Genomic DNA, 104,794 nt, shown 5'->3' with positions numbered 1-104,794 from the left:
GCCTATTTAAGTGATGTGCTGAAAAGGTTGCCGACACATAAAGTGACTCAGATTGAAGAATTGCTACCACACCGCTGGAAACCTGAACCGAATTAAAAAATAGGCATGGGGTTCAGCGGACGCTTACAAATAAGCTGAGTTACTGGACCAAGCAAAACTGGATTTTTGTGTCTATCAACTATAGATTAGTTCCGGATGTGACCGTACAGCAGCAAACTCAGGATATCGCCCAAGCGCTTATTTATATCCAAAATCAGGCACCGCATTGGCATGCTGACTCAAAACGCTTGGTGCTGATAGGACATTCTGCGGGCGCACACCTGGTCAGTCTATTAACCGTTCGCCCCCATTGGCTGGCACCCCAGCCACAGCCTTGGCGTGCTACAGTTGCTTTAGATAGCGCGGCTTATGATATAGAAAAGATAATGCAAACACGTCATGCACGTTTTTATGATCAAGCCTTTGGTGATCAACCTTCCAACTGGAAAGCCCTTTCTCCGATAGCTCAGCTACATCAAGCTTTACCTGCATTTCTCGCGGTGTGCTCAACCATCCGTGCAGATCAACCCTGTACTCAAGCTCGACAATTTATTCAACAAGCACAGAAATTCGGAACTCAAACCCAGTTATTGCCTGTCCGACTTTCACATGCTGAAATCAACAAGTCATTGGGACAAAATAATGCTTATACTCAAGCAGTCAATCAATTTATCCAAACGCATTAATTTTTCAGCTAGCGCATAAAAAACGCAGAATCATAAGACTCTGCGTTGGATGTACTGAAATATAAATACTTCAGTAGGATGGCATGGCTGTTCGTATTCAGATTAACGCTTTTGCTCGATGGCTGCACCAGCACCACCACCAACAGCACCACCGATTGCAGCGCCTGCATTACCACCTATCACTTCTTTACCTAAAATTGAACCAATCGCACCGCCAATTCCACTATAGGTTGCGTTACGGTTAGAACCATCTTGGGTTTTACTTCCAACTGCTGCACCTGCACCTGCGCCTGCTGCTGCACCAACACTACCACCTACGCTGTTACCCGCTGCGCCACCAACGGCACCGCCTAATGCTGCTGCACCAATACGTTGGTCATTTGAACTCATGCTCTCACAACCCGCCATTAACATGGTCGATACAGTTGCAACTGCCAATACGCTAAATACTTTTTTCATCGCGATGTCTCCCCGCTGTTGTTGATTTTAAGTGTAGTGCATCTTGCGGCATCAACTTTGAAAAATCTGTTACCAAGCACAGTAAGATATGAGTATTTCTGTAAAATGCTTAAGGCATCATAAAGGATTCTGTACCCTCTTCTTCAAGTACCACCACATCACGTGTGGTTTTACCATCTTCAGTAAACACAGCATGAGAAACTGTTTCTTTGCTTTCAGGCGTTTTGACCCGATCCAGTTTTAATGTGCGATGAATTGGCGCCTGCCCCTGCTTATATTCCATGCCTTCTGCATCAATCGTTTTCACTTCAGAAATGACTTTACCATCCTGCTTTAGGGTTTTATTCAACTCAATTTTTGAGGTTGGTACAATCACCCCACCTTTTTGAATCACAGGAATACCCAATTGTTTCTCTGAAAACTGTGCTTGATCATCATCAAAAACAACTTCCTTTGCCACAATATCTTTACCCTGATTGCTCACTTCAAAAATCGTGGCTTCTACATGGCGTATAGGCTTTTCACCTGTCACTGTACGAATCACTTCAGTTTTTAGAATAGGCACAATGGCTTTGTCTTTCACCACAATGCTGTTTGGCATTGGTGCAGCCGAAACAGACACACTCAGTAGCATTGCCGATAAACACAGTGTCAGTCCTCTAAATTGCATAAGCTATCCCCTTAGTTTTCTTGATATTTTTAAATTGTTCTTAATTCACTATATGCAATATTGCGGCTTTATTAAAGCAAAATATGCAACTAAAACGTTGGCAAAAAAAAGACGCCTCGAAAGGCGTCTTTAAATGATGCTTTAAAACGAATTAGAGATCGTTAAATTCATCGCTAAATGCTTGGCTTAATGCTTGATCTACATCAGAGAAATCATTCACTAATGCCAATTCAGCAGCTTCAGCTTCTTGACGACGACGCTCTAAGTGGTAAGCAAGACCCGTACCTGCTGGGATCAAACGACCCACAACAACGTTCTCTTTCAAGCCACGTAAATCATCTTCTTTACCTGTTACAGCCGCTTCAGTTAACACACGTGTAGTTTCCTGGAACGATGCAGCAGAAATGAACGAGTCTGTTGAAAGCGATGCTTTGGTGATACCCATCAATTGACGTTCAAACTTCGCTGGGAACTTGTTTTGTGCAAGTACAGCTTGGTTTTCTTGTACCACGCGAATGTAATCCACTTGTTCGCCTTTGATGAAGCTCGTATCGCCACCATCGGTGATTTCAACTTTACGCAACATTTGACGCACGATGACTTCAATGTGCTTATCGTTAATTTTTACACCTTGTAAGCGGTAAACGTCTTGAACTTCGTTCACGATGTAGTTGGTTAATGCCACTTCACCTTTCAAGCGTAAGATGTCATGTGGGTTTTGTGGACCATCAGAAATGGTTTCACCACGGTTCACATGCTCACCTTCAAACACGTTGATGTTACGCCATTTTGGAATCAACTCTTCGTAAATCTCAGAGCCATCATCTGGTGTAATCACTAAACGGTTCTTACCTTTGGTTTCTTTACCAAAGCTCACGATACCTGACACTTCTGCAAGAATCGCATGCTCTTTTGGTTTACGTGCTTCAAATAAGTCTGCAACGCGTGGTAAACCACCGGTAATATCACGAGTACGTGAAGATTCTTGTGGTACACGACCAATAACGTCACCCACACCGATATTTTCGCCATCACGGACAGAAAGAATCGTGTTCTGTGGCAAGAAGTAGAACTGTTCGCCACCATCCACAGTGTCTAATACCACAGCAGGACGTAAGTCTTTACCTGACGCAGGACGTGAAGTCACTGGCAAGATTTCAACTGTGGTCATACCTGTTGCATCATCAGTTTTCGAGGTTGCAGTCACGCCATCAGCAATTTGGCTGAAACGGATTTTACCCGCAACTTCGGTCACAAGTGGATGCGTGTGTGGATCCCAAGTCGCCACAATACCGCCAGCTTCTACCGCTTCGCCATCTTTGAGCAAGATTGACGCACCGTATGGCAGTTTATAACGCTCACGCTCACGACCTAACTCATCGGCAATACCAATTTCACCTGAACGTGAAACAGATACCAAGTGACCTTTAGCGTGTTGTACAGTTTTCACGTTATGGAAACGTACTGAACCTTTGTTACGCACTTGTACGCTATTGGCTGCAGAAGTTCGGCTTGCCGCACCACCCACGTGGAATGTACGCATGGTTAACTGTGTACCTGGCTCACCAATCGATTGAGCAGCCATTACACCCACAGATTCACCTGGATTCACCAAGTGACCACGTGCTAGGTCACGACCATAACACTTCGCACATACACCAAAGGTCGATTCACAAGATACCACTGAACGTACTTTTACTTCATCGACACCTTGCTCTTCTAAGAAGTTAGCAAGTTTTTCATCAATGAGTGTGTTACGTGGCAGAATAACTTCGTCTGAACCCGCTTTCTTCACATCTTCTGCAGTTACACGACCTAATACACGCGTACCAAGGTTTTCAATGACATCACCACCTTGAATGAATGGTGTCATCACTAAACCGCCATAAGTACCGCAATCTGGCTCAGTAATTACCAAGTCTTGTGCAACGTCAACCAAACGACGTGTCAAGTAACCTGAGTTCGCTGTTTTCAATGCGGTATCGGCCAAACCTTTACGCGCACCGTGAGTTGAAATGAAGTACTGAAGTACCGTCAAACCTTCACGGAAGTTCGCTTTAATTGGCGTTTCAATGATCGAACCATCTGGTTTCGCCATCAAACCACGCATACCCGCCAACTGACGAATCTGTGCCGCACTACCACGCGCACCTGAATCCGACATCATGTAGATCGAGTTGAATGATTTTTGCTTCTCGTCTTCACCCTGTTTGTTTTTCACAGTTGTGAATGACAAGTTGTCCATCATCGCTTTAGCAACTTGGTCGTTGGTACGTGCCCAAATATCGACCACTTTGTTATAACGCTCACCCGCAGTTACGAAGCCTTGCTCGAACTGTTGTTCAATTTCACGAACTTCAGTTTCTGCTTTTTCAATAATTGCTTGTTTTTGTGGTGGAATAACCATGTCTTCCATACCCACAGAAACACCTGAACGTGTCGCTTGACGGAAGCCCAAGTACATCAATTGGTCTGCAAAAATAACCGTGTCTTTTAGACCTAATTTACGGTAGCAAGAGTTGATTAACTTTGAGATGTTCTTTTTGTTCATCTCTAGGTTAATTTGCTCGAAGCTTAAACCTTCAGGCACAACTTCCCAAAGCAAGCAGCGACCTGGTGTCGTATCTACAACAATAGTTTGTTGCTCACGCTCACCATTTTCATTGATTACGGTTTGGTGTACACGTGCTTTTACGCGAGCGTGTAAGTCAACTTGACCCGTTGCAAGTGCACGGTTTACTTCGTGCGTATCTGCAAACACCATGCCTTCACCTTTGGCATTGATTGCATCACGCGTGATGTAATACAAGCCCAACACCACGTCCTGAGATGGTACGATGATTGGCTCACCGTTCGCAGGAGACAAGATGTTGTTGGTGGACATCATTAACGCACGCGCTTCTAATTGCGCTTCAAGCGTTAATGGTACGTGTACCGCCATTTGGTCACCGTCGAAGTCGGCGTTAAACGCAGCACAAACGAGTGGGTGTAGACGGATGGCTTTACCTTCAATCAGGATCGGTTCAAATGCTTGAAGACCCAAACGGTGAAGTGTAGGCGCACGGTTCAACATCACTGGGTGTTGACGAATTACAGATGCAAGTACATCCCAAACTTCTGGGGTTTCGCGCTCAACCATTTTCTTCGCAGCTTTAATGGTGGTTGCTTGACCTGAAGCTTGTAATTTTGCAAAGATGAATGGCTTGAACAGTTCAAGTGCCATTTTCTTCGGAAGACCACACTGGTGTAAACGTAGGTTTGGACCAACGGTAATCACCGAACGACCTGAATAGTCAACACGCTTACCAAGTAAGTTTTGACGGAAACGACCTTGCTTACCTTTGATCATATCTGCCAAAGATTTAAGCGGACGCTTGTTTGAACCTGTGATTGCACGACCACGACGACCGTTATCTAACAAGGCATCAACAGACTCTTGTAACATACGTTTTTCGTTACGTACGATGATGTCTGGCGCTGCAAGGTCAAGAAGACGCTTCAAACGGTTGTTACGGTTAATCACACGACGATAAAGATCGTTCAAGTCAGAAGTCGCAAAACGACCACCTTCAAGTGGAACCAACGGGCGAAGATCTGGTGGAAGTACAGGCAGTACATTCATCACCATCCATTCAGGCTTGTTGTTCGACTCTTTGAACGCTTCCATCAACTTCAAACGCTTAGAGGCTTTTTTCAGCTTAGTTTCTGAAGTTGTTTGTGGAATTTCTTCACGTAAACGAGCAATTTCAGCTTCAAGATCGATGTCTTTTAACAAGTCTTGAACTGCTTCAGCACCCATTTTCGCAGTGAATTCATCACCATGCTCTTCTAGAGCATTGAAGTATTCTTCGTCATTGAGAAGTTGATATTTCTCAAATGGCGTCATACCTGGGTCAGTAACCACATAAGATTCGAAATATAATACGCGCTCGATATCACGTAAAGTCATATCAAGTAATAAACCAATACGGCTTGGTAATGATTTCAAGAACCAAATGTGTGCAACTGGAGAAGCAAGTTCGATGTGACCCATACGCTCACGACGAACTTTTGCAGTCGTTACTTCAACGCCACATTTTTCACAAATGACGCCTTTGTATTTCATACGCTTGTATTTACCACACAAGCATTCGTAATCTTTTACTGGACCAAAAATTTTGGCACAGAATAAACCATCACGTTCAGGCTTAAACGTACGATAGTTAATGGTTTCTGGCTTTTTAACTTCACCGTGAGACCATGACTTAATCATTTCTGGTGACGCAAGACCAATACGGATGCGGTCAAACTCTACTGGAGCATGACCGTCTGAATCCGTCTTTTTGCGCATGATATCGAGCAAGTCTTTCAATTTTTTTCTCCGTGTGCTGGGAGGCTGTTTTCACATCCCAACTGGGTCACAAATATTGTTTTTTAACTGAGTTTTAATCCTCCTTAATCCCTCTTTTTCAAAGGGGGAAAAGTCCCTCTTTTATAAAGAGGGATTTAGGGAGATTTAATGGAGATGCTTAGTCACCATTTTTCAGTTCAATGTTGATACCTAAAGAACGGATCTCTTTGGTCAATACGTTAAACGATTCAGGCATACCTGGGTCCATATAATGGTTACCATCTACAATGTTCTTATAGATACGGGTACGACCTTCAACGTCATCCGACTTCACAGTGAGCATTTCTTGAAGCGTGTATGCAGCACCGTATGCTTCAAGTGCCCAGACTTCCATCTCACCGAAACGCTGACCACCGAATTGTGCCTTACCACCCAACGGCTGTTGCGTTACAAGTGAGTAAGAACCTGTAGAACGTGCGTGCATCTTGTCATCCACCAAGTGGTTGAGTTTGAGCATGTACATATAACCTACAGTCACTGGACGGTCAAATTTCTCGCCTGTACGACCATCGTACAACACGGTTTGACCAGAACGTGGTAATTCAGCCAGTTCAAGTAATTCTTTAATTTGACCTTCTTCTGCACCATCAAATACAGGAGTAGCCAACGGAACACCTGCACGTAAGTTGCCAGCCAATACCAAGATTTCATCATCAGTTAAGCTGTCAAGATCTTCTTGCTCGCCACCAACTTTGTTATAAATCTTGTCTAGGAACTCACGTAGTTCAGCAATTTCACGTTGTTGTTTGAGCATTTTATCAATTTGCTCACCCAAACCTTTGGCTGCCATACCCAAGTGTGTTTCAAGAATCTGACCCACGTTCATACGCGATGGTACGCCTAGTGGGTTCAATACGATATCTACTGGTACACCGTTAGCATCGTGCGGCATGTCTTCTACAGGCAAGATGTTTGATACAACACCTTTGTTACCGTGACGACCCGCCATCTTGTCACCCGGTTGGATGCGACGCTTAACAGCAAGATAAACTTTAACAACTTTCAACACGCCCGTAGTGAGTTCATCGCCTGTAGAAAGCTTACGTTTCTTCTCAGCGAATTTCTCATCAATTTCAAAGCTCTTCTCTTTCAAGAAAGTTTGAATTTGAGTTAAACGCTCAGCAATTGCTTCATCACTTGGTTGAATTTCAAGTAGATCAACTAACTCTAAACCAGACAACACATCTTCAGAAAGTTTGTCGCCACGTTTAGTTGTACCGCCACCGTTAGATTCTTGACCTTTTAATAAGCGGATAATACGTTCACGCGCTGCTTCTTCAAAGATTTTGTATTCTTCTTTCAAGTCTTTGCGGTATGCATCAAGTTGTGCTTTTTCAATCGCTTGTGCACGTTCGTCTTTTTCTAGACCATCACGGGTAAAGACTTGAACGTCAATCACAGTACCTTTAGTACCTGATGGAACGCGCAATGATGAATCTTTCACATCTGCTGCTTTTTCACCGAAGATTGCACGAAGCAATTTTTCTTCAGGCGTTAACTGAGTTTCACCCTTAGGCGTTACTTTACCAACAAGAATGTCGCCTGCAGTCACTTCAGCACCAATGTAAACGATACCAGACTCGTCTAGTTTAGACAGTGCAGCTTCGCCCACGTTTGGAATATCAGCTGTGATTTCTTCCGCACCCAATTTGGTATCACGTGCAACACATGACAATTCTTGAATGTGAATCGAAGTTAAACGGTCTTCTTGAAGTACACGCTCAGAAAGCAAGATCGAGTCTTCGTAGTTATAGCCATTCCAAGTCATGAACGCGACACGCATGTTCTGACCGAGTGCAAGCTCACCGCCATCTGTAGATGGACCGTCAGCCAATACATCACCACGACCTACCTTATCACCCATCTTCACCAAAACTTTTTGGTTAATACAAGTGTTTTGGTTTGAACGTGTGTATTTGATCAGGTTGTAGATATCTACACCTGCTTCACCCGCGATCATTTCTTCTTCGTTCACACGAATGACTACACGTGAAGCATCGACATATTCAATACGACCACCACGGTTTGCAATCACACATACACCTGAGTCATGTGCTACGTTCGCTTCCATCCCTGTACCCACAAGTGGTTTATCAGCGATAAGCGTCGGAACAGCCTGACGTTGCATGTTCGATCCCATCAAGGCACGGTTGGCGTCATCGTGCTCAAGGAATGGAATCAGTGATGCAGCTACAGATACAACCTGCTGTGCAGAAACGTCCATGTGCGTCACGCGCTCTGGCGGCATACGCACGAAGTCACCTTGGTGACGTACAGATACGAATTCTTCTGTTAAATTGCCATCTTGGTCTACGCTTGAGTCCGCTTGCGCAATGATCGTGCCCACTTCTTCAATTGCAGATAAATACTCAACCTCATCGGTTACACGACCATCAACCACTTTACGGTATGGCGTTTCCAAGAAGCCAAAATTATTACATTTTGCATAAACAGAAAGCGAGTTGATCAAACCAATGTTTGGACCTTCAGGCGTTTCAATTGGACACACACGACCATAGTGAGTTTGGTGTACGTCACGTACCTCAAAGCCTGCACGTTCACGTGTCAAACCACCTGGACCAAGCGCAGATACGCGACGCTTGTGGGTAATTTCAGACAACGGGTTGTTTTGGTCCATGAACTGAGACAATTGGCTTGAACCAAAGAATTCTTTGATTGCAGCAGCCACTGGCTTCGCATTGATTAAATCTTGCGGAGACAGGTTGTCTGTTTCAGCTTGTGACAAACGCTCTTTTACAGCACGCTCAACACGTACCAAACCAACACGGAATTGGTTTTCAGTCATCTCGCCCACTGAACGTACGCGACGGTTACCCAAGTGGTCGATATCGTCGACTTCACCTTTACCGTTACGGATTTCGATCAATGTTTTAAGTACATCGGTAATGTCTTCGTTAGACAAAATACCTTCAACTTCACGTGATTTCTGATCTGTACCCACTTCGTAAGGACGACCCAAACGACGGTTGAACTTCATACGACCTACTGGCGATAAATCATAACGCTCAGAAGAGAAGAACAAGTTATTGAACAGATTTTCAGCGGCTTCTTTCGTCGGTGGCTCACCTGGACGCATCACTTTGTAGATTTCTACCAAAGCATCTTCACGACCAACAGTTGTATCTGCACGTAAGGTGTCCGCAATGAACGAACCACGGTCGATGTCATTGGTGAATAGGATGTTAAATTGTTTAACACCACCTTCTGCAAGTTTCACCATGATTTCATGGCTTAACAAGGTGTTTGCAGCAATCACATCGCCATCTTTTAGCTGGATGTCTTCTGCAGTAATACGTTCGTACAAGTACTCATCAGGAACTGAAAGCTTCTCAAGACCAGCTGCTTCCATTTGACGTACGTGACGCGCATTAATGCGTTTACCTTGCTCAACAATCACTTTGCCGTCAGTATCAGTGATGTCAAATTGTGCCATTTCGCCACGTAAGCGTTCTGGGACAAGGTCAATTTGGTAGCTACCCATGTCTAAATAGACAGGTACTTTCTCAAAGAACAAGTCTAGGATTTGTTCATTGCTATAGCCCAATGCACGCAACACTACAGTCGCAAGCAATTTACGACGACGGTCAATACGCACATAAACGAGGTCTTTGGCATCGAATTCAAAGTCTAACCATGAGCCACGGTAAGGAATAATGCGTGCTGAATACAACACTTTACCGCTCGAGTGGGTCTTACCTTTATCATGGTCAAAGAACACGCCTGGTGAACGGTGTAATTGAGAAACAATTACACGCTCAGTACCGTTAATCACAAAGGTACCGTTATCCGTCATCAATGGCATTTCGCCCATGTAGACTTCTTGCTCACGCACATCTTTGATTGATTTCGTTTCACGATCTTTAATGATCAAACGAATTTTTACGCGCATTGGTGCCGCATAAGTTGAGCCGCGAAGAATACACTCACGTACATCAAACTCAGGCTTACCAAGACTATACTCAACAAATTCTAAAGCAGCATTGCCAGAATAACTTTCTATAGGAAAAACTGAACGAAATGCGGCTTGGAGACCGATATCTTCGCGGCTTTTTGGAGTTTTGCCATCTTGAAGGAAAGTACGGTACGAGTCGACTTGAATCGAAAGCAAGTACGGTGCATCCATTACTTGGGGCAATTTACCAAAATTCTTACGGATCCGTTTCTTTTCGGTATATGAGTATGCCATCTGGAGTCCTCGGAAAGTAAACTAAACCCGCCTGCAGAACGGGTTTAGAAGGAATTACGCAGGCCGATATGGCCACCACTCTTTACAAATGCTGCAATTTTTAGTGGTATTAAAACGCTTAACAATATTTTTAAATGTGGAAAAATATTGGTAAGCGTTTGATTTTATTGATTTATATTGTTTTCGATGATTTTCCATCATTCAAACAAAAATCGAGCCGATAATTGTAACGCAAAAAGGCTGATGACCCAAGAGCCATCAGCCATTTTTTGGAGTCGATTATAAAAAAATCGACTCCCCTTAAGATTACTTAAGTGTAACTGTAGCACCAGCTTCTTCAAGTTTCTTCTTAAGCTCTTCACCTTCTTCTTTAGAAACAGCTTCTTTGATCACTGAAGGAGCGCCTTCAACGATGTCTTTAGCTTCTTTAAGACCAAGGCCAGTAGCTTCACGAACTGCTTTAATTACAGCAACTTTGTTCGCACCGAAAGAAGTCAACTCAACGTTGAATTCAGATTGCTCTTCTGCAGCAGCAGCGCCAGCGCCTGGAGCAGCAGCAACAGCAACAGCAGCAGCTGATACATTGAATTTCTCTTCAAAAGCAGAGATAAGTTCAACAAGTTCAAGAACAGTTTTTTCAGCAACTGCGTTTAAGATTTCTTCGTTAGTTAAAGCCATGAGAATAACTCCAAATGGAAATTGAATGGTGTGGAAATAAATTTAAGCTTATGCAGCTTCTGACTCGTTTTTCTCTTTGAGCGCAGTAATAAGGCGACCCAATTTCGAAATAGGAGCTTGAAGAACGTTTGCAAGCATAGTAAGCGCTTTTTCTTGGTTCGGAAGATTCGCAATTACGCTAACTTCAGCACCTTGATAAAGTTTGCCGTCAAATGCAGCAGCTTTAAGTTCAAATGCTTTATTCGTTTTAGCGAATTCTTCGAACAAGCGTGCAGCTGCACCCATGTCGTCTTCAGAAGTTGAGAAAGCTAAAATTGTTGGGCCAACAAGGTTGTCGTTCAAGATCGTGAATTGCGTATCTTGAAAAGCACGTTTAGCCAAAGTATTACGTACAACACGTGTAGTAACACCTAATTTACGCGCTTCAACACGTAGAGCCGTTAATTGCTCAACGCTCATACCTTGATAGTCAGCAACAACAGCAGAGAACGCTTTAGAAGCAACTTCGTTAACTTCTGCTACGATCTGTTTTTTGTCTTCGATAAGAAGAGCCATTGTAAAACCTCCTAACGGTGATTTATGTGCTTACGTGAAGCACACTCCCAATTCGTAAATTCATTGCTGAACTTACACGCGGAGGAGGAATAAATCACACCACCGCGTCTACCCAGGCTGGAAGATTAAGAAAGCAGCATAAAACTACTTTCGCCTGAGGTCTTTGACGCTGATAAATTCTCATTTACCAATTCAAAGTCCGCCTGAATGTCCCCCTCTCCTGCTAGGAGAGGGTTAGGGAGAGGTTTAACCCTCATCCCGACCTTCTCCCAGAGGGAGAAGGAGACTTTTCAGGACTTTAAAATTCTTTCTAAGTCAGACTTAGTTAGAAACGTTCTGTACATCAATAACAAGACCAGGACCCATAGTAGAGCTCAAAGTGATCTTTTTGATGTATACGCCTTTAGAAGTTGCAGGCTTTAACTTTTTCAAGTCAGCAACTAAGGTTTCAACGTTTGAACGAACTGCTTCAGCAGTAAAGCCAACTTGACCAATCGCAGCGTGGATAATACCCGCTTTGTCTACACGGTAACGCGCTTGACCTGCTTTTGCATTTTTAACTGCAGTCGCAACGTCAGGAGTTACAGTACCCACTTTAGGGTTTGGCATTAAGCCACGTGGACCAAGAATCGTACCCAACTTACCTACTACGCGCATTGCATCCGGAGCTGCAATCACAACGTCAAAGTCAAGGTTACCCGCTTGAATGCTTTCAGCTAAGTCGTCGAAACCAACTACGTCTGCGCCTTCAGCTTTAGCAGCTTCTGCAGCAGCACCTTGAGCGAAAACAGCTACACGTACAGTTTTACCAGTACCTGCAGGAAGTGTAGTCGCACCACGAACAACCTGATCAGATTTACGTGGGTCAACACCTAGGTTTACCGCAACATCCAAAGATTCTTTGAATTTAGCAGCAGGAAGGTTGTTTAGAACTTCAACTGCTTCTTCCAAAGTGTAAACTTTGTTTGCTTCTACAGCAGCAGCAATGGCTTTTTGACGTTTAGTTAACTTTGCCATGTCTTATAGCTCCACATCCAAGCCCATAGAACGTGCAGAACCAGCAATGGTACGCACACGTGCTTCTAAATCAGCACCAGTTAAATCTGGTTCTTTAGTAGTCGCGATTTCTTCTAATTGAGCACGAGTCAACTTACCAACTTTGTTTTTGTTAGGTACAGCTGAACCCTTTTGAATGCCTGCAGCTTTCTTAAGAAGAATTGCAGCAGGAGGAGTTTTCATGATGAATGTGAACGACTTGTCGTTGTACACAGTGATCACTACAGGAATTGGCAAACCTGGTTCAACTTTTTGTGTAGCAGCATTGAATTCTTTACAGAATGCCATGATGTTAACACCACGTTGACCTAATGCAGGACCAATTGGTGGAGATGGATTCGCTTTACCAGCTGGAACTTGCAGCTTGATATAGCCGTCAATCTTCTTAGCCATTTCAAATTACCTCTGGGTACAAACGCCGCTAGGCTCCCCAATATTTTAAGTAACGATACCGTTACAACAACAATGCCCGATTCATAATAAATCGGGCGTTTTCCAACCACTCAAACTTAAACGGATTTTTCGACTTGACGAAATTCCAGCTCAACCTGAGTAGGTCGATTAAATACATTAATTGTCAACGTTAAACGTGACTTCTCGTATTGAACTTCTTCCACCACGCCTTTAAAGTCGGTGAATGGACCATCAATCACAAGTAATTCTTCGCCTGGTTCAAACATCGTCTTCGGACGAGGTGCTTCACCAGTATTGCGTACACGTGCAAGAATCGCGTCAGCTTCTTTTTGCGTAATTGGGGCAGGCTTTTCTGCTGTACCACCAATAAAACCTAAAACTTTTGGACACTCTTTAACAATGTGCCAAGTTTCATCGTTCATTTCCATTTCAACCAATACATAGCCTGGAAAGAACTTACGCTCTGACTTACGTTTCTTACCATCCTTCATTTCTACCACTTCTTCGGTAGGAACAAGGACTTCACCAAAGCTATCGGCAACAGCGCTACGCTGGATTCGATCATTAAGCGAACGCATCACTTGTTTTTCATAACCTGAGTAGGCATGAATAATGTACCAACGTTTCATAGCTCTTTTACCCGATAATTAACTTGATTGCCCAGCCTAACAAATAGTCAAAACACCACAATACAATTGAAGTGACTACCACAACAATCAATACATGCCATGACGTTGTTACAGTTTCCTGTTTAGTAGGCCAAGTGACTCGACGTAACTCAATACGTGAATCTTTAAGCAAACGAACAAAGCCTTTGCCTTGATGGGTGGCGTATAATAAACCTAAAGCCACAACGATACAAGCCAAAATTACCCCAACACGCACCCAAATATCATTGGCTGGTGCCCAATACGCAGGAAGATGCTGATTCACCATCATCGAAGCGATGAATAAAATCAAAGCGATACCCCACAACACGTAGTCTAATGGAGAACTCGATTGAACAACTTCAGCAGAATTATTTCTTTGAGGGATTGGCGCGTCGCTTAATGCGTCACGCGATTTATCATTCGACATTTTTGTACTCGTCGTAGAATTCGCGACTTATTATATGACTAGATTAGCCGACATCAAGCTTTTTTAAAAAAAGTGGCAGGCCAGGAGGGACTCGAACCCCCAACATTCGGTTTTGGAGACCGACGCTCTACCAATTGAACTACTGACCTACAAAACAGAACGAGAGCCAAAGCTCTCGACCTGTTTAACACATTCTATAATTATGCTGTTACTTTAGCAACAACACCCGCACCTACAGTACGACCACCTTCACGGATCGCAAAACGTAGACCTGGGTCCATTGCGATTGGGTGGATTAATTCTACTGACATTTCAACGTTGTCACCTGGCATTACCATTTCAACGCCTTCTTTCAACTGGATTGCACCAGTTACGTCAGTTGTACGGAAATAGAATTGTGGACGGTAACCGTTAAGGAATGGAGTGTGACGACCACCCTCTTCTTTAGAAAGTACGTATACTTCCGCATCGAATTTAGTGTGTGGCTTGATTGTACCTGGCTTAGCAAGTACTTGACCACGTTGTACGTCTTCACGCTTAGTACCACGTAAAAGAACACCACAGTTCTCGCCCGCACGACCTTCGTCAAGAAGTTTACGGAACATTTCTACGCCAGTTACAGTTGTTTTAACTGTGTCTTTGATACCAACGATTTCAACTTCTTCGCCTACTTTCACGATACCAGTTTCTACACGGCCAGTTACTACTGTACCACGACCAGAAATAGAGAATACGTCTTCGATTGGCATTAAGAATGCTTGGTCGATTGCACGTACTGGCTCTGGGATGTAAGTATCAAGCGCTTCAACAAGAGCAACTACAGCATCTTCGCCATATTGACCTGATTCACCGTTAAGTGCAGCAAGTGCTGAACCACGGATTACTGGAGTGTCGTCGCCTGGGAAGTCGTAAGTAGAAAGAAGTTCACGAACTTCCATTTCAACCAATTCGATTAACTCTTCGTCGTCTACGATATCGCATTTGTTTAAGAATACGATGATGTAAGGTACACCTACCTGACGAGAAAGAAGGATGTGTTCACGAGTTTGTGGCATTGGACCATCAGTCGCTGAACAAACAAGGATCGCACCATCCATCTGAGCAGCACCAGTGATCATGTTTTTAACATAGTCGGCGTGACCTGGGCAGTCTACGTGCGCGTAGTGACGAGTTGGAGAGTCGTATTCTACGTGAGAAGTATTAATTGTAATACCACGTGCTTTTTCTTCTGGTGCAGAGTCGATAGCAGCGTAATCTTTCGCTTCACCACCAAACTTACGTGCACATACTGTAGCAATCGCAGCTGTTAAAGTTGTTTTACCATGGTCAACGTGACCGATTGTGCCCACGTTAACGTGTGGCTTATTACGTTCAAACTTAGCCTTAGCCATGTTCATCTTCCTCGTTTACGTCGAACACAATGCTGAGTAAAACTCTGCCCCGACATATCGCCTAAAAAACTAGACACCTAATACTTGAAAAGCAGACTAATAAGCCTGCTTTTTGAAAATCTTGTGCGAATAATCGCTAAACTGTATCTGGAGCTCTTATCGAGATTTGAACTCGAGACCTCTCCCTTACCAAGGGAGTGCTCTACCACTGAGCTATAAGAGCGACAAATCCTTCGATGGAGCGGGAGACGAGGATCGAACTCGCGACATGCAGCTTGGAAGGCTGCCGCTCTACCAACTGAGCTACTCCCGCATCTATGTTGGTAATTACCACTTCTATCGAAGCTAATGGTGGTGGGAGAAGGATTCGAACCTTCGAAGCTTACGCGGCAGAGTTACAGTCTGCTCCCTTTGACCGCTCGGGAATCCCACCATTTTCACACTTACTCAGTGTTCGTTCTTTACTTAACAACTCAAACTCCCTAAGATGGTGCCGGCACACGGATTCGAACTGTGGACCTACTGATTACAAGTCAGTTGCTCTACCAACTGAGCTATGCCGGCGTTTCTTAGTGTTTCGTACGTTTCGTATCGGAACGGTGTGCAGTTTAGCAAAACTTGAAATCCGTGCAAGTGTTTTTTTCAAAAAAAACGCTAAAAACTCATAAAATCAATCCATTTGATGATAATTCAACCGCTTTGATCACTGCGCGAGCTTTTATTTGGGTTTCATTCCATTCAGATTCAGGATTTGAGTCCGCAACTAGACCTGCGCCTGCCTGCACATAGACCTTATTTTGACGAATAACACAGGTACGAATCGCAATCGACATGTCCATTTCGCCATGCCAGCCTAAATAACCAACAGCACCACCAAAAACACCACGTTTTACAGGCTCAACTTCATCAATAATTTCCATGGCACGAATTTTTGGTGCACCCGAAAGTGTCCCTGCAGGGAAAGTTGCCTGAAAAACATCCAAAGCATCGACATCGTCACGCACTTCACCTTGCACATTGGACACAATATGCATGACATGCGAATAACGCTCGATCACCATTTGATCAGTCACTTGTACTTTACCAATTTTGGCGATACGCCCGACATCATTACGCCCCAAGTCAATCAGCATTAAGTGTTCGGCAATTTCTTTTTCATCCGACAACAAATCTTGCTCAAGTGCCAAATCTTCTTCTTTGGTTTTACCGCGCGGGCGTGTACCTGCTAAAGGACGCACAGTGGCAATACCATTTTCCAAACGCGATAAAATTTCAGGTGATGAGCCGACAATATGAAACGGCTGATCATCGCCCAAAGTTTTGCCTTGTACCAAGAATAAGTACGGCGATGGGTTGAGATGGCGCAAAGCACGATAAACCTGTAACGGCTCACCATCAAAATCTGACACCATGCGATGTCCAGGCACCACTTGCATAACATCGCCTGCACGAATGTATTCTTTGACGGTATCAATGGTCGCCAAGAATTTTTCTTTGCCTGTAAGCGATTCAAAATGTGGTGGCGTATGTTTTTCTGCTTTTAGACTAATCGGGGTTGCTAAAATTTCTTCTAGTGCATCGAGTTGTTGTTGTGCCTTGTCATAAGCATCTGCCTGCGCTGCATCGGCATGCACAATTAAGAACAAGGTATCTTTTAAGTTATCAAACACGATGACTGTTTTAGACAACATCATCCAAATATCAGGCAAACCGACTGGATCTGCTGCAGGCACGTTTTTTAAACGCGGTTCGATATAACGCACTGCATCGTAACCAAAATAACCCACCAAACCACCTGTAAAGCTTGGCAATTCAGGCAAGTCAGCTTGCGTAGGCACTTTAAATTGAGCTTGAAAATCGCGGATATACTGAAACGGCTGTGCACAAGTTTGTTTTTCGATTGAACCGTCAGCATGTTGGATGGTGAGTTCACCCGCATTACAGGAGAAAACTGTAGATTCACCCAAACCAATAATTGAATAACGTGCCCAGTTTTCACCACCTTCTACAGACTCAAACAAATAGGCTTGTTGATGCTGCTTCAAACGTGCAAATACCGACAATGGAGTTTCGGTATCGGCCAAACGCTGGCGATATACAGGAATGAGGTTGTAGCCTGCTGCTTTAAGTTGTTCAAATTGAGTCAGAGTGGTCATGTGAAGCTCTCTATATTTCGATGTAGCAATGTTTTCGATAAGACGAAGTGAAGGACGGTTGTAGATTGACTAGCGTCGCCATCGAAATATGGGCATTACAGCCTGACTCATATTGATATCCTTTATAGCAATTAGCGTAAAATTATTTGATTTTTGAATCTTAAATATTTAACAATTCAGTTAAATTATCCACAATTTGTTGCGGCTGACAATTGGCAATCGGCTCACCATGATTATAACCGTAGCTGACCACAATACAATCAATCCCCGCTCGACGCGCGGCTTCAACATCATTAGAAGAATCACCAATCATCAAGACTTGAGACTTCTCCACTTGATAATGTTCAACACAATGCAGCAATTGACGCGGGTGTGGTTTACGCTCCTCAAAGCGATCTCCACCAATCACATCAGCAAAATAGTGTTGCATCTCTAATGCTTCAACAATGGCACGAGCAGGTAGTTCAGGTTTATTGGTCACACAAACTAAGGTTTTTTGTTGTGCTTTTGCCCAGTCCAAAAATTCAATAATGCCCGGGAATGGTTGTGTGTCGATACACGGATCGGCATTATAAATTTCTAAGAAGGTGTTCAGTAGCTGTTGTTGCTGTTCAGGATGAACTTCGCCCATTAAGTGCGATAAGACACTATTGCAAAATACCGCAGTTCCCTTCCCCACCCAAGTTCGCACTTGTTCCAGTGTTACCAAAGGCAGTTGCAGTGCATTTAAACTCATGTTCATGGCGCGGTATAAATCTGTCGCAGAATCGACCAAAGTGCCATCTAAATCAAATAAAATGACTTGACGTGTATCAAGCTGAGCAATAGACATTCTTCCCCCTAAATGAACAAAGGCATGCGATCGCATGCCTTGATTGTAAAGCAAAGGCTGCTTATTTAAACAATAGCCAAGCCAAAACTGCCAAAATCACCAAGACAATCAGTGAAATCAAGCCAACAGAAGCATTTTTTTGCTGTTCTTTCTCTTGTTCCACACGAGAAACAGGCTGCTCGACAGACACAGGTGTTGGCTCTGCTGGAACTGCATGAATATCCACGCCTTCTGGAATAGGTGCTGGTTTTGGTACTGCCACGCCTTGCGGCATACCATCACGGTTTAATTGCACAGAACTGTCACGTTGATTCAATTCAGGCATTCCCTGCTCGTTCATTTGCTGTGCAGGTGTTTTTTCTGTTTGTGCTGTGACTTTTTCAGCAGTTTCGGCGATATCTGCCGCATGTTCCAATTCAACCGCAGGCGCAAATACTGAAAACTTTAAGCTGGCAAATTGGACGATATCACCTTCTTTAAGTAAGGTTTCATCGGCAATGCGTAAATCATTTACAAAAGTGCCGTTGGAAGAATTTAAATCTTGCACATACAGCGCTTGCTCTTTAAGTAAAAAAGCCGCATGTTTACGTGAAATTTCTGCCGATTGCAGCACCAAATCTGCACTTTGATGACGCCCCACCAACATATCACGGTCGATACTAATTTCTTGGCCAGTAAATTCACCGCTAATTGCTTGTATTTTCCAAGTCATAAATAACTTCTCTCGTGTGATTTGGCGACATCATAACATGCCCTCAACCACAATCTGCGCAGGATACGATTAAGGTGTAGCGCGAATTGTGGTCGTAGTGACTGTATTTTTAGTTTTGCTGACTTCCTGCTGCGGCAAAACTACGTTTTGGCGCTGTACCGCAGGCTCAATCGCAACAGGGGTGCTCACCACCGTTGCTGTGCGGTTTGCAGACACTGCTGATGGTAAGGTTTGATAAGTTCCTGTTTGCGGCGCAACTCGAGATACAGGCAAACGCTGCTGATAAACATCGCTAACATTCTCAGGCAGTTTAGCAAAGCTACCATCGGCATCCATTGCCAACTGAAGGCTATACAATTGGCTATAACGCTGCTGCGAAATACGGCGAATATCCTGACTATCTCCCACAATGGTTGGGTGAATAAAAATCAATAAATTACGTTTTTGATTAGATTGACCATCGGAACGGAATAAACGCCCCAACCCTGGAATAGCACCCAAACCTGGCACAGCCTGACGACTATAAACCGAGTTATCAGAAATTAAGCCACCTAAGACAATGGTTTGTCCGTGCTCGGCCAAAATAGAAGTTTTAATTGCGCGTTTGCTGGTGACTAAATCCTGCGCCTGACCTTTATTGGCTTTGACATCTGACACTTCTTGTTCAACTTCCAAGCGTAGTGTTCCGCCTTCACCAATATGTGGCACGACTTTTAAAGTAACCCCGACATCTTTACGTTCAATAGTGCTATACGGATTTGCCACACCACCATTGGTAGATAATGAACCTGTTACAAAAGGAACGTTTTCACCAACCACAATATAGGCTTCTTCATTGTCCATGGTCACAATAGATGGCGTAGACAATAAATTGGATTTGGTTTTTTCCTTCAAGGCCTGAATCATCGCACCATATAGCTTGCGTGAACCATCACGACCTTCACGATAATCACCCAACACCAATGACGTACCTGCACCAATCGCACTGCCTGCGCCTGCTGCACCACCAGTTAAATAGCCTGCAGCAACATTTTTTAAACTTGCACCAATATTGTCAAAATTAATTAGACCGATACCGCTGCTTAAATCGCCCAATGCCCACTGCACACCCAATTGGTCGGCATCGGTACCTTCCACTTCTATAATCGCAGCTTCAATCAACACTTGTTGACGACGGGTATCTAGTTGCTGAATGGCCGATTCAATTTCACGCATCAACTGCGGATCGGCTTTGACCACCAAAGCATTTTGCGAGCCATCGGCAATAATACTGACACCATTACCATTAAAACTGGTGATGTTGTTTTGATTGTTGCTATTCGAGCTGCCACCCAAATTAATACTTGGGGTGGAAATAGTCGATGAATTACCTGTGTTGTTATTGGTGCTGCTTAAATTACTAGCACTGTTGTTGTTACTGTTGCTATTTGCATTAGAGCTGCTGCTCACCGCCTGTCCTGAAACCAGACCTTGCAATATTTCTGCTAAATTCTGTGCACTGGCATATTTCAAGCGAAAAACCTTCAAACCACCCAAACGATCTGCCGCAGGCACATCCATCATTTCAATCATTTGACGAATGCGTTTACGTGTTGCGGTATCGCCTTTGATGATAATACGATTGGTACGGTTGTCCGCCACAATACGCACACGCGAACCTTTAACATCTTTCGCTGCCCCTGTCGAACTCATCGACTCAAGCAAGCCAATGACTTCTTCGGCTTGACTGGATTGCAGGCTAATCGCTTCAATGTCATTTTGCCCCGTACCATCTAGGTTACGAATAATGCTTTCTAACTGATAAATGTTACTGGCACGATCAGACACGATTAGAGCATTGGTGCCCCCGACCGCAGACAAATGCGCAAACTGCGGCATGAGCGGACGTAAAGCAGGAATCAGGTCATTGGCATTGGTATTTTCTAGCCAAATCACTCGCGTTACAATTTGGTCACCACGCGCATTTTGACGACCATCATAGGGAATGCCTGAGCTTTTTACATTGCTGTCAGGTACAAGGCGAATGGTATTGCCTGATGGTATTGCCACCACACCATTCACATTCAATACGCCTAAAAACAGGTCATAGACTTCATTTTTATTCAGGGCTTTGTTGGAAATCACCGTGACATTGCCACGCACACGCGGATCGACTGCAAAGTTCTTGCCCGTAATATCGGCCACTTCATTAATAAATGCAGTTAAGTCCGCATCACGTAAATTAATTTTCCAGGTTTGCGCATGACTTGCAGTACTCACCATTGCAACAAGCGGTGCAGCAGCCAGTAATGCCCAAAATGGACGCTCATAATTCAATAAAGCCATAATCTACTGTGTTTCCTAACCCTAAATATGTCTCTGCATGTAGTTACGATGCCGATCCATTTAAAAATTTTGTTGTATGGTCATCACTTGATCACCACGTTTTATTTCTAATTTCACTTGACCTTCACGACGTGCCTGTTCAAGCAATTGTGCATCGCTTTGCCCTTGCCCAACGTTTTGACCATTTAAAGACAAAATACGGTCACCTGGCTGTAAACCCAGTTTATTTCTTAAAGCGGCAGGCGTACGTGTAGTGACTTCATAACCATTGCCCGTATTTGCTTCAACACCCATCTCTTTTAAGTATTGTTCGCGATCTTCCTGTATGCGCTGCACTGCCTGTCCAATGGCATTATTCGGTTGTGCGGACTGCGTAGGTGCAGTTACAGGAGCTTGATTACCACTTGGAATTAAAGGTGCGATAGGTTGATTTAAACCATTTTCAATACCTTTAAACAATACTTCACGCGTCGCGCCACTGCTATGACGTAAAATCACCCGATCCCAGTAGACTTCTGCCAATTGGTACTGACTCAAATCAATCACATCACCCACACGGTAACGCTCTGCCACCTCATTCACTTTAATGACCGCAGAAGAAAACTGACTCGGCTGCCCAACCACTACACCTTGCAAAGTCATATTTAATTGATCATCGGCAGTGTTGCTGCGCCCAAGTTCTTGAAACAATGCAAAGGAGGTAATATTCGGGATTTGTGGTTGCTGTGAACCCAACTCCACCCGATCAATTTGCATGACTTGGGGCGGCGCAACAACCCACCAAAATAAACTCGCCAGTTTCCAACACAGATACAAAATCAAAAAAGCTAAAAATACTGGCGCAGCACGATCAAACTGCTTCCAGTGCAAATTCCCTAATCGTTCAGAGAGTGTACGCATTAGAAACCTCCTTTTAATAGAGGTTGGCGAGTGCTGATCACATAGGTATCTAAGCCCGCTTTGCCTTCATAAGAGGCGATATTCATCAATAAGCGTTGCGTGAGTTGCACATCTAGCATCAAGCTTTGATCAAGCGCAATATTCAGCATTTTTTGTTCACGTTGATCGCGAATATCAAATAACAGTTTGCCATTTTCATCGGACAAACTGCCTTTTAACGCAGGGATATTCATACGGTCTTGGCGCTGAGCAAAACGATACAGCAATTCGCCACCCGCCCACTGCAGTTGTCCTTTGGCTTTGGTGAAGCCTTGCTGTTTTTTAAAATTCAAATGAATGTCTTTGAGTTGAATCGCATTACTTGGCCACTGCCAATCCACAATACTTTTTAAGGTTTCTGGCGCAACTTGCCCATCTAAAGATTGCACCAAGACGCTACCAAAACGATAGCCAACAATGCCTTCGAGTATAGTATTACCACTGTGTACTTCAACATCGGCAGCGACACGCAATAAAACCAAATCTAAAGGACGTGTATTCCAACTTAAAGAACCACGTAACTGTCCATTGTGCCAATCGGCTTGTCCCTTCCAGATATTGCCACTCACATTATGTAAGGTCTGATTATTTTTATAAAATTTTGAAATTAACCACGCTGCTGGAATTTGTAATAACACAAAAAACAAAGATGCAATGAGGGCGAAAATCCACCACGTGATGTATTTGGGTTTCTTTATCATGCCACCACGACCAACCTTACTAATTTTTCTATGAATGACTTTTTATAACACTCACACATTATGCACACTTTTTCGGCGTCGCCAATTGATACAGATAAAAAAACCAAGCCGTATTGCTTGGTTTTTGAACTCCAAGTCAAATCAATGACAAATTGATGAAGCTTAGATTAGAAAATCTTCAAGTTTTGCGCCTTTTTCTAATTCAGCGACTAACCAGCGTGGTTTTTTACCACGACCAGTCCAAGTATCTGTAGAATTGATTTTGCTACGATAACGTGGCGCTACTGTTTTACGCGGGCTTTTCTTACGCTTGCTTTCGCCAACTTCCAAAATCTGCTCAATGCTTAAACCCAAATTGTCTGCAATCGCTAAAATTTGATTATAGGCATCTTCAATCGCTTGATCTTTTTTCGTGGCAATTAATGCCTCCGCTTCAGCTTGTAAACGCTTTAACTGTTCTACAGACAAATTGCTAATATCAGGCATCATACTTACTCCAAAAACTATGCTTTTTATATTCAGTTATTAAATTAAGCAGATTCATTCTATTTTTATCAAACCGAAGCGTCAATAAAAAATCTACTACTCTACATATAAATAACAGTCGGACATATTATGAACTGATTATTAAGATTTAATCAAGAATATGCTGTACGGTTTTTTCTATTTTATGAATACCCGCGCGTACATTTTCAGGGATTAAGGTTTTTTGTATATTGACGCGATCTACACATACAATCACCGCATCTGCCTCTGCCACCACCATTTGCTGTGCTTCACTGTGGATTAAATAATGCATACGCATGGCACTATTACGCAATTCTTCTACCCGAACGCCAATTTTTAAAATATCAGGATAAACCACAGGACGTATATATTTGCACTGATTTGAGGCAATCACAGTCAAAACATCTTGCTGTAAAATTTTTAAATGGTCTAAATAATATAAACGCGCACTTTCAATATAACGGTAATAGATCACATTATTGACATGCCCAAAAGCATCCATATCTCCCCATGCAACACGCTGCTCAAAAACAATTGGATAATCTGCTAGTGTTAACACAACTCACCCTTAAATTTTAATTTCGACAAAATTAGAATTATTTTCAAAGATTAAATTTAACTGTTTTAATAATTCAGGCTGATCTTTTAAATTAGATTTAACTCTTAAATAACTCATTAATACGTGTTCAGGATATAAATCCAGTAATTGCTCGGCTTCTGAATAACGCGCTGTTGCTGTAAAAATATGCCATTTGGCAAAACTAAATACAGGTAATGCAGGGTATTTCTGTTCCCACAGATTTATTTGCTGTTCAATTTTTGCATAATCAGGTTGCTGTTTTAACAACTGATGTTGGAACCATAAATAAAACACTTCCTGATTAAACTGTTCACTCAACATCTGTACCGCAAGACGTTCATGTTGTGCGGCCAAATCAGGCAGACGCGACAATAACTTCAACCACAACACCTGAATGGCATAAGACTGACTGAAAATCTGCTCACTTAAATCACTATAACGCTGCTGCAAAGCCTGTAAATTTTCTGCATCAGCCTGCTCAAATTGGGTTAATAACTCAGTCAGCCACTTTTGCTTGGTGTCTGCATCTAAATGCCCGTATTTGGTCGAACGTAAATAATGCCAAGGATATTGCGTGGCAAATTCGCCCCACAAGGCAATTAAACGTTTTTGATAAGCCGTTTTGACTTTAAATAACCACGGCGATAATTCGTGCTGATTCAAAAACTCTAAATGCGTCAAAGCTTGTTCAGGTTGTTGCTGCGCTAAATAAATTTCAATACGCTGTATTTCTGCCAACTCAAACGCCATGGCACTGCTTTGATTTAAGGCAGCCAACGCTTGCGGATATTGCTGTTGGATGGAGTGCATACGTGCTTCCATCACTCCTTTGAGCAAACCTGACTGGGCAAACACCTGTCGAATAAACTGGTGTTGATCTTCTGCAGCATCTAGCAACCAAATGACCGCCAATTGCTCATATGGATGCAGATTTTTAAAGTTAAATACTGTTTCAACCTTACGCTGTTCACGGCTAAAATAGCGCTTTAACAACAACCATAAAATTTGTAGCGAAACACTAATCGACAAGAAAAAGAACAACAACAACCAAATATTGGTTTGCAATTGCCATTCGCGCCAATACACATAAACATAGCCTGAACCATACCCATAACTCAGTACGCTCAGCAAAGCGACCAGTACAATACTGACCACTACATAGGCGAGTAAAATCTGTTTCATTTATACCGCTCCCAATAAAGCACGCGTTTTTAAACTTGGCGTTGGAACGATATTTAAGTTTCTAATTTTTTCTAATTGCTGAACCAATTGCTGTGCTTTCTGATCAGGCAATTGTTGTAATAACTGAATAATGTCATTCACTTCTTGTTGATATTGCACATATTGACCTTGCATAAAGATTTGTCGAGCCAGCAATAGACGCAATTGTGCCTCTTTTAAAATAATCTGGCGCTGCATCAACTGTGTTGCAGGTTGCTTGGCTGATTCAATACTCAGCCATTTTTGCCAAAAATAACGATCATCGACATCGGCAGGGTTCAGCTCAGGTTGTTGAACTTGCTGTTTTATGTGTTGATCTAACTGTTGTAACAACTGACTCACTTGTTGATATTGCGCATCGCGTGTTGTTATAAATTGTTGAATTTGTTTCTGATCTTGCTGAATAACTTGGTGCAAACTTTGTTTCAAAGCTGGCGCTAAAGCATATTCGTTTAACTCACGGTCTAAATTTGCCAGCATTTCGGTTGCATAGTGAAATTGCTGTTGCTGTAAAGAAAATTCCACCAAGTCCAATTGCTGCGCCACCATCTCCATTGGTTGAATAGCATCTACTTGCGGCACAGCGCTGGATACTGCGGGCTGTTCTGCTGCACCTTGTGTATAATTACGGCGCTGCAAAGCCACCAATTGATCATTTAAATTGGCAATATTTTTTTCTACAAAATGCAAACTTTGACTGAGTTGCTGTTGTTGCGTCGAGACTTGCATCACATCAAAACTTAATTTAACGATCCAGACCAAAGCGATCAACACCACTATCACAACCAGTTTTTTCATAGTTTTCCTTGCATGCGCATCATGTGGTGCAATATTAATTCTGTTTTTAAATGGGTCAACTTGAATACGTTATATTTTGTATGATGCTGCGTTTGATAATCGAGCAAAATTTTCTCTAAACGATCACCCAATACCCAATAATGACCTTTGTTCAGTAGATCGAAATCCCGCTGAATTAAGCTTAGCCAGTTTAACCAACTGGCTTCACTGCTGATCATCATGATAAATTCTGAAGATTGTATTAAACGCGCGCGTACTGCCTGCATTTTTTCAATAGAACTGGCAGGACACTCCCGTCGATACAACACAAAATTATGGATCTGCATCCCCTGATCAAGTAGTGTTTGCATCATAAATTGCCGACCGCCCACACCACGCCAAAAGGCAATTTGTGTGCCGACTTTCAAATTTTGCAAACACGGCAAACTCAGCATCCCTTCGGAAGTTTCAACCTGTGGGACTTCACTGTAAAGACCATATCCACTTAAAACTTCTGCAGTTTTTTCGCCCACAGCCACCCAACGTATATGCTGCAAATCCTGCAATGATATTTGGCTTCGGGCTAAATATTGCATCCCAATATCGACAGCAGTCGGACTAACCACCACAATAATATGCGTGTGAGGCAACTGGGCATATAAATTAGCCAGTTGCTCCGACCACGGCTGTGCAGAAAGCTGCAACAAGGGCAAATCAATGACCTCAATATGCTGTTGTTGCAAAGCCTGAGTTAAGGCCTCTGCACGATCTTGAGGTCGGGTATTAATGAAGAGCATGGGCTTCTGGTGCAATATGAATTATTGATACAAGGCTTTGAGCAATTCACCCGCACCTTGTGCCAATAAAGCTTTTGCCAATTCTTCACCTAGCATTTCAGCCTGTTCAGGTGCGCCATATTGCACAGCTTTAAGAATGGTTTGCCCATCGACACTACCAACACGACCTTCAATCTGCAACTGACCATTCTGCAAAGTTGCGTAGCCTGCAATTGGCACCTGACAACCACCTTCCAAATAGGCATTAAAGGCACGTTCCGCACGTACACACACATTGGTGTCTGCATCCATCAACGGTAAAATCAAATCCAATACCGCCTGATCTTGGCTACGACACTCCAAACCTAAAGCGCCTTGCCCAACAGCAGGTAAGCTCAGATCAGGCTGAATGGTATGACGAATACGCTCTGCCAAGCCCAAACGCTTTAATCCTGCACTGGCTAAAATAATCGCGTCATACTGACCATCATCTAGCTTAGACAAGCGCGTACCCACATTGCCACGTAAATCAATAATCTCTAAATCTGGACGTGCTTTTAAAATTTGGCATTTACGGCGCAAGCTTGAGGTTCCAACTTTAGCGCCCTGTGGTAAATCTGCAAAACTGGCATAGTGATTCGACACAAAGGCATCGAGTGGGTCTTCACGCTCACAAATGACCGCCAAGCTCAGACCTTCAGGCAATGCCATGGGTACATCTTTCATAGAATGTACGGCTAAATCGGCACGCCCATCCATTAAAGCGGCTTCTAATTCTTTGACAAATAAGCCCTTCCCCCCAATTTTTGCCAATGGGGTATCTAAAATTTTATCGCCCTGTGTGACAAAGGTCACCAACTCAACAGTTAAATCGGCATGCATCGCCTCTAAGCGGGCACGAATGTGTTCAGCCTGCCATAACGCAAGCGGGCTTTGTCGAGTTGCAATTTTCAGGGTTTTCATCATAGTGGCTAAGCAAGATAAATAAGTTCATCTAAACTTAACCTGATCCCCTAAAAATGCAAGTCTATTTCTTTGCCGATTTATCAATCTGTTGCGTATTCATCTGCGATGATGCTGACAAATTAGAGTTTTTGGATGCGTTCTCGCAATAAAGGCAAATGTCGTCGGCTAACAGCCAAACGCTCATCTAGCTCACGGCAACGTACCTGATACTGTCCTGAATTGACCACTTCTAGCCCCTCCAAAAACTGAATCGAGACCAAGGCATTTCGGTGAATCCGAATAAACTGATCACCAAACTCGGTTTCTAAATCTTTCAGCGTTTCATCAATCAGGACACTGCCATTTTTATGACGCACCGTGACATATTTCTGATCAGCTAAAAAATAGTAGATATTTTCTATTGGCACCAATTCTACACCGCGATAGGTTTTCGCCGCGATTTGGTGACGTTTTATTTTTAATTCGTCCATATTTTCTTTTTGTTTTAAATGACTCATCTGCGCTTGCGTGAGTTTTGTTAAATGATCTAAAACCTGTTGCAATTCCTGTTGCATTATCGGTTTTAACAAATAGCCTTCCGCATTGGATTTAAACGCATCAAGTGCGTGTTCATCATAAGCGGTACAAAACACAATGGCTGGCATAGGGTCAAGCTCACGCAAATGTTGAGCACAACTTAGACCATCCATTCCCGGCATTTGAATATCTAATAATATGACATCCGGCTGATGTTCATCCGCCAGTTCAATCGCCTGTTGCCCATGAGCTGCCGTTGCCACCACATGATGCCCCAGTTGAGTGACCAAACGTGATAATCGCTCTCTAGCTAGAGGCTCATCATCACAAATTAGGATGTCCATTTCCCCTCCTTTTCAGTTGAATACTTTATTTTTATCAAGTTAAGAAAAATCAGAACAATCACAAGTTTTTTTATTTATAGCGATATTGCAACACAGTCGTGTACATACCATTCCCCGCATAATTTTTGAAAGTAACACTGCGCCCATAATACGCTTTTAAGCGCTGTTCCACGTTTTGCAGTGCAATCCCATGTCCAGATCTTAAATTTATTTTATCGCTGACATACGGATTTGTAATGACAATATTGACTTGGTTTTGCAATATTTCGATCAATATACTTATCGTACTCTTTGCTAAAACTTTTTCAACTCCATGAAAAATACTATTTTCTAGCAAGGGTTGTAAAGTTAATAACGGAATTTGTACCTGACTGAGCAGTTGCGGTTGTTCAATTTTCCATTCTACCGCCAACCGATCACCCAAACGAATTTGTTCTATGTCTAAATATCGCTGGCAAAGTTCGATCTCATCTTTCAGGCTAACCAGTTTTAATTCTTGCAAACTGGCACGAAATAAACGCGACAAATTGAGCAACATTTGCTCGGCTTTATCGGGATCTATGGCAATGAGACTAATCACATTATTGAGGCTGTTGAATAAAAAATGTGGGTGAATACGCGCCTGCATGGCATGTACCCGCGCTTGTAATTCACTATGCCGTTGCTGAATCGCCTGTTCACGTACATAAATATAACGAAAGCAAAATGCGCCCAATAACACGCCATAACTCAAATGCAGTCCAACGCCATGTAACAGATCATCTATACCAAATTGCTGTAGATGAAAGTTTTGCCCAAAATGCAACAAGGTATTTAAACTGAGTGTGGTCAGCAACACGATGCCTTGCAGCAGCAAAAAACTGACCAAAAAAGATAAACTCAAGCCCATGCGTAAAAAACGCGCCTGAAAAAACTCCACCAAGGCCGCAAAACACAACACCACCCAATTAATATAGAGCACGTATTGCAGCACCCGAGCAAAACTTAAGCCATGCCAGCCTTGTGCTTCAGCCAATGCCAAGACCATTGCCAAAGCATTACTGCCAATAAATAATTCAATTAGATATTGCCAACGCCCTATTTTCGTAAAAAAATACAGCTCATGTTGCTCTGCCTGCGTATCAGCATAAGTTTGATTGGCTTGTTCTTCGGCAAGTGAATCTGAATTTGTTATACTCTTGTCCAAATCACCGCTTTTTACTTTATTGAGCCGATATGACCACATCTTCTAATTCCTCAAATCCGTCACAAGCCCAAACTTCGGGTATGTGGGGCGGTCGTTTCTCTGAAGCGACTGATGCTTTTGTTGCTGAATTTACAGCATCTGTTCAATTTGACCAACGCTTTTATAAACAAGATATTGCTGGCTCAATTGCGCATGCAACGATGCTTGCCAAAGTAGGCGTACTTACGACTGAAGAGCGTGACGATATTATCCAAGGTTTAAATACCATTCAGGCTGAAATTGAAGCAGGTCAATTTGAATGGCGTATTGACCTTGAAGATGTTCACATGAACATCGAATCACGCCTTACTCAGCGTATTGGTATTACAGGTAAAAAATTACATACAGGTCGTAGCCGTAACGACCAAGTAGCAACCGATATTCGTTTGTATGTCCGTGACGAAATTGATGCCATTTTAGAATTATTAAAAAAATTACAACACGGCATTTTAAGCTTGGCAGCCAAAAACACCCACACCATTATGCCTGGTTTTACTCATTTACAAACCGCACAGCCTGTGACTTTTGGTCATCACCTTATGGCGTGGTTTGAAATGTTGGTACGTGACTCTGAGCGTTTAATTGACTGCCGCAAACGTGTTAATCGTATGCCTTTGGGTTCTGCTGCTTTGGCAGGTACCACTTACCCAATTGACCGTGCTTTTACCGCAGAATTGTTGGGCTTTGAAGCTGTATCTGAAAACTCGTTAGATGCTGTATCAGACCGTGATTTCGGGATTGAGTTTAACGCTGCTGCATCTTTAATTATGATGCACTTGTCGCGTATGTCTGAAGAACTGATTTTATGGACATCGGCACAGTTCAAATTTGTGAATATTCCAGACCGTTTCTGCACTGGCTCATCCATTATGCCGCAGAAGAAAAACCCAGACGTGCCTGAATTGGTGCGTGGTAAAACAGGTCGTGTTTATGGCGATTTAATGAGCCTGTTGACCCTGATGAAAGGTCAACCGCTTGCCTACAACAAAGACAACCAAGAAGACAAAGAACCTTTGTTTGATGCCATTGATACCGTGCGCGGCTCGCTCATGGCATTTGCCGATATGATTCCTGCTTTAGTACCAAACATTGCAGAAATGCGTGAAGCTGCATTACGTGGTTTCTCTACGGCAACTGACCTTGCAGATTACTTAGTAAAAAATGGCGTGGCATTCCGCGATGCACATGAAATTGTAGGTAAAGCCGTAGCATTGGGCGTACAAGAAGGCAAAGACTTGTCTGAACTTAGCCTAGAACAATTACAGCAATTCTCAGATTTAATTCAAGCTGATGTATTTGAAAAAGCACTGACCCTTGAAGCCTCTGTAAATGCACGTGATCATATTGGCGGTACAGCGCCTGCACAAGTTGCAGCGGCAATTGAACGTGCTCAAACACGTCTTGCTCAACTTTATGCATAATCAGGAAGTGAGAGATGTCTAAACAAGTATTTTGTCGTAAATATCAAACCGACATGGAAGCGATGGATTTCGCTCCTTTTCCGGGTGCTAAAGGTCAAGAATTACTTGAAACGGTATCTAAACAGGCTTGGCAGGAATGGCTCAAACACCAAACTACGCTCATTAATGAAAAGCGTTTAAATGTGTTTGAACCTGAAGCGAAAAAGTTTTTGGAAGAACAACGTGAGAAGTTTCTCAACAATGATGCCAGCTTGGAAGTCGCAGAAGGCTTAAAACCTCAAAACTAATCCAAGTACTGTTTTTCATTTTAGAAAATTCAAACCTTGTTCGCATTATCATTAAAAGAGTCTTTACGAAGGCTCTTTTTTTATTCCATTTTTGATTATAGATTGCAGCAACAATGTTTTAAATAAATGAAAATAGATTCAAAAAGTTAAGCTGACTTCCTATTTTTATTTCTCGATTGAAACGTATAATACACAGTCACAACAAAACACTCAAGAATAGATTAATTATTGATTTTAAAGACAATAGTTTTAAAAATAATCACACTAAAAATAATGTAATTTAAAAATACATTTGTATATAAAACGCTACATTCCACTACAATAAACCACATGATTCTTGAGTGTGATTTTCCTATACTTATTTTCAAGGAGATAAGCAATTATCTCTCACTATAATAAATATCCCCGATTTCAATCTCAGATTTCCCCCAAAGTCTGAGATTTTTTTTATCCAAAATTTCGGCTGTTTCAAGCCATAAAAAAAGCCCCATCATTAGATGAGGCTGAATATTCAAAAAAGCTGAACTTAGCGTTCCTGTACTTTTTCTTCAATTTCTTTGACGCTGGTATGACGTACGTCAAAACCTTTGACCATATAAATCACTTGTTCTGAAATATTTCGTGCGTGGTCACCAATACGCTCTAATGAACGTAACACCCACATCACATTAATCACACGTGAAATATGACGCGGATCTTCAATCATATACGTCATTAGAGTACGTGTTGCAGATTGATATTCACGGTCAATATCGGCATCGGCAAGTAAAACACGCAGTGCTTGATCGACATCTAAACGTGCAAAAGCATCCAGTGCATCGTGAATCATGACACGCACTTGGTTACCAATATGACGTGTTTCCATATAGCCGCGTGGCGAACCACCTTCTTCACATAAGTTTTGGGCAATACGGGCAATTTTTGCAGCTTCATCACCAATACGCTCTAAGTCAGTATTGGCTTTAGACATGGCAATCACCATACGCAAATCAATTGCGGCTGGATGACGACGCGCCAAAATCAACGTTAAGGCTTCATCAATTTCGGTTTCCATGCGATTGACAACATTGTCTTGGAACTGAACTTCTACCGCCAAGGCTGCATCGGTATCCAAGAGTGCGTGAATCGAGTTGGCAACCTGCTGCTCTACCAAACCACCCATGGCCATAAATTTGGTATTTACATCCTGCAAATCTTCATTGAACTGAGAAGAAATATGGTGACTTAACACAGGATTATTCGTACTCAAGGAATACACTCCACAACAAAAGGATAGACTGACGCAATGATTGAATATTAAAGCACAGCAATGATGACGTTTTTATGACATTTTCTCACCAAACTCTCAAGTCTGATCGTTTCTGTCTTTAAACAGCATAAGCCATTCAGATGACAAAATGACTTGGGTCTGTTGACATTTCGTCTATGTTTGCGGCAACGCATATTTTTTAGCTGATATAAGGCATGGGACAGGAAATTTAGTCATTCTAAATGACTGACTCATAAAGCAATAGTAGCAAAAATATGCTCGCCCCCTTGCGCAGCAAACAAAGCAACGCTTTGTTCTTGCTCATGTGGCTAAAACTTTCTCAGATTGCGTTATGAAACTTGGCAATAGTCTCGCTATTCCCTGCGTTTCATGCCTGATCTGCTCAGTTTTAGCCTACAGCGCAAGCCATTTATGAAATGTCAACAGACCCTATATGGCTTTCCGAATCAACCAAGCATTCATTTCCTGCACATCTTGTTCAGTCAATTGCCCAACGGCTGCTTTCAACTGTAACACATGCTTCAAATAGTCATACTGTGCATTGAGATAATCCTGCTTGGCAGAAAAGGCGTTACGCTGTGCCAACAGTACATCCACCATGGTTTTTAAACCTTCCTGATATTGCGCTTTGGATGCTCGTGCCACTAAATCTGCTGAACTCATTGCAGCCTGTCGCGCCTGCAATTTGGCTTGATCAGTTTCGACTTGTAAATATGCCTGTTTCACATCGGTATTGGCTTTACGGATTGCTGCATCTAGCTCGGCTTCAGATTTTTGTACCAAAACCACTGCTTTTTGCACATTTTTATTGACCCGCCCACCGCTAAACACATTCCAGTTCATTTCAATCCCGACCTGGTCGAACTGACCATCGGGCGACATGATACTTTCAGGGCTTTGTTTGGCATAACCATAACTGCCCACAGCTTCTACCTGCGGATAACGTGCTGCTTGTTCAACCCGACGTGCATCTTCGGCATATTGTCGCTGCAAACGTGCCTGTTGAATAGCCAAATTTTGAGTTTGTGCCAATTGCGACCATGCCTCTAAACTTTCAGGCACAGGTTTTTGAAATTGAAAGTCATCTCGCAAAACTGCCAAACTTTCTTGATATGGCCCAATCAATTGTGCCAACTGCTCTTGTGCCAAAACCAACTGCACATGTGTTCCAATCCTGTTCGCTCGTGCATTTTGATATTGCGCATTGGCTTCACTGACTTCACTTTTAGCCACCAAACCTTCACGCAGTTTGGCATTCATCATATTGAGCTGTTCCAACAAAGCTTTTTCTTCTTGTAAATATGCTGTTGTTAAAGACTGCTGTCTCAGCACATTAAAATACGCTTCTGATACATTCAAAATATGTTGCTGTTGTTGTAAACGTAAGGTGACTTCACTCAGGCTTAACGAGGTTTTGACTTGTTTCAGGGCTTGCCAAGCATCCCAACGAAATAAAGGCTGACGTGCTGTTAACGCGACTTGACGTGAAGTTGAAGATGAACTGCTTAAAAGCTCTGGCGAGGAACTGGCAATATTGACTCGACTCATTTCCTGAATTTTACGGGTGATATTGCCCGACAGAGTCACAGTTGGCAGTAAATTGCCTTGCGCAAGCCCTAAATTTAATTGATCGGCCTGATATTCTAATTGCTGTGCGCGCCAAGTCGGATCGCTATTTTGAGCACGCTGATAGGCTTGCATTAAATCCAAAGCAAAAGCGCTTGAACTCATCCAACATAAGCATGTCACTAACATCATTTTTTTCATTATTTTTCGATCAACCCACTCTGTAATTTCGTCAATCCTACTGCAATGTATTTTTACACCGCCCATACTAAAGCGAATTTGCATTTTTTTCGTATGATTTTCATTAATTTTGATAATTTTTCATATTATTTCAATTCATTGCAATAATTAAGCAAAGCCATACACGTGCTAACAATCGCTGCATAAAGTGGTACTTACTCACAGGCATGTAACCAAACTCTAGCAGAATACTACAATTTACTCCGTGGCTTTGACTTTACAATGCAAGCTCTCCCCTCGTCCTTCGACCCAAGCTTCTAAAACCGTGTGCCTCACAGCGGATATTTTAAATTTAGAATTTTGGTATGAATGACTCATTTTGAATTTTTGGAATCCATAGTGCCTAAATGAAGGCACTAGATGATGAATGAATACTCATGTTGAATTGCTGTAATGGTTAAATTTCTTCGCGCCAGTAAACTTGCCCTACTGCTTGGCAGTTGTCTGTATTTGCTCGCCTGCCAAAATTCAGATACACCTCCCGTAGCTGAACCACCAAAGGTACAGGCCAGTGCCAGCGAGCCTGTGGATTTGACCCAAATGTGTGAAAATATTCAGCACAATATGCAGCAAATTGACAATACCCGCACCACGTTTGCGCTAGAACAAATTAATCAGGATTTAAAAGTCTGCCTACCCTTGCTGCCTTTGAATGAGCAATTAAATTTGCTCAATCTTTCGACCCAAATGTATCAACGCTTTTTGCATGTAGAACGCAGCGCTGCAGAACAAGCTGCCTTTGACCAACACGCTTTTGATATGGCACAGCATCCGACCATTCAGCAAAGTCATTTTGAAAACTTTGCCTTGCGTGATCAATATTTATTGAAACATAAGGGACAAGCCTATTTAGAGCTATACGATGCAGGTGAAGCACAGTTGGTTTATCGTCGAAGCCCGCAATACTTAGCCATTATTTTTGCGCCTTACATGCCCGATGCCGAGCAGATTTTTATTGAAAGAATGGCCAATGACAATATGCAGCACAGCCTGCGTGATGGTGGACTCACCCTTGATGCTGCCGATTTGATTGAACGCGCCTTATTTTGGGAAGATTACGTACAGCGTTATCCTAAAAGTCACTTTATACGGGATGCACGTTATCTAGCCGAAGTGTATGCCTTGCTGCTGTTTAAAGGCACAGTCAACAGTCCTGTTTCTCAGGATTATGTCGATGAATACAGTATCCAACCTGCCGTATTATTTGAAATTAAAAAACTGGCAAAGTTGCAAAAATCTCCCTTAGCACAGCAAGCGCGTAAATTCCTTGCCTTTTTACACATGAGCAGTGAACAACGACTCACTGAAATTGCAGCACAGCCCACTGCACGTGAACAGCGTGAATATGGCGATGATGCTTTAGTACATGCACAGTTGCATCAATATTTAAATTTAAAGAACATCTCCATCCATGCAAAACGCGATTGTTTTAGTGATGCCGTTTGTATTACTCGCTAATTATCCAAAGTCGCTTAAAGCTCAAATACTTGTCATTAGGCATCAAAGAATAAAAGCCGCGCGAAGCCTGCTTTTATACCAACAACGTGCTACTATTTATACAGCTTGACGGAGCGCGAGTAATTCCTCGCTGAGATTGTGTCCATTCTTTGTTGTTTGCCCAAAGGTCTGCAACACAGATTTAAACCCAAGTACCGTTGAACCTGATCAGGTTAAAACCTGCGTAGGAATCAAGCCACCTAAAAACCCCGCCACACGGTTAATGTTGAACTATTAAAGTTTCAACAACTCAATTGCAATGTTTTTGGTCGTGCTTGATTCGTTGATTTCATTCTTCAGGATCATTGCAATGAACCAATTAACGAATCTATCCCCTGCTGACATTTCTGCTCAACACGAGCAAGATGCCAAAGATTTAACCCGCATTTTGCCTGCATCGAAAAAAGTCTATATTCAAGGCTCACGCCCAGACATTCAGGTGCCAATGCGTGAAATTGAACTGACCGACACTCCAACAGGTTTAGGCGGTGAGCACAATCCACCGCTCATGGTGTATGACACTTCAGGTGTATATACCGATCCAAATGTTGAAATTAATCTGAACAAAGGCTTGCCGAACATCCGCGACAGCTGGATTGAAGAGCGCCAAGACACCGAAAAACTAGAAACCCTCAGCTCAGCCTTTGGTCAAGAGCGTTTACGCGATATTCGTACTGCAGAGATTCGTTTTGCCCATATTCAAAAGCCGCGTCGTGCCAAAGCGGGTAAAAACGTCACCCAAATGCACTATGCCAAACAAGGCATCATTACCCCTGAAATGGAATATATCGCCATTCGTGAAAACCAACGCCAACGCGAAGGTGTCGATATGCGTCAGCATCCAGGGCAAAACTTTGGGGCTAAAAACTTAACTGAAATCACGCCTGAATTTGTACGTCAGGAAGTGGCTGAAGGCCGTGCAATTATTCCTGCCAACATTAACCACCCAGAATGTGAGCCAATGATTATTGGTCGCAACTTCTTGGTCAAAATCAATGCCAATATTGGTAACTCGGCACTGGGTTCAAGTATTGATGAAGAAGTCGCGAAAATGACTTGGGCGACCCGTTGGGGCGCAGATACCATCATGGATTTATCGACAGGTAAAAACATCCATGAAACCCGTGAATGGATTATCCGCAACTCGCCTGTGCCAATTGGTACTGTACCTATTTATCAGGCACTAGAAAAAGTAAACGGCATTGCCGAAGACCTCACTTGGGAAATCTTTAAAGACACGCTGATTGAACAGGCTGAACAAGGTGTGGATTACTTCACCATTCACGCAGGCGTGTTATTGCGTTATGTACCACTCACGGCCAATCGCTTAACAGGTATTGTATCGCGTGGCGGTTCAATCATGGCGCAATGGTGTTTGGCGCATCATGAAGAAAACTTCCTTTACACACACTTTGATGAAATCTGCGAAATCATGAAAGCTTACGATGTATCGTTCAGCTTAGGTGATGGTTTACGTCCGGGTTGTATTCAAGATGCCAACGATGAAGCACAATTCAGCGAACTGCGAACTTTGGGTGAATTGACTCACCGCGCTTGGGAACATGATGTGCAAGTGATGATTGAAGGCCCGGGGCACGTACCAATGCACATGGTCAAAGAAAATATGGACTTGCAACTTGAAGTCTGTAAAGAAGCACCATTCTATACACTCGGCCCATTAACCACGGATATTGCACCAGGTTATGACCATATTACTTCTGCAATTGGTGCAGCGATGATTGGTTGGTACGGTACTGCAATGTTGTGCTATGTGACACCTAAAGAGCACTTAGGCTTACCGAACAAAAAAGACGTCAAAGACGGCATCATCACCTATAAAATTGCAGCACATGCGGCTGACCTTGCCAAAGGACATCCGGGCGCGCAAGCACGTGACAATGCCTTATCTAAAGCACGTTTTGAATTCCGCTGGGAAGATCAGTTTAACCTGAGCCTTGACCCAGATACCGCACGCAGCATGCATGATGAAACCATGCCAAAAGAAGCGCATAAATCTGCACACTTCTGTTCAATGTGCGGACCAAAGTTCTGTTCGATGAAAATCACGCAAAACGTGAGAGATTATGCACAAAATCAAAATGCTGCGAACAAAACGGAGCAAGTAGATGCAGAGGTCGAATCAGGTCTCAAAGCCATGAAAACCGCTTATCAGGAACATGGTCAAAAATTATACCATAAGCTCTAATTTGTTTAAAAAGCGTTTGTATTCAATAAAATCTCAGTTAGGATGAAATTATGCTTTGCTCATCCTGATGAGAATTTATGAAGATTATTCAACAAGCAACTTATGGACAACACGATGCACAGATTCACCAACGTGAATACCTGTATCGTGGTTTTATTCAGGTTGAAAAAGTCAGCCTGAGCCATCGCTTGTTTAATCAAACTACATATACCCCAGTCCTTCAGCGTGAACTCATTCAACGCCCTGAAGCGGCTGGGGTACTCATTTATGATGCACCACAACAAAAATTTGCCCTGATTGAACAATTCCGTATTGGTGCAATTGATGATTGCGACTCGCCTTGGCAACTCGAAGTGATTGCAGGCGTGCTAGATGGCAATGAATCACCTGAAAGTTGCATTCGTCGTGAAGCTTTGGAAGAATCGGGCTGTGAATTAAAAGAATTACAACATTTATTCAGTTTTTATCCATCTGCGGGTGCATGCGCAGAATTGTTCCACTTATATAGTGCGAGCACCACGTTACCACAGGAAGGTGGCGTGTTTGGTATGCCAGATGAAGGAGAGAATATTCAATTACACATTCTTGATTATCAGGAAATTCCAAACTTGCTGACCAATGGTCGGCTAAAAAACGCACCTGTCATTATGGCATTGCAATGGTTACAACAACAAATTAAAACCGTGAAGGATGTCTAAGGGGTCAGGCATGACTTTATTCTCAAACAATCACCAGCAACGCTGGACAATTGTACAAATTTCAGATACGCACCTCATGAATCAGGAAGATTTAGAGTTTGTGCACATGAATCCTGAACGCAGCTTTCACGCGGTAATGCACGATATTCAACAGCAATATCCGCAGCTCGATGCTATTTTCCATACAGGCGATTTAGCACAAATCCCTGTTGCTGAAACCTATCAGCGTTATTTGCAGTTTATGCAGACTTTGAATACGCCGCATTTCCAGATTCCGGGCAATCATGATGATGCCGCGGTTTTTCCATTCCATTTACAGTCCAATCAAGTTCATGCAATTGAGTTGGGCAATTGGAGTGTCATTTTACTGAATACTGCGGTTAAAGGTCGGATTGATGGCTGGATGGACGCAGCACAATTACAGCAGTTAGATCAGCTTTTACAGCAACATGCGCAGCAGCAGGTGATTATTGCCTGTCATCACCATCCTTTTGATATGCAATCGCACTGGATAGATCAGCACAAACTTAAAAATACCGAAGCCTTAATTGATGTATTGGCACGCCACAACAATGTCAAATTGGTGCTGTGTGGGCATGTGCATCAAGACTCATTAAATGAATGGCAAGGGATTCAATTTTACTCTACGCCTTCGACCTGCGTGCAATTTAAACCACATAGCCAGCACTTTGCGCTTGGGCCTGAGGCACCGGGTTACCGTGTGTTACATTTGAATGCAGATGGCAGTTTTAGCACCCAAGTGCATCGGGTTGAGCATGTCACACAACAAATAAATTTTGAAATTTCAGGTTATTAACTTTCCATTTTATTTTTTTTGCTTTACTTTATGCCTTCAACGAAAAAATGCGATAACACATCCAAACATCAAAGACTATCCATAATCAAAAAAAGTCTATATGATGACGTCCCCCGAAGAGAGAATTCTTTCTGAGGGAGTGGATAAAAACACTTGCATATCACCATATTTTTCGCGTATGAATCTTACGCATATGATGAGGAATGCCCTACATGGCGAATGACAACCAAAATCAAGTCTTGGACGAACAAACAGATCTTGTAGAAGAAAAAGCTACAAAACGCGTGCGTAAGGCAAAGCCAAAGGCTTTAGAGGGTGGTTCTACAGCTAGCTTATTTGGTATTGCACCTTATCAGCCGAAAAAGAATGAAGAATACATGTCTGAAGGACAACTCGAACATTTCCGTCAAATTTTAATGGCGTGGAAAGAAGAGTTAATGTCAGAAGTAGATCGTACACTCAACACCATGCAAGACGAAAATACCGCTTTGCCTGATGTGAATGACCGCGCGACACAAGAAGAAGAATTTGCGATTGAATTACGTACCCGTGACCGTGAACGTAAATTGATTCGTAAAATTGAACAATCCATTGAAGCGATTAAAAACGATGACTATGGTTTCTGTGAAACTTGTGGTATCGAAATTGGTCTGCGTCGTTTAGAAGCACGCCCAACGGCAACGTTATGTATTGACTGCAAAACTTTGGCAGAGATCAAAGAGAAGCAAAATAACGGTTAATTGTGACTGTTGAAAATTCTTTAGCGGAGCATGCTCCCCATGCGCAGCAGCGAGATCATATTTCGCTGACGCGCTACTCAGGTCGGTTTGCGCCATCGCCAACCGGCCCTTTGCATTTTGGCTCTCTCATTACTGCCGTTGCCAGTTATTGCGATGCCAAAGCCCAGCACGGCACTTGGCTGGTACGTATTGAAGATACTGACATCCCACGCATTTACCCTGGCAGTGAAAATCATATCTTGCGTTGTATTGATGCCTTTCAATTTGAGCCAGATGCCGAAATTATTTTCCAGAAAGATCGCCTCGATCTCTATGCAGCCGTGTTGCAACAATTGCAGCAACGCGACTTGGTCTATGCCTGTCAATGCACCCGCAAAATGCTTGGCTCCAATCATATTTATGCAGGGACTTGCCGCAATTTAGGTTTAGATTTTGCCAATCAAGCGATTCGAGTCAAAGTCACAGACCAAGAGATTTGCTTTCAAGACCGCCTGCAAGACAAACAATGTTCCAACCTTGCGCAGGACTTGGGCGATTTTGTCCTAAAACGGCGTGATGGCATTATCAATTATCAACTGGCAGTGGTGGTGGATGATTATTTGCAAGGCATTACCCATGTGGTTCGCGGCGCAGATTTACTCGACAACACCGCACGGCAAATCTATTTGGGGCAACTGTTAGGCTACCCTAAACTCAGCTACACGCACCTGCCTTTAGCCATGAATGCACAAGGGCAAAAACTGTCTAAACAGAACTTGGCACAAGCTTTAGATTTAGCCCAAGCACCGAAGCTGCTACAAGCCGCTTTAACTGCCTTAAATCAAGCCACTGTCGAATTAGACACCCCTGCACGCATGCTTACGCAAGCCATTCAGCAATGGGATCTTTCACGTATTCCTGCAGGCACAGCTTTACACGGCTATTATTTATAAAATTTAAAATTCAGTTATGCTCAAATTGAAATGGATCATTTGAGGTTGTGTCATGTTTTTTATTTTTGGTGTTGGACCGAAAACCAAAGTGGTCGAGAAAAGTCAATTTAGCTGCCCCGTTTGCCGCACTCGCAGTAGCTATGAACTCAGACAGCAACGACAATATTTTTCCTTATTTTTTATTCCCTTGTTTCCTATGTCTAAACAAAAAAATACTACAGTCAAGTGCTTACACTGCGGAACAGTCATGCCAAGCATGGTCTTGCACCATGCTCAGCCAGAAGCGAAATAGAAGGATAAATTCTAGAAGCTGGATTCTTCACGGCTAGGGTTAATCTCATGCGTGCTGGCTTCAATTTTCAGAATCAAACTCACCATCACTGCACACATAATTAACGATGAACCACCATAACTAATAAAAGGTAGAGTCAAACCTTTGGTAGGCAACATACCCATATTCATGCCTGCATTCACCATAATCTGTAATAAGAAGATAATGCTGATGCCATAAGCCAAATATCCTGCACGTAAGTACTGGTTTTTCAGGGCGCGATGACCAATTTTAATGCAGGCAATCAGCATAGCAAAAGACAAGCTCAACACCACAAAAATGCCTAAAAAGCCAAACTCTTCACCTAAGACAGCCAACATAAAGTCCGTATGTGCTTCAGGTAAATAGGACATTTTCTGGATACTATGCCCCAAGCCTACGCCTGCCCATTCACCGCGTCCAAATGCCATTAAGGCGTTAGACAACTGATAACCGACACCCAAAGGGTCATTCCACGGGTTTGAGAACGACATTAAACGCTCAAAACGATAAGGCTCAAATACCACCAAAAACACAAAGGCGGCAATAATCGCGCCAAAGGCAATACCAAACTGAATTAATGGCGCACCAGCTAAAAAGAAGACCCCTAACATGGTCAAGGCAATCACCACGGTCGCCCCCAAGTCAGGCTCTGCAATCACCAAACCTACCGTGACTGCCATAATCACTGCAAGACGAATCAGACCTTTAATGTTATTACGCACTTCTTCGGCACGGCGCACCACATAGTCAGCGGTAAAAATGGCCATCATCACTTTAGCGACTTCGGAAGCTTGCAGGGTAAAACCTGCGACCCGAATCCAGCGTTTAGAACCATTGACTTCAGTACCCACCAGCAACACTGCAGCCAACAAGGCAATGGTCACAATCCACAGAAAGAAGGTGTTGTTAAACCAGGTATTCAGCGGCACTCTATAGGCAATCACGGCAGCGATTAATGCCACCACAATAGAAATGCCATGACGCAATACATAGTGAAAGGCATTTTCATGCATGCGCTCGGCATAAGGCATAGAAGCCGATGCCACCATGATTGAACCAATACATAACAGCGCCAGTACGCTAAAAATCAGTACATTGCGTACATTCACTTCCGCTGGCAGTTTGGGTAACCAGCGCTCATAGACCTGATTGAGTTTATTGATTGTTGTCTGAGCAAAGCCAGCCATATCTCACACCTTATTGTTGTTATACCAGTGCGTTGACATAAGCAACGAACTTGTGACCACGTTCTGGATAGCCCGAGAACATATCAAAACTTGCACATGCAGGTGACAATAACACCACATCATGCGCTTGTGTATGTTGTTGGCAGATTTCAACTGCTTGTTGCAAGGTATCTGCAGTTAAGAGTTGGGTTGTTCCCGCAACTGCTGTTTCAATTTTCGTAGCATCCTCACCAATCAACACTGCCAGTTTGGCATATTGTTGCAATGATTGGCGTAGCGCAGTGAAGTCCTGCCCTTTGCCTTGCCCACCTAAAATAATCGCAACCTTACCGCCTTGTGCCTGAATTGCTGCACCCAAGCCATCTAAAGCTGCCAAAGTTGCACCGATGTTGGTTCCTTTGGAGTCATTATAATAACGCACCCCATGTAATTCTTTGACGAATTCACAACGATGCTCCAAACCTTTAAAGGTTTTCAGCGTTTCCAGCATGCTGTGCATAGATAAACCAATGGCTTCACCCAATGCCAAACACGCTAATGCATTAGCAATATTGTGTGTGCCTTGAATATACATCTCGGTGCTTTTTAATAAACGCTCACGCCCACGTGCCAACCACATGCTGCCATCATCATCTTTTAATAAGCCGTATTGGTTTAGGTCAGGCGCATTTAAGCCAAAACTTTGCATAGGAGTCTGATCTGGCACCAACGGACGACTCAAAGCATCATCACGGTTAAACACCACTTTTTTCACACCCTGAAAAATACGATGTTTGGCGGTGTGATAACCGAGCATATCGCCATGACGGTCTAAATGGTCTTCACTCATGTTCAGCACTACCGCCACTTCTGCATTTAAATTCGAGGTGGTTTCTAGCTGAAAACTGGAGAGTTCTAAAATATACAGTTCAGGATCATCTTTAATCAAATCCAGCGCAGGGCGTCCCAAATTTCCACCTACCGCGACTTTTTTACCTGCCTGCTCTGCCATTAAACCAATCAGTGTGGTAACGGTACTTTTCGCATTAGACCCTGTAATTGCCACAATAGGTTTGTCGGTCGCACGACGTAAAATCTGAATTTCACTCACCACAGGAATGCCCTGCGCCATCGCAGCCTGAATTTCAGGGAGTTTTGGATCTAAACCTGGGCTAATCACAATTTCTTCCGCAGACAGCAATAAATCCTGATCAAACTGACCAAAACGGGTTTCTACTTCGGCAGGAATTTGGTCATGCCCTGGAGGTGTGGGGCGAGAATCTGTCACAGCAACGCGGTAACCCTGATGATGTAAAAAATTAACGGCTGCAACACCAGAAATACCAAGTCCTGCAACGACTTTTAATCCACCACGTTGTATTAACATTTTTGCCCCATTTTGTGCGCTAATTTTGAAACAGACAAAATAGTAGCACTTTGCTGTTTTGAATGCTTTTTCTGTTTGCAGTTCCTGCAGTTTTTTTGTGTCAGTGCGTAAAAAAACCGTCATATTGCAGACGGTTTTTAAAAAGAATATTGCTAAAGTGAATAAACAAGCCTATTTCCACTTCACCGCTTGAACTTCAACTTGCTTTTCTGCGGGTTGATCTTGAGAATCACAACCACAACTGCCGCCACAGCCTGCCGCGGCTGCAGGTTTTAGCCATTTGGCCAAGCCATGCCAGCCTTTTTCAGTACAGAAATTGGAGAGTTTTAGAAAAACTGCGCCAGAAGTCTTGGGAAAGACTTTTTTAAAGACTACTACAGCACTCCACAGTACCAATGCAGCAACAATTAAAATTTCAACCATGTTCATCTACTCCTGTAGGTCAGGCATGTGCCTTAACCCAACAAATACGATGCCGTTTGATAAGTCAGGAATGACATGAAATAAGCCAAACCAAATAGATAGCAGGTCATAATACTGACCGTACGCCATGATCCTGTTTCGCGTTTTACCGTTGCTAAAGTTGCCAAACAATGCGGTGCATAAATAAACCACACCAATAACGATAAACCCGTTGCCAATGACCAGCCCAGTTCACCACCACCACTAATTAAAGCAGCCAAACCTTGGGACATGGCATCTTCATCCACTGCAGATAAGGCATAGACTGTGCCTAATGCAGCCACCACCACTTCACGCGCTGCCATCGCAGGAATCAAGGCAATCACGATCTGCCAGTTAAAGCCCACAGGAGCAAAAATTGGCTGTAATACATGCCCCAGCATCCCTGCAAAACTATAGTCAATTGCAGGCATGGTCGCGCCTTCAGGCGGCTGCGGGAACGTACACAAGAACCACAATAAAATCGACAGTGCAAAAATAATGCCACCGACACGCTTTAAGAAAATTTTGGCGCGATCTAGCAAACCAATCCAAACACTTTTTAGGTCTGGAAAACGGTAACTTGGTAGCTCCATCAACAAGACATGCTCAGATTTATCTTTTTGCAAAAATTTAAGCACAAAAGATACGCCCAAGGCACTCACAATGCCCGCCATATACAGACCAAACAAGACCAGACCTTGTAAATTAAACATGCCCCATACAGTTTGATTGGGAATGAATGCCGCGATGAGTAAGGCATATACAGGCAAGCGCGCAGAACAGGTCATTAACGGTGCAACCATAATCGTGGTTAAACGATCACGTGGGTCAGCAATACTACGCGTTGCCATAATGCCTGGCACTGCACAGGCAAAACTAGACAGCAATGGAATAAAGGCACGACCACTCAAACCTGCGCTAAACATCAGCTTATCGAGCAAGAATGCGGCACGTGGCAAATAGCCCGATTCTTCCAAAATTAAAATAAACAGGAACAGAATTAAAATTTGCGGCAAGAACACCACTACACCGCCTGCGCCCGCAATAATGCCATCCACAATCAAGCTGTTTAGCAAGGGATGGCTAATGTTTTCGCCAATCACTTCGCCTAGCCAGCCAAATAAACTTTCGATACCATCCATAAACGGTGCAGCCCAAGCAAATACCGCTTGGAAGACAACAAACATCATCACCGCAAGGCTGACTAAGCCGAATACAGGATGTAAAAAGATTTTATCGAGGAAGTCGGAGCGTTTGTCTTCTTGATCTACAAAGTGCACCACATCATGCAAAATGGTTTGAATCCGTTGATGCTGACTACCGGTTAAGCCTGTCAATTCTGTCTGCGGAACAGCAAATTTACCCTGATCTAAGGCATGCATTAAGTTTTGAATACCTGAATCACGCACTGCCACGGTTTCCACCACAGGTACACCCAAACGCTCAGACAATTTTTGCGTGTTGATTTGCATGCCACGACGACGTGCTTCATCCATCATGTTGAGTACCAACAAAATCGGACGACCCAGTGCAATCATTTCCAAAACCAAGCCCAAATGCAATTTCAGGTTGGTGGTATCCACGACACAAAGAAAGGCATCTTGCTGACCTTCTTCGTCTATTTTGCCTTGTACAACATCTCGAGTAATAGCTTCGTCGGGACTGGTGGCTTCTAAACTATAGGTTCCGGGCAAATCCAGCACCCGCACCGCCTGCCCTGAAGGCAAGGTAAATTGCCCGACTTTACGCTCCACGGTCACGCCTGCGTAGTTGCCGACTTTTTGACGTGTCCCTGTCAAATGGTTAAATAAAGATGTTTTACCGCAGTTTGGATTCCCTACAAGTGCGATACGTAAGGCATCGCTCATGCAGACACCCCTTGTTCAATTTCAATGCGTTCAGCTTCTACTTTGCGCAAAGCAAAACGGGTAAATCCCACTTGAATCAAGATTGGATCACCACCAAAAATACCTTTGGTAATCACCTGCACCTGCGTACCTGGCACAAAACCCAGTGTTTCTAAGCGGTTTGCCACTAAGTCACTAAGGGATGTTCCACCATCGGCAGTACGTAATACCTGACGGATGATGGCTGTTTGTTTTGCTTTAAGTTCTGACAAACGCACCGTGAAATTCCTATACCATTTTGCACATTATAACATGCAAATGAGAACAATTAACAAATAAGGTCGACTTACATTTAAATGCTTTATATCACATCGACAGCCCTGCTGAATTGGATTAGAGTAGAAAATAACGCTGCTTATTATCGAATTTCTCAATTAATTTTGTGATTTCGCCTGTGATTCCTATGCTGAACAAAAAACCTCGTATTCCTGCTGCAATACAAATTCCAGAAGCTTTGAGCTTTTTGGAAGGCTATCGCAACGATTTAATCGCGCAAAGTGTCAGCCCGCATACCCGCAATGCCTATCTGTCCGATTTAATTCAATGCAGTGACTATGTCAGCAAACCCATGCCTGAATGGAATCATGACGATATTTCAGATGTACTCATCGAACTCACCAAACAACAAAAAAGCCCCCGCTCTATTGCACGCTGCCTGTCTGCACTACGTTCTTTTTATAAATTTTTAAGAGAGCACAAACTGCGCTCTGACAACCCTGTTGCTGCGCATAAAACCCCAAAATTAGGTCGTGCCTTACCCAAAGATTTATCCGAAGCCGATGTTGAAGCCTTAATTCACGCTCCTGACATCAACACTGCACTCGGATTACGAGATCGTGCCATGCTTGAAGTCTTATATGCTTGCGGTTTACGAGTGACGGAATTGCTGAATTTACGTTTAGAGTTGATTAACCTGAAACAAGGCTATTTACGAATTGTAGGTAAAGGCAATAAAGAGCGTTTGGTACCTATGGGGCAAGTCGCATGTGAGTGGATAGAAAAATATTTAACTGAGTCGCGCCCACAACTATATAAAAGTGCCACCGATTATCTATTTTTAACGGTGCATGGCGGCATTATGAGCCGACAAAATTTTTGGTATGCCATTAAACGCTATGCCCTACAAGCAGGCATTCAAGCCGAATTATCACCACACACGTTAAGACATGCCTTTGCCACACACTTACTCAATCATGGGGCAGATTTACGCGTGGTACAAATGCTGCTCGGGCACAGTGATTTATCCACCACACAAATCTACACCCACGTCGCACAAATCCGTATGCAGCAATTGCATGCCCAGCATCATCCACGGGCTTAAAAAACAAAAACGACGTAGAAGCATAGGGTCTGTTGACACTTCATCTATGAACGTAAGCCATTTATGAAATGGCAACAACCCCTAACGATCACGAATATTTTTTGTTATGCTAACGCTCTATTTTTTATGCCAACAAGAAAGGGTTGTTTATGACATTTACCCGCTCGACACTTTTGATTGCCTGTTCACTGGCAAGTGCTTTTGCAATCACCGCATGTTCAAATGCAAACAATGAAGATAAAAAGCAAACCACACTCACCGCCAGTGCGCCTGCAACGGGTGAAGCATCAACCCTAATTGAACGCAATGCACAACAGCGTTTAAGTACAACCTTGCAGCAACATTTTAAAACTGCAGGTATCAACGCCAAAATTACCGACATTAAAGCCACTGAAGTTCCAAATTTATTTTGGGTGAGTCTTGAAGGCATGTCATCGGTCTATGCCACCAGTGATGGCAAATACATTATTCAGGGCGATGTGATCCGTTTAGGTGACAAAGAACTACATAACGTCAGTGAAAACCTGCAAGCAGGCGTGAACAAGAAAATTTTTGCTGAATTAAAACAGGAAGATTTATTGGTATTCCCTGCCAAAGGCAAAACCAAACACGTCATTTATGTATTTACCGATGTCAGCTGTCCATATTGCCATCGTCTACATGAACAAATGGATGAAATGAATGGTAAAGGCATTGAAGTCCGTTACATTGCTTGGCCGCGTGGTGAACAGCACATGCCTGCTATGGAAGCAATTTGGTGTAGCGAAGATCGTCACGCTGCCTTTAATCAGGTCATGAATGGCGCACAAATTGCACCTGCCAACTGTAAAAACCCTGTTCGTACTCAGTATCAATTGGGCTCAAATATGGGCGTCAATGGCACACCTGCGATTTATAATGCCGAAGGCGTATATTTAGGCGGCTATCTGTCTACCGCTGAATTGATCAAGCGCTTAGACAAATAAAAATAGCGGATCTGTGGATGCTGCATCATCCCAATACACCAAGACGTAGCATCTATGAAGCCAATATAAATAACGATTTTTTATGCGTTATTTTACTTTTTTTTATACTGTGAAGATAAGTGAGATCTGCCCTAGAGTCAGCGCGTTTTTTTAGCTATGATCTAGGCTTGCTTAAAGTTATTAAAATATGGAGTGTGACGTGAAACCAGTTCGTCTGGCAATCCTCGGTCTTGGTACTGTGGGTGGTGGTGCCCTTAAACTATTAAAAGAAAATGCTGCTGAGATTAGACGTCGCACCGGTCGTGAAATTGAAATCACTTATGTGGGAACACGTCGTCCGCGTCCTGACCTAAACTTGCCTGAATCGGTCAAGCAAAGCTCCGACTTGATGGACATTGTCCGTCAACCCGATGTAGACGTGGTGGTTGAAGTGATGGGCGGTATTCACCCTGCTTATGACGTGATCATGGAAGCCATGAAGCACGGCAAACAAGTAGTGACAGCCAACAAAGCCCTACTTGCAGAACACGGCAATGAGCTATTTAAAGCAGCTGAAGACAATGCCGTACAAATTGCCTATGAAGCTGCGGTTGCAGGTGGTATTCCAATTATTAAAGTCATCCGTGAAGGTTTGGCTGCCAACAAAATTGAATGGTTGGCAGGCATCATCAACGGTACAGGCAACTTCATTTTAAGTGAAATGCGTGAAAAAGGTCGTGCATTTGAAGATGTACTGAAAGAAGCGCAAGAGTTAGGCTATGCCGAAGCCGATCCGACTTTTGACGTCGAAGGTATTGATGCTGCTCACAAACTGACTATTTTGGCTTCATGTGCATTTGGTATTCCGCTACAGTTTGACAAAGTCTTTACCGAAGGTATTGGCAAAGTGACCGCGCAAGATGTGAAATATGCCGAAGAACTCGGTTTCCGCATCAAACACTTGGGTATTGCCCGTCGTACCGACAAAGGCATTGAACTGCGTGTTCACCCAACTTTAATTCCTGAAGAAGAATTGATTGCCAATGTTAATGGCGTGAAAAACGCGGTCTTGGTACAAGCCAATGCGGTTGGTCCAACGCTCTATTATGGCGCAGGTGCAGGTGCAGGCCCAACAGCCTCTGCGGTAGTTGCCGATGTCGTTGATATTGTCCGTGACATTTCTTATACCGAAGATGGCGCAGGTACAATTCCACAATTGGCATTTGAAGCCTTAACCGACTTGCCAATTTTAAGCCGTGAAGAAATGACCACGGGTTACTACATTCGCATTAATGCCGAAGACCAAACTGGCGTACTTGCCGATGTAACCACCATTTTAAGCCGTGCGGGAATCAGTATTGATGCCATCATGCAGCAATCACGCTTAAAAGACCTTATTCCTATCGTGATTCTGACTGACCCAGTCCTAGAATCGAAAATGGATGAAGCGTTACAACAAATTCAAGCATTGCCAACCATTCATGGCGAAATTGTACGAATTCGTTTAGAATCGCTTGATAATTAATCGGGTGAAGGGGAGTATTTCCCCTTGCCAAGCTCTACACACAATTGGAACATCATCATGTCGAATGCCAATCGTTATACTGGTTTAGTTGACCGTTATCGTGACCGTTTACCAGTGTCTGCAACCACACGTGCAATCTCTCTAGGCGAAGGAAACACGCCACTGATTAAGCTTGAGAATATTCCACGCATTATTGGTAAAGATGTTGAAATTTATGTGAAGTATGAAGGCTTAAACCCGACAGGTTCATTTAAAGACCGTGGTATGACCATGGCAGTTACTAAAGCAGTTGAAGAAGGTTCAAAAGCCATTATCTGTGCATCTACAGGTAATACTTCTGCTGCTGCTGCTGCCTATGCTGCACGTGCAGGCATCAAAGCATTCGTTTTAATTCCTGAAGGCAAAATTGCCATGGGTAAAATGGCACAAGCGATGATGTACGGTGCCATCACCATGCAAATCCGCGGTAACTTTGACGATGGTATGCGTCTAGTTAAAGAAGTTGCTGACCAAGCACCTGTGACCATTGTGAACTCGATCAACCCTTACCGCCTACAAGGTCAAAAGACCATTGCGTATGAAATTGTAGATGAGTTAGGTCGTGCACCAGATTACCACTGCTTACCTGTAGGTAACGCAGGCAACATTACTGCACACTGGATGGGTTATACCGAAGCGGTTGCCAACCAATCTGCCGATCAATTCGAGCAAGTGGTCTATGACGCAGCAACGGACAAATTCACAGGTCCAAACCCTGAAGGCCGCCCAATCATGGTGGGTTATCAAGCGTCTGGCGCTGCGCCATTCTTACGTGGTGCGCCTGTAGAAAACCCTGAAACTGTTGCAACTGCAATTCGTATTGGTAACCCACAAAGCTGGAACCATGCCAAAGCCGTTGTACGCGATTCAGAAGGTTGGTTTGATGAGCTAACTGATGCTGAAATCTTAGAAGCACAACGCATGCTTTCAATGTATGAAGGCGTATTTGTTGAGCCTGCATCTGCTGCGTCTATTGGTGGTGCAATGCGCGACATCAAAGCAGGTAAAATCAAAGAAGGTTCTGTGATTGTATGTACCGTAACAGGTAACGGTCTGAAAGATCCTGACACTGCAATGAAACAATGTGCAGATGCTGTGATGCTCTCTATTGATGCTACAATGCAACAAGTAAAAGACTCTATCCTTTCAAACATGTAAGTTTTGAATCGTGATCAAAAAAACCTGCATTAGCAGGTTTTTTTGTATTTGGAATCATGCAACTTTAACGGAAGTTGAGTCATACGATTGATAACTCAACGCTCCAAGCTGAATGTGCTCTTAAATACGTTTAGGTAACTGGCTTGCCCAACTCATTAAGCGAGTTGCATCATTGGTACGTGCTTGTGAAGTATCTGCACCCAAAAGCACCACCACTGCAGGACGGTTATTCAAAGTGGTATGCATCACCACACAACGCCCTGCTTCATTGATATAGCCTGTTTTAGACAGATTAATATTCCAACCACCATTACGTACCAGTGCATTGGTATTGTTAGATTTTAAAACACGATAACCCAAGTTAAAGTCATAGGTTGGCGTGGTTGAGAATTGGCGAATCAAACCATATTGCGAAGCGGTGCTGACCAAAATACCCAAATCACGCGCAGAAGATACATTACGTGGGTCTAAGCCTGTTGCTTCGGTAAAACGGGTAGAATGCATGCCCAATTCACGCGCTTTAGCATTCATTGCGGCTACAAAGGCATTTTTCCCACCTGGATAAGTACGTGCCAACGCTGCTGCTGCAGGATTTTCAGATTTCATTAATGCAAACAGTAACGCTTCGGCACGGTTTAACTTGTCGCCCACACGCAAAGTTGAGCTTGAGTTTTTACCTGCTGCACCTGCAAAATCAATCGATTGCAAAGTGATTTGTTCAGACATATTCAAACGTGCATCAGAAGTCACCACGGCAGTCATCACCTTGGTCACAGATGCAATAGGTAATGCCACATTGGTATTTTTGCTATACAGCACTTCACCTGTTTGCGCATCCATCACCAAAGCCGCACGTGCATTAACTGATGGTTGGTTGCTATAAGCAGAGGTATCTAAAATACGGACTGTTTTAGGCGCAGTGGAAGCAGGTGCAACACCATTGCTACTACGCACTGTAGTGGTAATTTTCGTTGAACCTGGCGGAGTAGGTTCAGCAACATAGCTCTCTGGCGCAGCCTGAGCGCTCGCACTGGTACTTTCCAGATCACCATTTAAGAATTGATCGGCTTGCTCCGAAGACCAACTTAAGGTCGCCTGACCGTCGCTCCCAGAGGAAGGATTGATGACAAGTTCAGCAAAACTGACAGAACTTAGGCTGAACATCATAGATGCGACCAGCACATGCATGAACGACTTCTTAGAATTTTTCACGACTGCTTACTCAACTCAGGGAGGTAAGATACATTTGCGTATTACCTCAAATATGCCTTACATTTAAAAATACAACAATGAATCGTTTTTGACACCATATTGTGCAGAACTTTTCATTCTAGATTAAGAATAGCATTGCTAATTTTGTCGTTTCATTGCAAGCTAATTTTGCTTTATGTAACAAAAAAGATGATTTTTTCAAAGGGAGAGTGTAGGTGATCACAGTTTTAGTAGTCGACGATCATGAATTGGTACGTACTGGGATTTGCCGTATGCTCGAAGACCATGCCGATGTGCAGGTGATTGGACAAGCTGAATCGGGTGAAGAAGCGATTACCTTAGTGCGTCAGCATCATCCCAATGTGGTGTTGTTAGATGTGAACATGCCTGGGATTGGAGGCGTAGAAACCACACGTCGTCTATTGCAAACTGCACCAGACACTAAGGTCTTGGCGGTGAGTGGTTTGGCAGAAGAACCCTACCCTTCTTTATTGCTGAAAGCAGGTGCAAAAGGCTATATCACCAAAGGCGCACCTGTCAGTGAAATGGTACGTGCCATTAAAAAAGTCATGCAGGGCGGTAAATACTTCAGTGCCGACATTGCCGAACAACTGGCAAGTTCATACTTATCTGACACACAACAATCGCCTTTTGATAGTCTTTCAGAACGTGAAATGCAAGTGGCGATGATGGTGGTGAATTGTATTAGCGCACAGGAAATTGCCGATAAGTTGTTTGTCAGTGTAAAAACCGTAAATACCTATCGTTACCGTATTTTTGAAAAATTAAATATTGATAGTGATGTCAAACTGACTCACCTTGCCATTCGTTATGGACTGATTAAACCCTAAATTTTCAACGCTGTTGATGCACAAATAAGACCTTTACGATATGCCAGATTTAAAACAACATTCTGAGTTAAATCAGTATCATCTTGGCATGTGGTATGGTACTTACCGACTGCTGATTGCCTTTTGTTTGCTGCTGATTACCCTACTCACCTTTCAGCAGCTTGGCACACAATATCAGCACCCGGGTTTATATCTATACACCTTGGTCTGCTATTTTATTTTTAGCTGCCTGCAACTGATCAGCTATAAATATATTCCTTTTAAAAGCACGCAACAACTGACCCTGTTTTTTGCAGTCGATATTATCGCGCTCAGTAGCCTGACTTTTGCCAGCGATGGCCCTAATTTATATTTAAGTCTGCTGTTTGCGATCACGATTTTTGCAGCATCACTCTTGCTGCAAAAGCGTAAAGCCTTAGCCATTACCCTCATCGCGATGATTATGGTGATTTACCAACACTTTGTTGGGAGTTTGCTGGACTTTTCATCGCTAAATAATATTGGTCAAAGTGCGCTATTGGCATTTTTATTTTGGGTGGTTTATGGCAGTGGACGTATTGCAGTACGGCGTTTCCAAATTTTAGAAAATCTAAATTTTTCGCAATCTTTGGAATTAAACCGCCTACAAAATATCAACCGTTATATTTTAGAACAAACCGAAATGGGCTATTTGGTTTTAGATGAAAATTGCTATGTCGTCCTCAGCAACCCTGCAGCCTGTCATCTGTTGGGGATTCATCCTAAATATGCGCACGCGACCTATCCATTGTGTAAAATTCAGCCCGATTTATTTGATCTGTTCAAATTTGATCAATTGCAAGATGGAGAAAAATTTCAATTCGAGTCGCAACTGAGTCATTTTCATGTGCATATTCAGGTACAAAAACTCAAAGTGCCGCATCAAACGCTGACGTTATTGGCGCTGCAAGATGGACGTAAAATCAATCAGCAAGTCCAGCAACTCAAATTAGCCGCCTTGGGACAACTCTCTGCCAGTATTGCGCACGAAATTCGCAACCCTTTGGCAGCCATTGTACAAGCCAACAATTTATTTACAGGCAGTGATGCTATACAACAGCAATTGCTGTCCGACATGATCAGCAAACAAGCGACACGGATTGATAAAATTATTCATGACACGCTGAGCATGGTCAAAAATAAGCAAACCACGCCTGTCGCGATTCAGCTCAATCAATTTTTGCCGCAATTCATTCAGGAAGATTTACCTGATGCAGCGAGTCAAATTCAACTTACACTGACCGAACCACTGAGCATCCAGTTTGATGAATCGCAGTTTCGCCAAGTGCTGATTAACCTGATTCGTAACGCCATTCGGCACAATACTGCACAACAACCTATTGAGATTACGGTCTATCCGCAAGCAACTTATATTTATATTGATGTGCGGGATTTTGGTGCAGGTGTCGCCAGTCAAGATCTCCTCTATCTGTTCCAGCCATTTTTCAGTACCGAAATCAATGGAACTGGTTTAGGATTGTATCTATCGCATAGTTTTTGCGAGGCGAATCAAGCCAAGCTGAGCTATGTAGAACAAGAACAAGGCGCATGTTTCAGGATGAAATGTCTACGTGCCATTGAATAAACGCGATTGATATTGGATCAATCTTGTTGCTGTGGTTTTGATTTAATTTTGTGTGGTTTTGGGGAAAATATGCACGCTGTTCAACCTTTGGTTTTATTGGTCGATGACGAAGAAGACCTTTGTACCCTCATGCAGATGACTTTGGCACGTATGGGGATTCAAACCCATGTCGCGTATCGTTTAGTGCAAGCCAAGCAATTATTGGCAGAACATCAGTACGATGCTTGCTTAACCGACTTAAACCTGCCCGATGGCAATGGCTTGCAACTGGTTGAATGGATTTCCGAACAATATCCGAATGTACCTGTTGCCGTATTGACCGCCTACGGCAATATGGATATTGCGATTGCTGCTTTAAAAGCAGGTGCATTTGACTTTGTCAGCAAGCCTGTCAATCAAATACATTTACAGCAACTCCTTGAAAAAGCACTGAATAAACCTTTCGACACCACCGATCATCACAGCCAAGATCAGCTTGAATATAAAATGTTGATTGGGCAGTCTTTGCCTATTCAGCAATTGCGCAGCACCATCAAAAAAATTGCGCGCTCGCAAGCGCCTGTATTTATTACAGGCGAATCGGGTACGGGGAAAGAAGTTGTCGCCAATTTGGTTCACCGTTTAAGTAACCGCAACGAAGGACCATTTATTGCAATTAACTGTGGTGCAATCCCCACCGAACTCATGGAAAGCGAGCTATTTGGACACAAAAAAGGTAGCTTTACAGGAGCGACTCAAGACAAACAAGGTTTGATTCAATCTGCACATGGTGGCAGCTTATTTTTAGATGAAATTGCCGAACTGCCACTGAGCATGCAAGTCAAACTGCTGCGTGCCGTTCAGGAAAAGCGCATCCGTCCTGTGGGTTCAGATAGTGAAATTGATGTCGATTTTCGTGTGATCAGCGCCAGTCATCAGGACTTAGAAAGTTTGGTTCAGCAAGGACGTTTCCGTCAGGATTTATTCTTCCGTATTCACGTGATGGATTTGGTCTTGCCTGCCTTGCGTGAACGTGGACAAGATATTCTGTTATTGGCAGACCACTTCATTCAAAAAGTTGCACAAGAATGGGACATTCCTGCCAAACAACTGACACCTCGTGCCCAGCAATTTTTATTAGAACAGTACTATCCAGGTAATGTGCGTGAGTTACGCAATATTATTGAACGTGCCATTACCCTGAGTGATGATGATGTTATTGATCTCAAACACTTACAAACCGCACCCTTGCGCCAATTCAGTATGAGCAATACAGCAACCACTGAACCACAACCTACAGCAGAAACACCACAGCAGATCGTGACAGATGTATTGCTGACAGGACGCAAACTGCCTGAAGAAGGTTTAGAAGCCTACTTGGAAAAAGTAGAAAAAGACATTTTACTGAATGCGCTGCACCTGACCCACTGGAACCGTACGTTGGCAGCAAAAAAATTGGGCATGTCTTTCCGTTCTTTGCGCTATCGTCTGAAAAAGTTTGGATTAGATACTGAAGATGAGTAAACGCTAAACAATGAAGACTGTCTAAAAATACGTGTTACTCAGATGAGACTTAACGGCGGCTCAGCAGTAAATCTGCCACATGCTCAAGATAAGCCTCTTCTTTCATTTCAGGACTTTGAATATATTGCTGATTCGGCTGAATCCCAACCCCTTCAATCATTTGCTCGCGTGGGGTGTAATAATGCGAAACCGTCATTTGTAAGGCAGCACCATCGCTAAGTGGGAACAGCTTTTGCACCACCCCCTTGCCATAACTTTTTTCGCCCATCACCCAAGCGCGTGAATGGTCTTTTAAAGCACCAGTAAAGACTTCTGCCGCAGATGCAGAGCGATGATTAATCAGTACTCCGACTTTTAAATTTTGAAATTCAAAGCTAGGTAACGCCTGAAATTGTTGATCGCCTTCAGAACGACTTTTGGTCGATACAATCACACCCTGATTTAAAAATAAATCGGCAGATTCCACCGCAGCAGACAGTAAGCCTCCTGGGTTATTACGCAGATCAATCAATACGGCTTTTAAGCGTGGCGTGCTATGTTCTTCAATTAAGCGTTTAATTTCATTGGCGGTGTCTTGCTGAAACACACGTACTTTTAACAACAAGACCTGATTAGAAAGCATCTGCGCCTGAATATCGGTTTCTACTTTTTTGTTGCGTACCAACATAATTTCAGGCTGATTGGCTGCACGTTGTACGCTTACAGTCGATCCCACTGAGCCTGTGAGCAGGTTATTGACCTGATCTGCACTCAGCTTTTTCAGTTCTTGGTTATCAATTTTAAATAGGCTGTCGCCATTCTTCAGCCCTTGTTTAGCCGAGTCGGCATTGGCACTTAAATTTTGAATGACCCAATGTTGCTGGGCAGCGTCATAGCGCAAAGTAAAATCAACCGAGGCCAAGTCGCCTTCGGTATATTGTAAAAGTTGTTTATATTCTTCAGCAGTTAAATAGCGTGAATAACGATCTAAACCGCTCACCAAGCCACGAATGGCTTGCTGAAACAAGGCATCATCACTTTTTTCAGTCACATAGTTGTCTTTGACAATGCCATAGATTTGCACAAATTCCTGTATCGACTCTACAGGCACATCGACATAGTCCTGTTGTAGTGTAGGGCCATCTAACTCCAAATCTGGCGCAGCCCAAACACTCGAATGACTGGCACACAACACGCTTGCCAACACAACCGCATAAATTTTGTGAGCCGTCATTCCATCATCTACCTGTCTCGAGGGTTATGCCTGTAGGCGAATTAAGTTGCGACCTTGCATATCTGCTGGCACTGGCAATTGCATCAAATTCAATAAAGTTGGTGCAACATCTGCCAACACACCACCTTCCAAAATGGTGGCCTGAGTTGGGCCTACATAAATGAATGGCACCAATTCAGTGGTGTGCTGAGTATGTACCTGACCACTGTCATAGTCTTGCATTTGCTCGACGTTACCATGATCAGCTGTAATAATCATGTGACCTTGTTTCGCCATCACCGCTTCATAGACACGACCCAAACAGGTATCTACTGCTTCCACTGCTTTGACAGCTGCATCAAACACACCAGTATGACCGACCATATCGCCATTGGCATAGTTCACCACCAACAAATCATATTCACCTGAATTAATGGCTGCAACCAGTTCATCAGTCACTTCATAAGCGCTCATTTCAGGTTTTAAGTCGTAGGTTGCTACGTTTGGCGATGGAATCAGGATACGTTTTTCACCCGGATATTCATCTTCACGACCACCACTAAAGAAGAACGTCACGTGTGCGTATTTTTCAGTTTCAGCAATACGCAATTGTGTTTTGCCCAAGTCTGATAAATATTCACCAATCGAGTTTTTCAAATCTTCTGGCATGTACGCCACTGGCGCAGCAATGCTGGCTTGATAACGGGTCAGCATCACAAATTTAGACAATTGCGGCACAACTTTACGTTCAAAACCAGCAAAATCCTGTTCCACAAAGGCTTTGGTCAATTCACGTGCACGGTCAGCACGGAAGTTCATAAACACCACGCTGTCGCCATCTTGAATTTTGGCAATTTCACCAATACGGGTGGCTTTAACAAACTCGTCGCTTTCATCTGCCGCATAAGCCGCTGCCAAGCCTTCAACCGCAGTTGCCGCAGTGCGTACTGCCTCACCTTCGGTAAGTAGACGATAGGCTTGTTCTACACGATCCCAACGGTTGTCACGATCCATCGCATAGTAGCGACCAATCAGGCTGGCAATACGACCTTGATTTGGATATTGTGCAAATAATGCGTCCAGTTTTTCCAAAGAAGGCTGCGCGCTTTTTGGTGGCGTATCACGGCCATCTAAAAAGGCATGTAGATAAACTTTTGCACCACGTTTTAATGCCAATTCTGCCATCGCCACGATATGATCTTCATGCGAATGCACACCGCCTTCAGACAATAAACCAAGCAGATGCACTGCACCGTTGGCTGCTTTGGCTTTTTCTACCGCATCGACCAACACTTCATGTTCAAAGAAAGCGCCTGTACGAATGTCTTTGGTAATACGGGTAAAGTCTTGGTACAACACACGTCCTGCACCCAAGTTCATGTGACCAACTTCAGAGTTACCCATTTGACCATCTGGCAAGCCCACATCTTCACCTGAACCAGAGATCAAACCATGCGGATGCTTTTCCTGCATAGCAGTCAAATTTGGTCGTTTCGCTGCTAAAAACGCGTTGTCTTCGACCGCTTCGCGATGACCCACACCATCCATAATCACCAATACGTGAGGGATTTTGCCAGGAGTTGCATCCGCCATAATCAATACTCTTTTTCGTCTACAAATTAATCATGCTATCTTAACGAATTTTGCGTCAAGACTCTATGTTCAGAAGATGGTTTCCGCCACTGATTCAGATAGGTTTAGCCAATCACACGGAAAAAGCAGCAGCATCGGCCCGCACTTAACGCGCACGATGCAGTAAGTAACCGCCGATGACAAACATTAAAATAATAGGGATAAATACGAACCACGCAGGCGATGGTGCATAGACCAAGCTGGCATAGCCCAAGAAATCTTGCAAATAAAAGAAGGTTAAGCCGACAAATAAAGCAATCACCAAACGGAAACCCATAGATTGCTGACGTAACGGCCCAAAAATAAAGGAGCAAGCAATCACCACCAAAGCAATCAGCGCAAAGGGCGCACCAAGTTTTTGCCAAAACGCCAATTGGTAGGTTTTTGGCACTTGGCTGTATTCATGCATATAACTCATGAAACTGACCAATTGACTTGGGGATAAATCTTCAGGGTCGATGGTGACCATGTGCACATATTTCGGTTGCAATGCTAAAGCCAAAGCCTGTTCGCTGTTTTTAGCTAAAGTCGCGTTGCCCGCCTGCAAAATATCCATCTGTTCAGTTTGATTGAGCAACCAACTACCGTCTTTAACAAACTGTCCCTGATCTGCAGACAATGTACCACGCAAGCGATAATTATCATCAAAATCGACCACTTGTACATTTTTGAGCTGCCCTTGGGCATTGGCGTAGTCAATATAAATAAAACGATTGCCTTCGCGCGACCAATAGCCACGAACTTCACCCAGCTCAGCGACGCTACGGTGACTTTTAACACTTTTGGCTTGTTCATTGGTGTATGGAATCACCCATTCACTGAGCACAAAAGACAGCAGTACCAATACCATGGCGGAACGAATCACCCATCCCACAATACGCCACAGGCTAATCCCTGCAGAACGCATCACAATCAATTCGCTGTTGGATGCCAACGTACCCAAGCCTAACACTGCGCCAATCAAGGCAGAAATCGGCAAAATTTCATAGAGATAATTTGGCGCACCCCACAATACATACAGCAATGCCTGCCATGCACTATAGTTTTCATTGAGTGAACCCAATTCGCCTAAATAGGTAAACAACACCTGCAAACCAGACAAAATTGCCGTTGCACCAAACATAGCCAGTGCAGTGGTCTTGGTGACGTGTTTTGCAACTATACGACGTGCCAACATCTTAAGACCTCACTCGCTGAATTTGCTGCTTAATTTTAGGTGCTAGTTTTTGTTTACGTGAGAACAAGGCTGCCGCAATCGCATAAGCCAACAACACCAACGGATAAGCAATCATGCCCATTTCTTGTTTGCTGATACGGGTTTTAACCGCCATGAGCGCCACAATCAAACTGGCGAAAATTAACAAGGCAGGAAACAGTTTTAAATAACGCCCCTGACGCGGACTAACTTCTGACAATGCCACGGCTAAAAACAACGCCACCACAATCGCAAAAGGCACAAAAATACGCCATCCCAGTTCACTTGCGACCACAGGGTCTGCACGGTTTTTCCAAAGTTGCGAGGTGGTTAAGGCTTCTACTTCGGCACTTTCAAATTTAGCTTCTTTGTCATTCTCTAAACGTAAACGATAACTTTGGAATTCTGCCTGTGAATATTTGGCTGTGCCCGGAAATATTTCATAACGACGCCCTTCGACCAAATCCACCACATTGGCAGGATCATTTTCCAACTCTACCCGTGTCGCTTCTTTTGCCAGAATCATGACATCAGGACGACCTGCTTTTTCTGCACGTTGATAAAAGAAAATATCTTTCAGGTTTTTACGATCTTCGGACAGATCGCCTGCGTAAATGGTATATGGCCCTGAAGAAATAAATTCTTTGGGTCGCACCAAATCAAAACCTGTGCGTACTGCCTGACTGGTGGTCAATGCTTCAAACTGACGCAGTCCCCACGGTGATGCCCACAGCATTAAAAAGCCTTGGACAATTAGAAATACCAGCGTCATTGGCACCAATAAACGTGCCAATTGATGCCGACTCACGCCACTGCTGTTGAGCACTGCCATTTCATGGTCGACATATAAACGACCAAATACCAACATCAAGCCAATAAAGAAACCCAAAGGTAAGATCAGCGTCAAAAATTCAGGCAAGCGATAGCCAATGATGCTGAATAAAATACTCGCATCCAAACGCCCTTGTGCCGCCACGCCAAAATACTTGATCAAGCGACCACCCATCATGATCAAAGTCAGTAAGGCAATCACAACCAAGGATGTCGACACAACTTGCTTGACCAAATAACGCCGAATAATCAAATTATTTCTTCCAAAATGTGAGGGAATCCAATTCGCGTTAGTTTACCTGAATGTTGAAAATATAAAACCTATCGCCTTGTTATACATTGAAACTCGACGCATAAAAATGTTTCAATGGTTGCATAGTTTGCACATTTAGATAGGCATAAAATCCAGTGATTAAATTTAGCTTAAGTCCCTCATTCCAAGAACACAGCGCGAGTGAATCTTTGTCAATTTTAGTGGCTGCAGAACAGGTGCCACAGGCAACTGCTGCTTATCAAATCAAGGATTTAGACAGCATTATTCAAGCGACACAATTTAAAGCAGGCTTTAATGAAAGTTTAAGTTTGGTGGCTAGCGTTGTTGAATGCGCCAATAGCAACCTGATCGGTTTGGGTAAAACCGAAGAATTACCAGCCGCAAAGCTGGCAAAAATTGCACAAAGCATTATCAAATCTTCACAAAAAAAATTTAAACAGATCAGCATTGACTTGTCTGCCCTGCCTAGCGAGCTGCATTATGTATTTGCACTCAGCCTGACCCAAGCAGCCTATGCTTTTGATGAATACAAAAGCAAAAAGAATGAATTTCAGCTTGAACAAATCCATTTCATTGCCAATAACAGCCCACTCAGCGCAGATCAACTTCAATTGATTGAAGCCATGCAATCGGGTCAAAACATGGCGCGTGACTTGGGCAACCGTCCGGGCAACATTTGTTTCCCTGAATATTTGGCAGAACAAGCTCAAGCACTTGCGGCAGAATATCCAGACCTACTCAAAGTCACCATTTTAGATGAAGCAGAAATGGCAGAATTAGGCATGGGCGCTTTCCTTGCAGTCAGTCAAGGTTCAGATCGTCCAGGGCGCATTATTAGCCTCGAATATCAAGCACAGCGTGATGAAGCACCTGTGGTATTGGTCGGTAAAGGCATCACCTTTGATACAGGCGGCATTTCACTCAAACCTGGCTTAGGGATGGATGAAATGAAATTTGATATGTGTGGTTCTGCTTCAGTCTTAGGCACCATGCGCGCGCTATGTGAAGCACGTTTACCTATCCATGTGGTCGGTACGATTGCTGCAGCAGAAAACATGCCATCAGGCAAAGCTACTCGCCCGGGTGATATAGTGACCAGTATGAGCGGTCAAACCATCGAAATTTTAAATACCGATGCCGAAGGTCGTTTGGTGCTGTGCGATACCCTAACCTATGTGAAACGCTTCAACCCTGCTTTGGTGATTGATATTGCGACTTTAACAGGCGCTTGCGTGGTTGCACTCGGTTCGGTACTGACAGGCATGTTTACCCCAGATGATGAGCTTGCGGCGGAATTAGATGCTGCGGGACTCACCGCATTTGACCGTGTATGGCGTATGCCCGTGATTGACGATTACCAAGAACAACTGGATTCACCATTTGCCGATATTGGCAATATTGGTGGTCCTAAAGCAGGTTCAGTTACCGCAGCGTGCTTCTTGCAACGCTTTACTCGTGACTACCGCTGGGCACACTTAGATATTGCAGGCACTGCATGGAATTCAGGCAGCAATAAAGGCGCAACAGGTCGTCCTGTACCGTTATTGATGCAGTTCCTCGCACAACGTGCAGGCAATAATGGCTAAAGTTAGCTTTTATTTGTTTGAAAAAAGTCCTGAACGGCAAGTGGAAAGCACTTGCCGTTTATGCCGCAAAATTTTGCGGCAGCAGGCACGCATTTGGCTGCATTGCCCTGATCCAGAGTTACAGCAAATATTGGATGAGCGTCTGTGGAGTTTTGATGCCAGCAGCTTTACTCCACATGGCATTAACCAAACACAGGCCAGCGTATGTATTTCTGCCGAATTACCGCAGCAATCGGACTGGATTGTGTTTAATTTTAACAGTCAGGCACTTGAAGCCTATGCAAAATTTAGTCACATTATTGAGATTATTGAAAATCACGAAGCAGCTAAAGTGCTTGGACGTGAAAAATTTAAACAATATCGACGTTTGGGCATAGAACCACAGACGTTTAAGCTTTAATTTTAAAACGTTTTTTTAAAAATACTGCTCAAAATAAGGAGAGATGCGGTGACTTTAAATGTCGGCTCAGATTTTAAACAGCGCTGGTTAACCGCGCCTCAGGCTGTGCGCCAGACATTTATGGATGATCTGCATCGAATTTGTGAGGTCTTGCAACCTGAAACGCAATTACACAACTGGATTGCAGAAGATCAGCGCGCTCAGCAACAATCACAGGAAAAAATTGAACAAGCCTATGCTGACCTGAAAGCACGTTTGATTGAAGAAGCACGGCAACGTCGCCAATTGGCACTCGAACTCAAATTAGAACAGCAACGTGCAGAACAAGCCGCTTATGCTGCACAGCTACAGCAAGATGAAGCGCAACGCTTTGCAGAACAAACTCAAGCACTTGAGTTGATGCGTCAAAGTCTGGATCAGGAAATTTCAAACTATACTGCACGTTATGAGCAAAATCCTGAATTACCTGCAGTGACTTTTAATCAAGCCGCAACTGCGGTAAGTGATGATCAAATTGTTTCTGAACTTGAAAGTGTACGTTTGCGTTTAGAGCTAGAAGCCGAAACTCAAATTGAGCAGGCGGTAACGATCTTTCGTGCGCGACTACATGCTGCAGCCCAAGAAGAAATTGACTATATCTTAAAAAATTCAAATTTTTCTAAAGAATAATTTTACTTTTTATCCCCAATTAGCCCAAAGTCTTAAACCCAATGTCATCAAAATGAAATAATTTTGTCACATGATAATCATCCAGAAAAAGTTGAATTCTCAACTTTTATCTCCTTTAAATGACTTTTGTAATCATGGGTTTCAAATGGATATCTTGACGAAAATTTCAGGCAAAATCGACCATCTTAATGCAGGCGAACAGTGGAGTATTCGTGCTCAGGATTTATGGATCAGTCGTGCAGATTTCCAATCATTAAGCATGTACTTGTCTAAAGAAGCGGAAAAGGGTGAGTTTTCAATTCAAAGTAACGATACTTTTAGCCCGCGCTTGGGTGGCACAGAATTAATTGTCACCAAACACTAAAACTGAACAATATCAAAAGTCCACACGGTGGGCTTTTTTTGTGGCCATCAATCCACTTTTTTAGTTATCGCGGTGGATTTAGAAGAAGAAAATAGAAAAAATGAGGAATTTAAATCCAATCACCCAACCAAGACAAAATATTACCCAAGCCATAACCTATTGCCATTAAAGAAAAAATCCATACGGCAGCACCCACCACATTATAAAAACTAAAGGTCGCCAAAGGCATGTGCCCTGACCCTGCAGCAAATGGTGCAAATGAGCGTACAAACGGTATAAAACGCGCCATTAAAATAGTTTTGCCACCATGTTTCATAAAATAATGGTTGGTTTTGACAATATATTCAGGTTTGAAATAACGTGAATGTTGATGAAAATACTTCACCCCTAGAATTCGTCCAGTGTAATAGTTGACGCTATATCCCAAGACTGCCGCGACAAAAAGCAAAATCCCCATATAGTGCAAATGCACCACGTCAGTGGTGGAACACAAGGCACCAATTGCGATCAGCAAACTATCGCCTGGTAAAAAGAACATGAACACAGAACCTGTTTCTGCAAAAATAATCAGAAACAAAATGGCATAGATCCACAGACCATAATTATCGAGTAATAATGGCAGCCAGTGTTCCAAATTCATTAAAAAATCAATCATCTACATTAAACCAAAGGGGTGTTTATGATGAAAAAAACATCTTTATCTTTTTAATTATCCCTAAAAACAAAAAAACAGTCTAATTTTTCAATCAGACTGTTTAAATTTCATTCGGCTCTGTGCTTATTTTAAAAAGCCATTTTCAGCCAAGAATTCCATGCTAATTTTAGATTGCTGCGTAGTTTCTGCAGCTTTATCACCCAAGAGCAAACGCTCAATATAACGCGCCAAGACATCCACTTCTAAATTGACCTTGCTGCCAACTTTCCATGTGCCAATATTGGTACGCTCTGCCGTGTGTGGAATTAAATTCAGACTGATAACACTGCCGCGTAAATGGTTAATGGTCAGGCTGATGCCATCGACGGTCACCGAACCTTTTTCTGCCAAATATTTGGCAATTTCTGCAGGTGCAGTCACTTCATAGTAAATTGAACGTGCATCTTCACGTACCAGCGTAATTTCACCGACTGCATCAACATGGCCACTTACGATATGTCCACCAAAACGTGTCGTCGGCAACATGGCTTTTTCAACATTGACAGGCTGACCCACTTTCCATGTGCCTAAAGTGGTACGGTTCAAACTTTCACGGGACACATCTGCGGCATACCAATTGTCGCCCCACTCGATCACAGTCAGGCAAATACCATTGGTGGCAATTGAATCCCCCAAATGCACATCCGACATATCCAAATCGGTCTGAATACGCAAACGTAAATCACCGCCCACACTTTGCAGGCTTTCTACTTTACCTAAACTTTCAATAATGCCTGTAAACATAATCTTTTCTCACATTCACTGAGGATTTGTGGATTTACCACAACGCCAATTGGGTACTCACACCTGAGGTATCTACACCACCCAATTCTGCAAAATGGTAAAGTTGCCCTAACAACTGGCGAATAGGTGGGCCTGACTTGGCATGCGTATCGGTAATCACAATAAATTCCAGCACGCGCGCACGCTCGGACTGACGCTGTTTACTCACGCGATAACGCGGAACATCTTGCGTCAATAACGTCACTCGACCGCGTTTTAAATTGGCTTGCAACAAGTCTGTGGCACTAATATTACCATCGGTAGAATAACTGGTCAGAATAAAACGTGCATTAATGGTGTCCAATAAGGTTTCATACGCCTCTTTGGCGTACTTAGATGAGTTGTATGGACTTGGGCGTTCTTTGCGCCATGCGCGGTCAATACCGCTTTTAAAGCCTTTGGTGTCTGGAGTTGGTAAATCAATCTGATCCCACAAAGTTAAGGCATTTAACACATGATAGTTACTGCTATAAGCATGTTGATTATACGGTGGGTCTAAATAAGCCACATCCACCTCAAAACCACTCATTTGATTGGCAAGATGCTGTGCATCGACACACCACATTTCTGCAGCAGGTTTATTCGGTTCGCCAATGTCACAAAAACGACTTGGAGTGAGCCACAATAACGATTCAATTCGTTCTAGTGCAGTTTTAGTTTTACCGCCCCAACCATGGTGGAAGCTTTTAAATACCCCACTGGTATTGCTGACAAAACTGGCAGAGTACAACAACGGCGCCAACAATGCCGACATCTCGACATCATCAATGGCGCCCTGCGCTTGCCACGTGGCAATTTGCTGACGAATCGCATCTATGCGCATGCCGTTACGACGTTTAAAGAATAAACGGTCACGACTTGGGTCATAAATTTCGTCATTGCGCGGGCACAAGTTATGCGTCACCCAGCCTTTGACTTCAGGCAAACGGTTCAAATAATCAATGGCTTTTTGATAGCCACCTAATTCTTTAAACGCAGGTGCTTCAGTGCAGGCCAAAATCGCATGGTTTAAGGCATGGCTGTAGGGTTCCCAGTCATTGGCAATTACCCGATAGCCATTTTGGCGCGCCAAACGTGATACCACCCCTGAGCCTGCAAAGAAGTCAGCAAAAATTGGGGCACGACCATCTTTAGGATGTAGCGTTCCTGTCTGTTCAAGGGCTTCTAAAATCAGATGCAGTAAACGGCGTTTATTGCCCAAATAAGGCACCAATTGATGAAATAAGTATTCATCGGTGGTGCGTGCCGCATGACGACGTTTGTGATAAACCGTTGACTCTGAACTCATAGTGTCTCTTGAGAAGGAATTAACCTAAGGCGCACGTCATCACCCAATTGAGTGACATCGCAAAGTTTAAATCGAAGTTGCTCTGCCATCTGTTCAAATTCTGCATTAAACATGGCACGAGCCGAGCGCCCTAACAATGTAGGTGCCACATAGCTGATCACTTCATCGACCCAACCTTCCTGTAAGAAAGCGGTCGATAAGGTTGCTCCCGCTTCAACCAATACATCATAAATTTGATGTTGCTGTACCAATTGGGCAAGTAAGGTGGCTAAAGGTTGCGGTTCCAATTGTAACACGCCCAAAGCAGCCAACTCTGCACGATACGGTCCCATCACCATCACCGTTTCAGGCTGCTGCAAAATTTGTGCGCTCAAAGGCAAACGACCTTGGCGATCTAAAATAATCCGTTTAGGTTGTACTACGCTGTGGATGTCATCTACACCCTCTAAATGGCGTACATTAAGCAGACAGTCATCGGCCAGTACCGTGTCGATCCCCGTTAATACTGCAGCAGAAATTGCCCGCCAATGCTGCACATCGGCACGGGCAGCCGTGCCTGTGATCCACTTGGACTCACCTGAAGCCATTGCCGTGCGACCATCCAAACTCGAAGCTACTTTTAAACGCACATAGGGCACGCCCGTAGCCATGGCTTTTAAAAAGCCTAAATTTAACTGACGCGCTTCGGCTTCTGCCACACCGACATCAACCTGAATACCCGCATCTTTTAAAATTTGAACGCCCTTACCTGCCACCAATGGATTTGGATCTGGACAAGCGACTACCACTTTGACCACGCCTGCATCGACCAAGGCTTTGGCACAAGGTGGAGTGCGTCCATAGTGCGCACACGGCTCCAAAGTTACATAGGCAGTTGCACCACGTGCCTGTTCACCCGCTTGACGCAAAGCAAACACTTCAGCATGCGGTTGTCCTGCACGCGGATGATGCCCTTCGCCCAATAATTGTGCATCTTTAACTATCACACAGCCGACATTTGGATTAGGTTTGGTGCTGTATTGCCCCAAACGTGCCAACTCAATCGCACGACGCATCCAAAAAAGATCATTGGGAGGTAAATTGGAAGTGAATTCAGTCATATTCAGATGTTGTGTGCTTTTTGCTGACATGAGGGTTTATTGCTCACGTAACTGCATTTGTTCAATTTGACGGCGAAACGCTTCGACATCCTGAAAGTCCTGATACACTGAAGCAAAACGCACATACGCCACGTGATCCAATGCAAATAAAGCCTGCATCACAATTTCACCAATGGTACGCGATTTCACATCGCGCTCACCTAAACGGCGAATTTGTAATTGAATGTCGCTGAGTACCGTTTCAATTTGCTCTTGGGTCACAGGACGTTTTTGCAAAGCATGCATCAATGAACGACGTAGCTTGGCCTCATCGAAGGGTTCACTTTTCCCATCTGATTTAATCACACGTGGCATGACCACTTCATAACTTTCAAAAGTGGTGAAGCGTTCACCACAGCCGATACACTCACGACGTCGGCGAATTTGACAGCCTTCTGCCGCCAAACGTGAGTCAATCACTTTACTGTCTGCAGCGTTGCAAAATGGACAATGCATAGCGGTTAAATTGCACAAATTTGAATGAAAATGCAGTGTAGCAAAATTTCTCAACTTTGTAGAGTTTTACGCAATATATAGAAAAAAAACAGCCCCAAAGGGCTGTTTTACACAATATATTGATTATGTGCTGTGTGGATTATTCGACACGCTCACCATGTTGGCTTAAGTCGAGTCCCATACGCTCATCTTCTGCAGCCACACGAATACCGATTGTTAGATCAATTACTTTTAAGATGATGAAAGTCAGTACAGCTGAGTAAGCAATAGTCGCTAACACACCTTCAACTTGCACCCAAAGTTGGCTCATTAGGTTGCTTGGTGCAGCATCACCCATAATAAACTCGCTGGCAAAAAAGGCGGTTAAAATTGCACCAACAATACCACCTACACCATGTAATCCAAAGGCATCTAAAGAGTCATCGGCTTTCAGAGCGCGTTTTAAGGCAGTAATCCCCCAGAAACAGACCACACCACCAATTAAACCCATCGCTAATGCACCACCGACAGTCACAAAACCTGCTGCTGGCGTAATCACGACCAAACCTGCAACTGCACCCGATGCAGCACCTAATACAGAACCTTTACCACGTACCAGTTTTTCAACCACAAGCCATGCAATTGCTGCAGCTGCGGCTGCCACTTGCGTTGCAACTAAGGCATAACCCGCTGCACCATTCGCGCCTAAAGCAGAACCACCGTTGAAACCAAACCAGCCCACCCAGAGTAAACTTGCACCCAGTACAGTCAAGGTCAAATTATGTGGCGCCATAGATTCACGCCCTAAGCCCATACGTTTACCCAACATGTATGCAGCAACCAAACCTGCAACACCCGAGTTAATATGAACAACAGTACCACCAGCAAAGTCGAGTGCACCATCATTGCCTAACCAACCACCACCCCATACCCAGTGGGTAATTGGTGCATAGACCACGACCACCCAGATCGCGATAAAGGCAACAAAGGCACCAAACTTCATTCTTTCTGCAATTGAACCACTGATAATGGCCACAGTAATAATGGCAAAAGTCATTTGGAAAATCACAAATAAAATTTCTGGAATGCTACCGCTTAAAGCATCTGTACCAATGCCTGTCAGCATGACTTTGTCTAGGCCACCAATAAAGGCATTACCTTCACCAAAAGCCAAACTATAGCCCACTGCCACCCAGGCAATACTGACCACGGCTGCTGCTACAAAGCTATAAGCCATAGTATTGAGTACATTTTTCTTACGTACCATACCACCATAAAACAGTGCCAAACCAGGAATGGTCATGAGTAAAACTAAAGCAGTCGAAACTAAAATCCAAGCGGTATCGCCTGTATCTAATACAGCTTCTGGTTCAGCAGTTTCAGGCGTGCTGACTTCTGCTACAGCTGCAACTTCTGTTGCATTTGTTGTTTCGATAGGAGATGTTTCGGCAGTTTCAAGCACTGCAACATCTGAAGATGGAATGGTGGCTGTTGCGGCTTCTTCAGCCCAAGCAACAGAACCACCAAGAAGTGCGCCTGATAGACTCAGCGCGAGTAGCATTTTTTTCATTTGTGTCCCCCGACCTTTGTTTTTGTGAGTTATTAGGTACTCAGCAAACTTCATGCCATCTTTTAAACAGCGTCTGCACCCGTTTCACCTGTACGAATACGGATGACTTGTTCGAGGTTAGTCACAAAGATTTTGCCATCACCAATCTTGCCTGTACTAGCAACACGAGTGATTGACTCAATCACCGAATCGACCATTTCATCGCTAATTGCGATTTCGATTTTAACTTTAGGTAAGAAGTCAACGACGTACTCGGCGCCACGATAAAGTTCGGTATGACCTTTTTGGCGACCGAAGCCTTTGACTTCTGTTACGGTGATCCCTTGAACACCAATTTCAGATAATGCTTCACGCACATCATCTAATTTAAAGGGTTTTACAATTGCAGTTACGAGCTTCATGTGTGTTTTCCTTCGGCTTAATTCACCAGTAAGGTTTTATGTTCAAATTCCATGCCAAAGTTCTAAGGTCGGGGGAAATTAGAAACCGTGACATGAGTTTTCTTTATACCTTATTTTATACATTTATATGGTTTTGATCTTCAAAAAATAGACATATTTACTAGAAGATTTACGATTTTACTCATCGAATAAATCCATATTTCGTCTGAAATGCTATAGTCTATTCAAGACCAGTGCTACACTGCCTCCATTTTCTCCATCTTTGTGGAAACAACAATGATTGAAACTTTATTACAAGCCATTTTGGAACAAGTTGAACAACCTAAAAAAGATTTAGAACATAATTTACGTGCTTTGCTCAATGAGGCGGTCACCAAAATGGATTTGGTCTCGCAAGATGAGCTAGACCGCCAACGTACTGCGCTCAATAATGCCAACTTACGTTTAAATGAATTGTTAAAACAGGTTGAAGCACTGGAACAGAAAATTCAACTCCAAAAATAAGCACCAATTGAGTGCATAAATACAAAAACCAAACATTATAAAAATAACGCACCAAAACGGATCATCATAAAAATGTCTTTTGCCAAAGTGTATACGCGGGGGCTGCTCGGCTTGCACGCCCCTGCAATTGAAGTCGAAGTCCATCTGAGTCAAGGCTTACCTTCTTTAACCATTGTCGGTCTAGCCGAAGCTGCCGTACGTGAGAGTAAAGATCGGGTACGCTCTGCCATTATTAACAGTGGTTTTCAATTTCCGACCAAACGCCTAACTATTAATTTAGCGCCTGCCGACTTGCCCAAAGATGGTTCGCGTTTGGACTTAGCCATTGCTTTAGGCATTTTAATTGCTTCGGGACAATTGCCCGAACAAAGCACTGAAAGTTTAGAGTTTATTGGAGAATTGGCTTTAGATGGTCAATTGCGTCCCACCACAGGCACACTCAGTATTGCGATTGCCTGCCAACAGGCACAGCATCGTTTGGTTTTACCTGAACAAAATGCACAAGAAGCTGCTCAATTGCCTGACTTTGAAGTCTTTGCCGCCACACATTTAAAACAAGTTTGCGAACATTTGGCACAAAGCCAGCCTTTAAATAAAGTCACCGCGACTGCCCAACCACAGTTATCACATTCCGCCTTTGATTTAGTCGATGTTAAAGGACAGTTGCGCCCACGACGTGCTTTGGAAATTGCGGCTGCAGGTGGACATTCATTGCTATTCAAAGGCCCACCCGGTACAGGCAAAACCTTATTGGCATCTAGGCTTTCCAGTATTTTACCGCCATTGAATATGCAGGAAAATTTAGAAGTTGCCAGCATCTATTCTGTGGCGAATAGCCCGCATACGTTTGGACAGCGTCCTTTCCGTGCGCCGCATCATACCGCTTCTGCTGTGGCATTGGTCGGTGGAGGCTCATATCCCAAACCTGGTGAAATTACCTTGGCGCATTTAGGCGTTTTATTTTTAGATGAATTGCCTGAATTTGATAAAAAAGTGTTAGAAGTGCTGCGCCAACCTTTAGAGTCCAAAGAAATTGTGATTTCCCGCGCCTCTCGGCAAATTACCTTTCCAGCCAACTTTCAACTGATTGCTGCCATGAATCCCTGCCCTTGTGGTTATGCTTTTAATCAAGATGTGCGCTGTCAGTGTTCTGCAGAAAGTATTAAACGCTATCAAAACCGTATTTCAGGACCGTTGTTGGATCGTATCGACTTACACATTGATGTACCACCTCTGCAAGCACATGAATTACAGGATACCCGACCAGTGGAAAATTCTGAAACCGTGCGAAGCCGTGTCATTCAAGCATATACACGACAATTGCAACGCCAAGAGTGTTTAAACATGGCGCTCAGTCCCAAACAATTAGAGCAATTTGCACATTTAGATGATACTGCGCAAAATATTTTAGCCATTGCGCAGCAGCGTTTGAACTTATCGGCACGTGCGTATCATCGGGTGTTACGAGTGGCACGCACCATTGCAGATTTAGCCCAAAGTGAACAGATTCAAAGTCCACATTTGAGTGAAGCACTGTCTTATCGTGCCCATGAAGCCTGATTGAAAGTCTAATTAAGAGTTCGATTAAGAATCTGATTAAAAGTCTAAGAGATGAAAATAGCCCATTGCCATGCCTGTACAATGGGCGAGTTGTTTTTATTGTTTTAAGTTTCACTCCTAACTGGAGCTTTTATTTATCGTCGTAGCCGTATCTTTAGAAGGCTTTAGTTAAAGTAAATACAGCTCCTGTTTCAACGCCACGCTTTGCCGCATGCGAAAAACCATCGGTATCAATATCAGTTCCTACAGCAGCCAATTCAGCAGATAAACCTTCAACTGAAGCAAAGTTATAGCTTACACCGACTTTCCAATCTACATAGCTGTCTTTTCCACCGCCAAAATCAAAGTCATCTGCTTGGGTGTAACCTAATCCAGCAATCCCAGAAAAGCTGGTACTTCCAATGGGTGCGGTATAAGTGGCATTGAAATACCAAGCATCGGTGTCACCACCTAAGAAATCATTACTGTAGTTAATGGCTGTTAATAAGCTGGCATCTTTAAACAAAACATCACTAAAACCTAATTTTGCATAAGCTTCGAGCCAGTTTAAATCGCTCTCACTTGGGTAAGCGTAATACCAAAAACCCACATCCAAAATGGGTTTGCTGGCAAAATAATCTAGGCTTGTGGTATAGCCCATATAAGGGTCAAGCTCTAAATGTGCCGTACCACCAAAATCGACATTGGAACCCCACACGCCTGCATACACGCCAGAATCATGGCTGAGAGCAAAACCTGCTTGCACTGCGGGATCATTAAAAGTTTGAGTTAAACCACGATAGCGATAATCACTGGTTAAGGCTGCTGTCCCGCTAAACGACATGCCTGTCGCATTTTCTGCAGCAAAGCTGAGACTTGATGTGGCTGCGAACATCGCCAAAGAAAGTGTTTGAAGTACGAATTTCATTTTAGATTCCCCCTGCATCGGATGAGATGCCTTTGTCTATTTTTTTTGACTCAATGAAGGAATTGCAAACTCTATGCCAACGATGAAATTCAGAACAGCAATTTTACGTTTAAAAGCAATAGATATAAATTTAAACTATTGTTATACATCAATTATTTTTAGTGTGTTTTTTATTTTGATTGGAATGAATTTTGATTTGCATCAATACTCGTCTTATAACCACTGCACTTTAAACATGAATTTACACAGTGCTATGATTATTTTTTGCATCCTTGCATAGCAATAAAGCTAAATCACATACCTAAAAAAGTGCAGTCAAGAATCACAAGCCTATCCTGATCAAAAAATAGAAAGTCAGGCCTATCCTGTTCATCCCTACACCATCAACTGTCAAAACTCAGTCTGCAGGTAGAAATCTCTAGCCCAAAACTGCAATATATTTTTGCACCAAAATTTGACATCAACATGCAACGTGGCACTTCAATCTTCACATCAAAAGAATTCAATTACGGAAACGATAGGATAATTTTAATGATCGGAAAGCAACGACCACATAAAAGTTATCTAGAAAGCACCCTCTTAAACCGCTCAATTTGCATAGCAGCGCCCAAAACCAAACACCGATGTTTCACATGAAATCCGTAATAGCCAAAAGCTATTACTCAAAGCTTAAATAAAATGTAATTTTTATACTCTTAATTCAAATAAAGATTTATAAATTCATTTTCCAACTCACCTATCATCCAAAGTTAGACTCAAAAGATAACTGCATCACAGAAAAAATTTCACGCCATTTTAAGGCTTATGTTGTGTTTTACGACCTTTTATCACACTTTAAACTGTTGAAATATTAAACAAACTGTATTTTTAATGTGCGAGTTACAAAAAAGTTTCAGATGCGCTTCATTTTGGTAAATTACAGCAATTCAATAAATTTAAAATTATGTTTTTATTTTTACTAGAAATTAAAATAATTATTCAACTTTTATAAAATCAAGATTTTTAATGACCCCACAGTTTATCGAAAAAATGCTTAACTTTAGTGTCATAAGTGCTTTAAAAGTGATATTTTCGCGCATAAATAGCGATACAATTCGCCTACGTTTCAACTACACATTTACTGCATGAGGCCATCTCCCAATGCTGCAATCTAAAAAATTAACACTTGCGTTGCTGATCAACGCAGCGCTTGTTTCAACTGCATTTGCTAGCGAACAAAGTGAATCTAAAGGCTTTGTAGAAGACGCTAACGGTTCAGTTTTATTCCGTACAGGTTATTTAACCCGTGACTATAAAGATGTAAAACCTGGTACAGATACAAGTTCATTTGCGCAAACTGCAATCGTGAAATTAGATTCTGGCTTTACCAAAGGTGTAGTTGGTTTTGGTGTGGGCGTTATTGGTGATGCTTCATTCAAGCTAGGTGAAAATGGTCATACGGGCAATGGTATGATTCCTGTACACGATCAATTAAATGCTGATGGCACTAAAGATGCTTACGATCATTGGGCGCGTGGCGGTGCTTATGTGAAAGCACGTGTATCAAATACAACAGCTAAATATGGTACGCAAGTATCTGAAATTCCAGTAATTGCAAGCAATACAGCACGCTTAACACCTGAATACTACACTGGTCTTTATATTGAAAGTAACGAAATTAAAGACTTGACGTTAATCGGTGGTAAATTCACTAAAAACCAATGGTCAAATGACATCAGCTCAGACCAACAAGGTTTGGATAGTGCTATTTTCTGGGGTGCGAAATACAAATTTAACGACCAAGTAAATACTTCTTATTATGGTGTGGAAGTTAAAGATAAATTAGATCGTCACTATGGGAATGTAAATTATAGCTTTCCTACAGCAAATGGTGCGACCGTAACTTTAGATGCAATGGGTTACAATACTAAATGGAAAGTTGGAGCAGCAACAACTGATCCACGCAGTGCGACTGAAGAATTGACTAACTCAATTTGGGGTGTATCTGCAAGCTATAACAGAGATGCACACAATTTGATGCTTGCATACCAAGATAATGCGGGCAACATAGGTTACGACTATGCTTACAACGAAGATGGTCTACAAAGCATTTATGTACCAAACTCATACTTATCCGACTTTAATGGTAACGATGAAAAATCTGTTGGCTTACAGTACAACTATAATTTTAAAAACCATGGTCTTCCAGGTCTAAACTGGACAACAGCATTCGTTTATGGTTGGGATATTGATGTAGCCGAAATAAATAATCCAGCACAAATTATCGACCAAGCTGAAGAACATGAATTCTTTAACCAAGTGAAATATACGGTTCAATCGGGTGCATTCAAAGATGCAAGCTTACGCTTACGTCACTCTTACTTACGTGCAAGCGATACGTATAACAATGCGAAAGGAAATTATGTCAGTAATGCTATTGGCTCAACAAACGAATGGCGTATCTGGTTAGATATTCCTGTGAAATTATTCTAATTTCTCGGAATAGCCAACCCAATAAAAAAACCTGCACATATTCTGTGCAGGTTTTTTTACATTTCAGCTTTCATTTGAACACTGAACAGGCTACGTGCAAATTATGGATTTGCAGCTTTGTAGCCTTCAATTGAGTTCAATACTTCTTGTTTCGCAACATCAGCACCTTCCCAACCACTTAACTTCACCCATTTGCCTGGCTCTAAGTCTTTATAGTGCTGGAAGAAGTGTTCAATTTGGCTGATCAATAATGGTGGAAGATCCGTATATTCTTGAACATCTTTATAAATTGGGGTTAATTTTTCGTGCGGAACGGCAACCAATTTCGCATCAATACCACCATCATCTTCCATGTTCAATTTACCCACTGGGCGACAACGAATCACAGAACCTGGCTCTACTGGGTGTGGAGTCACAACCAATACGTCTAGCGGATCACCATCCAATGAAAGTGTATTTGGCACATAACCGTAGTTCGCTGGGTAGAACATTGCTGTACCCATGAAACGGTCTACAAATAATGCATCAGAATCTTTGTCAATTTCGTATTTGATTGGCGCTGCATTGGCAGGAATTTCAATGATCACATAGATGTCATTTGGTGCATCTTTACCCGCAGGGATATTGCTGTAGCTCATAGCATCACTCTTAAACAAGTTAAATCTTTTTAAAACCGCGTCAATTATAACGGTTTTCTGTCCTGAATTACTGCGCGATTATACATCTGCAAGGCAAAAATACATATTTTCAGACATGACTTGATCAGGTCAGTTTAATCACCATCAGTAAAATACAAATTGGGCAAAGTAAAGACAGCATCCAAACAATTGAACGCAGCGTCGCCCAATTGGCTAAATAACAAATTCCATAAATAATGCGCAGCACAATATAAGCAATACCAAACATCATCACCACCACTTGTGGGATGACCATATATTCCGCCATGAGCACTGCAGCAATAAATAAAGGCAGGCTTTCAAAACTGTTTTGCTGAACGGCGTTAGCACGTGCAGCTAAACCTGTAGTTTTGGCTAAAAATTCACGTGGATTTTGGTTATCTTCGCGTTTAAAGCCGCCTGCCATTTTTGCGACAACAGCAAAGACATACGGCAATAAGCAAGCAATTATAATTAGATAAACAATTCCACTTATGCTTTGCATCAATTTTTTCTCATAAACTGTATTGAGAACTTATCATAACATGGCATTTCTTGAATAAATTTTGTTAAATAGCATGTTTTAAGCAATTATATAAAGGATCCATTATGGTCAGCCCAGATCAAAAGGAAATGTTAGATGTACTTGAAAAGCAGCGCCAACATCAACTGCGAGTGGATCGTGTTTTAAAAATTGTGTTGCCTATTGTGGCATTTTTATTGATGGTGATTTGCGCCAACATGAACGTATGGTCGACCATTTTTACCTTCGTTGTGCTTTGGGTGGCGTTTTATGCGGTGGGGATTAAGCGCTTACCGCTCTGGCACTGGATTATTGTGATTGTGGTGTATTGCTTAATTGATAATATTTTAAGTTATGGCAGTTTTAATCAATCAGGTTTTAGTCGCCAATTTGGTGCGATGTTTATTTTCTTGGGTATTGTGGGTGTTGGGCGTCGTTACTTTGACCGTTGGCTGATGAAAGAGTAGGGTCTGTTAATACTTCATCTATGTTGAACAAGAAGCAATCAATTTTCTAAGCATATAAAAAAACGCCCCTGAATTTTCGGGGGCGTTTTTATTTCAAAGCAGAATGAATTACGCAGTTTTACGCAAATCTTTACGCAAGATTTTGCCTACGTTCGATTTTGGCAATTCATCCATAAACTCCACATAACGTGGGCGTTTATAGCCAGTTAAGTTCTCTTTAGCGAACGCTAATACTTCTTCTGTGGTCAATGATGGATCTTTTTTCACCACAAACAGTTTTGGCACTTCACCTGATTTTTCATCTGGCACACCAATGGCTGCCACTTCCAATACTTTCGGATGCTTCGCAATCACTTCTTCAATTTCAGATGGATACACGTTAAAGCCTGATACCAAAATCATGTCTTTTTTACGGTCTACAATTTTCACATAGCCACGTGAATCCATGATACCAATGTCACCTGTACGGAAGAAACCATTAATCATCACTTTATCGGTTTCATCTGGACGGTTCCAATAGCCTTTCATGACTTGTGGACCACGGATTGAAATTTCACCTTGCTCACCTAGTGCAACTTCATTGCCGTCATCATCCAAAATAGCCACTTCAGTTAATGGCAATGGAATACCAATGGTACCACTAAATTCGTCAGATGTAGGTGGGTTAGCCGTTGCCACAGGTGAAGTCTCAGATAAGCCATAACCTTCAATAATGTTGGTGCCTGTGACTTTTTTCCATGCTTCAGCAGTTGATGGTAATACTGCCATACCCCCGCCCATCGCCATTTTCAATCGACTGTGATCAAGCTGTTTAAACTCTTCATTATTCACAAGCGCATTGAATAAAGTATTCACCGCAGGGAAGAAAGTTGGTTGATATTTGCGTAATTCTTTCATCACCGCAGGTAAGTCACGCGGGTTTGGAATTAAGACGTTTGCCTGACCTTTGTACATGCCGTAAAGCGCGCACACCATAAATGCAAAAATGTGATAAAGCGGCAACGCACAGAAAATACGATCATCTGGCTGACCATCTTTCGCACCAAATTTACTTTGGAAAATACCATCACATTGCAGCATGTTTGCCACAAGGTTACGATGCGTTAATTCTGCACCTTTAGATACACCTGTTGTACCACCTGTGTATTGCAACACAGCAGTATCACTTAAAGTTAAGCTTGGGCGTTTGTAGTTGCTTGGGCTCACTTTGGAAATTGCTGCATTAAATTTAATGTGACCCGGAATGTTCCATGCTGGAATTTGCTTACGCACTGAACGTAAAACAAAATTCACCAAGGTACCTTTTAATGCACCTAACATATCGCCCACAGAAGCAACAACCACATGCTTCACAGGAGTTTTACCATTAATTGCCTGATAAACCGATGCAAAGTTTTCGATAATCACTAAAACTTCAGAACCAGAGTCATTTAATTGGTGCTCTAACTCACGTGAAGTATAAAGTGGGTTCACGTTCACCAATACTAAGCCTGCACGCAACACCGCTAATGCAACCACTGGATATTGAAGTACGTTCGGCATCATTACGGCAACACGCGAGCCTGGTGCCAAACCTAAGCTTTGTAAATAGGTTGCAAATTTACGGCTAGCTTCTTCTAGTTCACTAAAGCTTAAAACTTTATCCATAAAGATAAAGGCATCACGTGAACCAAATTTTTGGAAATTACGTTCAAAAATGTCTACGAGTGACGTATTTTCTGCAGGCAGTTCTACAGTTTCTGGAATTCCTCTCTTTTGGTATTCAGCAAACCAAATCTTTTCCATAATGCCAATTTCTCCAATCAATAATCCTTAGTTTTAAACTATTTTTCTCAATACAAGACGTCGTTGTTTGCTTGTTTATGTCCTGTATTGCATCCATTTTCACGAACACAAACCATATATAACGTATTTTGCTTAAAAAACGCTAGTATTATCTTTGAATTAACAGTTTATTTGCTTTTTGGTAACCACGTGGTAGGAGCTGACCTTTTGTGCCGCGCTTCGCCACATACTTCAGCAAATCATCACCTTTGAGTTTGAGTTGTTGCTGTCCTGCAAATACTTGAATTGCTTCATCTAAACTTAAAGGCAACATAGACACCAACTGATCTTTTTCCTCAAGTTGTATCAATTTATTACCTTTACCTTTATTCAAAATTGGCAATTCTGACAGCTCAATCACCAGTAAACGCCCTGCTGAACTGAGCAGTGCAACATGACTCGCGTGTTCAATCATTTGCAAGTTCATCACTGTCGATTGTTCAGGCAAAGACAGGAATGCTTTACCTGCTTTGGCACTGGTATCTAACTGTTTGGCCTGCGTTTTAAAGCCGTAACCTTTGCTGCTGGCTGCTAGAATTTCAGTCTCATCATCGGCAATCAGCAATTGTTTAAAGCCAACACCACTGGCCGGAGCAAGTTTTGAACTTAATGGTTCGCCCAAGCCACGTGCCGAAGGCAGGCTATTAATTGGCAACGCATAACTGCGTCCCGTATCATCTAAAATATAGACGCGCTGATTGGATTTGCCTTGTGCATGACTGAGATATTGATCACCCGCACGGAAGTTTAGATTTTCCGCATCGACCTCATGCCCTTTGGCACAACGAATCCAGCCTGCTTCAGACAACACCACCGTCACAGGGTCGGCAGGTAGCATATCTTGTTCATTAATCGCAGTCGCTTCGGCACGCAATACAATCGGTGAACGACGATCATCACCAAATTTTTTCGCGTCTTCTTTCAACTCACTGATAATTAAGTTTTTCAATGATTCAGGATTCGCCAATTGTTCACGAATAATGGCAGCGCGTGCTTCTAATTCTTCTTGTTCACGGCGAATTTCCATTTCTTCAAGCTTGGCTAAATGGCGTAGCTTTAACTCCAAAATGGCTTCGGCCTGAATTTCATCAATACCAAAATGCGCCATCAACTCGGCTTTAGGATGATCTTCTTCACGAATAATCCGAATCACGGTATCAATATCTAAATAGGCAATCAGCAAACCTGCCAAAATGTGCAGTCGCTTTTCGATTTTATTAAGATGATATTGCAAACGACGTGTGACGGTATTTTTACGAATCTCAATCCATTCCAGCAAAATACGACGAATCGATTTCACCTGCGGACGACCATCTGCGCCAATCATGTTCATATTGACACGATAGCTCGATTCTAAATCGGTCGTGGCAAACAAGTGACTCATCACCGCTTCGGCATCAATACGGTTAGAACGGAGTACAATCACCAAACGGGTTGGGTTTTGATGGTCAGATTCATCACGCACATCGCTCACCAACGGCAGTTTTTTCGCCTGCATTTGATCGGCAATTTGGGTAATGATTTTTGAACCCGAAACCTGATACGGCAATTCGGTAATCACGATTTCATTTTTTTCGATGCTGTACACCGCACGCATACGGTAACTACCACGACCTGTACTTTGCATTTTCAGCAATTCTTCAGGTGGGGTAATAATTTCAGCTTTAGTCGGTAAATCTGGTGCAGGAATATATTCTGCAACTTTTTCGTCGGTTAAATTTGGGTTACGAATCAGGGCAATTGTGCCTTTCACCACTTCACGCAAGTTATGCGGTGGAATATCGGTCGCCATTCCCACGGCAATACCTGTGGTGCCGTTAAGCAAAATATTCGGTACACGCGCAGGCAAATTGACAGGTTCTTTTAATGAGCCATCAAAGTTATCTTGCCAATCACAAGTACCTTGCCCCAATTCCGCCAAAAGTACTTCACTATATTGCGATAGTTTGGCTTCGGTATAACGCATGGCGGCAAAGGATTTAGGATCATCGGGTGACCCCCAGTTGCCCTGCCCTTCAATAAATGGGTAACGATAACTGAACGGCTGCGCCATCAACACCATAGCTTCATAACAAGCAGAATCACCATGTGGATGGTATTTACCCAATACATCCCCTACGGTACGGGCCGATTTTTTCGGTTTGCCGCTGTGCTTGAGTCCAAGCTCACTCATGGCGTACACAATACGGCGTTGTACAGGTTTCAAACCATCGCTGATATGGGGTAATGCACGATCCATAATCACGTACATGGCATAGTTAAGGTATGCACGTTCAGTAAATTCTGCTACGGAACGGTTTTCTGTTGCATGATGCGCAAGGCTTGTCATAAAACCTGTCGTCCTAAATCATTTGTTTTTGTATCAATCGGCTTATGCTATGCCGCAGCAGCATCCTGCACAAGGGCTAGTAAGGATGCTCTGCGACAATTTGTGTCTTATGCCGTAAAAATATTCATTTTATAAAAAACAGCAATGCAAAATATACGATGGCTGGTGGTTATTTTACAAACCTATCGACTCTAAAGTTCTGCCTTTGGTTTCTTCACCCAACACCACAATCACCAAGGCAACGGCCAATAAAACCGCTGTAAACATCATAAAGACATAACTAAAGCCATTTTGCATAACCATCATGTGCGTGACCACCATTGGAGCGACAATACCACCCATGCGTCCAATGGCCGAGGCCCAACCTGAACCAAAAGCACGAATATTGGTTGGATATTGTTCAGGAGTATAAGTGTATAGCACACCCCATGCGCCCAAGTTGAAGAACGACATCAAACAACCCCAGAACATGATCATCGCTACACTGTCGGCCTGACCAAAGAAATAAGCCGATACGGCACACATGCCAATAAAACCAGCTAGTGTAGCTTTGCGCCCTAATTTTTCGACCAGCCAAGCAGCTGCAATATAACCGGGCAATTGCGCCAAAATCATGCCCAACACATATTCAAATGACTGTACGATGCTGTAGCCTTGCTGCACCAACAGACTTGGCAACCAAGTGAAAATGCCATAATAGGAATAGACAATGCCAAACCAAATCACCCACAGCATTAAACTACGGCGTGCAAATGGCCCCGACCATAATTGGGTAAAAGAGATATGCTGTTTGGCGGCAACAGGCTGAACTTCAATCTGTTCAATGACTTCTACCCCACATTGACGCTCAAACTTTTGTACCAGTGCATGTGCTTCGGCAATACGACCACGATTGATCAGATAAGGGATAGATTCAGGGACTTTTTTCCAGATAACCAAGGCATATAAGGCAGGCAAACCACCGATTAAAAATGCTGTATGCCAATCAAATTTTGGAATCACAAAATAAGAAACCAATGCCGCACATAACCACCCCAAGCCCCAAAAACTTTCCAGCAATACAATAAAACGCCCACGCACATGCGCAGGAATGTATTCACTGACCAAAGTCACCGCTACGGGAAGCTGCCCGCCCAAACCTAAACCGACAATAAAGCGAAAGACCAGTAACCAAGTTAAATTCGGCGCAAAGGCACAAGCGGCAGTAGCTAGACTGTAAATCACCAAGGTGGTGGCAAATACAGTTTTACGTCCAATTTTATCGGCCAGACCACCTGAAAAGACTGCGCCAATGGCCATTCCGACAAAGCCAATTGACACCACCATGCCTTTTTCGGCAGGGGTCATGCTCCAGTCTTCTGCCATTTTTGCCAAAATAAAGGAGATCAGTCCTGTATCCATGGCATCAAACATCCAGCCCAAACCAATCACCACCAGTAGGCTATAGTGGAATTTTCCAATGGGTAGACGTTGCACACGCGAAACTAAATCCATAACACACTCTTTAAGTTGGCTAAAAGGATATGGGCTAAAACACAACTGCTGTTGTATTTTTATACTATGAATTGACAGGATGTGGATAGCATTAAAAAACCGATCTAGTGATCGGTTCGCTTCTATTTAGATATTCAATACAATTCTTATAACCAATTAGGTTTCATCTTTAGAGGATGCTGAATGTTCATCATCATCCTGATAAATAAATTTAGGCATTTCTAAGCCAAAATAAATCGCAATCAAACGCAAGGTAAAACCAAAAATAAGTGTTGCGATCACGGTTAATTCAAGCGATAAACCGATTTCGATACACAACCAATAGCAAATTACGGAAACAAAAGAAATACTGGCATATAGCTCACGACGGAACACCAAAGGCACATCGTTACACAGAATATCACGCAGAATCCCGCCTGACACACCTGTTAAAACACCTGCAACGGCAGACACTACAAAACCATGCCCCATTTCCAAAGCAATTTGGCAACCAATAATGGTGAAGCCAATTAAACCTAAAGCATCGAGCACCAAGAAAATGGAACGTAAATGACGCATCCATTTGGCAATTAAAATAGTGATAAAAGCCGCAATACAGGTCAGCACCAAATATTCAGGATGTTTGACCCAAGTCAACGGATAATGCCCCAATAACACATCTCGCACCGAACCACCGCCCAATGCGGTGACACAGGCAATTAAGGTGACACCAAACCAATCCATGCTGCGACGCCCTGCAGACAATGCGCCTGTCATCGCTTCTGCGGTAATCGCGATTAAGTAAATGACCAACAACAACATGGACTTGCCCTTCTTTCACTAGGCCAATAGATGCGCGTTATAATAAGCGAAAAACCAAGATAAAGTTATAAAAATTGCGCACAACATTGCTTAAATTTTTTACCCGAACCACAAATACACGGCTGTTTCATAGTCGGCTGTTGCCCTGTGGTCGGATCTAGAAAATACCAACGGGCCTGATGTTGCACAAAATGGGAAATTTCATGGTGAATTTGCGTCTGCTTGGCATCGTGGTAATGGGCTTTAAATTCAACTTGGGCATGGCTTTTATCTAGCTTTTCATTGCTATTCAGCACTTCGAGCTTTAACCATTGATTCGACTTGCTCCAATCTGCAATTGCGTCAACATCCAAACTTGCCTGTTGTCCTAGCGCAGTAGTTTGCACAATATAATCAATTTGTTGCAAGGCAAAAGCGCTATAGCGTGAACGCATGAGTTGGCTCGCGGTTTCTGCATGTGCCTGCCCCACATGTAAAGGTTGGCAGCAGTATTGATAATCGCCTTGCCCGCACGGACATGCCAAGTGATGCATAGAAAATTCCAGAAATTTAAATCAATAATAGGGTCTGTTGACACTTCGTCTATATTTGCAATGGCAACAGCCCCAAAACAGCCTGACAATGCAGGCTATTTTAGCGGAAGCACAAGACTGAAATGCAGTTTGGCGTTCAGTTTATGATGCGCTTGAAGATTCCTGCTGAATCAAATGCACTTTTTCAATTTTATGTCCATCCATGGTCACAATTTCAAAAACATAACCATCGGAAAGCAATTTCTCACCATTTTCAGGCAAACGTCCCAAATGGAATAAAATATAGCCTGATAAAGTTGAATATTGCTCGCTTTCATCCACCAAATCACGACCTAATAATAAAGATACGTGGCGAATATCAATGGAACCATCTAGCAATAATGTGCCATCTTCCAAACTTTCAGCACTGGCTTCGAGTGCATCTTCATCTGGGAATTCACCTGCAATTGCTTCCAGAATATCAATAGGTGTGGCAACGCCTTCAATCGAGCCGTATTCATTCAGCACAATCGCCATTTGCAGCGGTGCTTGACGCAATTGCTCCATCACCATCAAAACTTGGGCATTTTCATGCACAATTACGGGTTCACGCAAATGTGTTTCAAAGTCCAGTACACCTGTTTCAATGTATTGATTCATAACTTTATGGGTTAAGACAATGCCTGAAATATTGTCCAGTTCACCACGTGCCACAATCACTCGTGAATGGGTCATACTTAATAATTGGCTGCGAATTGAGGCATCATCTTCGTCTAAATCAATCCATTCCAGTTCAGGACGTGGCGTCATCACCGATTTTACAGGACGCTCAGATAAGCCCAACACTCCTTGTACCATCACGCTGTGATAGACGCCATTTTCAGCATCAAAGACTTCATCAGCAAAGGCGCGGGTAGCCAAAACATCTTCGTTGATATGACTGCTTTCTGTCGTATTTTGACTTTTGCCACCTAACATCCGCATCACAGCCGAAGCAGTACGGTAGCGTAAATCGGTGGTGGTCACGGTTTTTTCCTGATTTCTGCGGATGGTTTGGTTCAGGAATTCAATCATCACCGAGAAGCCGATGGCGGCATATAAATAGCCTTTTGGAATGTGATAGCCAAAGCCTTCCACCACCAATGAGAAACCAATCATCATCAGGAAGCACAGGCATAGAATCACCACGGTAGGATGCTTATTGACAAAGTCCATGAGCGCTTTAGAGGCCCACAACATAATGCCAATGGCGATAATCACCGCAATCATCATGACCGATAAATGCTGCACCATGCCCACAGCGGTAATCACGCTGTCGAGTGAGAACACCGCATCTAGCACCACAATCTGCACAATCACCATCCAGAAAGTCGCGTGTACAGGGTTTTCTTCTTTTAGTGCTGGTTTGCCTTCAATGCGTTCGCGCAGTTCCATGGTGCCTTTAAACAACAGGAACACACCACCAAACAGTAAAATCAGGTCACGTCCAGAGAAAGGATGTTCAAAAATATGAAACAGTGGTTGGGTCAGAGTGACGACCCACGCGATAGAGGCGAGTAAAATCAGGCGCATCCCCAAGGCGAGAAGCAAGCCCACCACCCGTGCCGTATTGCGTTGTTCTGGCGGTAACTTTTCTGCCAAAATGGCAATAAACACCAAGTTATCAATGCCTAATACAATTTCGAGTACGATCAGGGTCAATAACCCAACCCACGCAGCGGGGTCAGACATCCATTCAAAGATCATGCGCTCTTCTCCTGAATATCATGGGTCAAACGTGCCACACGGCGATGACACTGAAAAGATAAGTTTGCTTGCTCTGGTTGGCACAGCATGTAATTTAAAAATATTCGTTCGGTGCGACTACTACCACTGTCCATGACGATTCTATAGTTGTCAGACAAGCTTTGAGTATAGGAAAGTTTGCGCTCAGATTCATCCCCTTTTTGCGACATCATCCACGCCAATGCAGCACTTTCACAAATCTTTGCAAATTGAACACTGCATACTGACGGGTTTGTCATATTTGAGCACTAAGCTAGAGCCAACAAAAAGAACATGCTATGGTGAAGAAAATAAATGAATAGCGAATTAAGAATGACCCAATATATCAATAATCCATCTCCTCAAACCTCTCAACCTTTGGTGGCACTGTACTGTGGTTCGCGCTCTGGCAATAACCCGATTTATCAGGAAAAAGCAGTACAACTGGCAAGAAAACTGGCCGAGCAAGGTTTTGGTATGGTCTACGGCGGTGCGAGTATTGGATTAATGGGTTTGGTTGCCGACACCGTTGTGCAACATGGTGGGCAAGCGGTGGGAGTAATTCCTGAATTTATGCTGGATTATGAAATTGCCCACAGTAATTTAACCGAGTTACACGTAGTCAAAAGCATGCATGAGCGTAAAGCGATGATGGCAGATCGCGCCAGTGCTTTTGTGGCGTTGCCAGGCGGCTTGGGTACTTTTGAAGAGATTTTGGAAATTGCCACTTGGGGGCAATTGAATCAGCACCAAAAACCGATGATTTTATATAATGTAAATGGCTTTTATGATGCGCTGATTCAGCAGTTAGATCATGCGGTGCACGAAGGTTTTTTACCACCACAGCACCGCGCTAAACTGATCGTGTGTAACCACTCCCATAAAATTATTAATGCCTTGAAGAATTTGGATTCTCCACGTCATTTTGTGGGTTGAACTTTTTTAGCTACATGAAATAGCAATAAAAATGAAAGTGAAAGCGAGTCGGTGACTCGCTTTTTTTAATTCACTGTTCATTGGTTTTTACAGCACAAAAAAGAGAACACCAAAGTGCCCTCTTTAATAGATTTCTAATTTTGCAATGCTGTTAGTTAAGCTTGATTTGGTAGACGGCAGTAGTTCCACTGACTTCATTACCCACAACTAACAGTGGCTTGCCGTTAGGCGAGTCTTTGGCTGCAATAAAGATCAAACCTTCGGGACCGAGATTTGAATTTTCAACGGTAACCTCATTACCTTCTGCATCGAAAGATGTACGGGTTTCACCAAACTTACGATCATTAAAATACTCAACAAAAGATGCTTGTGTCGGTTGGGTAATGTCGTACACCATAATGCCACCCATACGCTCCAACCCAATAAAGGCAAAAGTTTTTTGACCAATTTTACCTAAAGCAATGCCTTCAGGCTCAGGGCCTTTATTGTCACTACGATCATCTATACTTAATTTTTCATGATTGGTATTAAAGTATTCTGGAAATAATTCAGCAGCTTTACGTTCAAAGTCATTTTTTGAGTCCCAAACAATTTTTTTGGTTTTAGGATCTACAATACTGAACGAGCGGCCACCATAAGCATATAGTTTGTCATAGGTCATGAAACCATCGCTGTCTAGCACAGGCTCACCATTTGTATCTTTCTTGTAACCTTGCGTCCAAGTAATCGTCAAACGACCCAATTGTGAATCTTTAATTAAATTATCTGCACAAACTTCATTGGCATCTGTAGTGGTACATGCTTTAAATACGTTTGAATCAAGCTTTGCGCCTTTAACCCCTGACTTTAATAGACGTAAATGCGCTGCATAATCGCCATTGGTACTGAAGCCTTTATTATTGAATAAGTGTTTAACACGAATTTCTTCTGCATAACCCTGAGTTATTTCATCCGTACCAAAATATAAGTCTTCATCAACCAACCATTCACGCGCATCACCTTCATTGGCAGTGACCAAGTAGCTTTGTCCATTGGCTTGATATTGCGCAATTGCATCTGGCATATACATGCCATATAAGCCTGGCCAAGCTTGAATATTAATCATCCCCTCATTTTTAGCACAGGCTGTAATCGTTTTACCGTTATAGTCTTGCTTACCAACAACACAATCACGATCACCTGCATCTAAAGCATTTGCAGCTAAGCCAAAGTCTTTATAGCCCAAGGGGAAAATATCGACCACTTGGTCTTGAATCAAATCAATCACAGCAATAGCATTGTTTTCTTGTAGACTTGCCCAAGCAGTTTTACCATCGTCACTCACCGCAATATATTCAGGCTCTAAATCTTGTGCGACAGTCGCATTTGGCCCAAAAATACGCACGCCCGCATCAAGCAATTCCTGCTTACGTGTATTCCATGCCTGAAAATCTGCAGTTTTTACAGTAGGCTTGTTAATATCAGTCAGATTAATAATACTGATTGAACCTTCTGGATCAATCTTATAACCTTCATTTGGCTCACCTTCATTGGCAACCAAGACTTTTTTGCCATCTGGAGTAAAAGTCAACATATCAGGCAATGCACCGACTTCAACTTTGCTGATAAAGCTCAGGTCTTTGGCTTTAAAAAATGCCACGATGCCTTTATCAGTTTTAGGTGTTGCCTGAACAGCTAAAGCGACAATACCTTGATGTACCGCAACACTATTGACTTCAGAATTCGCCATATGAGTCTTGGCATCCAAGCTATTCAGCTTAACAGGTGCACTTGGGTTGCTTAAATCCAGTACATCGACCACACCATTTTTCGCATTGACTACAAATAAACGTTTGCTTTCAGCATCATAAGTAGGAATTTCCGCAGCACTCGCACCAAAAACTTGTGCATCGTATTCCCCTAAACGCTCCAAACTAATTGTTGTAGGTGTTGCTTCAACAACTTCTTCTTTTACAGGAATAGGATCATTATTATCATTACAGCCCACCATCCCCACAGACAATAAAGCCAACATTAATGCAGAAATTTTCGTTTTCATAAATTACTCATCATTTTTCTAAATGCACCCAACTTACAAACTCAAAGTGAATAATCGGTGACAAATAGATGACAATTTCATGGCATTTACTTGAATTTTCAAACACTTTTCATACTTTTGCAGATGCAGTCCGCTAGATTGCAAAATGGTTTAAACTAGACCAAATGTCCATTTTGCCGAGTTATGAACCAAACACCGACCCATCAAGCCCTGCATCCTGAATACCGTCTTTTGGTATTTCTGGTTTCAATTGGCTTTTTTATGCAGGCGCTCGACACCACCATTGTGAATACAGCAATCCCTGCAATGGCGAATAGCCTGCAGGAAGACCCGCTGCGGATGCACAGTGTGGTGGTGGCGTATGTACTCTCGGTGGCAGCGTGTATTCCATTAAGTGGATGGTTGGCAGATCGTTTTGGGGTACGCAACACCTATTTTGCAGCGATTATTATTTTTACCCTTGCCTCTTTGGGTTGTGCTGCTGCGGCGAGCCTGAATGAATTACTATTTTATCGGGTGATTCAAGGCATCGGTGGTGCATTGCTCTTGCCTGTCGGGCGCTTGGCGATGCTCAAAATTATTCCACGCACTCAGTTTTTATCTGCCATGAGCCTGATGAGTCTGGCAGGGTTGATTGGCCCCTTAATTGGTCCAACGCTGGGTGGCTGGTTGGTCGAAGTCGCCACGTGGCACTGGATTTTCCTGATCAACATTCCTATGGGCATCTTGGGCTGTTGGATTTGTATTAAAGCCATGCCGAATGTGACTGAAACTGAAGTTAAAAGCTTTGATTTTCTCGGGTTTATCCTATTAGTTGTGGCGATGGCGGGCTTATCTTTAGGCATCGAAAATTTTGCCAACCCACAACATAATCTGCTTTGGAATTTAGCGTTAATCTTGGCTGGCGGTATTGCCGCAGCATGCTATGCCCGCCATGCCCATACTCATCAAAATGCCTTATTTCGCAGCGATTTATTTAAAAATCGCTTATATGCCATTGGTATTTTAGGTAACTTTTTTGCCCGCTTCGGGGGCAATGCCATGCCTTTTATCATGCCAATCATGCTGCAGGTGGCTTTTGGTTTTGAACCATTTATCACAGGTTTGATGATGATTCCAACTGTGCTTGGTTCTTTGGTATCCAAGCCGATCATTCGGCCTTTAATTCAACGTTTTGGCTATCGGCAGTTTTTACTGACCAATACGTTATTGGTCGGGGCGTGTATTGCTAGTTTTGCGCTGACCACTGCTGAAACTGCGACTTGGTTACGTGCCTTGCATTTTTTTATATTTGGGGTGCTTAATTCATTGCAGTTTGTGGGTATGAATACCTTTACACTCAAAGATTTACCTCAACAAGATGCCAGCAGCGGCAATAGTTTTTTATCCATGATTATGATGCTGTCGATGAGTATTGGCGTGGCATTGGCAGGTACTTTGGTGAATATGTTTAGTGCCTATTACGGCGCAGAACAGTTAGTCAGTGCCTTTCATGCCACTTTAATTTGTTTGGGTGTATTAAATATTTTGGCATTTTTAGTGTTTTGGAGTATCCCCAAACACACGGCTGTTTAAAACGCCATTACCGAAAGCGCATGGTGCTACACCGCACTGCGCGTTATGATATGACTTTGCTCCGCGAAGCTTTTTCAACATGCGCAAACCATCAAATCGAGCTAAAAACTCAGCTTTTACACCGCACTATCGTATGACCATTGCGGTGCTTGGCAGTGCTGTTTTGGCGGTTTTATTGTATTTGGATGTGTTGCGCCAACAACCTGCGGCAGCCGAAGAATATCCAATTCAAGGCTTTGACGTGTCACATCATCAAGGCGATGTTCAGTGGCAAAAAATTTCCCCACAAAAATATGCCTTTGTCTATTTAAAAGCCACCGAAGGAGGCGATTTTAAAGATCATAAATTTCAGGATAACTGGCTCAAAGCCCGTGAACATGGCTTTTTGGTCGGCGCCTATCATTTTTATCGCTTATGCCGTGATGGAGCAATTCAGGCAGAAAACTTTATTGCGACTGTTCCAAAAAAATCTGACAGTTTGCCACCTGTAATTGACTTAGAATATGACAGCAACTGCATCAACACTTACACCAAAGAACAGTTACTGCGCGAAATTCAAATCATGCATGATGCGCTATATCAACATTATGAAAAACAACCGATTTTTTATGTATCTAAAGCCTTTTACAATATGGTATTAACTGAAAGCTTTAAGCAAACACCCCTTTGGGTCAGAGAATATCAGGGTAAACCACAACTGGCAGGTCAGCCAAAATGGTTATTTTGGCAACATACCAATCAGGGTCAAATAAAAGGTATTCACACCCCAGTCGACCTAAATGTTTTTTATGGCAATACCAAACAATGGCAGCATTTTTTAACAGACAACGCAATTCAACCCACAAGACTTGAACCGAACCAGAAAAAATAACAAGATAGCTGCATCACAATAAAAAAGTACCGTCATGAAAATTATGAAAGGGCTGCTTTGGGCTGCTCTTACGCTCAGCATTTGTGCAGGATTCGCACTGCTTTACCTATTACAACCCGCAGGCAAACTAGAACAATTTTCCGCATGGCAATATTCAACAAAAACCGCAAATGCCAACTTAAAAGTACATTATTTTGGCGTATCTACCCTATTGTTTGATGATGGTGAAAACCAAATTCTGATTGATGGATTTTTTAGTCGCCCCTCTCTTGCACAAGTCATGTGGAACAAGTTAGACAGCCAACCAGCCTTATTGCACAAGTTGATTCAACAGCATCAATTACAACGCACACGTGCGATTTTGATCACCCATTCGCATTATGATCACACGCTAGATTTGCCATTTTTGGCGCAGCAACTCAAACACAGTCAAATCATCGGTTCAGAAAGTAGTTTGAACATTGCCCGTGGTGCCGCAATTCCTGAATCTCGATTAAGCCTTGTCAATCCTGCCCAACCAATACAGATTGGAAAGTTTAAGATTACGGCTATTCCATCACAGCATACCCCTGCCACCGCTGTGAATAATGATTTAGGTGAACAAATTCAACAACCATTGTCCTTACCTGCCCGTTTTTATGAATTTAAAGAAGGCGGCAGTTTTGATTATTACATTCAGCATCCTGAACAGAACATTTTAGTCAAAGCCAGTACAGGCGCGATTTCTAAACAATTACAACACTTGCAGGTAGATACTTTATTTTTAGGGATTGCACAGCTCTCTAAACAATCGGTTGCTTTTCAACAGCATTATTTAGATGAAACTGTGGAAACGTTGCGCCCTCGTGTCGTGATTCCAATTCATTGGGATAATTTTTTCCAGCCTTTAGCGCGCCCTTTAGAGTTTTTGCCCCGCATTGCCGACCATAGCCCACGGAGTTTACAGCGTTTGATCGACTATGCAGAACAGCAATCGACACAGGTGATTTTGCTGAATAGCAACACGCCTTATCCGCTTGCTCCGATGCTACAACCGACTTCCTAAACATGCGATACTGTTGAAATCTAAACGCTTCATCTAGTTTGTGCCATGCGGAAAATCATTCATATTGATATGGATGCCTTTTATGCCTCTGTTGAGCTGCGCAGTCGTCCTGAATTGCAGCATTTACCTGTGGTGATTGCTTCGCATCATCCTCGTGCTGTGATTGCTGCGGCATCTTACCCTGCGCGTGAGTTTGGTTTACGTTCTGCCATGTCGATGGCACAAGCCCGCAAACGCTGCCCGCAGGTGGTGGTGCTCGAGCCTAATTTTGCGCTCTATCGTGAGGTTTCCGCACAAATTCATCAGATTTTTCAGCGTTATACACCACTTATTGAACCCTTGTCTTTAGATGAAGCTTATTTAGATGTCACCGAAAATTTACAAGGTATTCCAAGCGCAACTGAAGTCGCAATGCGGATTCGGGCAGATATTTTTCAAAGTACAGGTTTAACGGCCTCGGCAGGTGTCGCACCGAATAAATTTTTAGCCAAAATTGCTTCGGACTGGCATAAACCCAATGGCATTTGCGTGATTAAACCCAGTCAAGTGCAGCAGTTTATTCAGGACTTACCCTTAAAGAAAATTCCAGGCGTAGGTAAAGTCACGCAGGAAAAATTAAAAAGCTTGAATTTAAATACCTTGGGCGATTTGCAACACATTGAAGAAAACCTGTTGATTCATCATTTTGGCAAATATGGAAAACGTCTGTTTTTATTTGCCCAAGGGATTGATGAACGTCCTGTGCAGGCAGAACGTGAGCGCCAGCAAATTTCCAAAGAAATCACCTTTGATGATGACTTAAACTTAGCCGAATGTGCAGCTTACTGGTCTAGCTTGATTGATCAGGTTTGGCACAGTTTAGTGAAAAAACAATATGTTGCACGTGGCGTATCGGCCAAATTGAAACTCAAAAATTTTCAGATCTTACAACATAGCAAAAGTTTTAAACAGCCACTTGAGAGCAAAAACGATCTTGAAAAAGTCCTGCAACTTTTGCTTCACGAAATGCATATTCCCGCACAGGATCAATTCCGTTTAATTGGGGTCGGTCTGTATCAACTCAGCCCTGCCGATGAACAAGCACAACTATCTTTGCTGTAAATATCACAACTCATAAATATCACGGATTTTAAAGCGGTAAACTTCCCGCTCTACATAAAACATACCTAGCCAATACTTGCCGATGAATACTAAAGCCAACTTTTGTATAAATTTCAGCCAAAAGAATAAAAATAAGACAATTTACCCTTCACAGTTGTGCTTTTTAGAGTAATCTATGCGCGCGATGTATTTATCCGTACATACGCTGAGATGTCAAAAATCACCATTACTTTTGGCATACTTGTCCTGTGATTGGCGTGACGATCAAATCCGAAGATTACAGGACAACTCTGCGCTTGGCACTTCGCCGCTTTGATACACCGTCTCTCTTTTCCTCGTATTTTCCATTCAACTACTTTTTATTTTAAGCAGACTACTGCCTGCATATTTTCCACGTGCTTGCCTGCCTCTATAATACCTCACGCTTTTTATACCTAATCGCTTGGCGCGAGGATCACACCCAATGGCTGTTCAACGTCTACATATCCAAAAACGTTATTCTGAAATTGCAATTTCGGGAAATTTAGTCCATTTGGCAGGGCAACTGGCAGAAGACACACAACAAGATATTGAGGGGCAAACCCAACAAACACTTGCCCTGATTGATCGTTTATTGGCAGATGCGGGTACAGATAAAAGCCACATCATGTCGGTGATGATTTTTCTAAAAAACATTGAGCGCGATTATGCCGCAATGAATCAAGTTTGGGATGCTTGGGTGGCAGATATACAAGCTTTACCGCGTACCTGCGTAGAAGCCAAGTTATACCATCCTGACGTTTTGGTTGAGATGACTGTGGTTGCAGTCAAACCTGAATAGCAACCCAACGTAAAATAGACACGATTAAATCAAGAGTCACAGCCAATTAAAAAAATCAGCATGTCATGGCGACATGCTGATTCATATTGTCTATCTAGTGACTTTAGCGGCAAGCGTTTAGCCCAATACCTTCACTTTATGGCGTACAGAATGCGCTAAAAAATCATACTTTTTTAAGGCTGTATCCAAATCTTCTAAGTCTGCATACGATGACGGTGACTGCCCAAAAGCTTCACGCAATTCGTGATATTCAGGCACATCTTCATAACGCAGCACTTTATAACCCGCCAAACGCAGCAATTCATCTTGGTATTGCGCATTGCGGCTACGTTTCAGCATCAACAAATCATCTAAGGCTACAATTGCAACGACCTGATGATTAGCATCCAACACCACAAAATCGGCCATCATATTGCGGTATTTATGTCGAGTACGTGAAAATTTCGTGGTCAGCAAGGCATCAAAAGACACATGCGCCAAGATGATATGTTGAGGTAAAATTTCCTGCAAACGTGTATACGTCAGCTGTTCATTTAAGTTAAAAATTGCACGTTGCTTTAGTGCACTGTCCTGAGGTTTTTCTCTATTTTCCAAGCCCTTAACCGCCATCAAGAGAAAGAAAATCAGTATCAAAACCCCAATCAAAATATAAATGGTCATTATTCAATCCTTAAAATCATTTTTATAGTTGTTTCGGCTTCATGCCGATTTTTTCATCAAATCAGTATATAACACGCTTTTATATTTAAACGTTCCATTTAAGAAACTACATGAAACATTGACAAAACCATCATAGAAACAGAAATTTTGTTTCACAAGCCAGCCTTTTGTCTAAGTGCTGTAGCATCTAAGCGTGTTTTTATCATTAGATACGAATACTGTATAGCATGCAAAAAAATAACAAAGCAATGCTTAACAGATTCGATTGTCGGACAATTCCGATGAAATGAAAAGCAAACAAAAAAGGCGCTGCAGCGCCTTTTGATGGATCTTAACTTCAAGTACTAAGCTTTCGATTTTGGCTTAGATTTTTTGTGTGAAAATGGACGTTTTTCACCTGTTTCACGTGGCGGCAAACCTGTGTGCTGAGTCAATATTTGCCCTTTCTTCGGACGATTACTGTTCTGAGCACGATTACCACTTTGCCCCGTACGTTTTTGTGAATCACCCGCGACAGTCGAGTTTTTCTTACGTGCCGTTTGATACTGTCCATCTGTGCCTTGCGGCTGATAGGTTGGAATCAGGTGCTGTTTAGAGTTTCCGATTAAATCTGCACGTCCCATTTCTTTTAAGGCTTCACGCAACAACGGCCAGTTGTTTGGATCATGGTAACGTAAGAAAGCTTTATGCAAACGACGACGTTTTTCGCCTTTGACAATATCCACATTTTCGGTATAACGCGCCACTTTGGCCAGTGGGTTTTTACCTGTGTAATACATAGTCGAAGCGGTTGCCATTGGCGATGGATAGAAGGTCTGTACCTGATCGGCACGGAAACCATTCTTTTTCAGCCACAACGCCAAATTCATCATGTCGTAATCGGTCGTTCCCGGATGCGCGGCAATAAAGTACGGAATTAAATATTGCTCTTTGCCCGCCTCTTTACTGAAACGATCAAACATTTGTTTAAAACGGTCATACGTACCAATACCCGGTTTCATCATCTTAGATAATGGACCTTTTTCGGTATGCTCTGGTGCAATTTTTAAATAACCGCCCACATGATGCGTCACCAATTCACGTACATATTCAGGGTTCAACACCGCCAAGTCATACCGCAAACCTGAACCAATCAGAATTTTTTTAATGCCTTTCAGTTCACGTGCTTTACGATACAACTGAGTTAAAGGTGCATGATCAGTGTGTAAGTTTTGACATACGCCCGGAAATACACAGGAAGGTTTACGACAATTCTTTTCAATTTCAGGGTCTTTACAATGCAAACGGTACATATTTGCAGTCGGGCCACCCAAGTCTGAAATAATGCCAGTAAAGCCAGGTGCAGTATCCCGAATTTTTTCCACTTCACGCAAAATGGATTCTTCAGAACGGTTTTGGATAATTCGGCCTTCGTGTTCGGTAATCGAACAGAAAGTACAGCCACCAAAACAACCACGCATGATATTGACCGAAAACTTGATCATATCAAAAGCAGGGAAACGTGCATTGCCATAAGATGGATGCGGCAAACGTGCATACGGTAAATCGAATACATAGTCCATTTCTTCCGTAGTCAACGGAATAGGCGGTGCATTCAACCACACATCACGTTCACCATGCTTTTGCACCAAAGCACGCGCATTGCCCGGGTTAGTTTCTAAATGCAAAATACGGTTAGCATGCGCATACAGCACAGGATCATTCGCCACTTCCTCAAAAGAAGGCAAACGAATCACTGCCAATTCACGTGGGGGTAATTTGTGTTTAATTGCTTTTGAAGCAGGCTGCAATTGCACAATCTGGGTATCTGCATCTAGCTGATCACCTTCACGAACAATTGGATTGCTGACTACATCTTTCTGGAAATTTTGATATTGCGCGAGGTTGTTGCCCTTATCTTTTTCAATCTCACAACCGTCTAAATCTTCGGTCATCACATAAGGGTTGATGATTGGATCGACACGGCCCACGCTATCTACATCATTAGATGCAATTTCAACAAATTTGGATTTAGACGCACGGTTATGTTTATTGATAATAAATGCTGTACCACGTACATCTGTAATTTCGTGGATTTTTTCACCTTTGGCCAAACGGTGCATCACTTCAATAATCGAACGCTCGCCATTGCCGTACATCAATAAGTCGGCTTTAGAATCCATTAAAATCGAGCGACGAACTTTGTCAGACCAATAATCATAATGTGCAATACGACGCAACGAGCCTTCAATCCCGCCAAGTAAAACAGGCACATCTGGAAAGGCTTCACGACAACGCTGACAATATACCGTAGCCGCACGGTCAGGACGTTTATTCGGCTGATTGTCTGGTGAATAAGCATCATCAGAACGGATTTTACGGTCTGCAGTATAGCGGTTGATCATCGAGTCCATATTGCCCGCGGTAACACCCCAAGCAATGGTCGGCTTCCCTAGTACCCGAAAAGATTCCACATTGGTCCAGTCTGGTTGGGCGATGATCCCGACACGAAAGCCCTGCGCCTCAAGCACACGACCAATCACGCCCGATACAAAAGAGGGATGATCAATATAAGCATCACCACAAACCAAAATAAAATCGCAGGCATCCCAACCGAGCTGATCCATTTCTTCGCGTGACATCGGCAAAAATGGCGCAGGCTCAAAACATGACGCCCAATATTTGTCGTAATCAAACAACGCTTTGGGTGCGGTCTGAGCAGTATAAGCAGTAGACATGGCTTGCAATTCTCGGCTGGGAAGTGGAAGATCAAAAGTCGATCAAAGATGAAAGCCGACTATTTTAGCATGAATTCCATTCATCTTGCTTGATTAAAAAACACACAAAATCAGCAAACTATTTTTATATCCTAAGTTGGTATCTGAATAAGAAAAGCATAAAGGGATAAGCCTAAAGCAATAATCCTGAATGCTTATCGCAGCGCTGTTGGTTTAATCTTTAAACGCCACGCACCATAAAGCGCCACACCCAAGACTGCAGTCATCACCCATGTCAGACCAGACCAGCCCCATTGTTCCCAAATCAGACCGCTACCACTACCGAGCAAACTCGAACCCATGTAGTAACTAAATAAATATAATGATGATCCCACTGCACGATACTGCAGTGCTTGAATCGACACCCAACTACTGGCAGTAGAATGTGCGGCAAAAAAAGCAAAGGTAAATAGCACCAATGCAGCCAATACGACGGCTAAATGTGCAATCGACATCAACCATAATGCGATCAACATTAGGACAATCACCATAGGCAACACACGTTCACGTCCAATACGATTGCCCCAGCTTGCCGCACGCGGTGAACTATAAATACCCGCCAAATAGGCAATTGAAATCACCCCAATCCAAACTTGGGAAAGCTCAAATGGTTTAGCTAGTAAATAATAGCTGATGTAATTGAAAACACTGACGAAACAGCCCATCAGCAAAAAGCCCTGTAAAAACAGGATTCTTAATTTACGGTCTGCCAAATTGGCAACAAAAGCATCTCTAAACCGCGAGAAGCGAATCGGATACGCTGTAAAATTTTTCGATGCAGGAAGTAACATATAAAAGGTGATTGCAATTAGTAAATTCAAACCACCAATAATTAGGGTTGCCGCTTGCCAAGATATAAAATCGACCAAGACCCCAGCAATTAAACGTCCACCCATGCCACCAATGGCCGTACCCGAAATATACAGCCCCATAGCAAAACCAATATCTTGCTGTCGAATTTCTTCACCAATATAGGTCATGGCGACCGCAGCTACACCACTCACAGCAATGCCAATAAAAATTCGTGTGGTTAAAAAGAATGACCAGATTGGAAGTAAGGCACTCAGAATTAATAAAATGGCAGCTAAAAATAAAGCCAAAACCATAATAGGTTTACGCCCAAAACGATCTGAAATAAAACCTGTGAAAAGCAAACCTATCGCCAAAGCCACAGTAGAAAATGACAGCGGGAAACTACTTTGGGTTGGTGTAACCGTAAAAAAATCGGCCAAAATTGGCATCATCGGTTGCACACAGTACAAGGTCGAAAAAGAAGCGAAACCCGCTAAAAACAACGAAAAAAGAATGGCTTTAAATGGCTTGGTACCATACTGAACATGAGATGCTACAGCTAAATCAGACATATTTACTCCAATCACGCGATCAGTATACGCCTGTTTATGGACAAAAATAAGCTCGGTATTTTATCGTTTGCTCAAAATCAGCATCAGTATCATCCATCACTTTGTCAGTTTTTGCTTACATGTACTGAAGCAAAATGAGGCTAGGCAGTATTTTGAGTTAACAGTATTCTTAAGACATGAGGAGACAGGATGTTTCCCAAACTAAAAACAACAATAATAAGTTTGAGCACCAGGATCGTGAGGTACGACAGGAGTTATACCTAAACACGAAATACAAAGAACCCCTGTCAGGATGACGGGGGTTCTTTTTATCTGTATCTTGGATATATAACTTTATATATCATCGCTTTCTATTTATACACCCCATAATCAAAAAGTCCCCAAACAATGTTGAGGACTTTTGAACTTAACACATTACAAAGTTAAGCTTTGGCTGCAACCGTTTTGCCCGCCTTAATTTGCTCCGCTTCATCTTCACTCATAATCAAAGCAACCGCAATTGCAGTGATCAGCACTGGCAAACCTACTGCGATAAAGTTGAAGTGTGCAGGTAAATTCATACCCAATAAGCCGCCAATTAAGATTGGACCTACAATGGCACCCATACGACCAATTGCAGATGACCAACCAATACCTGTTGAGCGTACTGCAAGTGGGTAATATTGTGCCACATAGCTATACAACAGCATTTGTGAACCAATAGATGCTGCACCTGCCAAGAACACTAAGATGTAAAGCAAGAATTGATTAGATTGGAAGCCCATGAGGCTCATCACCAATGCGCCCATGATTCCCAAGAACATCAATACAGGTTTTAAGTGGAAACGGTCTGCCAAAATACCACCGCCCACGATACCAACGACTGCACCTACGTTCATCACCATCATGAACATTAAGCTGTTGTCCATAGAATAGCCTGCCGCCATCATCAGTTTTGGCAACCAGCTGCTGAGTGCATACATGGTTAATAGACAAGTAAAGAACGCTAACCAGAACAATAAAGTATTCACTGCACGACCGCGTTTGAACAAGCTCACCACGTTAGCAGCTTCAGGCACACCAACCTGATACAATTCAAAAGTGGTGTCTTCGGTAATTTTTAAATCTGGTGCTAAACGCGCTACGATTGGACGGGCTTGATCTTGCTTATTTTCTTTGACAATAAAGGTTAAAGATTCTGGCAAGAATTTCCAAATCACAGGCAATAAAAACAATGGGATACCTGCAATAAAGAACATGATTTCCCAGCCAAAACTTGGGGTAAACCATGAGCCAAGTAAGGCTGCCATTACACCACCTACAGCATAACCACTAAACATAGTAGTCACTAAGGTGCTACGCATGGTTTTAGGTGCATATTCAGAAGTTAAGGCCACAAGGTTTGGCATTACACCACCAATGCCTAAACCCGCCAAGAAACGTAAAATCGCAAACTCAGTTGGATTAGAGGCGAAGCCACCTGCAAAGGTTAAACCACTAAACAGAACGATACAGATCATGATGACTTTCTTACGACCAATTTTATCGGCCAAAGAACCAAAAATCATCGCGCCAAACATCATACCTGCCAATGCAGTACTCGCGAGCATCCCCGCCTGAACAGCACTCAAGCCCCACTCATCCATCAATAAGGGTAAAACGACCCCATTAATTGCCAAGTCATAGCCATCAAATAAAATGATCAGTAGACACCATGCCACGACATTGAAATGAAATGGTTTGAATTTTGCGTGATCGATGACATCATTCACGTTAATTGCTTGATGTGCCATTCCTCACCTCCTGTGAGTTTGTGTTTCAGTAAGCTTGAATAGCAATTTTTACAGTGAAGACTTTCATTTTTATCAGTCATCCATGTCCACTTTTGCCATTCAAGTAGATTGTGTAACTTTCACACAAAACACAAAAAATAAAAATTCAACATTAGTCTAAAACATTTTATTAATTATGGGTTTATTGTTATTTTAAACACAATAAAATGTGATTATTCTTCTTAATATTTTCTTTCCCACATAAAAAAACACCCCCAACGCTAGTTGAGGGTGTTCGAATAATGAGCTGGCGATGACTTACTCTCACATGGGTAACCCCACACTACCATCAGCGCGAAGAGGTTTCACTTCTGAGTTCGGGAAGGGATCAGGTGGTTCACTCTTGCTATGGTCGCCAGCACAACTGTTATGGACTTGTTCGGGTCTTAGTTACATTGCTTAAGCTTGATGCTTTCGCTTGTAATGCCTTACTTGGTTCCAAATGAGTTATTAACAGGTTGGCTATTGTATCTGAAATTTCATGTTCAGCAAGGGCTGAATCAAGATATTTGATCTGATCAGTTTCAAGTGATCTTTTATGAATCGATTGATGCTTGTGATACAACAACTGTTTGGGTGTTGTATAGTCAAGCCTCACGAGCAATTAGTATTGGTCAGCTTCACATATCGCTATGCTTCCACATCCAACCTATCAACGTCGTAGTCTTCAACGGCTCTTTAGGAGGCATAAAGCCTCGGGGAAATCTTATCTTGAGGTAGGCTTCCCGCTTAGATGCTTTCAGCGGTTATCCCTTCCGAACATAGCTACCCGGCGATGCGACTGGCGTCACAACCGGTACACCAGAGGTTCGTCCACTCTGGTCCTCTCGTACTAGGAGCAGATCCTCTCAAATTTCCAGCGCCCACGGTAGATAGGGACCGAACTGTCTCACGACGTTCTAAACCCAGCTCGCGTACCTCTTTAAATGGCGAACAGCCATACCCTTGGGACCTGCTTCAGCCCCAGGATGAGATGAGCCGACATCGAGGTGCCAAACACCGCCGTCGATATGAACTCTTGGGCGGTATCAGCCTGTTATCCCCAGAGTACCTTTTATCCGTTGAGCGATGGCCCTTCCATACAGAACCACCGGATCACTAAGACCTACTTTCGTACCTGCTCGACTTGTGGGTCTCGCAGTTAAGCGCGCTTTTGCCTTTATACTCTACGCGTGATTTCCGACCACGCTGAGCGCACCTTCGTACTCCTCCGTTACTCTTTAGGAGGAGACCGCCCCAGTCAAACTACCCACCAGACATGGTCCTCGTCCCGGATAACGGGACAGAGTTAGAACCTCAACATTACCAGGGTGGTATTTCAAGGACGGCTCCACTCGGACTAGCGTCCAAGTTTCAAAGCCTCCCACCTATCCTACACAAGTAAGGTCAAAGTTCAATGTCAAGCTGCAGTAAAGGTTCACGGGGTCTTTCCGTCTAGCCGCGGGTACACCGCATCTTCACGGCGAATTCGATTTCACTGAGCCTCTGCTGGAGACAGCGCCGCCATCATTATGCCATTCGTGCAGGTCGGAACTTACCCGACAAGGAATTTCGCTACCTTAGGACCGTTATAGTTACGGCCGCCGTTTACTGGGGCTTCGATCAAGAGCTTCGCTTACGCTAACCCCATCAATTAACCTTCCAGCACCGGGCAGGCATCACACCCTATACGTCCACTTTCGTGTTTGCAGAGTGCTATGTTTTTAATAAACAGTTGCAGCGGCCTGGTTTCTGAGGCTGTCGACAGCTCAAGGAGCGAGTCCTATCACCATCAACAGCGTACCTTCTCCCGAAGTTACGGTACCATTTTGCCTAGTTCCTTCAGCAGAGTTCTCTCAAGCGCTTTGGTCTACTCGACCTGACCACCTGTGTCGGTTTCGGGTACGATTCCAGTGTAACTGAAGCTTAGAGACTTTTCCTGGAAGCAGGGTATCAGCCACTTCACTGTACAAGTACAGCTTGCTATCAGATCTCAGCATAGAGCACCCCGGATTTGCCTAAGATGCATGCCTACTTCCTTTCACCTGGACAACCAACGCCAGGCTGACTTAACCTTCTCCGTCCTCTCATCGCATTACACTGAAGTATTGGAATATTAACCAATTTCCCATCGACTACGCCTCTCGGCCTCGCCTTAGGGGTCGACTCACCCAGCCCCGATTAACGTTGGACTGGAACCCTTGGTCTTTCAGCGAACGGGTTTTTCACCCGTTTTGTCGTTACTCACGTCAGCATTCGCACTTCTGATACCTCCAGCAGACTTCTCAATCCACCTTCTTCGGCTTACAGAACGCTCCCCTACCAC

At 43.0% G+C, this 104,794-nt stretch carries 91 protein-coding genes, 5 tRNA genes, 2 rRNA genes and 1 riboswitch; of the genes, 32 read left to right on the top strand and 66 right to left on the bottom strand.

All coding sequences use genetic code 11. The features are described from left to right. A partial coding sequence (locus ACEO2X_RS00490) for a transposase domain-containing protein (protein ID WP_075175639.1) occupies positions 1-96 on the top strand: 96 nt, incomplete at its 5' end. A gap of 38 nt (positions 97-134) precedes the next feature. Beyond that, on the top strand, positions 135-725 hold the full coding sequence (locus ACEO2X_RS00485; protein ID WP_371970919.1) for an alpha/beta hydrolase: 591 nt from the start codon (positions 135-137) through the stop codon (positions 723-725). Between the two features lie 102 nt (positions 726-827). Here the strand turns inward: ACEO2X_RS00485 and ACEO2X_RS00480 are convergent, their stop codons facing one another. From ACEO2X_RS00480 to ACEO2X_RS00335, 30 genes are all read right to left on the bottom strand, one after another. Further along, complete coding sequence (locus tag ACEO2X_RS00480; protein WP_096902329.1) at positions 828-1,184, bottom strand: DNA transfer protein p32; 357 nt, start codon at positions 1,182-1,184, stop codon at positions 828-830. A 109-nt stretch (positions 1,185-1,293) separates the two neighbouring features. Next, a complete protein-coding gene (locus ACEO2X_RS00475; RefSeq protein ID WP_154321134.1) occupies positions 1,294-1,854 on the bottom strand; it encodes a hypothetical protein in 561 nt (186 codons plus the stop codon). A gap of 151 nt (positions 1,855-2,005) precedes the next feature. Further along, complete coding sequence (gene rpoC / locus ACEO2X_RS00470) at positions 2,006-6,205, bottom strand: DNA-directed RNA polymerase subunit beta' (protein WP_096902331.1); 4,200 nt, start codon at positions 6,203-6,205, stop codon at positions 2,006-2,008. 157 nt (positions 6,206-6,362) lie between these two features. After that, positions 6,363-10,451 carry a DNA-directed RNA polymerase subunit beta gene (gene rpoB, locus ACEO2X_RS00465; RefSeq protein ID WP_131260966.1) on the bottom strand — a complete coding sequence of 1,363 codons (4,089 nt, stop codon included), beginning with the start codon at positions 10,449-10,451 and terminating at the stop codon, positions 6,363-6,365. A 306-nt stretch (positions 10,452-10,757) separates the two neighbouring features. Then, a complete protein-coding gene (gene rplL, locus ACEO2X_RS00460; protein ID WP_004975779.1) occupies positions 10,758-11,129 on the bottom strand; it encodes a 50S ribosomal protein L7/L12 in 372 nt (123 codons plus the stop codon). 48 nt (positions 11,130-11,177) lie between these two features. Beyond that, complete coding sequence (gene rplJ, locus ACEO2X_RS00455) at positions 11,178-11,684, bottom strand: 50S ribosomal protein L10 (protein WP_096902333.1); 507 nt, start codon at positions 11,682-11,684, stop codon at positions 11,178-11,180. 321 nt (positions 11,685-12,005) lie between these two features. After that, complete coding sequence (gene rplA, locus ACEO2X_RS00450; RefSeq protein WP_004975774.1) at positions 12,006-12,701, bottom strand: 50S ribosomal protein L1; 696 nt, start codon at positions 12,699-12,701, stop codon at positions 12,006-12,008. A gap of 3 nt (positions 12,702-12,704) precedes the next feature. Beyond that, a complete protein-coding gene (rplK, locus tag ACEO2X_RS00445; protein ID WP_004975771.1) occupies positions 12,705-13,133 on the bottom strand; it encodes a 50S ribosomal protein L11 in 429 nt (142 codons plus the stop codon). A gap of 116 nt (positions 13,134-13,249) precedes the next feature. Next, entirely contained in the window at positions 13,250-13,783 is a 534-nt protein-coding gene (nusG, locus tag ACEO2X_RS00440; protein WP_004975770.1) for a transcription termination/antitermination protein NusG, read from the bottom strand. Positions 13,784-13,790: 7 nt separating this feature from the next. Then, positions 13,791-14,231, bottom strand: coding sequence for a preprotein translocase subunit SecE (gene secE, locus ACEO2X_RS00435; RefSeq protein ID WP_004975769.1), 441 nt, complete (start codon positions 14,229-14,231; stop codon positions 13,791-13,793). Positions 14,232-14,304: 73 nt separating this feature from the next. Further along, positions 14,305-14,380, bottom strand: a tRNA-Trp gene (locus ACEO2X_RS00430). Positions 14,381-14,431: 51 nt separating this feature from the next. Next, positions 14,432-15,622 carry an elongation factor Tu gene (gene tuf, locus ACEO2X_RS00425; RefSeq protein WP_004975768.1) on the bottom strand — a complete coding sequence of 397 codons (1,191 nt, stop codon included), beginning with the start codon at positions 15,620-15,622 and terminating at the stop codon, positions 14,432-14,434. A gap of 148 nt (positions 15,623-15,770) precedes the next feature. Then, positions 15,771-15,845 (bottom strand) — tRNA-Thr (locus ACEO2X_RS00420). A 14-nt stretch (positions 15,846-15,859) separates the two neighbouring features. Next, positions 15,860-15,935: transfer RNA gene (locus ACEO2X_RS00415), tRNA-Gly, on the bottom strand. Positions 15,936-15,971: 36 nt separating this feature from the next. Continuing rightward, positions 15,972-16,055: transfer RNA gene (locus ACEO2X_RS00410), tRNA-Tyr, on the bottom strand. A gap of 55 nt (positions 16,056-16,110) precedes the next feature. Beyond that, positions 16,111-16,186 (bottom strand) — tRNA-Thr (locus tag ACEO2X_RS00405). Positions 16,187-16,284: 98 nt separating this feature from the next. Then, positions 16,285-17,778: an anthranilate synthase component I gene (trpE, locus tag ACEO2X_RS00400; protein WP_104852931.1), complete on the bottom strand. Its 1,494-nt coding sequence runs from the start codon at positions 17,776-17,778 to the stop codon at positions 16,285-16,287. 160 nt (positions 17,779-17,938) lie between these two features. Further along, the gene (locus ACEO2X_RS00395; RefSeq protein ID WP_004975764.1) at positions 17,939-18,610 is read right to left on the bottom strand and encodes a phosphoglycolate phosphatase; all 672 of its coding nucleotides are present in this window, start codon (positions 18,608-18,610) and stop codon (positions 17,939-17,941) included. Between the two features lie 61 nt (positions 18,611-18,671). After that, a complete protein-coding gene (locus ACEO2X_RS00390) occupies positions 18,672-19,322 on the bottom strand; it encodes an FHA domain-containing protein (protein ID WP_179988988.1) in 651 nt (216 codons plus the stop codon). Positions 19,323-19,391: 69 nt separating this feature from the next. Next, on the bottom strand, positions 19,392-21,647 hold the full coding sequence (gene gspD / locus ACEO2X_RS00385) for a type II secretion system secretin GspD (RefSeq protein ID WP_371970916.1): 2,256 nt from the start codon (positions 21,645-21,647) through the stop codon (positions 19,392-19,394). A 60-nt stretch (positions 21,648-21,707) separates the two neighbouring features. Continuing rightward, entirely contained in the window at positions 21,708-22,547 is an 840-nt protein-coding gene (locus ACEO2X_RS00380) for a type II secretion system protein N (protein WP_004975757.1), read from the bottom strand. Beyond that, entirely contained in the window at positions 22,547-23,287 is a 741-nt protein-coding gene (gene gspN, locus ACEO2X_RS00375; RefSeq protein WP_371970915.1) for a type II secretion system protein N, read from the bottom strand. The genes ACEO2X_RS00380 and gspN overlap by 1 nt, the downstream gene beginning before the upstream one ends. Before the next feature lie 162 nt (positions 23,288-23,449). Continuing rightward, complete coding sequence (locus ACEO2X_RS00370) at positions 23,450-23,776, bottom strand: H-NS family nucleoid-associated regulatory protein (protein WP_004975751.1); 327 nt, start codon at positions 23,774-23,776, stop codon at positions 23,450-23,452. Between the two features lie 145 nt (positions 23,777-23,921). Next, positions 23,922-24,353 carry an acyl-CoA thioesterase gene (locus tag ACEO2X_RS00365; protein ID WP_371970914.1) on the bottom strand — a complete coding sequence of 144 codons (432 nt, stop codon included), beginning with the start codon at positions 24,351-24,353 and terminating at the stop codon, positions 23,922-23,924. A gap of 9 nt (positions 24,354-24,362) precedes the next feature. Further along, the gene (locus ACEO2X_RS00360) at positions 24,363-25,556 is read right to left on the bottom strand and encodes a heme biosynthesis protein HemY (protein ID WP_371970913.1); all 1,194 of its coding nucleotides are present in this window, start codon (positions 25,554-25,556) and stop codon (positions 24,363-24,365) included. Next, positions 25,557-26,393, bottom strand: a complete 837-nt coding sequence (locus ACEO2X_RS00355) for a hypothetical protein (RefSeq protein WP_371970912.1) — start codon at positions 26,391-26,393, stop codon at positions 25,557-25,559. After that, complete coding sequence (locus tag ACEO2X_RS00350; protein ID WP_178318318.1) at positions 26,390-27,169, bottom strand: uroporphyrinogen-III synthase; 780 nt, start codon at positions 27,167-27,169, stop codon at positions 26,390-26,392. Before ACEO2X_RS00350 ends, ACEO2X_RS00355 begins: the two co-directional genes overlap by 4 nt. 21 nt (positions 27,170-27,190) lie before the next feature. Further along, on the bottom strand, positions 27,191-28,111 hold the full coding sequence (hemC, locus tag ACEO2X_RS00345; RefSeq protein WP_371970918.1) for a hydroxymethylbilane synthase: 921 nt from the start codon (positions 28,109-28,111) through the stop codon (positions 27,191-27,193). A 122-nt stretch (positions 28,112-28,233) separates the two neighbouring features. Next, on the bottom strand, positions 28,234-28,974 hold the full coding sequence (locus tag ACEO2X_RS00340) for a LytTR family DNA-binding domain-containing protein (RefSeq protein ID WP_104852924.1): 741 nt from the start codon (positions 28,972-28,974) through the stop codon (positions 28,234-28,236). A gap of 70 nt (positions 28,975-29,044) precedes the next feature. Then, positions 29,045-30,199 (bottom strand): sensor histidine kinase, encoded by a 1,155-nt coding sequence (locus ACEO2X_RS00335; protein WP_180169866.1) that lies wholly within the window; start codon positions 30,197-30,199, stop codon positions 29,045-29,047. Here ACEO2X_RS00335 and argH point away from each other — a divergent pair. Continuing rightward, positions 30,190-31,620, top strand: coding sequence for an argininosuccinate lyase (gene argH, locus ACEO2X_RS00330; protein WP_171458207.1), 1,431 nt, complete (start codon positions 30,190-30,192; stop codon positions 31,618-31,620). The two genes, ACEO2X_RS00335 and argH, sit on opposite strands and share 10 nt — an antisense overlap. Before the next feature lie 14 nt (positions 31,621-31,634). Continuing rightward, a complete protein-coding gene (locus ACEO2X_RS00325; protein ID WP_004975738.1) occupies positions 31,635-31,907 on the top strand; it encodes an oxidative damage protection protein in 273 nt (90 codons plus the stop codon). A 526-nt stretch (positions 31,908-32,433) separates the two neighbouring features. On the opposite strand, the gene phoU is transcribed toward ACEO2X_RS00325, so the two are convergent. Then, positions 32,434-33,156: a phosphate signaling complex protein PhoU gene (phoU, locus tag ACEO2X_RS00320; protein ID WP_004975736.1), complete on the bottom strand. Its 723-nt coding sequence runs from the start codon at positions 33,154-33,156 to the stop codon at positions 32,434-32,436. A 450-nt stretch (positions 33,157-33,606) separates the two neighbouring features. Then, complete coding sequence (locus ACEO2X_RS00315; RefSeq protein WP_371970911.1) at positions 33,607-34,944, bottom strand: TolC family outer membrane protein; 1,338 nt, start codon at positions 34,942-34,944, stop codon at positions 33,607-33,609. A 432-nt stretch (positions 34,945-35,376) separates the two neighbouring features. On the opposite strand from ACEO2X_RS00315, the gene ACEO2X_RS00310 reads away from it, so the two are divergent. The 7 genes from ACEO2X_RS00310 (at position 35,377) to ACEO2X_RS00280 (ending at position 42,165) form a co-directional block, all read left to right on the top strand. Beyond that, positions 35,377-36,441: a hypothetical protein gene (locus ACEO2X_RS00310; RefSeq protein ID WP_371970910.1), complete on the top strand. Its 1,065-nt coding sequence runs from the start codon at positions 35,377-35,379 to the stop codon at positions 36,439-36,441. Between the two features lie 99 nt (positions 36,442-36,540). Next, positions 36,541-36,688, top strand: a riboswitch (TPP riboswitch). Positions 36,689-36,790: 102 nt separating this feature from the next. Continuing rightward, positions 36,791-38,686: a phosphomethylpyrimidine synthase ThiC gene (gene thiC / locus ACEO2X_RS00305; RefSeq protein WP_179988993.1), complete on the top strand. Its 1,896-nt coding sequence runs from the start codon at positions 36,791-36,793 to the stop codon at positions 38,684-38,686. A 77-nt stretch (positions 38,687-38,763) separates the two neighbouring features. Further along, positions 38,764-39,384: an NUDIX domain-containing protein gene (locus tag ACEO2X_RS00300; protein WP_004975729.1), complete on the top strand. Its 621-nt coding sequence runs from the start codon at positions 38,764-38,766 to the stop codon at positions 39,382-39,384. A 10-nt stretch (positions 39,385-39,394) separates the two neighbouring features. Next, on the top strand, positions 39,395-40,201 hold the full coding sequence (gene cpdA / locus ACEO2X_RS00295; protein WP_004975727.1) for a 3',5'-cyclic-AMP phosphodiesterase: 807 nt from the start codon (positions 39,395-39,397) through the stop codon (positions 40,199-40,201). A gap of 212 nt (positions 40,202-40,413) precedes the next feature. Next, positions 40,414-40,941: an RNA polymerase-binding protein DksA gene (gene dksA / locus ACEO2X_RS00290; protein ID WP_004975725.1), complete on the top strand. Its 528-nt coding sequence runs from the start codon at positions 40,414-40,416 to the stop codon at positions 40,939-40,941. Positions 40,942-40,943: 2 nt separating this feature from the next. Continuing rightward, positions 40,944-41,873 carry a tRNA glutamyl-Q(34) synthetase GluQRS gene (gene gluQRS / locus ACEO2X_RS00285; protein WP_004975723.1) on the top strand — a complete coding sequence of 310 codons (930 nt, stop codon included), beginning with the start codon at positions 40,944-40,946 and terminating at the stop codon, positions 41,871-41,873. A gap of 52 nt (positions 41,874-41,925) precedes the next feature. Continuing rightward, positions 41,926-42,165 (top strand): zinc-ribbon domain-containing protein, encoded by a 240-nt coding sequence (locus ACEO2X_RS00280; protein ID WP_104852920.1) that lies wholly within the window; start codon positions 41,926-41,928, stop codon positions 42,163-42,165. Positions 42,166-42,176: 11 nt separating this feature from the next. Here the strand turns inward: ACEO2X_RS00280 and ftsW are convergent, their stop codons facing one another. The 5 genes from ftsW to ACEO2X_RS00255 form a co-directional block, all read right to left on the bottom strand. After that, positions 42,177-43,373 (bottom strand): putative lipid II flippase FtsW, encoded by a 1,197-nt coding sequence (gene ftsW / locus ACEO2X_RS00275; protein WP_004975720.1) that lies wholly within the window; start codon positions 43,371-43,373, stop codon positions 42,177-42,179. A 19-nt stretch (positions 43,374-43,392) separates the two neighbouring features. Beyond that, entirely contained in the window at positions 43,393-44,739 is a 1,347-nt protein-coding gene (murD, locus tag ACEO2X_RS00270; protein ID WP_026438396.1) for a UDP-N-acetylmuramoyl-L-alanine--D-glutamate ligase, read from the bottom strand. 171 nt (positions 44,740-44,910) lie between these two features. After that, on the bottom strand, positions 44,911-45,162 hold the full coding sequence (locus tag ACEO2X_RS00265) for a DUF6587 family protein (RefSeq protein ID WP_154321146.1): 252 nt from the start codon (positions 45,160-45,162) through the stop codon (positions 44,911-44,913). 32 nt (positions 45,163-45,194) lie between these two features. After that, positions 45,195-47,051, bottom strand: coding sequence for a ferrous iron transporter B (locus ACEO2X_RS00260; RefSeq protein WP_004975715.1), 1,857 nt, complete (start codon positions 47,049-47,051; stop codon positions 45,195-45,197). Then, entirely contained in the window at positions 47,048-47,308 is a 261-nt protein-coding gene (locus tag ACEO2X_RS00255; protein ID WP_004975713.1) for a FeoA family protein, read from the bottom strand. The genes ACEO2X_RS00260 and ACEO2X_RS00255 overlap by 4 nt, the downstream gene beginning before the upstream one ends. Before the next feature lie 185 nt (positions 47,309-47,493). Between ACEO2X_RS00255 and xerD the strand changes: the two genes are divergently transcribed. From xerD to thrC, 4 genes are all read left to right on the top strand, one after another. Beyond that, complete coding sequence (gene xerD / locus ACEO2X_RS00250) at positions 47,494-48,411, top strand: site-specific tyrosine recombinase XerD (RefSeq protein ID WP_004975712.1); 918 nt, start codon at positions 47,494-47,496, stop codon at positions 48,409-48,411. A 149-nt stretch (positions 48,412-48,560) separates the two neighbouring features. Further along, on the top strand, positions 48,561-49,376 hold the full coding sequence (locus ACEO2X_RS00245) for a DsbC family protein (protein ID WP_371970909.1): 816 nt from the start codon (positions 48,561-48,563) through the stop codon (positions 49,374-49,376). A gap of 199 nt (positions 49,377-49,575) precedes the next feature. After that, on the top strand, positions 49,576-50,880 hold the full coding sequence (locus ACEO2X_RS00240) for a homoserine dehydrogenase (RefSeq protein WP_004975708.1): 1,305 nt from the start codon (positions 49,576-49,578) through the stop codon (positions 50,878-50,880). A gap of 57 nt (positions 50,881-50,937) precedes the next feature. Beyond that, a complete protein-coding gene (gene thrC / locus ACEO2X_RS00235) occupies positions 50,938-52,077 on the top strand; it encodes a threonine synthase (protein WP_004975706.1) in 1,140 nt (379 codons plus the stop codon). A 120-nt stretch (positions 52,078-52,197) separates the two neighbouring features. Here thrC and ACEO2X_RS00230 read toward each other — a convergent pair whose 3' ends face one another. Beyond that, on the bottom strand, positions 52,198-53,289 hold the full coding sequence (locus tag ACEO2X_RS00230; RefSeq protein ID WP_131260992.1) for a serine hydrolase: 1,092 nt from the start codon (positions 53,287-53,289) through the stop codon (positions 52,198-52,200). 215 nt (positions 53,290-53,504) lie between these two features. Here ACEO2X_RS00230 and ACEO2X_RS00225 point away from each other — a divergent pair, with 215 nt between their 5' ends. From ACEO2X_RS00225 to ACEO2X_RS00215, 3 genes are all read left to right on the top strand, one after another. Beyond that, positions 53,505-54,140 (top strand): response regulator, encoded by a 636-nt coding sequence (locus tag ACEO2X_RS00225; protein ID WP_004975702.1) that lies wholly within the window; start codon positions 53,505-53,507, stop codon positions 54,138-54,140. 40 nt (positions 54,141-54,180) lie between these two features. After that, the gene (locus ACEO2X_RS00220; protein WP_180064688.1) at positions 54,181-55,743 is read left to right on the top strand and encodes a PAS domain-containing sensor histidine kinase; all 1,563 of its coding nucleotides are present in this window, start codon (positions 54,181-54,183) and stop codon (positions 55,741-55,743) included. 69 nt (positions 55,744-55,812) lie between these two features. Continuing rightward, positions 55,813-57,246 carry a sigma-54 dependent transcriptional regulator gene (locus ACEO2X_RS00215; RefSeq protein WP_179988997.1) on the top strand — a complete coding sequence of 478 codons (1,434 nt, stop codon included), beginning with the start codon at positions 55,813-55,815 and terminating at the stop codon, positions 57,244-57,246. Between the two features lie 49 nt (positions 57,247-57,295). Here the strand turns inward: ACEO2X_RS00215 and ACEO2X_RS00210 are convergent, their stop codons facing one another. From ACEO2X_RS00210 to lptF, 4 genes are all read right to left on the bottom strand, one after another. Continuing rightward, positions 57,296-58,459 carry a S41 family peptidase gene (locus ACEO2X_RS00210; RefSeq protein ID WP_136144310.1) on the bottom strand — a complete coding sequence of 388 codons (1,164 nt, stop codon included), beginning with the start codon at positions 58,457-58,459 and terminating at the stop codon, positions 57,296-57,298. Positions 58,460-58,483: 24 nt separating this feature from the next. After that, positions 58,484-60,031 (bottom strand): 2,3-bisphosphoglycerate-independent phosphoglycerate mutase, encoded by a 1,548-nt coding sequence (gpmI, locus tag ACEO2X_RS00205; protein ID WP_371970908.1) that lies wholly within the window; start codon positions 60,029-60,031, stop codon positions 58,484-58,486. Between the two features lie 145 nt (positions 60,032-60,176). Beyond that, positions 60,177-61,247 carry an LPS export ABC transporter permease LptG gene (gene lptG, locus ACEO2X_RS00200; protein WP_004975683.1) on the bottom strand — a complete coding sequence of 357 codons (1,071 nt, stop codon included), beginning with the start codon at positions 61,245-61,247 and terminating at the stop codon, positions 60,177-60,179. A 1-nt stretch (position 61,248) separates the two neighbouring features. Beyond that, entirely contained in the window at positions 61,249-62,349 is a 1,101-nt protein-coding gene (gene lptF / locus ACEO2X_RS00195) for an LPS export ABC transporter permease LptF (protein WP_004975682.1), read from the bottom strand. 158 nt (positions 62,350-62,507) lie between these two features. Between lptF and ACEO2X_RS00190 the strand changes: the two genes are divergently transcribed. The 4 genes from ACEO2X_RS00190 to ACEO2X_RS00175 all read left to right on the top strand — a co-directional run bounded on the left by ACEO2X_RS00190 (position 62,508) and on the right by ACEO2X_RS00175 (position 65,389). Next, positions 62,508-63,956 carry a leucyl aminopeptidase gene (locus ACEO2X_RS00190; protein WP_371970917.1) on the top strand — a complete coding sequence of 483 codons (1,449 nt, stop codon included), beginning with the start codon at positions 62,508-62,510 and terminating at the stop codon, positions 63,954-63,956. Further along, complete coding sequence (locus tag ACEO2X_RS00185) at positions 63,949-64,356, top strand: DNA polymerase III subunit chi (protein WP_371970907.1); 408 nt, start codon at positions 63,949-63,951, stop codon at positions 64,354-64,356. Before ACEO2X_RS00190 ends, ACEO2X_RS00185 begins: the two co-directional genes overlap by 8 nt. 48 nt (positions 64,357-64,404) lie before the next feature. Further along, positions 64,405-65,025, top strand: coding sequence for a hypothetical protein (locus tag ACEO2X_RS00180; protein ID WP_004975677.1), 621 nt, complete (start codon positions 64,405-64,407; stop codon positions 65,023-65,025). Between the two features lie 145 nt (positions 65,026-65,170). Then, positions 65,171-65,389, top strand: coding sequence for a hypothetical protein (locus tag ACEO2X_RS00175; protein ID WP_096901968.1), 219 nt, complete (start codon positions 65,171-65,173; stop codon positions 65,387-65,389). A 109-nt stretch (positions 65,390-65,498) separates the two neighbouring features. Here ACEO2X_RS00175 and ACEO2X_RS00170 read toward each other — a convergent pair whose 3' ends face one another. The 7 genes from ACEO2X_RS00170 to glnK all read right to left on the bottom strand — a co-directional run bounded on the left by ACEO2X_RS00170 (position 65,499) and on the right by glnK (position 71,699). Continuing rightward, positions 65,499-66,044 carry a VTT domain-containing protein gene (locus ACEO2X_RS00170; RefSeq protein WP_004975673.1) on the bottom strand — a complete coding sequence of 182 codons (546 nt, stop codon included), beginning with the start codon at positions 66,042-66,044 and terminating at the stop codon, positions 65,499-65,501. Positions 66,045-66,167: 123 nt separating this feature from the next. After that, positions 66,168-66,827, bottom strand: a complete 660-nt coding sequence (locus ACEO2X_RS00165) for a riboflavin synthase (protein WP_371970905.1) — start codon at positions 66,825-66,827, stop codon at positions 66,168-66,170. A 34-nt stretch (positions 66,828-66,861) separates the two neighbouring features. Continuing rightward, positions 66,862-68,154, bottom strand: coding sequence for a DNA adenine methylase (locus ACEO2X_RS00160; protein WP_371970904.1), 1,293 nt, complete (start codon positions 68,152-68,154; stop codon positions 66,862-66,864). Continuing rightward, entirely contained in the window at positions 68,151-69,254 is a 1,104-nt protein-coding gene (gene ribD, locus ACEO2X_RS00155) for a bifunctional diaminohydroxyphosphoribosylaminopyrimidine deaminase/5-amino-6-(5-phosphoribosylamino)uracil reductase RibD (RefSeq protein ID WP_180064690.1), read from the bottom strand. Before ribD ends, ACEO2X_RS00160 begins: the two co-directional genes overlap by 4 nt. 36 nt (positions 69,255-69,290) lie before the next feature. Beyond that, positions 69,291-69,749 carry a transcriptional regulator NrdR gene (gene nrdR / locus ACEO2X_RS00150; RefSeq protein WP_004975665.1) on the bottom strand — a complete coding sequence of 153 codons (459 nt, stop codon included), beginning with the start codon at positions 69,747-69,749 and terminating at the stop codon, positions 69,291-69,293. Positions 69,750-69,888: 139 nt separating this feature from the next. Then, positions 69,889-71,298: an ammonium transporter gene (locus ACEO2X_RS00145; RefSeq protein ID WP_371970903.1), complete on the bottom strand. Its 1,410-nt coding sequence runs from the start codon at positions 71,296-71,298 to the stop codon at positions 69,889-69,891. A gap of 62 nt (positions 71,299-71,360) precedes the next feature. Next, positions 71,361-71,699, bottom strand: a complete 339-nt coding sequence (gene glnK / locus ACEO2X_RS00140) for a P-II family nitrogen regulator (protein ID WP_004650081.1) — start codon at positions 71,697-71,699, stop codon at positions 71,361-71,363. A gap of 276 nt (positions 71,700-71,975) precedes the next feature. Between glnK and ACEO2X_RS00135 the strand changes: the two genes are divergently transcribed. Together ACEO2X_RS00135 and ACEO2X_RS00130 are read left to right on the top strand one after the other, a co-directional pair. After that, positions 71,976-72,203, top strand: coding sequence for an accessory factor UbiK family protein (locus ACEO2X_RS00135; protein ID WP_004975661.1), 228 nt, complete (start codon positions 71,976-71,978; stop codon positions 72,201-72,203). A 72-nt stretch (positions 72,204-72,275) separates the two neighbouring features. Next, positions 72,276-73,763: a YifB family Mg chelatase-like AAA ATPase gene (locus ACEO2X_RS00130; protein ID WP_004975658.1), complete on the top strand. Its 1,488-nt coding sequence runs from the start codon at positions 72,276-72,278 to the stop codon at positions 73,761-73,763. A gap of 154 nt (positions 73,764-73,917) precedes the next feature. On the opposite strand, the gene ACEO2X_RS00125 is transcribed toward ACEO2X_RS00130, so the two are convergent. Continuing rightward, positions 73,918-74,670 carry a TorF family putative porin gene (locus ACEO2X_RS00125; RefSeq protein WP_371970898.1) on the bottom strand — a complete coding sequence of 251 codons (753 nt, stop codon included), beginning with the start codon at positions 74,668-74,670 and terminating at the stop codon, positions 73,918-73,920. A 1,140-nt stretch (positions 74,671-75,810) separates the two neighbouring features. On the opposite strand from ACEO2X_RS00125, the gene ACEO2X_RS00120 reads away from it, so the two are divergent. Continuing rightward, a complete protein-coding gene (locus ACEO2X_RS00120) occupies positions 75,811-77,142 on the top strand; it encodes an OprD family outer membrane porin (RefSeq protein WP_371970896.1) in 1,332 nt (443 codons plus the stop codon). A 101-nt stretch (positions 77,143-77,243) separates the two neighbouring features. Here the strand turns inward: ACEO2X_RS00120 and ppa are convergent, their stop codons facing one another. Next, on the bottom strand, positions 77,244-77,780 hold the full coding sequence (gene ppa, locus ACEO2X_RS00115) for an inorganic diphosphatase (protein WP_004975651.1): 537 nt from the start codon (positions 77,778-77,780) through the stop codon (positions 77,244-77,246). 124 nt (positions 77,781-77,904) lie between these two features. Continuing rightward, entirely contained in the window at positions 77,905-78,303 is a 399-nt protein-coding gene (locus ACEO2X_RS00110; protein WP_104852906.1) for an MAPEG family protein, read from the bottom strand. Positions 78,304-78,407: 104 nt separating this feature from the next. On the opposite strand from ACEO2X_RS00110, the gene ACEO2X_RS00105 reads away from it, so the two are divergent. Then, positions 78,408-78,788: a hypothetical protein gene (locus tag ACEO2X_RS00105; protein WP_004975646.1), complete on the top strand. Its 381-nt coding sequence runs from the start codon at positions 78,408-78,410 to the stop codon at positions 78,786-78,788. 108 nt (positions 78,789-78,896) lie between these two features. Here the strand turns inward: ACEO2X_RS00105 and ACEO2X_RS00100 are convergent, their stop codons facing one another. From ACEO2X_RS00100 to ACEO2X_RS00070, 7 genes are all read right to left on the bottom strand, one after another. Further along, positions 78,897-80,573: an AMP-binding protein gene (locus ACEO2X_RS00100; protein WP_371970893.1), complete on the bottom strand. Its 1,677-nt coding sequence runs from the start codon at positions 80,571-80,573 to the stop codon at positions 78,897-78,899. 148 nt (positions 80,574-80,721) lie between these two features. Beyond that, complete coding sequence (gene parC, locus ACEO2X_RS00095) at positions 80,722-82,941, bottom strand: DNA topoisomerase IV subunit A (RefSeq protein WP_371970891.1); 2,220 nt, start codon at positions 82,939-82,941, stop codon at positions 80,722-80,724. A 174-nt stretch (positions 82,942-83,115) separates the two neighbouring features. After that, positions 83,116-84,435 carry an MFS transporter gene (locus ACEO2X_RS00090; protein ID WP_286396873.1) on the bottom strand — a complete coding sequence of 440 codons (1,320 nt, stop codon included), beginning with the start codon at positions 84,433-84,435 and terminating at the stop codon, positions 83,116-83,118. A 156-nt stretch (positions 84,436-84,591) separates the two neighbouring features. Continuing rightward, positions 84,592-85,236, bottom strand: a complete 645-nt coding sequence (locus tag ACEO2X_RS00085) for a trimeric intracellular cation channel family protein (protein WP_178865912.1) — start codon at positions 85,234-85,236, stop codon at positions 84,592-84,594. Positions 85,237-85,301: 65 nt separating this feature from the next. Next, on the bottom strand, positions 85,302-85,769 hold the full coding sequence (locus ACEO2X_RS00080) for a YchJ family protein (protein ID WP_004975636.1): 468 nt from the start codon (positions 85,767-85,769) through the stop codon (positions 85,302-85,304). A gap of 141 nt (positions 85,770-85,910) precedes the next feature. Next, a complete protein-coding gene (locus ACEO2X_RS00075; RefSeq protein WP_004975629.1) occupies positions 85,911-87,494 on the bottom strand; it encodes a TerC family protein in 1,584 nt (527 codons plus the stop codon). After that, complete coding sequence (locus ACEO2X_RS00070) at positions 87,491-87,772, bottom strand: hypothetical protein (protein WP_131261671.1); 282 nt, start codon at positions 87,770-87,772, stop codon at positions 87,491-87,493. Before ACEO2X_RS00070 ends, ACEO2X_RS00075 begins: the two co-directional genes overlap by 4 nt. Positions 87,773-87,827: 55 nt before the next feature. On the opposite strand from ACEO2X_RS00070, the gene ACEO2X_RS00065 reads away from it, so the two are divergent. After that, a complete protein-coding gene (locus ACEO2X_RS00065) occupies positions 87,828-88,448 on the top strand; it encodes a TIGR00730 family Rossman fold protein (RefSeq protein ID WP_096902251.1) in 621 nt (206 codons plus the stop codon). Between the two features lie 151 nt (positions 88,449-88,599). Here the strand turns inward: ACEO2X_RS00065 and ACEO2X_RS00060 are convergent, their stop codons facing one another. Further along, entirely contained in the window at positions 88,600-90,486 is a 1,887-nt protein-coding gene (locus ACEO2X_RS00060) for a choice-of-anchor I family protein (RefSeq protein WP_371970887.1), read from the bottom strand. A 183-nt stretch (positions 90,487-90,669) separates the two neighbouring features. On the opposite strand from ACEO2X_RS00060, the gene mdtD reads away from it, so the two are divergent. From mdtD to ACEO2X_RS00035, 5 genes are all read left to right on the top strand, one after another. Then, on the top strand, positions 90,670-92,061 hold the full coding sequence (mdtD, locus tag ACEO2X_RS00055; protein ID WP_371970886.1) for a multidrug transporter subunit MdtD: 1,392 nt from the start codon (positions 90,670-90,672) through the stop codon (positions 92,059-92,061). A 79-nt stretch (positions 92,062-92,140) separates the two neighbouring features. Further along, the gene (locus tag ACEO2X_RS00050; protein WP_346792818.1) at positions 92,141-92,932 is read left to right on the top strand and encodes a GH25 family lysozyme; all 792 of its coding nucleotides are present in this window, start codon (positions 92,141-92,143) and stop codon (positions 92,930-92,932) included. Positions 92,933-92,966: 34 nt separating this feature from the next. Further along, complete coding sequence (locus ACEO2X_RS00045; RefSeq protein ID WP_179993468.1) at positions 92,967-93,977, top strand: MBL fold metallo-hydrolase; 1,011 nt, start codon at positions 92,967-92,969, stop codon at positions 93,975-93,977. Positions 93,978-94,022: 45 nt separating this feature from the next. Beyond that, complete coding sequence (dinB, locus tag ACEO2X_RS00040; protein ID WP_371970884.1) at positions 94,023-95,078, top strand: DNA polymerase IV; 1,056 nt, start codon at positions 94,023-94,025, stop codon at positions 95,076-95,078. A gap of 463 nt (positions 95,079-95,541) precedes the next feature. Continuing rightward, positions 95,542-95,898, top strand: a complete 357-nt coding sequence (locus tag ACEO2X_RS00035; protein WP_004975615.1) for a RidA family protein — start codon at positions 95,542-95,544, stop codon at positions 95,896-95,898. A gap of 117 nt (positions 95,899-96,015) precedes the next feature. On the opposite strand, the gene ACEO2X_RS00030 is transcribed toward ACEO2X_RS00035, so the two are convergent. From ACEO2X_RS00030 to ACEO2X_RS00005, 6 genes are all read right to left on the bottom strand, one after another. Next, the gene (locus tag ACEO2X_RS00030; RefSeq protein WP_179991331.1) at positions 96,016-96,558 is read right to left on the bottom strand and encodes a DUF2726 domain-containing protein; all 543 of its coding nucleotides are present in this window, start codon (positions 96,556-96,558) and stop codon (positions 96,016-96,018) included. Positions 96,559-96,902: 344 nt separating this feature from the next. Continuing rightward, positions 96,903-99,275 (bottom strand): YgiQ family radical SAM protein, encoded by a 2,373-nt coding sequence (locus ACEO2X_RS00025; protein WP_096902257.1) that lies wholly within the window; start codon positions 99,273-99,275, stop codon positions 96,903-96,905. Between the two features lie 194 nt (positions 99,276-99,469). Next, entirely contained in the window at positions 99,470-100,678 is a 1,209-nt protein-coding gene (locus tag ACEO2X_RS00020; RefSeq protein ID WP_371970882.1) for an MFS transporter, read from the bottom strand. A gap of 422 nt (positions 100,679-101,100) precedes the next feature. Continuing rightward, complete coding sequence (locus ACEO2X_RS00015; RefSeq protein WP_371970880.1) at positions 101,101-102,450, bottom strand: MFS transporter; 1,350 nt, start codon at positions 102,448-102,450, stop codon at positions 101,101-101,103. Positions 102,451-102,734: 284 nt separating this feature from the next. Next, positions 102,735-102,849 (bottom strand): 5S ribosomal RNA (gene rrf / locus ACEO2X_RS00010). 223 nt (positions 102,850-103,072) lie between these two features. Next, a 23S ribosomal RNA gene (locus tag ACEO2X_RS00005) occupies positions 103,073-104,794 on the bottom strand; the annotation flags it as partial.

Source organism: Acinetobacter sp. AL9 (assembly GCF_041464035.1).
GTDB classification, from domain to species: domain Bacteria; phylum Pseudomonadota; class Gammaproteobacteria; order Pseudomonadales; family Moraxellaceae; genus Acinetobacter; species Acinetobacter towneri.
The sequence above is the reverse complement of the archived record's forward strand: the minus strand, read 5'-3'. Positions and strand labels throughout refer to the sequence as shown.

What these genes read in the sequence shown, in the direction of transcription:
- ACEO2X_RS00480 (WP_096902329.1), bottom strand. Translation starts at nt 1,184, where the DNA reads ATGAAAAAAGTATTTAGCGTATTGGCAGTTGCAACTGTATCGACCATG.
- ACEO2X_RS00475 (WP_154321134.1), bottom strand. Translation starts at nt 1,854, where the DNA reads ATGCAATTTAGAGGACTGACACTGTGTTTATCGGCAATGCTACTGAGT.
- rpoB (WP_131260966.1), bottom strand. Translation starts at nt 10,451, where the DNA reads ATGGCATACTCATATACCGAAAAGAAACGGATCCGTAAGAATTTTGGT.
- rplL (WP_004975779.1), bottom strand. Translation starts at nt 11,129, where the DNA reads ATGGCTTTAACTAACGAAGAAATCTTAAACGCAGTTGCTGAAAAAACT.
- rplJ (WP_096902333.1), bottom strand. Translation starts at nt 11,684, where the DNA reads ATGGCTCTTCTTATCGAAGACAAAAAACAGATCGTAGCAGAAGTTAAC.
- rplA (WP_004975774.1), bottom strand. Translation starts at nt 12,701, where the DNA reads ATGGCAAAGTTAACTAAACGTCAAAAAGCCATTGCTGCTGCTGTAGAA.
- rplK (WP_004975771.1), bottom strand. Translation starts at nt 13,133, where the DNA reads ATGGCTAAGAAGATTGACGGCTATATCAAGCTGCAAGTTCCAGCTGGT.
- nusG (WP_004975770.1), bottom strand. Translation starts at nt 13,783, where the DNA reads ATGAAACGTTGGTACATTATTCATGCCTACTCAGGTTATGAAAAACAA.
- secE (WP_004975769.1), bottom strand. Translation starts at nt 14,231, where the DNA reads ATGTCGAATGATAAATCGCGTGACGCATTAAGCGACGCGCCAATCCCT.
- tuf (WP_004975768.1), bottom strand. Translation starts at nt 15,622, where the DNA reads ATGGCTAAGGCTAAGTTTGAACGTAATAAGCCACACGTTAACGTGGGC.
- trpE (WP_104852931.1), bottom strand. Translation starts at nt 17,778, where the DNA reads ATGACCACTCTGACTCAATTTGAACAACTTAAAGCAGCAGGCTACAAC.
- ACEO2X_RS00395 (WP_004975764.1), bottom strand. Translation starts at nt 18,610, where the DNA reads ATGTCTATTGCTCAGCTTGATACACGTCAAGTCATTTTATTTGATTTA.
- ACEO2X_RS00390 (WP_179988988.1), bottom strand. Translation starts at nt 19,322, where the DNA reads ATGACTTGGAAAATACAAGCAATTAGCGGTGAATTTACTGGCCAAGAA.
- gspD (WP_371970916.1), bottom strand. Translation starts at nt 21,647, where the DNA reads ATGGCTTTATTGAATTATGAGCGTCCATTTTGGGCATTACTGGCTGCT.
- ACEO2X_RS00380 (WP_004975757.1), bottom strand. Translation starts at nt 22,547, where the DNA reads ATGCGTACACTCTCTGAACGATTAGGGAATTTGCACTGGAAGCAGTTT.
- gspN (WP_371970915.1), bottom strand. Translation starts at nt 23,287, where the DNA reads ATGATAAAGAAACCCAAATACATCACGTGGTGGATTTTCGCCCTCATT.
- ACEO2X_RS00370 (WP_004975751.1), bottom strand. Translation starts at nt 23,776, where the DNA reads ATGATGCCTGATATTAGCAATTTGTCTGTAGAACAGTTAAAGCGTTTA.
- ACEO2X_RS00360 (WP_371970913.1), bottom strand. Translation starts at nt 25,556, where the DNA reads ATGAAACAGATTTTACTCGCCTATGTAGTGGTCAGTATTGTACTGGTC.
- ACEO2X_RS00355 (WP_371970912.1), bottom strand. Translation starts at nt 26,393, where the DNA reads ATGAAAAAACTGGTTGTGATAGTGGTGTTGATCGCTTTGGTCTGGATC.
- ACEO2X_RS00350 (WP_178318318.1), bottom strand. Translation starts at nt 27,169, where the DNA reads ATGCTCTTCATTAATACCCGACCTCAAGATCGTGCAGAGGCCTTAACT.
- hemC (WP_371970918.1), bottom strand. Translation starts at nt 28,111, where the DNA reads ATGAAAACCCTGAAAATTGCAACTCGACAAAGCCCGCTTGCGTTATGG.
- ACEO2X_RS00340 (WP_104852924.1), bottom strand. Translation starts at nt 28,974, where the DNA reads ATGGACATCCTAATTTGTGATGATGAGCCTCTAGCTAGAGAGCGATTA.
- argH (WP_171458207.1), top strand. Translation starts at nt 30,190, where the DNA reads ATGACCACATCTTCTAATTCCTCAAATCCGTCACAAGCCCAAACTTCG.
- ACEO2X_RS00335 (WP_180169866.1), bottom strand. Translation starts at nt 30,199, where the DNA reads ATGTGGTCATATCGGCTCAATAAAGTAAAAAGCGGTGATTTGGACAAG.
- ACEO2X_RS00325 (WP_004975738.1), top strand. Translation starts at nt 31,635, where the DNA reads ATGTCTAAACAAGTATTTTGTCGTAAATATCAAACCGACATGGAAGCG.
- ACEO2X_RS00315 (WP_371970911.1), bottom strand. Translation starts at nt 34,944, where the DNA reads ATGAAAAAAATGATGTTAGTGACATGCTTATGTTGGATGAGTTCAAGC.
- ACEO2X_RS00310 (WP_371970910.1), top strand. Translation starts at nt 35,377, where the DNA reads ATGGTTAAATTTCTTCGCGCCAGTAAACTTGCCCTACTGCTTGGCAGT.
- thiC (WP_179988993.1), top strand. Translation starts at nt 36,791, where the DNA reads ATGAACCAATTAACGAATCTATCCCCTGCTGACATTTCTGCTCAACAC.
- ACEO2X_RS00300 (WP_004975729.1), top strand. Translation starts at nt 38,764, where the DNA reads ATGAAGATTATTCAACAAGCAACTTATGGACAACACGATGCACAGATT.
- cpdA (WP_004975727.1), top strand. Translation starts at nt 39,395, where the DNA reads ATGACTTTATTCTCAAACAATCACCAGCAACGCTGGACAATTGTACAA.
- dksA (WP_004975725.1), top strand. Translation starts at nt 40,414, where the DNA reads ATGGCGAATGACAACCAAAATCAAGTCTTGGACGAACAAACAGATCTT.
- ACEO2X_RS00280 (WP_104852920.1), top strand. Translation starts at nt 41,926, where the DNA reads ATGTTTTTTATTTTTGGTGTTGGACCGAAAACCAAAGTGGTCGAGAAA.
- ftsW (WP_004975720.1), bottom strand. Translation starts at nt 43,373, where the DNA reads ATGGCTGGCTTTGCTCAGACAACAATCAATAAACTCAATCAGGTCTAT.
- murD (WP_026438396.1), bottom strand. Translation starts at nt 44,739, where the DNA reads ATGTTAATACAACGTGGTGGATTAAAAGTCGTTGCAGGACTTGGTATT.
- ACEO2X_RS00265 (WP_154321146.1), bottom strand. Translation starts at nt 45,162, where the DNA reads ATGGTTGAAATTTTAATTGTTGCTGCATTGGTACTGTGGAGTGCTGTA.
- ACEO2X_RS00260 (WP_004975715.1), bottom strand. Translation starts at nt 47,051, where the DNA reads ATGAGCGATGCCTTACGTATCGCACTTGTAGGGAATCCAAACTGCGGT.
- xerD (WP_004975712.1), top strand. Translation starts at nt 47,494, where the DNA reads ATGCTGAACAAAAAACCTCGTATTCCTGCTGCAATACAAATTCCAGAA.
- ACEO2X_RS00245 (WP_371970909.1), top strand. Translation starts at nt 48,561, where the DNA reads ATGACATTTACCCGCTCGACACTTTTGATTGCCTGTTCACTGGCAAGT.
- thrC (WP_004975706.1), top strand. Translation starts at nt 50,938, where the DNA reads ATGTCGAATGCCAATCGTTATACTGGTTTAGTTGACCGTTATCGTGAC.
- ACEO2X_RS00220 (WP_180064688.1), top strand. Translation starts at nt 54,181, where the DNA reads ATGCCAGATTTAAAACAACATTCTGAGTTAAATCAGTATCATCTTGGC.
- ACEO2X_RS00215 (WP_179988997.1), top strand. Translation starts at nt 55,813, where the DNA reads ATGCACGCTGTTCAACCTTTGGTTTTATTGGTCGATGACGAAGAAGAC.
- ACEO2X_RS00210 (WP_136144310.1), bottom strand. Translation starts at nt 58,459, where the DNA reads ATGACGGCTCACAAAATTTATGCGGTTGTGTTGGCAAGCGTGTTGTGT.
- gpmI (WP_371970908.1), bottom strand. Translation starts at nt 60,031, where the DNA reads ATGGCGGATGCAACTCCTGGCAAAATCCCTCACGTATTGGTGATTATG.
- lptG (WP_004975683.1), bottom strand. Translation starts at nt 61,247, where the DNA reads ATGTTGGCACGTCGTATAGTTGCAAAACACGTCACCAAGACCACTGCA.
- ACEO2X_RS00185 (WP_371970907.1), top strand. Translation starts at nt 63,949, where the DNA reads ATGGCTAAAGTTAGCTTTTATTTGTTTGAAAAAAGTCCTGAACGGCAA.
- ACEO2X_RS00175 (WP_096901968.1), top strand. Translation starts at nt 65,171, where the DNA reads ATGGATATCTTGACGAAAATTTCAGGCAAAATCGACCATCTTAATGCA.
- ACEO2X_RS00170 (WP_004975673.1), bottom strand. Translation starts at nt 66,044, where the DNA reads ATGATTGATTTTTTAATGAATTTGGAACACTGGCTGCCATTATTACTC.
- ACEO2X_RS00165 (WP_371970905.1), bottom strand. Translation starts at nt 66,827, where the DNA reads ATGTTTACAGGCATTATTGAAAGTTTAGGTAAAGTAGAAAGCCTGCAA.
- ACEO2X_RS00160 (WP_371970904.1), bottom strand. Translation starts at nt 68,154, where the DNA reads ATGAGTTCAGAGTCAACGGTTTATCACAAACGTCGTCATGCGGCACGC.
- ribD (WP_180064690.1), bottom strand. Translation starts at nt 69,254, where the DNA reads ATGACTGAATTCACTTCCAATTTACCTCCCAATGATCTTTTTTGGATG.
- nrdR (WP_004975665.1), bottom strand. Translation starts at nt 69,749, where the DNA reads ATGCATTGTCCATTTTGCAACGCTGCAGACAGTAAAGTGATTGACTCA.
- ACEO2X_RS00145 (WP_371970903.1), bottom strand. Translation starts at nt 71,298, where the DNA reads ATGAAAAAAATGCTACTCGCGCTGAGTCTATCAGGCGCACTTCTTGGT.
- glnK (WP_004650081.1), bottom strand. Translation starts at nt 71,699, where the DNA reads ATGAAGCTCGTAACTGCAATTGTAAAACCCTTTAAATTAGATGATGTG.
- ACEO2X_RS00135 (WP_004975661.1), top strand. Translation starts at nt 71,976, where the DNA reads ATGATTGAAACTTTATTACAAGCCATTTTGGAACAAGTTGAACAACCT.
- ACEO2X_RS00130 (WP_004975658.1), top strand. Translation starts at nt 72,276, where the DNA reads ATGTCTTTTGCCAAAGTGTATACGCGGGGGCTGCTCGGCTTGCACGCC.
- ACEO2X_RS00125 (WP_371970898.1), bottom strand. Translation starts at nt 74,670, where the DNA reads ATGAAATTCGTACTTCAAACACTTTCTTTGGCGATGTTCGCAGCCACA.
- ACEO2X_RS00120 (WP_371970896.1), top strand. Translation starts at nt 75,811, where the DNA reads ATGCTGCAATCTAAAAAATTAACACTTGCGTTGCTGATCAACGCAGCG.
- ppa (WP_004975651.1), bottom strand. Translation starts at nt 77,780, where the DNA reads ATGAGCTACAGCAATATCCCTGCGGGTAAAGATGCACCAAATGACATC.
- ACEO2X_RS00110 (WP_104852906.1), bottom strand. Translation starts at nt 78,303, where the DNA reads ATGCAAAGCATAAGTGGAATTGTTTATCTAATTATAATTGCTTGCTTA.
- ACEO2X_RS00105 (WP_004975646.1), top strand. Translation starts at nt 78,408, where the DNA reads ATGGTCAGCCCAGATCAAAAGGAAATGTTAGATGTACTTGAAAAGCAG.
- ACEO2X_RS00100 (WP_371970893.1), bottom strand. Translation starts at nt 80,573, where the DNA reads ATGGAAAAGATTTGGTTTGCTGAATACCAAAAGAGAGGAATTCCAGAA.
- parC (WP_371970891.1), bottom strand. Translation starts at nt 82,941, where the DNA reads ATGACAAGCCTTGCGCATCATGCAACAGAAAACCGTTCCGTAGCAGAA.
- ACEO2X_RS00090 (WP_286396873.1), bottom strand. Translation starts at nt 84,435, where the DNA reads ATGGATTTAGTTTCGCGTGTGCAACGTCTACCCATTGGAAAATTCCAC.
- ACEO2X_RS00085 (WP_178865912.1), bottom strand. Translation starts at nt 85,236, where the DNA reads ATGTTGTTGTTGGTCATTTACTTAATCGCGATTACCGCAGAAGCGATG.
- ACEO2X_RS00080 (WP_004975636.1), bottom strand. Translation starts at nt 85,769, where the DNA reads ATGCATCACTTGGCATGTCCGTGCGGGCAAGGCGATTATCAATACTGC.
- ACEO2X_RS00075 (WP_004975629.1), bottom strand. Translation starts at nt 87,494, where the DNA reads ATGATCTTTGAATGGATGTCTGACCCCGCTGCGTGGGTTGGGTTATTG.
- ACEO2X_RS00070 (WP_131261671.1), bottom strand. Translation starts at nt 87,772, where the DNA reads ATGACAAACCCGTCAGTATGCAGTGTTCAATTTGCAAAGATTTGTGAA.
- ACEO2X_RS00065 (WP_096902251.1), top strand. Translation starts at nt 87,828, where the DNA reads ATGAATAGCGAATTAAGAATGACCCAATATATCAATAATCCATCTCCT.
- ACEO2X_RS00060 (WP_371970887.1), bottom strand. Translation starts at nt 90,486, where the DNA reads ATGAAAACGAAAATTTCTGCATTAATGTTGGCTTTATTGTCTGTGGGG.
- mdtD (WP_371970886.1), top strand. Translation starts at nt 90,670, where the DNA reads ATGAACCAAACACCGACCCATCAAGCCCTGCATCCTGAATACCGTCTT.
- ACEO2X_RS00050 (WP_346792818.1), top strand. Translation starts at nt 92,141, where the DNA reads ATGCGCAAACCATCAAATCGAGCTAAAAACTCAGCTTTTACACCGCAC.
- ACEO2X_RS00045 (WP_179993468.1), top strand. Translation starts at nt 92,967, where the DNA reads ATGAAAATTATGAAAGGGCTGCTTTGGGCTGCTCTTACGCTCAGCATT.
- dinB (WP_371970884.1), top strand. Translation starts at nt 94,023, where the DNA reads ATGCGGAAAATCATTCATATTGATATGGATGCCTTTTATGCCTCTGTT.
- ACEO2X_RS00035 (WP_004975615.1), top strand. Translation starts at nt 95,542, where the DNA reads ATGGCTGTTCAACGTCTACATATCCAAAAACGTTATTCTGAAATTGCA.
- ACEO2X_RS00030 (WP_179991331.1), bottom strand. Translation starts at nt 96,558, where the DNA reads ATGACCATTTATATTTTGATTGGGGTTTTGATACTGATTTTCTTTCTC.
- ACEO2X_RS00025 (WP_096902257.1), bottom strand. Translation starts at nt 99,275, where the DNA reads ATGTCTACTGCTTATACTGCTCAGACCGCACCCAAAGCGTTGTTTGAT.
- ACEO2X_RS00020 (WP_371970882.1), bottom strand. Translation starts at nt 100,678, where the DNA reads ATGTCTGATTTAGCTGTAGCATCTCATGTTCAGTATGGTACCAAGCCA.
- ACEO2X_RS00015 (WP_371970880.1), bottom strand. Translation starts at nt 102,450, where the DNA reads ATGGCACATCAAGCAATTAACGTGAATGATGTCATCGATCACGCAAAA.